Annotated in this window: 82 protein-coding genes and 1 tRNA gene (1 of these 83 running past the window's edge); 26 read left to right on the forward strand and 57 right to left on the reverse strand. The window is 37.2% G+C overall.

Annotation, left to right across the window (positions count from 1 at the left end; all coding sequences use genetic code 11):
- The 3 genes from ACOCEA_RS04600 to ACOCEA_RS04610 form a co-directional block, all read right to left on the reverse strand.
- Positions 1 to 9,831: beta strand repeat-containing protein (locus tag ACOCEA_RS04600; protein WP_420755037.1), on the reverse strand; the 9,831-nt coding region annotated here is incomplete at its 3' end.
- A gap of 392 nt (positions 9,832 to 10,223) precedes the next feature.
- Positions 10,224 to 12,401, reverse strand: a complete 2,178-nt coding sequence (locus tag ACOCEA_RS04605; RefSeq protein WP_420755038.1) for a PorP/SprF family type IX secretion system membrane protein — start codon at positions 12,399 to 12,401, stop codon at positions 10,224 to 10,226.
- A gap of 8 nt (positions 12,402 to 12,409) precedes the next feature.
- The gene (locus ACOCEA_RS04610; protein ID WP_420755039.1) at positions 12,410 to 14,653 is read right to left on the reverse strand and encodes a T9SS type B sorting domain-containing protein; all 2,244 of its coding nucleotides are present in this window, start codon (positions 14,651 to 14,653) and stop codon (positions 12,410 to 12,412) included.
- Positions 14,654 to 14,873: 220 nt separating this feature from the next.
- Here ACOCEA_RS04610 and ACOCEA_RS04615 point away from each other — a divergent pair, with 220 nt between their 5' ends.
- A complete protein-coding gene (locus ACOCEA_RS04615; protein ID WP_420755040.1) occupies positions 14,874 to 16,559 on the forward strand; it encodes a glutamine--tRNA ligase/YqeY domain fusion protein in 1,686 nt (561 codons plus the stop codon).
- A 76-nt stretch (positions 16,560 to 16,635) separates the two neighbouring features.
- On the opposite strand, the gene ACOCEA_RS04620 is transcribed toward ACOCEA_RS04615, so the two are convergent.
- On the reverse strand, positions 16,636 to 17,571 hold the full coding sequence (locus ACOCEA_RS04620) for an SPFH domain-containing protein (RefSeq protein ID WP_420755041.1): 936 nt from the start codon (positions 17,569 to 17,571) through the stop codon (positions 16,636 to 16,638).
- A 1,103-nt stretch (positions 17,572 to 18,674) separates the two neighbouring features.
- Here ACOCEA_RS04620 and ACOCEA_RS04625 point away from each other — a divergent pair.
- The 3 genes from ACOCEA_RS04625 to ACOCEA_RS04635 are packed head-to-tail and all read left to right on the forward strand — an operon-like array spanning position 18,675 to position 21,080.
- Positions 18,675 to 19,319, forward strand: coding sequence for a YdeI/OmpD-associated family protein (locus ACOCEA_RS04625; protein ID WP_420755042.1), 645 nt, complete (start codon positions 18,675 to 18,677; stop codon positions 19,317 to 19,319).
- Positions 19,316 to 20,281: an NAD(P)-dependent alcohol dehydrogenase gene (locus ACOCEA_RS04630; RefSeq protein ID WP_420755043.1), complete on the forward strand. Its 966-nt coding sequence runs from the start codon at positions 19,316 to 19,318 to the stop codon at positions 20,279 to 20,281. Before ACOCEA_RS04625 ends, ACOCEA_RS04630 begins: the two co-directional genes overlap by 4 nt.
- A 28-nt stretch (positions 20,282 to 20,309) precedes the next feature.
- Complete coding sequence (locus ACOCEA_RS04635) at positions 20,310 to 21,080, forward strand: SOS response-associated peptidase (RefSeq protein WP_420755044.1); 771 nt, start codon at positions 20,310 to 20,312, stop codon at positions 21,078 to 21,080.
- Between the two features lie 4 nt (positions 21,081 to 21,084).
- On the opposite strand, the gene gltX is transcribed toward ACOCEA_RS04635, so the two are convergent.
- Entirely contained in the window at positions 21,085 to 22,596 is a 1,512-nt protein-coding gene (gltX, locus tag ACOCEA_RS04640; protein WP_420755045.1) for a glutamate--tRNA ligase, read from the reverse strand.
- Between the two features lie 183 nt (positions 22,597 to 22,779).
- Between gltX and ACOCEA_RS04645 the strand changes: the two genes are divergently transcribed.
- From ACOCEA_RS04645 to ACOCEA_RS04665, 5 genes are all read left to right on the forward strand, one after another.
- Positions 22,780 to 26,250: a coiled-coil domain-containing protein gene (locus ACOCEA_RS04645; protein WP_420755046.1), complete on the forward strand. Its 3,471-nt coding sequence runs from the start codon at positions 22,780 to 22,782 to the stop codon at positions 26,248 to 26,250.
- Complete coding sequence (gene ybeY, locus ACOCEA_RS04650) at positions 26,243 to 26,662, forward strand: rRNA maturation RNase YbeY (protein WP_420755047.1); 420 nt, start codon at positions 26,243 to 26,245, stop codon at positions 26,660 to 26,662. The genes ACOCEA_RS04645 and ybeY overlap by 8 nt, the downstream gene beginning before the upstream one ends.
- A gap of 6 nt (positions 26,663 to 26,668) precedes the next feature.
- A complete protein-coding gene (mnmG, locus tag ACOCEA_RS04655; protein ID WP_420755048.1) occupies positions 26,669 to 28,537 on the forward strand; it encodes a tRNA uridine-5-carboxymethylaminomethyl(34) synthesis enzyme MnmG in 1,869 nt (622 codons plus the stop codon).
- Positions 28,538 to 28,608: 71 nt separating this feature from the next.
- Positions 28,609 to 29,451, forward strand: coding sequence for a class I SAM-dependent methyltransferase (locus tag ACOCEA_RS04660; protein ID WP_420755049.1), 843 nt, complete (start codon positions 28,609 to 28,611; stop codon positions 29,449 to 29,451).
- A 220-nt stretch (positions 29,452 to 29,671) separates the two neighbouring features.
- Complete coding sequence (locus ACOCEA_RS04665; RefSeq protein WP_420755050.1) at positions 29,672 to 30,178, forward strand: OmpH/Skp family outer membrane protein; 507 nt, start codon at positions 29,672 to 29,674, stop codon at positions 30,176 to 30,178.
- 54 nt (positions 30,179 to 30,232) lie between these two features.
- On the opposite strand, the gene ACOCEA_RS04670 is transcribed toward ACOCEA_RS04665, so the two are convergent.
- From ACOCEA_RS04670 to rnr, 3 genes are all read right to left on the reverse strand, one after another.
- Entirely contained in the window at positions 30,233 to 30,910 is a 678-nt protein-coding gene (locus tag ACOCEA_RS04670; RefSeq protein WP_420755051.1) for a LysE family translocator, read from the reverse strand.
- 6 nt (positions 30,911 to 30,916) lie between these two features.
- Positions 30,917 to 31,594: a head GIN domain-containing protein gene (locus tag ACOCEA_RS04675; RefSeq protein ID WP_420755052.1), complete on the reverse strand. Its 678-nt coding sequence runs from the start codon at positions 31,592 to 31,594 to the stop codon at positions 30,917 to 30,919.
- A gap of 71 nt (positions 31,595 to 31,665) precedes the next feature.
- Positions 31,666 to 33,852, reverse strand: a complete 2,187-nt coding sequence (gene rnr / locus ACOCEA_RS04680; protein WP_420755053.1) for a ribonuclease R — start codon at positions 33,850 to 33,852, stop codon at positions 31,666 to 31,668.
- A 643-nt stretch (positions 33,853 to 34,495) separates the two neighbouring features.
- Between rnr and rpiB the strand changes: the two genes are divergently transcribed.
- From rpiB to ACOCEA_RS04695, 3 genes are read left to right on the forward strand one after another with little or no spacing between them, the layout of a single operon-like run.
- Positions 34,496 to 34,927 (forward strand): ribose 5-phosphate isomerase B, encoded by a 432-nt coding sequence (gene rpiB, locus ACOCEA_RS04685; protein ID WP_420755054.1) that lies wholly within the window; start codon positions 34,496 to 34,498, stop codon positions 34,925 to 34,927.
- 7 nt (positions 34,928 to 34,934) lie between these two features.
- On the forward strand, positions 34,935 to 35,855 hold the full coding sequence (locus ACOCEA_RS04690) for a cation diffusion facilitator family transporter (RefSeq protein WP_420755055.1): 921 nt from the start codon (positions 34,935 to 34,937) through the stop codon (positions 35,853 to 35,855).
- On the forward strand, positions 35,855 to 36,298 hold the full coding sequence (locus tag ACOCEA_RS04695; protein WP_420755056.1) for a GNAT family N-acetyltransferase: 444 nt from the start codon (positions 35,855 to 35,857) through the stop codon (positions 36,296 to 36,298). The genes ACOCEA_RS04690 and ACOCEA_RS04695 overlap by 1 nt, the downstream gene beginning before the upstream one ends.
- Before the next feature lie 160 nt (positions 36,299 to 36,458).
- Here the strand turns inward: ACOCEA_RS04695 and ACOCEA_RS04700 are convergent, their stop codons facing one another.
- From ACOCEA_RS04700 to dcm, 4 genes are all read right to left on the reverse strand, one after another.
- Positions 36,459 to 36,833: a hypothetical protein gene (locus ACOCEA_RS04700; RefSeq protein WP_420755057.1), complete on the reverse strand. Its 375-nt coding sequence runs from the start codon at positions 36,831 to 36,833 to the stop codon at positions 36,459 to 36,461.
- Between the two features lie 92 nt (positions 36,834 to 36,925).
- Complete coding sequence (locus tag ACOCEA_RS04705) at positions 36,926 to 38,041, reverse strand: DUF2914 domain-containing protein (RefSeq protein WP_420755058.1); 1,116 nt, start codon at positions 38,039 to 38,041, stop codon at positions 36,926 to 36,928.
- 71 nt (positions 38,042 to 38,112) lie between these two features.
- On the reverse strand, positions 38,113 to 38,727 hold the full coding sequence (locus ACOCEA_RS04710; RefSeq protein WP_420755059.1) for a hypothetical protein: 615 nt from the start codon (positions 38,725 to 38,727) through the stop codon (positions 38,113 to 38,115).
- Positions 38,728 to 38,732: 5 nt separating this feature from the next.
- Positions 38,733 to 39,959, reverse strand: coding sequence for a DNA (cytosine-5-)-methyltransferase (gene dcm, locus ACOCEA_RS04715; RefSeq protein WP_420755060.1), 1,227 nt, complete (start codon positions 39,957 to 39,959; stop codon positions 38,733 to 38,735).
- Between the two features lie 91 nt (positions 39,960 to 40,050).
- Here dcm and ACOCEA_RS04720 point away from each other — a divergent pair, with 91 nt between their 5' ends.
- Positions 40,051 to 41,241 (forward strand): C40 family peptidase, encoded by a 1,191-nt coding sequence (locus tag ACOCEA_RS04720; RefSeq protein ID WP_420755061.1) that lies wholly within the window; start codon positions 40,051 to 40,053, stop codon positions 41,239 to 41,241.
- A gap of 11 nt (positions 41,242 to 41,252) precedes the next feature.
- Here ACOCEA_RS04720 and ACOCEA_RS04725 read toward each other — a convergent pair whose 3' ends face one another.
- The 3 genes from ACOCEA_RS04725 to ACOCEA_RS04735 all read right to left on the reverse strand — a co-directional run bounded on the left by ACOCEA_RS04725 (position 41,253) and on the right by ACOCEA_RS04735 (position 46,502).
- Complete coding sequence (locus ACOCEA_RS04725; protein ID WP_420755062.1) at positions 41,253 to 42,779, reverse strand: sodium:solute symporter family protein; 1,527 nt, start codon at positions 42,777 to 42,779, stop codon at positions 41,253 to 41,255.
- A 141-nt stretch (positions 42,780 to 42,920) separates the two neighbouring features.
- Complete coding sequence (locus tag ACOCEA_RS04730; protein WP_420755063.1) at positions 42,921 to 44,399, reverse strand: acyl-CoA synthetase; 1,479 nt, start codon at positions 44,397 to 44,399, stop codon at positions 42,921 to 42,923.
- 51 nt (positions 44,400 to 44,450) lie between these two features.
- Positions 44,451 to 46,502: an outer membrane protein assembly factor BamB family protein gene (locus ACOCEA_RS04735; protein ID WP_420755064.1), complete on the reverse strand. Its 2,052-nt coding sequence runs from the start codon at positions 46,500 to 46,502 to the stop codon at positions 44,451 to 44,453.
- A 463-nt stretch (positions 46,503 to 46,965) separates the two neighbouring features.
- Here ACOCEA_RS04735 and ACOCEA_RS04740 point away from each other — a divergent pair, with 463 nt between their 5' ends.
- Positions 46,966 to 47,838 carry a 3-keto-disaccharide hydrolase gene (locus ACOCEA_RS04740; RefSeq protein WP_420755065.1) on the forward strand — a complete coding sequence of 291 codons (873 nt, stop codon included), beginning with the start codon at positions 46,966 to 46,968 and terminating at the stop codon, positions 47,836 to 47,838.
- Here the strand turns inward: ACOCEA_RS04740 and ACOCEA_RS04745 are convergent.
- The 7 genes from ACOCEA_RS04745 to ACOCEA_RS04775 form a co-directional block, all read right to left on the reverse strand.
- Positions 47,835 to 49,469, reverse strand: a complete 1,635-nt coding sequence (locus ACOCEA_RS04745) for a S41 family peptidase (protein WP_420755066.1) — start codon at positions 49,467 to 49,469, stop codon at positions 47,835 to 47,837. The two genes, ACOCEA_RS04740 and ACOCEA_RS04745, sit on opposite strands and share 4 nt — an antisense overlap.
- Positions 49,447 to 49,854 (reverse strand): ribonuclease P protein component, encoded by a 408-nt coding sequence (rnpA, locus tag ACOCEA_RS04750; protein ID WP_420755067.1) that lies wholly within the window; start codon positions 49,852 to 49,854, stop codon positions 49,447 to 49,449. The genes ACOCEA_RS04745 and rnpA overlap by 23 nt, the downstream gene beginning before the upstream one ends.
- Before the next feature lie 17 nt (positions 49,855 to 49,871).
- A complete protein-coding gene (locus tag ACOCEA_RS04755; RefSeq protein WP_420755526.1) occupies positions 49,872 to 51,707 on the reverse strand; it encodes a M1 family metallopeptidase in 1,836 nt (611 codons plus the stop codon).
- Positions 51,708 to 51,747: 40 nt separating this feature from the next.
- On the reverse strand, positions 51,748 to 53,379 hold the full coding sequence (locus ACOCEA_RS04760) for a S8 family peptidase (RefSeq protein ID WP_420755068.1): 1,632 nt from the start codon (positions 53,377 to 53,379) through the stop codon (positions 51,748 to 51,750).
- A gap of 65 nt (positions 53,380 to 53,444) precedes the next feature.
- Positions 53,445 to 54,314 (reverse strand): MBL fold metallo-hydrolase, encoded by an 870-nt coding sequence (locus ACOCEA_RS04765; protein WP_420755069.1) that lies wholly within the window; start codon positions 54,312 to 54,314, stop codon positions 53,445 to 53,447.
- 124 nt (positions 54,315 to 54,438) lie between these two features.
- Positions 54,439 to 54,834: a response regulator gene (locus ACOCEA_RS04770; protein WP_420755070.1), complete on the reverse strand. Its 396-nt coding sequence runs from the start codon at positions 54,832 to 54,834 to the stop codon at positions 54,439 to 54,441.
- Positions 54,803 to 58,627 carry a PAS domain S-box protein gene (locus tag ACOCEA_RS04775; protein ID WP_420755071.1) on the reverse strand — a complete coding sequence of 1,275 codons (3,825 nt, stop codon included), beginning with the start codon at positions 58,625 to 58,627 and terminating at the stop codon, positions 54,803 to 54,805. Before ACOCEA_RS04775 ends, ACOCEA_RS04770 begins: the two co-directional genes overlap by 32 nt.
- A 691-nt stretch (positions 58,628 to 59,318) precedes the next feature.
- On the opposite strand from ACOCEA_RS04775, the gene ACOCEA_RS04780 reads away from it, so the two are divergent.
- Both ACOCEA_RS04780 and ACOCEA_RS04785 read left to right on the forward strand, forming a co-directional pair.
- Entirely contained in the window at positions 59,319 to 61,523 is a 2,205-nt protein-coding gene (locus ACOCEA_RS04780; protein ID WP_420755072.1) for an amino acid permease, read from the forward strand.
- Between the two features lie 65 nt (positions 61,524 to 61,588).
- Positions 61,589 to 63,433 carry a cation:proton antiporter gene (locus ACOCEA_RS04785; protein WP_420755073.1) on the forward strand — a complete coding sequence of 615 codons (1,845 nt, stop codon included), beginning with the start codon at positions 61,589 to 61,591 and terminating at the stop codon, positions 63,431 to 63,433.
- Between the two features lie 4 nt (positions 63,434 to 63,437).
- Here ACOCEA_RS04785 and lepA read toward each other — a convergent pair whose 3' ends face one another.
- Positions 63,438 to 65,234: a translation elongation factor 4 gene (gene lepA, locus ACOCEA_RS04790; RefSeq protein WP_420755074.1), complete on the reverse strand. Its 1,797-nt coding sequence runs from the start codon at positions 65,232 to 65,234 to the stop codon at positions 63,438 to 63,440.
- Between the two features lie 125 nt (positions 65,235 to 65,359).
- Between lepA and ACOCEA_RS04795 the strand changes: the two genes are divergently transcribed.
- On the forward strand, positions 65,360 to 67,858 hold the full coding sequence (locus ACOCEA_RS04795; protein WP_420755075.1) for an outer membrane beta-barrel protein: 2,499 nt from the start codon (positions 65,360 to 65,362) through the stop codon (positions 67,856 to 67,858).
- 93 nt (positions 67,859 to 67,951) lie between these two features.
- Positions 67,952 to 70,357 (forward strand): TonB-dependent receptor domain-containing protein, encoded by a 2,406-nt coding sequence (locus ACOCEA_RS04800; protein WP_420755076.1) that lies wholly within the window; start codon positions 67,952 to 67,954, stop codon positions 70,355 to 70,357.
- On the opposite strand, the gene ACOCEA_RS04805 is transcribed toward ACOCEA_RS04800, so the two are convergent.
- From ACOCEA_RS04805 to ACOCEA_RS04815, 3 genes are read right to left on the reverse strand one after another with little or no spacing between them, the layout of a single operon-like run.
- Positions 70,358 to 70,576, reverse strand: a complete 219-nt coding sequence (locus tag ACOCEA_RS04805) for a hypothetical protein (protein WP_420755077.1) — start codon at positions 70,574 to 70,576, stop codon at positions 70,358 to 70,360.
- Entirely contained in the window at positions 70,551 to 71,957 is a 1,407-nt protein-coding gene (locus tag ACOCEA_RS04810) for a radical SAM protein (RefSeq protein ID WP_420755078.1), read from the reverse strand. The genes ACOCEA_RS04805 and ACOCEA_RS04810 overlap by 26 nt, the downstream gene beginning before the upstream one ends.
- The gene (locus ACOCEA_RS04815; RefSeq protein ID WP_420755079.1) at positions 71,929 to 72,768 is read right to left on the reverse strand and encodes a prolipoprotein diacylglyceryl transferase; all 840 of its coding nucleotides are present in this window, start codon (positions 72,766 to 72,768) and stop codon (positions 71,929 to 71,931) included. Before ACOCEA_RS04815 ends, ACOCEA_RS04810 begins: the two co-directional genes overlap by 29 nt.
- Between ACOCEA_RS04815 and dusB the strand changes: the two genes are divergently transcribed.
- Complete coding sequence (dusB, locus tag ACOCEA_RS04820) at positions 72,762 to 73,760, forward strand: tRNA dihydrouridine synthase DusB (protein ID WP_420755080.1); 999 nt, start codon at positions 72,762 to 72,764, stop codon at positions 73,758 to 73,760. The genes ACOCEA_RS04815 and dusB overlap by 7 nt on opposite strands.
- Here dusB and ACOCEA_RS04825 read toward each other — a convergent pair.
- Positions 73,757 to 74,962, reverse strand: coding sequence for an ABC transporter permease (locus tag ACOCEA_RS04825; protein WP_420755081.1), 1,206 nt, complete (start codon positions 74,960 to 74,962; stop codon positions 73,757 to 73,759). The two genes, dusB and ACOCEA_RS04825, sit on opposite strands and share 4 nt — an antisense overlap.
- Before the next feature lie 3 nt (positions 74,963 to 74,965).
- Positions 74,966 to 75,358: a 30S ribosome-binding factor RbfA gene (gene rbfA / locus ACOCEA_RS04830; protein ID WP_420755082.1), complete on the reverse strand. Its 393-nt coding sequence runs from the start codon at positions 75,356 to 75,358 to the stop codon at positions 74,966 to 74,968.
- Between the two features lie 62 nt (positions 75,359 to 75,420).
- On the opposite strand from rbfA, the gene mce reads away from it, so the two are divergent.
- The 3 genes from mce to ACOCEA_RS04845 all read left to right on the forward strand — a co-directional run bounded on the left by mce (position 75,421) and on the right by ACOCEA_RS04845 (position 77,790).
- Entirely contained in the window at positions 75,421 to 75,822 is a 402-nt protein-coding gene (gene mce, locus ACOCEA_RS04835; RefSeq protein ID WP_420755527.1) for a methylmalonyl-CoA epimerase, read from the forward strand.
- A 153-nt stretch (positions 75,823 to 75,975) separates the two neighbouring features.
- Positions 75,976 to 76,049, forward strand: a tRNA-Ile gene (locus tag ACOCEA_RS04840).
- Between the two features lie 313 nt (positions 76,050 to 76,362).
- Positions 76,363 to 77,790 carry an ATP-binding protein gene (locus tag ACOCEA_RS04845; protein WP_420755083.1) on the forward strand — a complete coding sequence of 476 codons (1,428 nt, stop codon included), beginning with the start codon at positions 76,363 to 76,365 and terminating at the stop codon, positions 77,788 to 77,790.
- An 85-nt stretch (positions 77,791 to 77,875) separates the two neighbouring features.
- On the opposite strand, the gene ACOCEA_RS04850 is transcribed toward ACOCEA_RS04845, so the two are convergent.
- The 11 genes from ACOCEA_RS04850 to ACOCEA_RS04900 all read right to left on the reverse strand — a co-directional run bounded on the left by ACOCEA_RS04850 (position 77,876) and on the right by ACOCEA_RS04900 (position 87,281).
- The gene (locus tag ACOCEA_RS04850; protein ID WP_420755084.1) at positions 77,876 to 79,252 is read right to left on the reverse strand and encodes a hypothetical protein; all 1,377 of its coding nucleotides are present in this window, start codon (positions 79,250 to 79,252) and stop codon (positions 77,876 to 77,878) included.
- A 70-nt stretch (positions 79,253 to 79,322) separates the two neighbouring features.
- On the reverse strand, positions 79,323 to 79,598 hold the full coding sequence (locus ACOCEA_RS04855) for a hypothetical protein (RefSeq protein ID WP_420755085.1): 276 nt from the start codon (positions 79,596 to 79,598) through the stop codon (positions 79,323 to 79,325).
- A gap of 296 nt (positions 79,599 to 79,894) precedes the next feature.
- Positions 79,895 to 80,452 carry a hypothetical protein gene (locus ACOCEA_RS04860; RefSeq protein ID WP_420755086.1) on the reverse strand — a complete coding sequence of 186 codons (558 nt, stop codon included), beginning with the start codon at positions 80,450 to 80,452 and terminating at the stop codon, positions 79,895 to 79,897.
- Between the two features lie 18 nt (positions 80,453 to 80,470).
- Positions 80,471 to 81,460 (reverse strand): hypothetical protein, encoded by a 990-nt coding sequence (locus ACOCEA_RS04865; protein ID WP_420755087.1) that lies wholly within the window; start codon positions 81,458 to 81,460, stop codon positions 80,471 to 80,473.
- A 58-nt stretch (positions 81,461 to 81,518) separates the two neighbouring features.
- The gene (locus ACOCEA_RS04870; protein WP_420755088.1) at positions 81,519 to 82,373 is read right to left on the reverse strand and encodes a CsgG/HfaB family protein; all 855 of its coding nucleotides are present in this window, start codon (positions 82,371 to 82,373) and stop codon (positions 81,519 to 81,521) included.
- Between the two features lie 369 nt (positions 82,374 to 82,742).
- A complete protein-coding gene (locus tag ACOCEA_RS04875) occupies positions 82,743 to 83,336 on the reverse strand; it encodes a hypothetical protein (RefSeq protein WP_420755089.1) in 594 nt (197 codons plus the stop codon).
- 273 nt (positions 83,337 to 83,609) lie between these two features.
- Complete coding sequence (locus ACOCEA_RS04880; RefSeq protein WP_420755090.1) at positions 83,610 to 84,068, reverse strand: hypothetical protein; 459 nt, start codon at positions 84,066 to 84,068, stop codon at positions 83,610 to 83,612.
- A gap of 132 nt (positions 84,069 to 84,200) precedes the next feature.
- A complete protein-coding gene (locus tag ACOCEA_RS04885) occupies positions 84,201 to 84,869 on the reverse strand; it encodes a response regulator (RefSeq protein ID WP_420755091.1) in 669 nt (222 codons plus the stop codon).
- 9 nt (positions 84,870 to 84,878) lie between these two features.
- Positions 84,879 to 86,711, reverse strand: coding sequence for a tetratricopeptide repeat-containing sensor histidine kinase (locus ACOCEA_RS04890; RefSeq protein ID WP_420755092.1), 1,833 nt, complete (start codon positions 86,709 to 86,711; stop codon positions 84,879 to 84,881).
- A gap of 166 nt (positions 86,712 to 86,877) precedes the next feature.
- Complete coding sequence (locus ACOCEA_RS04895; RefSeq protein ID WP_420755093.1) at positions 86,878 to 87,033, reverse strand: hypothetical protein; 156 nt, start codon at positions 87,031 to 87,033, stop codon at positions 86,878 to 86,880.
- Between the two features lie 89 nt (positions 87,034 to 87,122).
- Complete coding sequence (locus ACOCEA_RS04900; RefSeq protein WP_420755094.1) at positions 87,123 to 87,281, reverse strand: hypothetical protein; 159 nt, start codon at positions 87,279 to 87,281, stop codon at positions 87,123 to 87,125.
- A 200-nt stretch (positions 87,282 to 87,481) separates the two neighbouring features.
- Here ACOCEA_RS04900 and ACOCEA_RS04905 point away from each other — a divergent pair, with 200 nt between their 5' ends.
- Complete coding sequence (locus ACOCEA_RS04905) at positions 87,482 to 88,234, forward strand: hypothetical protein (RefSeq protein ID WP_420755095.1); 753 nt, start codon at positions 87,482 to 87,484, stop codon at positions 88,232 to 88,234.
- Between the two features lie 23 nt (positions 88,235 to 88,257).
- Complete coding sequence (locus ACOCEA_RS04910) at positions 88,258 to 88,914, forward strand: hypothetical protein (RefSeq protein ID WP_420755096.1); 657 nt, start codon at positions 88,258 to 88,260, stop codon at positions 88,912 to 88,914.
- 11 nt (positions 88,915 to 88,925) lie between these two features.
- Here ACOCEA_RS04910 and ACOCEA_RS04915 read toward each other — a convergent pair whose 3' ends face one another.
- The 18 genes from ACOCEA_RS04915 to cobA all read right to left on the reverse strand — a co-directional run bounded on the left by ACOCEA_RS04915 (position 88,926) and on the right by cobA (position 112,622).
- Positions 88,926 to 89,846 (reverse strand): FlgO family outer membrane protein, encoded by a 921-nt coding sequence (locus ACOCEA_RS04915; RefSeq protein ID WP_420755097.1) that lies wholly within the window; start codon positions 89,844 to 89,846, stop codon positions 88,926 to 88,928.
- Positions 89,843 to 90,880 (reverse strand): hypothetical protein, encoded by a 1,038-nt coding sequence (locus ACOCEA_RS04920; protein WP_420755098.1) that lies wholly within the window; start codon positions 90,878 to 90,880, stop codon positions 89,843 to 89,845. Before ACOCEA_RS04920 ends, ACOCEA_RS04915 begins: the two co-directional genes overlap by 4 nt.
- 537 nt (positions 90,881 to 91,417) lie before the next feature.
- Positions 91,418 to 92,422, reverse strand: coding sequence for a DUF3500 domain-containing protein (locus ACOCEA_RS04925; RefSeq protein ID WP_420755099.1), 1,005 nt, complete (start codon positions 92,420 to 92,422; stop codon positions 91,418 to 91,420).
- A gap of 39 nt (positions 92,423 to 92,461) precedes the next feature.
- Positions 92,462 to 93,733 (reverse strand): PQQ-dependent sugar dehydrogenase, encoded by a 1,272-nt coding sequence (locus ACOCEA_RS04930; protein WP_420755100.1) that lies wholly within the window; start codon positions 93,731 to 93,733, stop codon positions 92,462 to 92,464.
- Positions 93,734 to 94,186: 453 nt separating this feature from the next.
- Entirely contained in the window at positions 94,187 to 94,669 is a 483-nt protein-coding gene (locus ACOCEA_RS04935) for a hypothetical protein (protein WP_420755101.1), read from the reverse strand.
- A 246-nt stretch (positions 94,670 to 94,915) separates the two neighbouring features.
- Entirely contained in the window at positions 94,916 to 95,506 is a 591-nt protein-coding gene (locus tag ACOCEA_RS04940; RefSeq protein WP_420755102.1) for a FecR family protein, read from the reverse strand.
- 345 nt (positions 95,507 to 95,851) lie between these two features.
- Positions 95,852 to 97,420 carry an arylsulfatase gene (locus tag ACOCEA_RS04945; RefSeq protein ID WP_420755103.1) on the reverse strand — a complete coding sequence of 523 codons (1,569 nt, stop codon included), beginning with the start codon at positions 97,418 to 97,420 and terminating at the stop codon, positions 95,852 to 95,854.
- Between the two features lie 226 nt (positions 97,421 to 97,646).
- Positions 97,647 to 99,095: a rubredoxin gene (locus tag ACOCEA_RS04950; protein ID WP_420755104.1), complete on the reverse strand. Its 1,449-nt coding sequence runs from the start codon at positions 99,093 to 99,095 to the stop codon at positions 97,647 to 97,649.
- 10 nt (positions 99,096 to 99,105) lie between these two features.
- On the reverse strand, positions 99,106 to 102,636 hold the full coding sequence (locus ACOCEA_RS04955; protein WP_420755105.1) for a molybdopterin-dependent oxidoreductase: 3,531 nt from the start codon (positions 102,634 to 102,636) through the stop codon (positions 99,106 to 99,108).
- 165 nt (positions 102,637 to 102,801) lie between these two features.
- Complete coding sequence (locus tag ACOCEA_RS04960) at positions 102,802 to 103,476, reverse strand: response regulator transcription factor (protein ID WP_420755528.1); 675 nt, start codon at positions 103,474 to 103,476, stop codon at positions 102,802 to 102,804.
- Positions 103,477 to 103,600: 124 nt separating this feature from the next.
- Positions 103,601 to 104,896: an alginate export family protein gene (locus ACOCEA_RS04965; RefSeq protein ID WP_420755106.1), complete on the reverse strand. Its 1,296-nt coding sequence runs from the start codon at positions 104,894 to 104,896 to the stop codon at positions 103,601 to 103,603.
- Positions 104,897 to 104,930: 34 nt separating this feature from the next.
- Positions 104,931 to 105,758, reverse strand: coding sequence for an ABC transporter ATP-binding protein (locus ACOCEA_RS04970; RefSeq protein WP_420755107.1), 828 nt, complete (start codon positions 105,756 to 105,758; stop codon positions 104,931 to 104,933).
- Positions 105,759 to 105,770: 12 nt separating this feature from the next.
- The gene (locus ACOCEA_RS04975; RefSeq protein WP_420755108.1) at positions 105,771 to 106,610 is read right to left on the reverse strand and encodes an ABC transporter ATP-binding protein; all 840 of its coding nucleotides are present in this window, start codon (positions 106,608 to 106,610) and stop codon (positions 105,771 to 105,773) included.
- 17 nt (positions 106,611 to 106,627) lie between these two features.
- Positions 106,628 to 107,728, reverse strand: a complete 1,101-nt coding sequence (locus ACOCEA_RS04980; RefSeq protein WP_420755109.1) for an ABC transporter permease — start codon at positions 107,726 to 107,728, stop codon at positions 106,628 to 106,630.
- 33 nt (positions 107,729 to 107,761) lie between these two features.
- Positions 107,762 to 109,147, reverse strand: a complete 1,386-nt coding sequence (locus tag ACOCEA_RS04985) for a CmpA/NrtA family ABC transporter substrate-binding protein (RefSeq protein ID WP_420755110.1) — start codon at positions 109,145 to 109,147, stop codon at positions 107,762 to 107,764.
- Positions 109,148 to 109,407: 260 nt separating this feature from the next.
- Positions 109,408 to 110,166, reverse strand: a complete 759-nt coding sequence (locus tag ACOCEA_RS04990) for a Crp/Fnr family transcriptional regulator (protein ID WP_420755111.1) — start codon at positions 110,164 to 110,166, stop codon at positions 109,408 to 109,410.
- Between the two features lie 12 nt (positions 110,167 to 110,178).
- A complete protein-coding gene (locus ACOCEA_RS04995; protein WP_420755112.1) occupies positions 110,179 to 111,606 on the reverse strand; it encodes an MFS transporter in 1,428 nt (475 codons plus the stop codon).
- A gap of 242 nt (positions 111,607 to 111,848) precedes the next feature.
- Complete coding sequence (cobA, locus tag ACOCEA_RS05000; RefSeq protein WP_420755113.1) at positions 111,849 to 112,622, reverse strand: uroporphyrinogen-III C-methyltransferase; 774 nt, start codon at positions 112,620 to 112,622, stop codon at positions 111,849 to 111,851.
- A 125-nt stretch (positions 112,623 to 112,747) separates the two neighbouring features.
- On the opposite strand from cobA, the gene nirB reads away from it, so the two are divergent.
- Positions 112,748 to 115,264 carry a nitrite reductase large subunit NirB gene (gene nirB / locus ACOCEA_RS05005; protein WP_420755114.1) on the forward strand — a complete coding sequence of 839 codons (2,517 nt, stop codon included), beginning with the start codon at positions 112,748 to 112,750 and terminating at the stop codon, positions 115,262 to 115,264.
- A 41-nt stretch (positions 115,265 to 115,305) separates the two neighbouring features.
- Positions 115,306 to 115,343, forward strand: partial view of a nitrite reductase small subunit NirD gene (nirD, locus tag ACOCEA_RS05010; protein ID WP_420755115.1) — the 5' end (the start) only. It continues 340 nt past the right edge of the window; the window shows 38 of its 378 coding nt (coding positions 1–38); its start codon is at positions 115,306 to 115,308; its stop codon lies beyond the right edge, outside the window.

Raw genomic sequence — 115,343 nt, forward strand, 5'->3', positions numbered from 1 at the left:
AGGGCCGACACCTGCCACGTCCATCGTAACATCGACCTCATACGTGCCCTCAGGAACACACGCGTCTACCATCGACAAGGCTATGCCAGGGGTAGGGTCTACCGTAATGGTAACATCCAAAACAGGAGAAATACATAAATTCGCATCTTGGGCATAAATATCCCAATCCAAGCCAACAGAAGGGTCTAAGGTAAAAGTTGCTCCTTCTGGGAACGAACTTGGTACAGCTGCGCCATCTACAACATATGCATAGGTATATGGGCCTGTTCCCCCACTAGCTCTAACCGTAACCTCTGCATCATCATTACAATTAGCGGAATTTTGACTTATTAAGCTTAACGCTACCGGCGTAGGCTCAGTAATTCTAAACGTAGTGGTTGCCGTACATGATGGTGCGGATGCCTCCCTAACTAGTAAAACATAATCCCCAGGTGGGATTTGATTTACCGTTAAACTCTGAGGGCCTCCTGCCGGGCCTGGACCAATATTTCCTGAATACGTGCCTATGCCCGTAACACTTGTATTTGTTACTGCATTTAAAATTTCCCAATCGATATTGGTTACACCAGCATCATAATTATCCACAGTAAAGGACATTATACCATCATCAGAACCTGTACATGTAATATCTGTTGTACTATCGACCACTGCTGTGATAGTAGATAAAGGTGGTATAACCACTTCTTGATAACTTGTACAAAGATTAATGTTGTCCGTTGCCTCAATAATATAAGTTTGACCAGGGTTTAGTCCATTAAAAGTAGCTTCTTCAGTGGTTGGTCCTGTAGAAATCTCAGCATCTGGTAGCGTTCCCACATCATATATTCTAAAATCATAATCCCCAGAACCTCCAGTTGCGGTAATAATAGCTGTTCCACCAGTAGGGCAATCAGGTGGTGGTATATTTGCTGTTAAAGATAAATAAGGATTAGACCTCACCCTTACCGATCCCAGATCACTTTCACAACCATTGGCATCAACAATTCTTACATAATAATCGCCAAAATCAACCCCATCAAAAGAATGGGTTGTACTGGCAGAAATAGCGGGGTTAGGATCTCCACTATCAAGTACTACAATATTATTGGCACTATCATAAAGCGTATAAGTGAAATTAGCAAAGCCTCCTTGAGTAATAGTTACATCTATACCACCAAGAACATTACCTCCCCCTGGAACATTACTACAGGTAACATCTCTTGAGGTCATACTCGAAAGTATCTGTAACGGTTCATTTACAATGGCGCTTCCGTTAAATTCACAACCCTTACTATCTCTTACGATATAAGGGTAGGTGCCCGCAGACAAGCCAGAATAGGTTGTAGTTGACGTAAAAGCACTGCCATTAAAACTAATGGTATATGGTGCTAATCCGAAATTTGCATCTACATCTATAAATACAGAACCATCTGCTCCTCCAAAACAAGCAACATCGGTTACTACTGGAGTCGCTTGAGGGGTAACGGTAGGTTCAACAATTACTTCATTTGTCCCAATTGTACAGCCTCTAGCATCCGTTATCAAAAATTGGTATGTTCCCGGGGCACTTGCACCATTATAGGTAAATGCATTTCCTACAATTGGTGTTGTTGCTCCATAACCACCTCCATTAAATTGAACTTGATAGGTAGCATACGGCGTGTAACCATTTGCTATGGCCACATCCAAAATGGCATTCCCAGTACACAACAAATCTTGAGTCAACACGGCATTTGCCGTTAATGGTGGTTCAATTGTCTCTGTAATGGTATTGGATGTACAACCGAAAGCATCAGTAACTACAATATTATATGTGTTTGGAGTAAGGTTGGAAACCGTAAACTGATTTCCAATAATAATATTTTGTCCTCCTCCATTAATACTATACGAATATGGTGCCACACCATCTGTAACATCAACGGTCAACGAAGCTTGATCCGTACTATCATAACAATAATCCGAAGTTGCTAAAGTTAACGTTGGTGTAGCTGCCGGGTCTATAATAATCTGTTTTGAATCAATACACCCATTGGCATCCCTCACGTAGATGTTATATGTGCCGGCAGGCACATTGGTAAATTGATTATTGCTGTTGTAAGCATACACAATGGCAGAGCCAACAGTGTTTTCCAATTCGTATTCATAGTTGCCCCAACCGCCAATTGCGGTTACCGTTATGGTAGCATTTTCGATACATGTAACCGGCGTGTTTGTAAAAGTAAAATCTAATGCTACCGCAGGTTCTGCAATTAATGCCGCAGAGGACACATCACAATTTGTAGTATCATCAACAACATTTATTACATAAGTATCCGCAGCCAATCCGGGTACTGAAATAGGTGTTGTTGTATTAATATTATTTGCAGACTGGATAGGGTTTCCTAGACTATCCTCAACCGTATAACTATACGTACTAACAAAATCAGAAACTGTAAATGCAAATTCACCATCACTGTCCCCAACACAAGTCACATTACTAACCAATTGATATAGCACACTAACTTGAGGTATTGGGTTAATGGTATAATCTTCATCTACAGAACATCCCTTGGCATCGGTTACCCTAAAAGTGTATGTGCCTGGTGCTAAGCCAGTAAATATATTGTTATTTGCATTATTGGTTGCACTAATAGCTGGTGCAATAATTTCGTAGGTAAAAGGTCCGTTACCATTGGTGACAGTAACCGTTACATCACTTACTATTGCAGGGCAAGTTGGTGCAGTCTGGACAAATGAAAGATCGGTAGGTTCGTTTAATGGATCTATTACCTCAATACTTGTTGCCGTACAAAGGTTCGCGTCCCTTACAGTTATTGTATATGTTCCATCAGTTAAACCAGTAAAATCTGTAGTGCCAACAAAATTAACACCATCTATACTGTACTCGAATGGGCCAGTACCCCCATTTACATTTGTTACACTTATAGTGGCAGCACCTGTTGTACAATCATAATCTGTAGTGATGCCAGTCGTAAGTGTTAAAGCAGTAGGCTCATTAACTACAGCTGTACCGTTAGTTACACATCCTTTACTGTCGGTAATTGTATAGTTATAAGAACCAGCTGCTAAATCAGTGTATATTTCCTGTGTTGATGGTGCACTGCCGTCGAAGACAATGTTATAAGGCATAGAACCGCCAGATATGTTTAAGTCCACTACTCCATTAGCATCGCCATTACACCTAACATCGGTAATAATAGGAAGGCTTGCAGGTGGTAAAGCAGGTGTTACAATAACTTCATTTGTCTCAATTGTACAGCCTCTAGCGTCTGTTATCGAAAATTGGTATGTTCCTGCGGTACTTGCACCATTATAGGTAAATGTATTTCCTACAATTGGTGTTGTTGCTCCATAACCGCCTCCATCAACTTGTACTTGATAGGTAGCATAAGGTGTATACCCATTAGCAATGGTCACATCGATAATGGCATTTCCTGTACACAAAAGATCCTGGGTTAAAACGGCATTTGCCGTTAATTGTGGTTCTATGGTCTCTGTAATCACATTCGAAATACAACCATAAGCATCCGTCACCTGAATATTGTATGTGTTTGGAGTAAGGTTGGAAACCGTAAACTGATTTCCAACAACAGCGTTTTGACCTCCACCGTTAATGCTGTACGAATATGGTGCCACCCCATCTGTAATATCAATAATCATTGAAGCTTGGTCTATACTGTCATAACAAAAATCTGAAGTTGCCAAAGCTAATGTTGGCGCTACAGCAGGAGCAATGGCTATTGGTCTTGTAACGATGCACCCATTGGCATCCCTGACATAAATATTGTAAGTGCCTGATGGAACATTCGTAAATTCGTTATTATTATTATAAGCGTATACAATTGCGGGGCCAACGGTGTTTTCCAATTCGTATTCATAGTTGCCCCAACCACCCGTTGCCGTAACGGTTATTGTAGCATTTTCAATACATGTAACCGGTGAGTTGGTAAACGTGAAATCTAAAACTGCCGTAGGCTCAGAAATTACCGGGTTAATTGTTGTACTACAGTTTGTTGTATCATCTATAACATTAACCACATACGTATCTGCAGCCAATCCAGGTGCTGAAATAGGTGTTGTGGTATTAATATTAGTTGCAGACTGGATAGGGTTCCCCAAACTATCCTCAACGGTATAGCTATAGGTGCTTACAAAATCAGTTACCGTGAATGTAAATTCGCCGTCGTTGTCCCCTACACAGGTTACATTACTTACTATTTGAGAAACCGCCGTCACCTGATCAATAGGTGCTATCGTATAATCCTCCTCAATAAAACATCCTTTGTCATCCGTTACCCTAAAGGTATAAGTGCCTGGGGCCAGCCCTGTAAAAGTTGCATTATTTACATTATTAACGGCATCCCCTATAGGAGCAACAATTTCATATACAAAATTTAGATTACCATTGGTAACCGCAACCGTTACATCACTCGTTAAAGCCGGGCAAGTAACCGCAGTCTGTGTAAAGGATAGGTCGGTAGGTTCGTTTAATGGGTCTATTACCTGAGTACTTGTTGCCGTACAAAGGTTCGCGTCCCTTACGGTTATGGTATAAGAACCATCTAAAAGGCCTGTAAACGCTGTTGTGCCATCAAAGTTAACACCATCTATACTGTACTCGAATGGGCCAGTTCCACCGTTAACACTGATAACACTTATTGTTGCTGCTCCTGTCGTACAATCATAATCTGTTGTAATGGCAGTACCAAGTACCAAAGCATTTGCCTCATTAACTACAGCTGTGCCGGTAGTTACACATCCTTTACTATCTGTGATGGTATAGTTATATGAACCAGCCCCTAAGTCTGTGTATATTTCCTGTGTTGATGGTGCACTGCCATCAAAGACAATGCTATAAGGTGCCAAACCGCCAGATATGTTTAAATCTACAATTCCATTAGTATCTCCATTACATCTTACATCGGTAATTATTGGAGTACTGGTAGGGGGTAAAGCATCGGTTACAATAACTTCATTTGTTGTAATTGTACAAGATTCATTATCGGTTATAACAAACGTGTATGTACCTGAAGTCGTCGTCGTATACGTAAACGGTATACTTGGGACCGCTGCATTTGCTTGAAAAGAGGCTCCATTTAAAAATACTTCGTAGTTAAAGCTTGGGTTACCTCCTGCAATCGTAATTTCTATTTGGGCATCAGGTGATAAAGTACAATCTAAATCCTTTATTAAACTGGCTGAAGCACTCATGGTAGGAAAAACATCAATTGATGTTGTTGCCGTACAATTTCTACTATCAATTACCTCAATAGTGTAACTTCCTGGGCCTAGTCCTGTAAAATCTACATTGGTTTGGTATGGGCCTCCATTTAAACGATATTGAAAAGGTGCTACACCACCAGAAGTGACATTGGCCGTAAGTATTAATCCTGTTGTGCTGTCATAACACAAACTATTAGCAGTAACCTCCAAAACGGGTGCAACCGTTGGGTTTAAATTAAATGTCTGGGTTATTTCACAGCCTCCCGCGTCACGAACTGTAACCGTGTAATTCCCTGAGGTGTCTGTTAATCCTGTAAAAGAATTCGTGCTCTGTGGACCAGTTACTGACCCTGAAGGATCTTCTAATTCATATTCATATCCACCCCATCCGTCTGTAGCTGTAATTACTACAGAACCGGGTACAGTTCCGGTGGTAGAACAAGTTAAATCTGTTACGTCCAAATCTGAGATAAGAAGTGCCGCTGGTGGAGCCTCTACTGTTACAGAAGCAGTATCTGTGCAATTGGTTGTATTATCCGTTACTGTAATTACATATGTACCAGCACCAAGACCCGCTAATGGAATACTGGTACTAGTTTGCGCCGATGCAGAAAAATTTGCTGGCCCTGTAACGTTATAATCATAGGTGCCTGTAAAATCAGCTACAGTATATGTTATAGAACCATCGGATAAACCAAAGCAAGTAACATTATTATCTAAAGTACCCGTTACACTTATTCTATCAACTGGTGTAATCGTAAAATCTTCTTGAATTGAACAGCCTTTGTCATCTGTTGCCCTAAAAGTATAAGTTCCAGGGTCTAACGCTGCAAAAACATTGGAATTTCCATTATTAACAACATCCCCTGCCGGAGCAATTATTTCATACGTGAAATTAGGATTCCCACCTATCACAGAAACTGTTACATCTGAAGTAAGATCAGGACAATTTGGCGCCGTTGCCACAAAAGTTAAATCTGTGGGTTCATTTAAAGGCAATATTGTTATTGGATCTGTTGGATATGTACATCCAGCTGCATCTCTTACTGTTATGGTATATGTACCATCCGTTAGGTTCTCAAAAAGATTTGCATTTGGTGTCGTATCTGGAATAAAGTTTACCCCATCTATACTGTACTCATATGGTGCCGTTCCACCACTTACATTTTGTGCTTCAATACTACCTTCTTGTAAACACGTATAATCTTGAATTAAGGTTGATGATGCGTCCAAAGGATTAGATGGTGTGGATATGGTATGTTCCTCTTCATAATCACATGCGGCACTGCCTTTTCTTTGGTTGATTACAATTGTATAATCCCCGGCAGGAAGGTTCGGAAAATATCCAGACGCATTGGTGGCCAATTCCACATCGTTTTCATCATATAAGTAGAACGTTAATTGATAGCCATTGTCATCAATTAAGTTAAATTGTATTATACCGGTAGATTCGCCAAAACAAGCTACATCTATAACAGAGGTAGGGTCAAATTCGGCAGCAGGCCTAAACTCAATAGAAACCTCGTTTGAAAATGAGAAGCAATTATTTCTATCTACAACTACAAAGATGTAATCACCTGGGTCAAAAATGTCAAAAATCTGACTTGTCTGAAATTCGGAAGAAGGTATGTCTTGCGGTGTAGGATAGGAAGTTACTGTAACCCCATTGTCATCAACATATTGCCAAATAGCATAGGTATGTGGCGTTTGACCTCCTCCAGAATCCATTAGGATATTCCCTTCCCTACAGGTAATATGCTGTGATACCCTGGCATTTAACTCAAGGTCATTATTATTTACAATAGATACCTGTTCCGTATGTGAACAACCTTCGTCAGTACGAGCAATTACAATATAATTACCTGCCGTTAAACCTGTAAAAGTAAAATTGTTATCCGGTTGGGCAGTTTCAGTATCAATTAGAGTGCCTTGTCCACCATTAGTGCCATCATCTAATCGTAATTCATATTCATAATTTGGATCGGCATTGTTTATTTGTACGTTTATGGAGCCTAAACCATTACAGGTCGCATCCGTTGGCGTTACGGCATAAGTTACATTTCTATCTAAAATTCCAATCTCAGGAGTGCTGAAAACACAAGCACCGTCTATTGGGTTGCCTGATAAGTCCAATTGTGTAACCTCAACTATGTAAGCGCCATTTTCTCCAGTGTTAAAGTCAAAACTTGGGCCATTGTTGGAACTAAAAGGCACCAAGATAGTATTAGTAGCCGCATCTACCAATTGATACCCATACCCATTGCCTAAATTTGTAATTGTAATATTGCCTGGGTCACCACAAACAATATCCTCGTTATTGTATTGTATGTCTAAGGTGTTTTGGAAGACGTTATAATAAAAACGGCTGGTACACCCATTTTGATAGGTTACGGATAAGCGATACTGACCCTCGCTGTTAACGGTATAATTGTTTCCCGTACCCACTTGAGACCATGTACAAGTCAAAGCTTTATTGGCACAGTCATCACCAGAGGGACTACAACTACCTTCGTCTAACTGTTCCCAAACAATACTTTGTGCATCAACAATGTTTACCTGCAACAATTTTGTGTCATTGATACCACATAAAAATAGTTTAGGTAAAAGATCATTGTCAACACTACATTGTACTATTTCGCCTGCAATATCATTAGAAGGGTCTGCGTCAGAGTTAACATCGTTAAAATATTCTATTATGGGATTAGGAATAAGTCCAGAACCATATGGGGTAACCGTAATTATTTCCTTAAAGCCTTTACAGGGATCAGCAACTATCTTATCCACAATATAAGTGCCCACTTGGGTCACTACAATGGTGCTGGGGTCATTGTCCGGGTCTCCATCAGTAATTACAGTGTCGGTAGCATCAAAGGTGTTGTTTCCGTTATCATCCCTTACCCAAATATATTCATCAAAACCATCGCCAGCATTCAAAACTGCGAAACTTCCACATAATTCAACTGTCCTAGCAAAATTACAGTCAGATAGGTCGTCCAGCAAAAAGTTAGTGGCACCAGGTATAATAAAGCCACACGCATTAAAATCTGTAACACTTGGGTCATCGGTTACCATTGCAGAGTTTTCAACGCCTTGATAAGTAGAATAAGCCAAATTCTGAATCAGATCTGAACAAGCATTTATAAAATCGAAACAATTTTCTGCAACTTGAACCCGCATACGAATAGAATACCCTGGGTCATTTTCCTCTATTAGATCATTAGGAATTGTAAAAACCACTTCTCTAGTGGCTGGATTATAAACGTATGTAACCCCTGGAGGGAGTGTAAAGTCGGCTGCGATAAAATCACTACGTCCATCTGGTGGGGAAACATTTACAGGAAGTACGTCCCTTATTGTATAATTGTCTCCATCATCATTACCAATATTTTGATAGGTAAGTACATAATCCAGGGTCTGGCCAAGATTTACACCTTCCCCTGTAATATCAACTCCGCCAGGTGTGTTTACCCTTTTCTCCAAAACAATATTCGGGGCAATTATCTCAACATCAAAAGATGTGAAAAAGATGTCATATTTGTCTTGTGAGGAAGTGGCTCTTAATGTTGCGCTCGTGGCATCATTAGGAATTACATTGTTGAATTGATTATCTATCTCAAACAAATCCATGTCCCACCCTAAGGTGTTGGTACTGTTAGGTGTCCTATCGGTAACCAAGGCATCATCCCTAGTAATATTGGAGTTAAAAAAATTAGTCGCTGGATTAACAGCGTTTGATAATGGCATATAAACCCCAGCGCCAAAAGCGTCTATGGCAAGTCCATCGCCACCAATTCTATTGTCCCCTTCCAAAGCGGCAACACCCATTTTTGCGTTTACAGGAAATGGTGCTGGCAAAGTGGTAAAACCACTAACGGGAATATCTACACTTTCTCCAGATTTAATACCTGCATAACCATCAAAAGTGGTAATGTACCTGCTGCCAGGCAAATTAGGATTCTCATAGACCACGACTAAAGTCCAACCGCCAGATATACCACCAGATATATTACTTCCAGTACTTGCCCTTACATCGGCAACGGTATATTCTCCATTAGGGTCTGAAAGACTTGTTACCAAAGAAGTAACATCTTTATAAGCGGCATAGGGGCTATAATACCCAAAATCTGCATCACCATTTCCGTCAAAAAGAATCTCGTCTGCGGTGATATCTTGGTAAGCCCCACCAGGCATTCTAAATTTTATATCATCAATATTGCTTCTGTCAGAATTGACATAAACTGCAGACCAATACAGACCTGCGTAGCGCACCAATGAACAGGTGGCATCCGGTACCGTTAGTATTGCGCTACTAGAGCTGAACGTTGAGGCATCCCCATCAACATCAATATATTGCATATCAATATTGTCATTATATTCTGAGGAGTTCCCTGTTAAATCATAGGGGTCATTTGGGGTCTGTTCTGGGTAGCAAACCCTATTATTTCTTCTACCCGTACAATAAGGGTCTATCTGTGCGCTTACAATGTTGTTCGCCGCAAAGGTTAGTTCTCCCCTAATATCTGCAGAATAGCGTACATCAAAATCATTTTTGACTTGGGAAAAGGCAGAAAAACTACCCAATAATAACAAACAGGCAATAATTAGGCCTTTGAAGATATTTGATTTCATAGATTCGGTTAGTTTGGTGGTATCCGAAAATTTTAAAATGTTGTACATATGGTGTTCTTAGTTTGGGTTCCTCCGCCAATTCATTTTTTAAGATGTAAAGACGGATTTACTCAATAACAAATATTCACCATACTAAGCACGTGCAAAACTTAATGTTGTAGTATGTGGCTTAGATGTTGTGAAATACACATTAAGAATGGTATGTGTTTTTTCAAAAGACCAACATTTAGTAAGCGACCGAGCGGTCGCTTTTTATTGTAGGGGGTGAAAATTCTGATTTTAAACCAAAAATTTTAGCCCAAAAAATAATTTTTTGGGCTTTAAGCTCTTATTGAATTTCCTCAATTATAATAGGTTTGCTTTTATGCCAAACTGATGTTTTTTAGTCTCTTTTAGGCCATTTGATTTGGATTAACCCTCATAATCCACATTTTGTCATTGTAGGCATCATTTAGTTTGGAATAGTATGAGATAAGTGCATTGTTCCAAGAATTATGTTTCTTTAAATACACATATCTATATTTGTTTTCAGGATTGATAAAATAGCTTGCGCTTAAGCCATATGAGTTTAATAATTTTACAAACCTATTGGCATTGTTAGGATTGGCAAATACATTCGCTATAATGTAATAGCCTGACCCAATGCCATCAATTTCATAATTTTTGGTTTCCGATTGCGTAGCCGCCACTCTATCCTTCTCCATAACATTTTTACGTAAAACACTGGTGTCATATTTAGAGGATTTCTCCTTTAGCTTATTAACGTTTTCAACATAGGCCTCGTTGGTATAGCGATTGTCTACATTCATAATCCACATAGGGCCATTATAAGCGCCATTTAGATTGCTTTCATAGGCCGCAACAGCCTCTTGCCAAGTATCAAACTTGTCCAGATAAACATATTTTAGGCCATTATTGGTGTTATCTATAAAACTTGCGGCAATGCCTTTTGTTTCTAAATCGTTTATAAACTTGTGCATGTATTGGCCCCCTTTATACACATTGGCTACCACATAATAACCATCAGATACGTTTGGTAAGTCCTTAAACTTTCTACTCTTTATTTTATCCTGAACTACCGTATTGGTTCTTTTTTCTGTGGTTGGGGCCCTCTGTGTTGTTGCCGCCAAGGCATCCTTAGCTTTTACCGTATTTTGTATTCGATGCCCTACATCTGCCTTTTTACGTTTGGCCTCTGCCAATGCTTCTGGTTTTGTAGGTTTTTCAACTAGGTTGTTTTGTGACTTAATCGGTATTACAACATCTTTGGCAATTTCATTTTGTTCGGTATTTTGTGGATTGACTTCCCTATCATTTCCCCTATTTCTAGCTGTAAATGCTATATCTGATTGGTCTTCACCTTGAAAAATCGCTTCTGCCCTTTTTTCTAAATCTGGTCTTTCTCCTTGGGTTTCATTACGAACCATGCGCATTACCATCTCAAAACGGCGTTCTAAGTCTCGTTGTCTGTTAGACTCCAAAGAATCTTGCCTAAACATGAGTTCTTCAATAATGGCATCATTTTCTGCAAGTTTCCGTTTTAACTCTTCAATCTCTTCATTGGTTGCCAAGGTATCTGGTTCCAACTCATTTTGAACCAAATCATCTATGTCATCTTCCAACATTACCCTGTCCTCAGTTAAGTTAGGGGTAAAAGAATAGGCAAAGGAAATTTCATGGGTAAGTCCAAAATTATCAAAATTGTTGGACAGACCTTTTTCCATGGTATACCCTAATGAAATTCTTTGGTTCAAATTAAAACCAACACCGGCAGCGGCGCCATAATAACTATCATAGCCACCTTGTATCCATCCCAACTTAGGAAGGTCTAGAATTAAACTACCCCCTAATGTGACATTGTCTTCCTCACCATCAATGCGCACCCTTGCCAATGGCATTAATCTGGCTTGTTCAAATACCCCCGATTGATTTTTAAACTCATGGGTATATTGTAAATGTCCAGAATAGGTTTTGTTGCTAAAATCTGTTAAGGATTCACTGGTCTTTAAATTATAGTCGAATAGGTTTTCTGCGAACATACCCACATCAAACTTGCCATAGGAAAGGTTAAAACCAGGCTGAAAGGATAATAAGTTCTGATCTTGGAAGCCGGCTAAAAATGGGTCTTCCTCAACTGTTGTAGCCCTACCCTCATCAAAACCACTATTGTAGTACGAAAGGTTGGCACCAAAAGTAAAATTGCTTTTATCGCTCAATTTCACTCCATAGGCATAGTTGGCCAAAACACCGTAGTTGCTTAATGCCCCTAATCGTTGCGTATATAAACTCAAACCCAAACCTGTATGATCACTAATTCGCCCACTATAACTCAAAAAGTAATTCTGATTGTTATCGTCAAATTGTACCGATTGGTTTCTGTGTAAAAGGTTTATATAGGACTTATCTTCCCTAACTGTTGAAAAAGTCGGGTTGATCAAGAATCTATTATACTTCAACAAGTTCTGAGATGGCACTTCATACCCAAAATATGGATTATCATCTTGGGCATTGGTCTTTACCAATCCAAGAACAACTAGAAACAATAAGAATAATAAACGGTTAGGTTGCATGGTTTTTTTTAGCGTATTACTGTGATGGTGCCCTGTTTGAGCACTTCACTGGCATTCCGTATTTTATAATAGAATACCATGTTTTGTTTGGTAAATGCGGTCGACGATTGCGGCCAGTTATTCTTATAGTCAAATTCATTAACGATCTCTTCTCCTTGTTCATTGTAAATAATCACGTTAACGTCAGCTTTGTTGGAATATGAATTAGGAATTACCCATTGGTCATTAATTCCATCGCCATTAACGGTTATTACATTTGGAACCTTGAAAGTATCCAATATCGAAACCTCTACCTGTCTTACAATTTCGCAATTATCAATATTGGCAATCAAAGTATACGTCCCAGGTTCTGTAAAAGTCACATTGTCCGATGTGCTCATTTCGGTGTTGGAAGCATCCATCCATCTATATGCTGTTCCGCCTCTAGCGGTAACGGTTTTAGAGGTGCCCTCAGGAATCACAATATCACCAGCTGGATCTAGAGTAATTAGGTTTTGATCCAGGGGAGAAATGATTATCTCGTTAGAAATTAAATCACAGCCATCCTTATCCAAAACCAATTGGTATGTACCCGTATTGGTCACGTTTAAAACAGCCTCAGTAGAGCTCACAGTTGTGCCGTCCAATTGCCACTGGTAACTTTCATTGGTAAGATCAACCGAGGCACTAAGGGTGACTACGTCACTGGCATCGCAATACACGGTACTGGTACTACTAATTATAACTGTTTGATTGGTTAATAATTGTACGGATAAACTATTGGATATTTCATTATAGCTATCAATTGAAGCCTCAACATTATAATTGCCATTCTCTACATTGGACGCAAGGCTTATGCTTTTTCCATTTTGCCCTGTTACTATGGATCCGTCTTTTTTCCATTGATAGGCAAAAGCATTGATTAAATCTGCGGTTACATCCGAAGCAGAGCCATCAGTAGCAATTGCATTGATTATGGCAACCTCTAAAACAACATCGGTATTTGAACACGCGGTATAAGTCCCAGAATAGTCAAGTCCAATTTCAAAAGATACAGGTGAAACTGCAATCGTGGTATCAGAATTTTTACTTGTTATGGCACAACTACCCCCAGTTTGTGTAATCTCGGCATAGTAACTTCCATCTTGGTTAATATCCAACGTGTTGTTCGTTTGACCGGCAATTTCAATGCCATTTCTAAACCATTTATAGGTTGGTGTGTTTGCCGAAGTACTTACTGATAAGGTCTGTGTTTGTGATGGTAGTACCACAACATTATCAGGATTGTCTCTGGTTACTGTAAATGCATCTGCATTGGTCATGGTCACTGCGGCAGATTTTTCTGTACAGATACTGCTTCCAGAAATTTCAACGGCATAATCTCCTTCAAATCCACTATTAGAAGCGTTCACTGTATAAGAAGTTCCAATGGCTCCAAGGATTTCTACACCATCCTTGTACCACTGATAACTCCAACCTGTGTCAGTAACGCTTATGGTTAAGGTTTCCGTGTCTGTACTACAAAGTGATGTTTTAGTAGGTGCGTTTATGGCAATGCCGGTACCTGAGCCGCCAACAGTAACATCAACTATATTGGAGTCCGTATTACCAGAACCTGTACATTCAGGACCATAATCTATATATGCATTATACATACCACTTTGCGTAACTTCTAAGGTATGTCCTGTTTCGCCGGTTAATTGGGTTCCACTTTTAAACCAGATATACTGATATGTTTCTGGGTTTGCAATATTGTCGACACGTAATGTTACAGGACCTGTACTGCAGACACTGCCAGGAGGAACGCCATTACCAAGTTCACTTATGTTCAAGTTGGTCGTTACATCCATGTAATACATGCTGTAAGCTTGTGACACCGTGCCAATTTTTACAGGATCGGTACTACGTACACGCATTCTATAGCCTTGTCCCCGTGTAGTAGTAGGTATCGCAAAACTGGCCAGAAAATTTTGTTCCGAGTTCTTGTCCGTTATCGTTGCCAAGATTTCAGGTGAGGAAAAATCACCAGAGGCGTCTGATAATTCCAAAATAAACTCATTGGAAGCATTCGCTGTACCCGCCCAAGTAATATCAACAAAGTATTCGTTAAACCCGCCATTACCAGCACATACGGCACCCCATGCCGAAACTCCTGAAAGGTTGGGGTTGTCCGCAGGTTCAGGTGCGTTAATAACAATAGCTTGGCCACTAAGCTGTAAACAGCTCATTAGTAAGGCAATTAGCGTAAGTGTGTTAAAGTAAAGTGTTTTCATAGTAAGTGAGATTTGGGGCCCCATGTGTTCATGAATGTTGTAGGTCGTTTCATTTAAACCTTGTGTTCAACACAAATATGCTATATATAACGCGTGTAGTGAATTTAATGTTGTACAGCTGTTTAATTCTGTTGTGAAAAGCCATTTATCTTAGGTATATGTTTTTTAAACTGCAGTATTACGGCAATTTTGCTACTTTTGTAGCTTCTAAAAATTGCATATGGAAGAGACCACGAAGTCTTTAAATTTTATTGAACAAATTGTTGAGGAAGACCTTCAAAAAGGATATTCCAAAGATGAGTTGCGATTCCGTTTTCCACCAGAACCAAATGGATATTTACACATTGGGCATGCAAGTTCTATTTGCTTGAATTTTGGCCTTGGCCTTCGTTATGATGCCCCGGTAAATTTGCGTTTTGATGATACCAATCCAGCAAAAGAGGAACAAGCGTTTGTAGATGCCATTAAACGTGATGTTGAATGGCTTGGCTTTAAATGGGATACCGAACGGTACGCGTCGGATTATTTTCAACAACTTTATGATTGGGCGGTTGAATTGATTAAAAAAGGAAAGGCCTATGTAGACAACCAATCTTCTGAGGAAATGGCGCGTCAAAAAGGGACTCCAACAGAGCCGGGGACTGCAAGTCCAAACAGGGAAAGATCTGTAGAGGAAAACTTGGCGCTTTTTGAAGCAATGAAAAATGGGGAATTCGAAGAAGGGAGCCATGTGCTTCGCGCAAAAATTGATATGGGTTCCTCTAACATGTTAATGCGCGACCCTATTATGTATCGCATTTTACACAAAGCACACCACAGGACAAATACCGATTGGTGTATTTACCCTATGTATGATTGGACGCATGGTGAAAGTGATTATATAGAACAAGTATCCCATTCCTTTTGTACTCTGGAATTTGCGATGCACCGTGAGCTTTATGATTGGTTTTTGGATCAGGTATACGACGTAAACAAAACTAGGCCTAAACAGCGAGAATTTGCCAGAAGAAACTTAAGCCATACGGTAGTAAGTAAACGAAAATTGGCACAATTGGTTGAGCAAAATGTAGTTAATGGGTGGGACGACCCCCGCATGCCCACAATTTCCGGTCTACGAAGAAGGGGATACACTCCCGAATCTATTCGGAATTTTGCGGATACCATTGGAATTGCCAAACGAGAGAACTTAATCGATGTTTCCCTGTTGGAATTTCATGTACGTGAACACCTCAATAAAATTACACCACGGGTGATGGGTGTTTTAGACCCCTTGAAATTGGTAATCACCAATTATCCTGAAGGTGAAGAAGAATGGTTAGAGGCGGAAAACAGTCCCGAAGACGAAGCTCTAGGCTACCGAGAAATACCGTTTTCACGTGAATTGTATATTGAGAAAGATGATTTCAAGGAAGAAGCCAACAAAAAATTCTTTCGTTTAAAACTTGGTGGAGAAGTGCGCCTTAAAAACGGCTACATTATTAAAGCTGAGAGCTGTACAAAAGATACCGATGGGAATATTATAGAAGTGCAATGTACCTACGACCCGAAAAGTAGAAGTGGTAGCGGCACTCCTGAAAGTTTGCGTAGGGTAAAAGGAACCTTACATTGGGTTTCCATAAAGCATGCTATCCCAGCCAAAATACGTTTATATGACCGTTTGTTTTTAGATGAGAGTCCGGACACGCACAAAGACAAGGATTTTATGGAGTTCATTAACCCCAATTCCCTAGAAGTAATCACAGGATATGTTGAGCCTAGCTTAAAAGATGCCAAGGTAGAAGAACGTTTTCAGTTTCAAAGGATGGGATACTTCTGTGTAGACCCAGATACCACATCAGACACATTAGTTTTCAATAAAACAGTAGGTTTACGTGACTCTTGGGCAAAAATTCAGCAGAAAAACTAAATATTCCACATAAAAAATCCGCCTAGAGCAATTAAAAACTTGTTTTAGGCTGATTTTGTTTTACAATAGTACTTTGCTATTTCTTACTGTTTGTGTTTTTAGGATTTGTTTTCTTCATTTGCTCGCCAATCATGTTACTTGCAGTAAATGACGCCACCATATTATTCAACATATCACTACCTGCCTGTGGTGAATTTGGCAATAATATTAAATTGGTATTGGTTTCCTCGCCAATACTCTGTAAAGTATCATAGTGTTGCGTAACCACTATTAATGCGGAGGCTTCCTGAGAATTAATGCCCACTTTGTTCAACACCTCAACAGACTCCTCTAGACCACGGGCAATTTCCCTACGCTGATCCGCTATACCTTGCCCTTGTAAACGTTTACTTTCTGCTTCTGCCTTCGCTTTTTCCACAATTAAAATACGCGCTGCATCACCTTCAAATTGAGCGGCAATTTTTTCGCGCTCTGAAGCATTGATACGATTCATAGCAGCTTTTACCTGTGCATCAGGGTCTATATCCGTTACTAAGGTCTTTATAATATCAAAACCATAATCCAGCATGGCATCATTAAGTTCTGCCTTAACTGCCAGAGCAATATCATCTTTCTTAACAAAGACATCGTCGAGCTTCATTTTTGGTACTTCGGCACGTACCACGTCAAAAACATAGGAGGTAATCTGATCGTGCGGATAGTCCAATTTATAAAACGCATCATACACCTTATCCTTGATAACCTTGTACTGTACGGACACTTTTAGGCGGACAAACACATCATCTAAGGTCTTTGTTTCTATGATTACATCCAATTGCTGGATCTTAAGACTCAATTTACCGGCTATACGTTGTACAAACGGAATTTTAAACTGCAATCCTGATTGCCTAATGCTACTGAACCTGCCAAAAGTTTCAATTATAGCGGCAGTTTGTTGTTTTACTATGAAAACAAATGACAGCATAATAAAGAAAATAAAAATAAAAATCGGAATCCAAATAAAGGCACCCATGATGTTATGTTTTTAGTTATTGCTTCAATGTACAAAATCGTACGCTTACAATTGGTCTTGAGTCTCATCAATTTGTTACAGTATCCTTTTCTTTTAATACACAATAACCCTTATAGTTCAACTTTACTTATCTAGAACGGTACACTGACAAGTTAACGCCTGAAAAATAGGTCGTTATAAAATATCTTGATTGGTATTTTTGTTTAAATAGAGTGCAGCCCAACTCAAATTGTTTGCTGGTGTAACGCACCGTTATACTAAAAAAGACCTCTCAATTACAGAAACCAGAAAATATGGCATCCCCTGTTTCTTAATGGAAAAACCATTTTGCCATTTAAGGGTAGATAGAAAATTTTGGAGCCCAACATACTCTTAGTAGAAAACAAACATGAAGGGTATCCAAACTTAGAAGATACAGGCCGTATCTGAATGAAAATCTATAAGGCAAATCCAACTTCTAACCTCCCTTTTGAAAAAGCAACAGGCTCCTTTTTCCATGCTTAATATGTTACTAAAAAAGTCTGATTTGTAGGTGTTTACACATAAACCTATGTCGAAGACACATAAATTCTTCTATAAATACAGAAAAATTCCTACTTTTCTTTATCTCTCGTTATGATTGTGCGAAGACACCCCATGTATGGAAAATAAATCAAATTCATCACACCGTTCCAAATCACCATATAAGACTGTAGATATTTTAGTCATGGTGTGTATATTAGGAATATTATTGCTCACTATCACCTACGCTTGTTCATAGCAATTATCAAAAATTAAACATCAGATAGTTTATGGGCAAAGCCCATTTTGAACTTGTTTTCCATTAACCAAATACTGTAGTATACCAATTATGATTTTTTAGTTTTGTCCCTATAAAACTTACCCTAGCAACAAAATCTACTCTTATGCCCAAAATAGACTGAACACTTTCAATACTCATAGGATAGATGGTAAAACTCATTATGTTGTTAACAAAATACCATATGCCTCTTAAAAATAGTGGATATTCAATTGATGGCTCATGACTTCTTTTGGTTTGATGTTCAAAGCATAATTTTTTTATTTTTATAACGTATGCGAACTTTTAAACTAATATACAAACCATGAGCAGCCCAAATAGTAAAGTTGACGCCTATTTAACTAATGGGTGCGGACGGTGTTCGCTATATAAAACTCCAGCATGTAAAGTACATACTTGGCAAGAAACGTTGACACATTTAAGACGTTTGGTTTTGGAATGTGGGCTGACTGAAGAACTAAAATGGTCTCAACCCTGCTATACAAGCCAAAACATTAATATTTTATTGGTTACGGCTTTCAAAAATTTTGCGACGTTGGCTTTTTTTAAGGGAGCGCTTTTAAGTGACAATTACAACTTGCTTGTAGCGCCAGGAGAAAATTCACAAGCAATGCGTCAACTTCGTTTCACTGGACCAAAGCAGGTAATGGATCAAGAAAACATCATAAAACAATATATATTTGAAGCTATTGAAGTGGAAAAAGCAGGTTTGAAAATAGAGTTCAAGAAACAGCCGGAATCTATTCCCGAGGAGTTGGTACAACAATTTAAGAAACAACCCGACCTAAAAACCGCTTTTGAAAATTTGACCCCTGGCAGACAACGAGGTTATCTTTTGCATTTTTCACAGCCTAAGCAATCCAAAACACGTACTACTCGAATAGAAAAATATGCGCCCCTAATTCTTAACGGCCAAGGCATGCACGATGTTTATAAATCCAAAAAATGAAAGCGGCAATTAGGAGGAGTTATGGTGGTCCTGAGATGATTGTTGTAGAAAGTTGTGAGGTTCCAGTGCCCAAGGATAATGAAGTGCTTGTAAAGGTACACGCAACTACCGTAAACCGGACAGATTGTGCCAACCTTACGGCAAAACCCTTTATTATGACGTTTATTATTGGTTTGTTGAAACCAAAAAAGCCTGTTTTGGGAACCGATTTTGCCGGGGAAATCATTGCTGTTGGAAAAAATGTTATCACTTACAAACCCGAGGATAAGGTATTTGGTTTTACAGATACCAGTAGTCAATCCCAGGCCACACATTTGGTTACAACACAGGAACATGTGTTTCTTATACCAAAAAATTGTTCCTTTAAACAGGCTGCGGCAAGTTTAGAAGGGGCACACTACGCCTATACCTTTCTCCACAAGTCTACTATAAAAAACGGTCAAAGTATCCTAATCAATGGTGTTGCCGGAGCTATAGGATCAGCACTTTTGCAATTTGTAAGACAGTATGATGTTTCTATTACAGCGGTTTGTAACACAAAAAACATTGCTCTGGTAAAATCCCTTGGAGCTGACAAAATATATGATTTCACAAAAGAGGATTTCACAAAAGATAAGCGGTTGTATGATTTTATCTTTGATGCCGTTGGAAAAAGTAGGTTTAGTAAGTGCAAACCCCTGCTTAAACAAAATGGTGTTTATATTTCCTCGGAGCTTGGACCCTATGCAGAAAATATTTTTTACTCGCTTTTTACGCCTTTATTTAACTCTAAAAAAGTTATGTTCCCCATACCATATAGTACCAAAAAAACAATTCCATTTATTAGCAATGCTTTAGAAAATGGTATTTTTAGACCAGTAATTGATAGGGAGTATGGCCTAGAGGAAATTGCGGAAGCCTATACCTATGTTTTAGCTGGCAAAAAAACAGGAAATGTTATCATAAACATGCCCGATATTTAATTTCCAATATGGGTTACTAGCTGATTTTATGTGTTACGATATAAAAACAAGTTTGGAGGCCCAGTTAAAAAGGGCCAAAAGAAGAAATGACCTCAAGGCTATAGAGGAAATCATTGAAAAATTAGCTCCGTTAACGGATTTGCCCATATATCATTCCTCCGGTTTTAATCACCCTGAAGTTTTAATTTATACAGACAGGTCGCCAGATTTTCCAGAAGTGGCCACTTGGGGGCTTGTCCCATATTGGGTAAGGGACAATGAACAACGCAAAGAACTGTGGAACAACACACTCAATGCAAGAGGGGAAACCATTTTCGAAAAGCCTTCTTTTAGAACCGCTGCACGGAACAATAGATGTGTTATTTATGTTGACGGGTTCTATGAGCACTATTATAAAGAAGGGAAAACCTTTCCTTTTTTTATCTATCATAAAAATAAAGAGCCACTAGCTTTAGCCGGTCTATGGAGCGAATGGCACGACCCTGAAAGCCGTGGGCTTATAAATACGTTTACCATTGTTACCACCAAGGCGAACAAGTTGATGGAACGTATACACAATAATCCAAAAATAAAGGAATCACGAATGCCCTTAATTTTGCCTACTGAACTGGAAGAAAAATGGCTAAACCCCATTATGGATGATTTAGATATTGCTGCAGTTCAAGAATTGATTCAGAAGTATCCAGAGGGTGAACTAATTGCCCACCCAGTTGCCGGGCTAAGGGGGAAAACATATCAGGGTAATGTTGAGGGTATTTCCAAAATGGTTAATTACCATGAGCTAACTGAGCTACCATAACCAACTACCCAAATTTTTCGATAGCGGTTGTAATCCTCTCAATACTTTGATCCTTACCAATCATTCCCATGATATCAAAAATATGAGGACCTTTCATATCGCCCACTAAAATAAGTCGTAAAGGAGGCATCACCTTACCAAAAGATAATTCCTGTTCGGAAATCCAAGATTTTACAATCGTTTCTACATTAGACGATGAAAAATCGGATATATCCTCTAACACCGGTATTAGTTTCTGCATTATATCAGAAGTTTCATCCTTCCATTGTTTATTGGCTGCTTTTTCATTGTATGTGCTTGGTGCCACAAAGAAATAATCGCTCAATTCCCAAAAATCGGACACAAAAGTAGCCCGCTCTTTTATCATGGAAACTACCTTGATGATATATTCATTAGAAAATGTAATCGCATTCCCAATGGTCTTTTCTGAAACTTCCGTTTCAAATAAATTTGCCAGTTCATTGTTGGTTTTTAGCTGTAGATAATGATGGTTGTACCATTTCGTCTTATCGGGGTCAAACCTAGCGCCAGACTTGTTTACCCGCTCCAAAGAAAAGGTGTCCACAAGCTCTTGCAGGCTAAAGATTTCTTGCTCCGTGCCAGGGTTCCATCCCAATAAAGCCAAGAAATTTATCACGGCTTCAGGAAAGTAACCCGATTCCCTATACCCCACGGATTCGTTCCACGAGAGAGGAAAGACGGGGAAGCCGCCCTTTTCGCCATCCCTTTTACTTAATTTTCCTTTCCCAACGGGTTTCATAATTAATGGTAAGTGGGCAAATTCTGGTGCTTGCCAACCAAAAGCATTATATAATTGTTGGTGTAGGGCCAAGGAAGGCAACCATTCCTCACCACGGATAACATGGGAAATTTCCATAAGGTGGTCGTCAACAATATTGGCCAAATGATAGGTAGGCATGCCATCACTTTTAAACAATACCTTATCATCCAAAATATTGGTGTCAATCTCAATATCTCCACGTATGATGTCCTTTAAATGCAGTTTTTCATTGGGGGGGGTTAAAAACCGAATTACAAAATCCTCGCCAGAAGCCAAGCGTTTTTCAACTTCCTCAGGCATCATGGACAAAGAATTATCCAATTTTAATCGGTTGTGCCAATTGTATATGAAGGTTTTACCTTTAGCCTCATGGTCTTTTCGGTGAAAGTCAAGTTTTTCTGCAGTATCAAATGCGTAATAGGCTTTCCCTTTTGTAATTAAGTCATCGGCATACTCTTTATACAAATGCTTTCGCTCGCTCTGTCTATATGGACCAAAACCGCCATCCTTGCCTACTCCTTCATCAAAAGGGATTCCGCACCAGTTTAGGGAATCTATTATATATTGCTCTGCGCCTTCAACATATCTATTTTGATCAGTGTCCTCAATTCTAAGAACAAATTCACCACCATGCTTTTTAGCGAATAAATAATTAAAGAGTGCAGTGCGCACACCTCCAATGTGCAATGGACCTGTAGGGCTGGGCGCAAATCTTACGCGAACGTTTTTTGTCATGCAGCAAAGGTATAAAAAGCACGGTTGGCTAAAAAGCACCGTATGCGTATTCCTGATATTTTTAACAATGCCTTTAATGCCTAGATAATACGTGGGTTTAAAAAAGACCGTTTAACCGCTTTTAACAAATATTTCTATTCAAAAAAATACAATTACTCCTATCTTGGTATATAAAAAACGCATTTGCAGTCCTATAACAACATTTTAAGCAAACTAAACGACTTTGTACGTAAACATTATACCCAAAAACTAATTAAGGGAATACTACTTTTTTTTGCTTTTGGAGTATTGTTTTTTTTAGCGGTTATGGGCGTTGAGTATGCGCTTTGGCTAAGTTCGGCTGGCAGGTTGGTGTTATTACTTATGATTATAAGTGTTGAATTGTTTTTTTTGTTCAAATATATTTTAACCCCACTATTTTATTTGTTTAGAATAAAAAGAGGCATCACATCCAAGGATGCCGCGATAATGATTGGCAAACATTTTCCTGAAGTAGGGGATAAGCTCCTTAATTTATTAGACCTTGCCAATCACGAAAAAAAATCTGAACTTTTATTGGCAAGCATTAAACAACGTTCAGAACAATTGAATCCCATTCCGTTTAAGAACGCCATTACCTATAAAGATGCATACAGATATGCCAAATATGGAACAGTGCCACTACTCATTATCCTCACCTTATGGCTTTCTGGTAATTGGAGTTCATTTTTTGGCTCATACGAACGCGTAGTCAACTATGATTTAGCCTATGAACCCCCAGCCCCTTTTACTTTTGAGTTGCTTTCCCGCGATTTAAAAGTGATAGAAAGCAAGACCTTTACGTTTCAAGTCACCACAAAAGGAGCTGTAAAACCAGAACAGGTATATATTGTGCTTGATGGAAAAGCAATTCTATTAGAGGAAAAGAATAGCATATATCAATATACCTTATCCCCACCACTAACCAGTGTTACTTTTAATTTTAAGGGAAACGAGGTTGTTTCCAAACCCTATCAGCTAACTGCTCTAAAAGTGCCAACAATTGTAGATTTTAAGGTTTCATTAGACTATCCGTCTTACATCAAAAAACCAAACGAAATTCTAAAAAGCACCGGGAATGTGATAGTGCCAGAAGGCACAAAAGTAACATGGGAAATTATAAGCGAAGACACCGATCAAGTTCAACTAGTTTGCACAGATACTGTCATAAGTTTTCTAAAAACACTGAACAGCTTTGAACATAGTAAAAGAATATATTCCAACTTAAACTATGAGTTAACAACTTCAAACAAGAATATTGCAGATTTTGAACGGTTGGCATACAAATTAAAAGTTATCAAAGATGCTTTTCCCGCTATTAAAGTGGATCAGGTTTTAGACTCCTTAAATCCCAATGTTTCTTATTATACCGGCGAAGCTTCCGATGATTATGGCTTACAAAAAATAGACGTGGTGTATTATGAAACCAATAACGAAGAACAAGCGCAACGAATTTCACTTCTATCACCAGAAAATAATTTTAGTCAGTTCTACTATACCTTTCCATCTGGGATGGACATTGATGCTGGAAAAAACTATGAATTTTATTTTGTAGTAACTGATAATGACGCCCTACATGGTGGTAAAATCACTAAAAGTCAGGTCTTTAAACACACATTATTAGATAATAACCAACTGAAAAACAAAGAGTTACAAACACAAGAGTCCTTATTAAACGAGCTAGACAAATCTTTAGAAAGAGCAAAAGAACAAAAGGATGTCTTGGAACAAATAAACACGGAACAAAAAGAAAAATCCACTTTAAACTTTAACGATAAAAATCAGGTAAAGGATTTTCTTAAGAAACAAGAACTCCAAGAACAATTGATGCAAAAGTTTAGTAAAGAGCTAAAAGAAAATTTACAAAAAAGCAACAAAGACGATACGCTAAACCAGTTATTACAAGAACGATTGGAGCGACAAGAAATAGAGGCCAAAAAGAATGAGCAATTATTGGACGAGCTAAATAAGATAGCTGATAAAATAAACAAGGAAGAACTAAGCAAGCGACTTGAAGATTTGGGTAAGAAACAACAAAATTCTGAACGTAGTCTGGAACAGTTGGTTGAGCTTACCAAGCGTTATTATGTTACTGAAAAAGCTGCACAATTGGCAAAGGATTTAGAAAAACTAGCTGAAAAACAAGAAATATTGTCTGAGTTAAACTTAGAGTCCGACTTTTTAGAAAAAGAACAGGGGAAAATGAACTCCAACTTTGATGAAATAACGAAAGAATTAGACGAGCTGGAGAAAGACAACAATGATTTAAAAAAGCCAATAGAGTTAAAGATAGATCAATCTAAGATAAAAGGCGTCCAAAAAAATCAAGAAGAAGCCCTTGAGCAAATTAAAAAACATGTTGGAAAAGAGCAGTCTTTGGAATCAGAAGAAAGCGAAAAACAAGCTGCTTCAGCTAAAGGAAAACAAAAAAACGCCGCACAAAAGATGAAAGAAATGAGCGAAGAATTAAGTCAATCTTCTTCTGGCGGGGATGGAAGTTCTTCTACGGCAGAAGATGCTGAAATGTTGCGCCAGATTCTAGATAACTTGATTATTTTCTCATTTAAGCAAGAACATTTGTTTGATAAGCTTAGCGAACAACAAGAAGAAGACGTTTCTCAATATTCCAAAACTGTCCGAGATCAAAAGGAATTGCGGGGTTTATTTGAGCATGTAGATGATAGTCTTTTTTCGCTTTCTTTGCGTCAAGCAGAACTGTCAGAATTTGTTAATGAACAAATTACAGAAGTCTATTATAACATTGACAAGTCCTTGGAAAGTATGGCCGAAGGACAAATATATCAAGGAGTATCATATCAAAAATATGTATTGACAGCTTCAAACAGCTTAGCAGATTTTTTAGCTACTGTTCTAGAGAATATGCAAGAAAGTATGCAAATGGGCAAAGGCTCAGGTGAAAGCCAGGGTGGTTTTCAATTACCAGATATTATACAAGGGCAAGAATCTTTGGGAGAGAAAATGGGCAACTCAGGGAAGTCTGGCAAAGAAGGGAAGTCTGGAGGAAAAGGAGAAGGAAAAAAAGGACAATCTGGTTCAGAGGGTAAAGGTGAGGGTGAACAAAACAGCAATGGTGCTAAAGAAGGCAGAAATAGCCAGGGTGAAGATGGTACTAATGGAACAGGCAGAAATGGCGAGGGCCAAGATAGTGGGGGAGGTGGAAACGGTAACAATACTGGGCAAGGGGGTTTATCCGAAAATGACCTAAAGGAAATCTATGAGATTTATCAAGAACAACAGCGTTTGCGCCAAGCATTGGAGGAACAGCTAGAAAACATGCTTAATTCTGGAGATAGAAAATTAGGGGAAAAGCTTGTGAAACAAATGGAAGATTTTGAAAACGACCTCTTGGAAAATGGCATTACGCAGCGCACGATAACTAAGGCAAATAACATACAATACGAGTTGCTTAAATTAGAAAATGCCGCGTTAAAGCAGGGTAATAAATCTGAACGCGAAAGTAATAGCAATAAAAAGGACTTCAACAATCCAATTACCACTAAACCCTCATTATTAGATAATTATCGTAATGAGGTGGAAATTTTAAACAGACAAGCCTTACCTTTGCGCCAAAATTTTCAAAACAAAGTGAAAGAATATTTTAAAACCAATGATTAATTTTCATTACGAGACCAGATTTGAAATTAAAGATTCCAATAAACACGAAGTCTGGCTTAACAAGATTTGTGATTCGGAATCATTTGAATTAGGAGATTTGAATTATATTTTCTGTGATGACGAATATTTGTTAGACATCAATAAAAGATATCTACAACATGACACCTATACAGACATTATCACTTTTGATTATACTACAGGCAAAACACTATCTGGAGATATCTACATTTCAATAGAACGGGTAAAGGAAAATAGCCTACAGTTTAATGTGTCTTTTGAAAACGAATTATTAAGGGTGATGGCTCACGGTATTTTACACTTAATGGGCTATAAGGATAAAGACGAAAAACACGTTGCAGAAATGCGCGCTAAGGAAGAAGAAAAAATAAAACTGTTCCACGTGGAACAATAGAAAATTATGTTTGGAGAAATTTACGATGTTATAGTAGTAGGAGGTGGCCACGCAGGAGCTGAAGCGGCGGCGGCGGCAGCAAACATGGGCTCTAAAACACTATTGGTTACCATGAACTTACAAACCATTGGCCAGATGTCTTGTAACCCGGCTATGGGAGGAATTGCAAAAGGCCAAATTGTTCGTGAAATTGACGCGCTTGGAGGCTATAGCGGGATTATAACGGACAAGTCTGCCATACAATTTAAGATGCTGAACAAGTCCAAAGGTCCAGCGATGTGGAGTCCACGTGCCCAAAATGACCGAATGCGATTTGCAGAAGAGTGGAGGTTAGCTCTAGAGCGAACGCCAAATGTGGATTTTTATCAAGAAATGGTTTCGGGTTTAGTGATAGAGGGAAATACGGTAATTGGTGTAAAGACATCTTTAGGTATAGAAATAAAAGGAAGATCCGTTGTCCTAACCAATGGCACATTCTTAAATGGACTTATACATATTGGTGAAAAACAATTTGGCGGTGGAAGAGCAGGGGAAAAGGCAGCTACAGGAATAACCGAACAATTAACAGCATTAGGTTTCGAAAGTGGAAGAATGAAAACAGGTACTCCACCAAGGGTTGATGGCAGGTCCTTAGACTATACGAAAATGATAGTACAACCAGGTGACACTATTCCCGAAAAGTTCTCGTATACGAACACAAAAACATTAAGTTCACAACGCGATTGCTATATGACCCATACCAGCACCATAGTACATGATCTATTGCGCGAGGGTTTTGACAGGTCACCAATGTTTAATGGAAGAATTAAAAGTTTAGGACCAAGATATTGCCCGTCCATAGAGGACAAGATAAACCGATTCGCCGACAAGGACAGCCACCAAATGTTCATTGAGCCTGAAGGCTGGGATACTGTAGAGGTATATGTAAACGGTTTTTCAACTTCACTTCCAGAAGATGTTCAATTTAAAGCACTTCGTTCTGTAGTCGGTTTTGAAAAGGTAAAATTCTTTAGACCAGGATACGCAATAGAATATGACTATTTTCCGCCAACGCAATTAAAACACACCTTAGAAACAAAGCTAATCAACAACCTTTATTTTGCAGGTCAAATAAATGGAACTACCGGGTATGAAGAGGCTGCCTCTCAAGGGCTGATGGCTGGAATTAACGCACATTTAAAAATCAATGAAAAGGAATCATTTATCCTAAAAAGAGATGAGGCATATATCGGTGTTTTAATTGATGATTTGATTACAAAAGGAACAGAGGAGCCCTATCGTATGTTTACTTCTAGAGCAGAATACCGAACATTGCTGAGGCAAGACAATGCTGATTTACGCCTTACACCTAAATCATATGCACTAGGGCTAGCGAAAGAAGATCGACTTAAAAGAATGGAAGAAAAACTTTCTAAGTCTGATAATTTTGTAAAATTCTTTAAAGAAACAAGTGTATTGCCCGAAGAAATAAATCCGGTATTAGAGGAGATAAAATCGTCGTTAATTAAGCAATCGGATAAAATGTTTAAGCTATTCTCAAGACCAAATGTTACTATGGACCACATGAAAACGCTTGACACTGTTACTTCTTATATTGAACAAAATCAATTAGACAACGAGATTTTAGAGCAGGCAGAAGTTCAAGTTAAATATGCTGGATATATTGCAAAGGAAAAAGTAAATGCAGACAAACTACATAGATTAGAAGCTGTAAAGATTCCACACAACTTTGATTACTCCAAACTTAAATCATTGTCTTTTGAGGCGCGGGAGAAACTATCCAAGATACAACCCGCAACCATATCCCAAGCTTCAAGAATTAGTGGCGTTACACCCAGCGATATTAGCGTGCTTCTCGTTTTTATGGGAAGATAAACACAATTGTTCCACGTGGAACAATCTTATTAATAACTACAAATAGCTAGTTAAATCAGAGCAATAATATAATGAAGACGTACTTAAAAACAAAAGACTACTTCTTTACAAATGATGAGTTTGAGTTGTTGTATGACCAAGAACTTGATATGCTTGTAACCCACCCACAACCAAAAGACATATCTGAATACTACGACTCTACAAATTATATTTCACATTCGGATAACACTAAAAACTTAATAGACAAAATCTATCATATAATAAAAAACTATAGTTTAAACAAGAAAACAAGGCTTATCAACAATTATGCGTCAAAAAACAAAACCTTGTTAGATATAGGTGCGGGGACAGCTGATTTTTTAATTAAAGCAAAAAAAAGCAAATGGCTAGTAACTGGTGTTGAACCAAATCCTATAGCAAGAGAAAAAGCCAAACAAAAAGGAATGGAGTTACAACCAAACCTTAACCTACTATCCAAACAACAGTTTAACATAATAACTCTATGGCATGTATTAGAACATTTACCAAATCTAGAAAAGGATATACAAAAAATCATTGAATCTTTAGAAGATAATGGCACCCTGATAATAGCCGTGCCTAATTATAAGTCATATGATGCTAAAAAATATAATAAATACTGGGCAGCTTATGACGTTCCACGACATTTATGGCACTTTTCAAAAACATCTATTCACAAACTATTTAAGAAACACAACTTAGAAATTATTAAAATAAAACCAATGATATTTGATTCCTTTTATGTGGCACTACTATCAGAAAAATATCAACATCATTCTTTTGCTTATTTAAAAGCTTTCTATTATGGATTACTATCAAATTTAAAAGCATTGCATACTAAAGAACATTCTTCTCTTATTTATATAATAAAAAAGAAAAAAAACTCCTATAGTTAATTTTATGGTGTTTAAAATAATAAACGAATGAAAGCTATTAATTAAAGAGAAGCTGCCTTAAAACAAGCTTAAAACAAGCTTAAAGTATAATAAAAATAAATACAAAATAAAATAAGTATAAGATATTGTTATACAATAAAATCACAAACAACTTAAATCCAAAAATTAAAAGCCGTGTTAAAAAGCTTTGTTACTTTTGCCCAACTTAAAAAATGAAAAAATGAAAAAAATATTCTTTGCACTAACACTAATTATAGCAACATCCTGTCAACAAGAAAAAATAGGTTTTGTAGATAATGTCAAACTAATGAATGACTATCAAGAAAAAATTGATATTGAAGCTAAATTTAAAGTTAAGGCAGATGCCTTAACAAAAAAGAGAGATAGTATTTCGCAGGCTTTTCAAATTGAAGCGCAGGCCTTTCAAGTAAAGGCTCAAACTATGTCTCAACAAAAAGCCCAAGAAGAATATGGTCAATTTCAACAAAAAGGTCAATTAATAGGACAACAACTTCAACAAGAAGATCAACAATTACAAATGGCCGGACAAACAGAAATGGATAGTGTAATACGTAAAGTTAAAAAAGAAATAGAAACTTACGGAAAAGCAAATGGATATTCTTTTATACTTGGCGGTGGAGAAGGTGGAAGCGTACTATATGGTAAGGAAACAAATAATATTACCGATCAAATAGTTAAACTTCTAAACGAAAAATACAAGAAATAATTTATATCACTAATCAAAAAAAAAGACCGTCAATGACGGTCTTTTTTGTATTCATTATTTTGTAATATTCTCTATTTTCTCTATTCCCTTTTCAATGGTAAACTTATCCTTAGGTAAAAAACCTTTAATCATAAGAACTACACCACAAATAACCAGTAACACACCAACTACTTTTTTTACTAACTGAATACGTCCTCTGGTAAGTTTCTTCTTCAACTGCTTAGCTAATAAAATTTTAACAATGTCAGTTATAAAATATGCTAACAACATACTAGTAAAGAACACCCTAATCCTTACCGGCTCATTATCTAGGCTAGGGCCTACAATTATAATAATACCAAGCCAAAAAACGAGAACACCTATATTAATAAAATTAAGTAAAAAACCTTTTACAAAAAGACTTAAATATCCTCCCCTATTTAATTTAATATCTACTTTTTCAGCTCGTTTAGTATTGTGTTTAAAAAAAATTGTAATCCCATATACCAATAAAATAGCTCCTCCAAAAACATATAAACCGGGCTGATTGCTTAAATTTTCAAGTAATTGATAACTACTAAAATAAGCCGCTATTATAAATAAAACATCAGCTAAAACCACACCAATATCAAAAACCAGAGCAGCACGAAACCCTTTCAATACACTCGTCTCCAAGAGTACAAAAAACACAGGACCAATCATAAAACTTAGTAAAAAGCCTAAAGGAATAGCTGCCTGTACATCTTCAATCATTTAATACTACATTCTCTTAATACTACCACCAAATACAGTTTTTTCTTCCAACTTTAATGGATTGCCAAAAACAAGAACTTCACCCCCTGCCTTTACTGAAGCTTTTACGTAATCACTAGCATATATCTCAGCCCTAGAACCCGCGTTTACATTAATTGTTGAAAATTTAGTTTTGAAATTTTCACCTTCATAGACCCCACCTGTATTTATTTGAACATCTTGTAAATCTGCGGTACCTTTGGTTCTTATAACTCCCCCAGAAACCGATTTAATTAACATTTGTTCTACATCTGCAGAAACCACTATTTCACCACCTTCTTGTGCCTTTAATTCTAGAATATCTTGCTCTATAATTTCATTTGAAGTAATTCTTGCATCTTCATTAACATCGATTACAAGTAACCTATCTGTGTAATACAAATCAACAAAAGTTTTATAACCACTAAATATTTTTCCTATTTGCATTCTTATTTTTAGTATACCATCATTATTAACAATCGCAACCTTATCAGTATTTTCACCTGTAATTACAGCCTTGTTCTCAGAAGCCATTATCAAGTTTATAGATAAACCATCAAAACCCTTCAATTGGTTGAAATTATCAAGTTCTTGTACTACTTGGTTGTCTTGTGCAGTTATGCATACACAACCCATAAAAAACAGTAGTAATACTAAATGTTTCATTTCCTTGATTTAGAATTCTTTTATGGATAAAAATTATTAGTGCCGTATAAAACAAAATCCATTCCAAAAAATTATTCGTTCTTACCTAGTAATGAAAAATCTAAATGGCGTTTTACTAAATCTGTATTCTTTACCATTACAATTACTTCATCACCTAATTGATATGTTTTTTTAGTCCGTTCACCAATAATGGCATACTGCTTCTCATCAAAGATATAATAATCTCCTTTTATGTCTCGAATACGAACCATTCCCTCACACTTATTTTCAATAATCTCTACATATATACCCCATTCCGTAACTCCACTTATAACTCCTACAAATTCTCTATCTTGATGATCTTGCATAAATTTAATCTGCATATACTTTATAGAATCCCTTTCCGCACTTGAAGCTAATCCTTCCATATCTGAGGAATGTTTGCACTTTGTTTCATAGGCCTCAGCATTAGCAGATTTTCCACCATCTAGATAATGTTGTAATAAACGATGCACCATAACATCAGGGTACCGCCGAATTGGAGAAGTGAAATGCGTATAATAATCAAACGCAAGACCATAATGACCAATATTGTCTATGGTATAAATTGCCTTACTCATACTACGGATTGCCAAAGTATCAACTAAATTTTGTTCCTTTTGACCTTTTACATCTTCCAACAACTTATTTAAAGAAGCGCTTATTGACTTCTTATCCTTAAAATCCAATTTATGACCAAATCTAGAAACAATTCCATTAAGAGCTATTAACTTATCCTCGTCCGGATCATCATGAACACGATATACAAAGGTCTTATTCTTTTGTTTGCCAATAAATTCTGCTACTTTTCTATTCGCTAATAACATAAATTCCTCTATTAATTTATTAGCATCCTTAGCTTCCTTAAAATAAACACTTATTGGTTCATTCTTTTCATTTAGATTAAATCTTACCTCTACCTTATCAAAAGAAATAGCACCTTGATTCATTCTTTTAGAACGCATGGTTTTAGCTAATTTATCCATTGTTAAGGTTGCCTCTACAACATCTTTTGAAACCTTATAAGCTCCACTCCTAATAGATATATCCTCAGGTATTTCGTTTCCTCCAGTTTCAATTATATACTGCGCCTCTTCATAAGCAAATCGTTCATTGGAATTTATTACAGTTCTTCCAAACCATTGATTCTTTATAATTGCATTACTATCTAGCTCAAAAACAGCAGAAAAAGTATATTTTTCTTCATTTGGTCTTAAAGAACAAGCATTATTAGATAATACTTCCGGTAGCATTGGTACCACCCTATCTACAAGATATACCGAAGTTGCCCTTTCATAAGCCTCATCATCCAATATAGTATTTTCCAATACATAGTGCGATACATCGGCAATATGGATTCCAATCTCAAAGTTTCCATTATCAAGTTTTGTAAACGACAAGGCATCATCAAAATCTTTCGCATCTTTTGGATCAATGGTAAAAGTTAAGACCTCACGTAAATCCCTTCTTTTTGCTATTTCATCGTCCTTAATACCAGTATCTAATTGATCGGCAAAACGTTGGACTTCTGTAGGAAATTCATAGGGTAAACCATATTCTGCTAAAATAGCATGGATTTCAGTGTCATGTTCCCCAGGTTTTCCTAAAACTTCAGTTATCCTTCCAAAAGGGGAATCTACATCATTTGGCCATTCTAAAATTTCAACTATCACCTTATCCCCATCTTCTGCACCTTTTAACTTGTCCGATGAAACAAAAATATCAGTGTACATTCTAAAATCACTAGGTCTTACAAAAGCAAAAGTCTTTTGCATATCAACAATACCAACAAAAGTGGTTTTATATCGTTTACTAATTTTATGAACTTCACCCTCTAATTTTTTTCCTTTCTTGGATGGATAGATATATACTTCTACGGTATCTTTATGAAACGCCTTATTTAGTTTGTTCGCGGGTACAAAAACATCATCATCTAAACCCTCTACAACAATATATGCATGTCCTTTACTGGTTAAATCTACAACACCGGTATGATATGTTTTAACATCATCTAAAACCTGGTAACTCCCTCGTGACACTTCTCTAATACGTTTCTTTTCCTTTAATTGCGTAAGTCTTTGAATAAGTATATTTCTATCCTGGACATCTGTTATCCCAATTTTCGCAGCAATTTGTTTATAATTAAAGGTCTTAGAAGGTTCTTTTTCTAAAACAGTAAATATGCCCTTGGTAATTTCATTCTTTCTATGGTTCTTCGCCTTCTTATTTCTATTCGACATTAAAATTTCTATTTATTGGAAAATTACGAATTATAATCCACTACATCTCTCTGCTAAACTGAACATAATCTATTATCAACCTTCGTTATCAACATTATATATATATACTTATTTCTTTTTTAGAATTTAAAATAAAATATGATGATTATGATAGCTTGTTAATATATGTAATAACTTAATTGTAATATACTTGATTTTGTGGGATATGAATACTTATTGACAACTTATAAGTATTTAATACTATTGATAATCAGTTAATTTAAATAGTTATCAGAAATAGTTGATAACCCATTTAAACATGTTTTTTTTGATAAGTAATTATAATTTTAATGTTAACTAAGAACAACTTAATCTTTAAAAGCATTTAACTAGTTCTTATATTAATATTAGCGAGATAGAAATAAAAAGTTAATACCAAATCTCTTTTAGAATTCACAAATAATTCTTTAAATATTTCTTAACATTTTTTACAGAAGTTAACAAGGTATTTAATCTACTAATGAACAACTTTAAACCTTGATATTTTACAAAAAGTTGTCAGGCACCTAATTTTTGTGGTGAACTAGTGGATGTTGTACATTTGTTATGATTTAATAAGTGTTCCCCAACATCAATAATTAAATTTGAACAAAAAAGTAAACAGATGAAAATAGCTATAGGTAATGACCATGCTGGAACAGAGTATAAACTTGCTATAATTGGTTTATTAAAATCTAAGGATATAGAAGTAATTAACTACGGTACCGATGGTACGGATAGTGTTGATTACCCAGATTTTGTACATCCTGTTGCCCAAGACGTTTCAGAAGGCAATGTAGATTGTGGTATAATAGTCTGTGGAAGCGGAAATGGAGCATCCATGACGGCAAACAAGCATCAAAAAGTTAGAGCGGCACTGTGTTGGACCAAAGAAATAGTTGGTTTGGCAAGAGAACATAATGATGCTAATATTTTAAGCTTACCCGCTAGATATATTTCCTTACCACAAGCTTTAGAAATGGTCAGTACTTTTTTAAGTACAGAATTTGAAGGTGGTAGACACGAGAGAAGAATAGAAAAGATACCTTGTAAATAGCCTAATTATGGGGCACGGACATCATCACCATTCCACTGGACATCATCACCCTAAAGCAACCGGGAAGAATTTAATATTATCAATTTCATTAAATATACTCATTACTGTTTCCCAAGTAATAGGTGGCCTCATTTCTGGAAGTCTTGCGTTATTATCCGATGCTCTCCATAATTTCAGTGATGTCCTTTCTTTAATTGTGAGTTATATTGCAAATGTCCTTTCAAAAAAGAAAGCTTCTACCAACAAAACCTTTGGCTATAAAAGAGCTGAAATTATAGCTGCATTCGTAAATTCTGCTACCTTAATAGTCGTGGCTATAATACTTATCAAAGAAGCCATTGAACGCCTTATTACTCCAGAAGAAATAGAATCCTCAATAGTTATTTGGTTGTCCTTGGTTGGAATTGTCGCTAATGGTTTTAGTGTTTTATTACTTAAAAAAGATGCTCAAAGTAATATGAACATGAAATCTGCATATCTTCATTTATTAACGGACATGATGGCTTCCGTAGCAGTTTTTATTGGTGGCCTTTTAATGAAATTTTACCAGTTATATTGGGTTGATCCTTTGTTAACCTTAGCTATAGCCCTTTATTTAATTTATATGGGGTATGATCTTTTAAAAGATTCTACAAGTGTTTTAATGTTGTTTACCCCAAATACCATACAAGTACAACATATTGTGGATACTATTACCAAAATAAAACCTATAAAAAACGTACACCATGTACATATATGGCAATTAAATGAAGATCAAGTTCATTTAGAGGCACATATAGATTTTACAGAAGATATTAGGCTATCACAATTTGACGCGATATTAGAACAAATAGAAGAGGAAGTTTATCATAAACACGGTATTAACCATGTAAACATTCAACCAGAGTTTGGTAAATGTGACAGTAGTCATATAATAGCACAATATTAATGTTAGAAACAAGTATAAAAAAATTTAGTGAGTTAGAACTAGAGGAACTATATCATATTTTACAATTGAGAAGTGCCGTATTTGTAGTTGAACAGGATTGTGTATACCAGGATATGGATGGAAAAGATAAAAAAGCCATTCATATTCTAGGAAGGCATGACGGAAAATTAGTAGCGTATACTAGAATTTTTGATTCTGGCGATTATTTTAATGAGGCAAGTATTGGTAGGGTCGTGGTAGATTTTAACTACAGGAAATTTGGATATGGAAAAGTAATTATGGAAGCCTCCATAAAAGCAATAAACAATCTATTTAATCAAACTGACATAAAAATATCTGCCCAATTATATCTAAAGAAATTTTATAATGATTTAGGCTTCATTCAGTTTGGCGAGAGTTATCTGGAAGACGGTATTCCCCATATAGGAATGTTGTTAAATTAAAAGAGGCTGTCTAAAAAACCTTTTTTGTTGTCTGTTCGAGCGCAGTCGAGAACTATAAGCCTTTGATTTTCAATAAATCTCGACTGTGCTCGATATGACAGCAGTTCTAATTTTAGGTTTTTTAGACAGCCTCTTTTAATTTTATAAATATCTCTTAAGGTTAAATTTTAATGGGCTCTTTGTTAGTTAGGTTAATATCCTCTAACATCATATCCGTAAATTTATAATGGCCCCTAGTGGTAATAATTCTAAATCTGTTGGAATTCATACGGCTTAAAGTGTCTAAAAACAACCATTTGGTTTTTAATAATCTTGGTTTTTCTGATTTTAGACTGATATCAAAAAAGTATTTTCTTCCATTTTTTACAGCCACTATATCAGGAGTAATTTTTACTTCAGTACCTTTTCTTGTATATGATTTTGGGGTTTCATAACCTTCCATGTCGGCTTTAATATTTTCAAACCCCGTGGCTTCTAAATGATGAATTGATTTTTCTAAAAAGGCTGTGTTTTCTGACTTGTCTATTTTTATCATACCTAATAAAATAATATAAAATAGCACAAATCCAAATTTTTAGTGTTGATTAACAAGCTTTTAACGATAACCAGAGAGGTGCTATTTATCCTTTAGAATTGCCTTACTTTTAAACTTTTGGGCTTTAAGGTCGGGCTCGTTACTATTTCAAAATCAACTACGCCTATAACCAATTCTTCATTAGTAATTACTTCAACTTTCCACTCGCCTTTTTTCACATTGTTTTTATAGGTATAACCCCTATATCCATTGTCACGGCCACCCGTAATCTCATACCCAATATCTTCTATTATTTTCCATTCAGAAGTTTCCTCGTTAAACCATTTCCAACGGTGTACTATGGATTTTTCTAAATTGGTTGGCGCAAATATTGATGTAAACACATAAACATTTTCATTAGGCCCATACACATATTTAATTCTATGATTTCGCCAAAAAACATACCATTCATTTGTTTCGAAGCTAACCACATATTTGTTGTTTTCCAATGTAATATTGTGAGCTACAATACCTTGATCCATTGCTAAAGGCACTGGGGGTATTAAGCGAAAAAAGTAGAACGTATTAATAAGTGCATATATTAAAACGATAATACCAAATAGCTTCCAAATTTGGATTTCCTCTCTAGTGCTTCTGCTTTTCCAGTAAGTAAAACCAATCAACGATAGCGTGATCGCTAAACTAACAAAACCAGAAATTAGAAATATTTTGGTGCTCATTTCTTTTATAAAAACAGGAACCATAAACGTAAAGAAGGTAAAACTTAAAAAAAAGTACACTCCAAATTGTAGATACTTGTTAGAGATTCTTTTTTTTAGAAATTCATTGGCAAAAAGTAGGATTACAAGAATAACAAAAAAGGTTGCCGTTTTAGAAAGGGAAACGGTTCTTGAAAAATAGACAACATAAGCACTAGACAAACCCCCAAAGAAAAACTGTATGGCCAGAGGAAAATATTCTTCATAACGTTCTAAGAAAGTGTTTTTCCATTTATTATCATCCATTAAATTATATAAGTATAGTGTAACACTGAGAGAAGTCATGTGAAGACATAGCACTATAAGATCATAAGTACGGTCTATTCGCCCAAGGGTTAGGGTATCAAATATAAATCCACCAATAAAAAAGAAAATTGGCGCATATTTTTCATATTTACGAATAAATGCTCTAAAAGCACTATTTCTAAATTTTACTAAGGCTCGTTTCATTTATTAAACAATCGATATTTAACACTGTAAATTTTACCAGCAAAAGAGTATTAAAAGTAATTCGCATACTATTATGCAAGCCTTTTCGCGATATCATTTTCAATTAAAAAATCTAATTTCAACACTAAGTTTACCGGCTTTTCTGCTTTGTTTTTTCTTGATAGATAAAGGTAACCTTCGCTTCTTTGATTTAATTCTTTTATGGGGCATTTCCCATTCAATTCTTTGTTCCCATCAATATATTTATTGAGTGTTTTAGGCTGTATTTTGCGTTTAGAAAGAAAGTCCAGTAACTTTTCTCTATTTACCAATGTGATTTTACAAGAGGTAAAAACGGTAGGCTCATCTTCATATATTCCGGTAATTAAGGCATAAAACTGGGTTTGTTTATCCAAATCAAAAAGCCAACCTTTTTTAAGCCTCCCTTTTTTGTGGTAGTTTATTTCAAAGGCAAAGGTTGGAAGATCTTCATTAATATAATCTAATTGCGCCTTTTCATCAATATTAAATGACTCTCCGGTTGTTTTATGTACAAATATGACATCTATACCGGCCAATTGCAGTTTAATTTCAGAAACACGCTTAAAATAATAATGATTTAGGTTTTTATGATAATAGGTATCCAACAACAAGGTAAGACGTTGCTCTTTTTTTAGATCAGAATTAAAAGAGCTTTTTAGTGTCACGGGATTTAGGAATTGATAGTATCATAAAGTTTTTCAGCAATTTTTTGAACTACCCCAACCACAAGTGCATTACCCATGAAAAAGGCTCTTTTAGTATCCGTAATGCCTTCTAAATGGGTATGGTTGTCGGGAAACATATTTAGCCGTTCAAGCTCAATAGGTGTCAATCTTCGCAAACCTTTTTTGGATGGTACCACATGTTTAAATCGCGACGGGCTTTTACCACCTTCTCCAGTGATTATGGTTCTAGAGGCATTGTCAAGCGCATCTGGAAAGATCATGCCGCCCTCACTATAATTATAGGTAAATCCGTTTTTTGAAGTACGGATTTCTTTTTTTGCCCCTTTTAAGTATGTCCATTTTTCTATATCCTTATTAGGTATAAGAAAATCATCTGAAACTGTTTCACTTTGTAGGATATCACCCAAAACCGTTTTCTTGCCATCATAGACAGCACTTGTTTTGTGTGTATGCACCTTGCCTTCAATAAATAGACCGGTATTCATGAATGGGGATAGTTTTTCACCCTTATTAAAAGTGTTGGATATGGTTATTAGATCTTCTTCTATGGAAAAAGAACTGCCACTTTGTGAAGTGTTTGCTACGGGAAATGCTTTGGCAATTATGCCGTTATGATGCAACCAGATTGCTGCCTTTATTTTTTTAATTTCTTTATAAATTGGGGTGCTTTTGTGGTAGCCAATGAAAAATATACGCCTTCTTCTTTGTGGCATACCATATTCTGCAGCGTTGATTACCCGCCATTCTACGGCGTATCCCAATTCATCCAAGCTTTTTAGCATAATAGCAAAATCACGGCCACGTTGGTTAGAGGGTGATTTGAGTAAACGATCTACATTTTCAAGGAAAAGATATTTAGGCGGATTTTTCATTTCAGAAAGGATTTTATGAATGCTCCACCAAAGCACTCCTTTTTTGCCAATTAACCCTTTTGAGTTTTGTAAGGTTGTTGCCACAGAATAATCTTGACAAGGAAACCCACCAACCAAAAGATCTGCCTCTGGGATATTTTTGGTCTCAACCTCAGAAATATCGGAGTTACTGTGGTTTTCTGGCCCAAACCTGGCCTCATACACCATGGAAGCATGTTGGGTTTTGGTGCTCGGTTCCCATTGGTTGCTCCACACCACTTCATACCCACGAGCTTGTTCTAAGCCCAAACGAAATCCACCTACCCCAGCAAAAAGCTCTATGACCTTAAGTTTTTCCATGTATGCTAATTTAGCCAATTTTAACGGCTAGATCCAACTACAAATGGACACAAGTTGTCCCTATTTCTTATTTTTACCTAAAACCTAAAAAATGTACTTTAGAAAACTAACCATTGTTCTTGTGACGCTCTTATTTATAGGATGTAAGACCACAACTAATGATTTGAGCGAAGTTCAGGAAATTATTGACAGAGTACAATTGGAATATGCACCAGACAAACGGATTGCCTTATTTGCTATTGAAGCGTCAAAACAGCATAACAACTATACCCTTAAGGGCGAAAGCAACTTGCCTGAAGCCGTGGCAAAACTTAGAAAAGACCTTCTAGATGCCACCATTAAAATTATTGACAGTATACAGGTTCTACCAGCGGTTTCACTAGGTGATAGGACCAATGGATTGGTAACTATATCAGTTGCGAATCTGAGAAGTAATCCAAAACACTCTGCTGAATTGGCAACACAGGCCACCCTTGGCACACCCTTGAAAATTTGGAAAAAAGAAGGTGACTGGTACTATATTCAAACACCGGATAACTATTTGGCTTGGGTAGATGCGGGGGGAATTACACCAGTGGAAGATGACCGGTTGAAACAATGGAAACAAAATGACAAAATCATTTACACCAAAACGTATGGTCATGCTTTTCTAGACCTTGAGAGTAAGGAACGTGTATCTGATTTGGTTGCCGGCAGTGTGTTAGAAATTGTTAATTATGGGGATAATGCCTTTCAAGTAAAGTTTCCAGACGGCAGACAGGCTTTTGTATTAAAAGAGGATGCCGAAGTTTATGACACATGGTTAGAAAACCTAAAAACCAAAAAGGAGGATTTGGTCTCCACTTCCAAAACCTTTATGGGTGTGCCTTATTTATGGGGAGGTACTTCAACCAAAGGAATGGACTGCAGTGGGTTTACAAAAACAGTTTATTTTTTAAATGGGATGATTATCCCAAGGGATGCCTCCCAACAAGTACATACCGGAAAACCTATAGATTCCACTCGAAATTTTGACGCACTAGAGAAAGGAGATCTTCTCTTTTTTGGAAGAAAGGCAACTGATTCTACTGCGGAAAAAGTGGTGCATGTAGGAATGTGGATAGGTAATAATGAATATATTCACGCCTCTGAAATGGTACGCATAAGCAGTATGGATAAAAATGCCTCAAATTTTGATGAGTATAATTATAACCGTTACTTAAGGTCTAACAGAATGCTTAATGAAGAAGATGAAGCCTTAATTAACTTACAAAAAAGTTTCACTTTTAATAATGCTAATTAGCGTCTGTTCCATTAGTTTTTAACATCGAATAAATTTGCTAAATGTGCAGCGTCTGGCTGTCTGTTTTTGCTAAGTAAGCTAACAATAATATAGGTTAACATAGCAATAATAAATGCTGGTATAACTTCATGAATATCTTTAAGGGCATCATAATTAAAGCGAAAAACAAAGCGCCACACAATATTGGTCAACATGCCCATAATCATAGATGCCATAGCCCCAAGGTCTGTCCCCCATTTTAAATACAGACCCCCAAAAATAGCAGGAAAAAAACTAGCCGCAAAAACTGCACCGGCAAATGCGGTCAGCTCCACAATACCTGCCATAGGATACAATGTCATTAAGAAAACGATAACGCAATAGATACCCATAAACCATTTGGTTCTAGGAATAATTTTAGACTCTTCCATGGGTTTGGCAACATGCCAGATGTCTTTTACAAACGCAGTTCCAATAATAATAATTACCGATGCCAGAGAGGACATTCCCGCCGCAAACAATCCCGCTACACAAATACCGCTTACAAGCTTGTTATCAAACTTATCCAACATAAAACCAACTACTTCATCCGTATGGTTAATCAAGTAGTTTGCCTCATCAATAGACGCCATTCCATGAACCAAAGCTCCAAGCCCCATTACACAAACTAAGGAAATCCCTAAAAACACAGGTGTCCAAATCATGGCGAATCTCATGCTTTTTGCATTGTTGATAGAATAGAAACGTATTAAGTTTTTGGGCTCTGATATTTGTTTCATACCTACAGCTAGTCCAATTCCTATTATGTACAGGAAGGAAACAAGTTCACCAAAGGTTACCAGGCCGGATTTAATAGGTGTGCCAGATTTAGTTAAATGCTCAGTAGTTGATATGGCTTCAAAAAGCTGGTCTACCCCCCCAACATATACAAATGGTATGGCAAGCATTAAAATAGCAACACCGAACATTATAATTCCTTGAAGGGCATCGGTCCAAAGAACACTATACATCCCCCCCCAAATTGTATATGCGCAGGTAACGGCAATAATGGCAAATGACCCGTATTCATAGGGGATATCCAAAACAGCGGTTAACACATGCGCGCAACCCTTTGCAATACCAATCATGTACCAAAGGGTGGCAAAAAGGATAATAACAGCAGAAAGCACCCGTATGCTTTTTGCCAAGTTGCTCTTATATCTTAAATGAAAATAATCTGGTATGGTAAACGATTTTAATCGCGCTGTTTGGAATCGCATTTTGGGCCCAAGCAACTGCCATGAAATAATGCAGAAGAAGGTCCAAATTAAACCCATCCAAGCCCATGATAATCCGTATTCAAAAGATTTTCCGGCTTGGCCTATATAAGTATTGGTGCTTGCAGAGGTTGAGAAAAACGCCAAAGAAATCACCCATCCTGGTATTTCACGTTTAGCCACATAAAAACCTTCAACACCTTGAGAAGCCTTTTTTTTAAAAAACCAACCAATATATAGGCATCCACCCACATAGATTGTCGTTAAGATAAGCGTTACATAATGTTCGAAAAAATAATCCATTAGTGTTCTGGGTTATGGTCATTATTGTCAACGGTAATTTTTCTTTTGGCAACAAGTATGGCATTGGCAATTACCAATACTAAAATCCCAAGATACGGGAACCATGTGAGTAGATCCATTTTTCGTTGTTATTTGGTTTGGTTAAAATAGTTTTTTGACTTCGTTTTTAGTGACTTTTCCCAACACATTTCTAGGGAGTTCTTTGACCAACACATACTTTCTAGGAGTTTTATATGCCGGCATTTGGGTTTTAATCCATTTAGAAAGTGCTTTGGTATCCAATTCACTGGAAGGAGAAACAATACAGGCCGCTATAAGCTCGCCCCATTCCTCATCAGGCAAACCAACTACAGCACAGTCATTTATTTGCTCGTGTTTACGTAGTATGTCCTCTATTTCCAGAGCCGATATTTTATAACCACCAGATTTAATAATGTCAACACTGTCCCTGCCTAGAATTTTATAAAGTCCATTATTGAGCATACCAATATCTCCTGTAATGAACCATCCGTCCTCTGTAAATGCTTTTTGTGTTGCCTCGGGCTTTTGCCAGTATTCCTTAAACACACTTGGGCCTTTAATTTGGAACTCCCCCGGCTCGTTTTCCTTTACTTCATGATTATTGGAATCAACCAAGCGCATTTCAACACCTGGTAATGGTAAACCTACATGGCCTGGTCTACGCTCCCCACGGTAGGAGTTGGAAAGGCCCATTCCAATTTCGGTCATGCCGTAACGCTCTAAAAGGGTCTGGTTAGAAATGCTCCTCCATTTTTCAAGAACAGGAACAGGCAATGCCGCCGAACCAGAAACCATAAGGCGTAATTTAGAGGCAGCTTCCGACAGTTCTGCTTGTTCTTTTTCATTTGTGCTTTCCCAGAAAGAAATTAATTTATAATATATCGTCGGCACGGCCATAAATAAGGTAAGTCTGCCAGATTTAATAATATCCCAAACCTTTTCCGCATCGAACTTGGGCAAGAACTCACAACAGGCACCACTCCAAAGAGCACAACTCATAACATTTATAATGCCGTGAACATGGTGCAATGGTAATATATTTAAAATGTAATCATCTTTTTCCCATTCCCAAGCATTTACCAAGGTTGTTATTTGAGCCTCTATGTTGCCATGGGTTGTTACCACACCTTTAGGTTTGCTTGTAGTGCCACTGGTATATAATATCATTGCTCTACGGCTTGGCTCCAATTTTGGCATCGCTTTGGAGTTTTGCTTAAGGATACTTTCCAAAGTAACCAATGTTACACCAAGAACAGACTCTAATGGTTTTAAGAACCCAATAAAATCTTCGTGTGCAATAACAACCTCTGCTTGGGTATCTTCCAAAACGTATTGGATAGATGGTAATGGGTGCAACACGCATAAGGGAACAGCTATGCCGCCCGCTTTCCATATGCCCCATTCAACAGCAGTGTATTCAAATGAAGGTGGAACCAAAAAAGTAATTCGACCTTCGTTTAGGTCAACAGCGTCATTTAACAAATTGGCAGCAACAGCGTTTGAAGCTGTAATAAGGTCTGCATAAGTGTAATCTTGATTATTGGAGTGGATAGCTTTTCTATCCTTAAACCTATCTGCGCGTTCAAATATGGATAACATGCGTTAAATATAAGTCTTAATATAGGTTTTACAAATAGGAATTAATTTTCGTTAAGGTTCTAGGGCAAAAGCAATAATTGTATTACCCTTTTTTGTGCCTAGTTTTTCACCACCACATGCTATAGCTATAAATTGTTTGCCATTTACTTCATACATTGCAGGGGTTGCAAAAGCTGGAGCTGGCAATTCAAATTCCCATAAGATTGCTCCTGTTCCTTTGTCAAAGACCCTAAAAAAACCATCTCTAGTTGCAGCAATAAACAATAATCCGTTTTGTGTTACCACCGCACCCCCATAATTTTCGGTTCCAGTTCCAACGCCTTTTTCACCTAGCTCTGGTGTACTCCCAAAAGGCACAGACCATTTATATTCACCTGAGTTTAAGTCAATGGCATGCATTGTTCCCCAAGGAGGATTTATTCCCGGAAGCCCTTTGCTATCTAAAAACTTGGTATACCCAGTATGCTTATAAGGCACAGCCTCAACTTCTGGTTTTGATGTATTTTCGATTATAGTATGTTGTATCTCTTCATTATATAAAAATCGAAGTAAGGCATTTGTTTCAATGTCAGAAAGTTGTGGAAAGCCTGTCATCATCCCTTTTCCATTTTTAATAATATGGGTAACCTCTGATTTCTCTTTCTTCAATCCGATATCAATTAACGATGGGAACCCACTATCCTTATTTCCTTTTCGATCTGATTGATGACAACTAACACAATAATTACCGTACAGCGCCTCTCCTAAAGGCTTATCGTTATTGTCGACTGTATTCTCCTTCATTTGCAATACCCAAGCCATTTCATTTGAATTCACATAGATGATTCCATCATTTGGATCTGCTGATGCGCCGCCCCATTCAGCAGCCCCATCGTATCCCGGCAATAAGAGTGTTGGCGATGTACTTGGCGGCGCATACATGCGTTTTTCGGCATTTTGAAATAGTCCCAATAGTTCGTCCTTGTTTTCTGCAAATGGACTAATATCATTCTCGGTTAGATGTTCTGACACCCTGGCAAAAGGTTTGGGTTTTACCGGAATTGGTTGGGTTGGCCAGGCTGATTCCCCCTTTAGGTTAGAAGCGGGCACTGCAACTTCTTCAATATCAAACAATGGTTCTCCATTGAGCCTATTAAACACATAGACATAGCCTTGTTTCGTTACTTGGGCAACAGCGGGTACTTTTTCACCATTTCGTTCAACGTAAAGCAGATTAGGTGGTGCTGGGGGATCACGATCCCAAATATCATGATGGGTAAATTGAAAATGCCATATTCTTTCTCCTGTATTGGCATTAAGTGCCAATAGTGAATTTGAGTATAAGTTTTGGCCCTCACGTACACCTCCATAAAAATCTGGGGCGGCGGAGCCTGTTGGGACATAAATAATCTCGGCTTCTTTATCGACTGCCATACCTGCCCAATTGTTGGCGGCACCTATTATTGGACTTTTATATGCTGTAGTGTCTTTCCACGTTTCATACCCGGTCTCACCTGGATGGGGAATCGTGTGAAAAATCCATTCTAATTTGCCCGTTACTACATTAAAGGCCATAATGTCTCCTGGGGCTGCGCCAGAACCTTCTGAAATGCGCAAGGGCATTACAATCAAATCTTTAAATACGGTTCCCGGCGTATTTGAAATCACAAATTTATCCTTTGCACTTTCTGGCATACCAGAGCGCAAATCTATACTGCCATTATTTCCAAAGCTTGAAATTGGTTTACCGGTTAAGGCGTCCAAAGCAAATAAGTTTGCCCCTCTTGTACATAAAATACGTTTATCATTGCCCTTTTCCCAATAGGAAACACCTCTACTTGTAGAATGCCAGACTTTTACCGAATCGCCAAATTGCCAAAGTTCCTCACCTGTACTCGCATTTAAAGCGATTACACGTAGTGCTGCGGTAACGCCATACAGTATAGAATCTATTATAATGGGGTTCATTTGCATTTGCCCCCAGTCTTGTGCCTCATAAGCCCAAGCAACTTTAAGCTGGCTTACATTTTCTTGGGTGATTTCAGATAATGTTGAAAAATGACTTCGGCCTGGGTCGCCTAAATAGGAAGACCATGTAGTATATTCATTTTTAGAGGTGTCCATTTTTTTCGTGTCTGAACAACTAACGAATACTCCAAAAATAACTAGGCATAAAAAAAAACTACAGTGGTGTTTCAAAATCATTATTAAATGTAAATAAAATTTTTAAGCCTAAAAGAATTCTATGATGCTCTTACTTGGAATGTTTCACGTTGCTTACAATTGAACCGTTAAGTCTTCTCTGCCCATTATAAATCCATTTTCTAAACCCAAGTTGTAATGCTCGCTTTTTGGATTTATTAATGGGTTCGTATGGTTAAAGCGAATGAAAAGACATGGGTTTTTTAGTTAAACACTTAATAATGTGCTTTTTATAAGCCTCATTGGCAAGACATATTTCTATATTGGTGGCGGTAATACGCAAGGCTTTTTCACCAAACACCCACTTATGTGCCTTATAAGCCCCCAAATCAGACCCTTTGTAAGTAAGGATTTATAAGTATATTTAGATTTAAACAAATAGCACATGCCAAAGACTACCTCTAATTTATTCGCAATTTTATTATTTGCATTTGTATTTTCATGCGGATGGGCCCAACAAAACAAGCCGAATACAGAATGGACAGAAATGTTCAATGGAAAGGATTTGAGAGGATGGACAACCAAAATTCACCATTATGATGTTAACGATAATCATGGGGATACCTTTAGGGTAGAAGACGGCATCATAAAGGTTAGGTATGATCGATATGAAGGTGATTTCAACAATCGCTTCGGACACTTATATTACGATGTGCCCTATTCCTATTTTCATTTATCAATGGAATATCGATTTGTGGGAGAACTTCACCCAGGCGCACCTGATTATACTTTAAAAAATAGCGGGGTTATGTTTCACTCACAGGACCCCAGAACTATTCTAAAAGAACAAGATTGGCCTATATCGGTAGAAATGCAATTTTTAGCGGGTATAGAAGAAGGCACCGAACGCCCTACAGGAAACATGTGTTCCCCTGGGACCGATGTGCAATTTGAAGGCAAAATAGACCCAAGGCACTGTATCAATTCCAATTCAGATACCTATTTTGGCGACCAATGGGTAAAGGCAGAACTGATTGTCTTGGGAGATTCCGTAATTACCCACATCATTAATGGAAAGGAAGTGCTTACATATACTAAACCTCAAATGGGAGGGGGTGTTGTTAACGGATTTGACACGGCTATTTTTAAAGCCGGAACGCCATTAAAAGAAGGCTATATTGCTTTACAAAGTGAAGGTCAACCCATAGATTTTAGGGATGTGAAAATTAAAAACTTAAAGGGATGTATGAATCCCAATGCCAAAAACTATAAGTCTTATTTTGTGGCATCTGACCCTAAAAGTTGTATCTATAATTAACGATTACCCAAAAGGGCACCATACTTAGATTGGTTACCCAACAATTCTGTAGCGGCTAAAATAGCCTCGTCATTGCTTAAGTAATATTTGTATAATCCGTTGCGGTAGAAATATCGTTTAACAATTTCATCTTCCAGATTTTTCTGCACTTCATCTTGATATTTGTCCAAGGCGTTTATTTTGCCTTTTTCTATGTTGGCAAGTAAGATTTTGTAACTATCCCTGACTTCGCTGCCCAAGAAATCGTTTTCATCGCCAGACAATGCTTTTTTGATTTCTTTTTCTGCTTTAGTTTCAAACGAAAAATCACTTGCCCTAACAAAGGACTTAAAGCTATTAAAATCTGTATTGGAAAATTTAAATTCACCCACATCTTTAAGGTTGTTGGAGTAAAAATAATCTGTGGCATAATCAAAGATTACATTATTTTGAAGCAAGGCCATAGTAAGGTCATTTGTTTTTACGGTTGCAATTTCAATATCAGGCAATACACCACCACCATCTTGAACCTTTCTGCCGTTTCTTGTGGTAAAATCATTGAATTGGGTATTTCTAACGGCATTCCCGTTATCATCCCTGTTCCAGTAATCGAGTGCTTGAATACAACGACCAGAGGATGTATAGTATCTGGAAATGGTTACTTTTAATTGTGTACCATACGTAAGTTTCAAAGGTCTTTGAACCAAACCCTTGCCAAAACTTCTAGCCCCCATTATTACGGCCCTATCCAAATCTTGAAGACTTCCTGAAACAATTTCACTTGCCGATGCACTACTGCCATTAACCAAAATAACTAAAGGAATATCTGCGTCAACTGCCGTATTATTTGTTCTATATTCCCGGTTAAACTTTTTTACTTTGGATTTTGTGGTTACGATCAACTCGCCTTTTGGCACAAATAAGTTGGTAACATTAATGGCTTCGGATAATAAACCTCCTGGATTATCACGAAGATCGAGTACGATTTTTTCTGCACCCTTACCTTTTAGATCCAATAAAGCAGATTTGGTTTGGGAAGAGGCTTTTGCATTAAATTTAGAGAGAACAATATACCCAGTGTTGTCATCTATCATACTATAAAAAGGAACGGCATCTACCTCTATACCCTCTCTAGTGATGGTTGTGCTGCTAATTTTACCTTGCCTTTTGTAGATAATAGATACTGAAGTCCCATTTGCACCTTTTAAAAGTTCACTGGCGTTATCATCAAAATCAGCAACTTTAATATCGCCAATTTGTATGATTTGGTCGCCTGCTTTTAAGCCCGCCTTATCTGCCGGATAACCCTCATGGGGCTCTACAATTAGCAATCGGTCCTTATAGGTTCTTACAAGCGCCCCTATACCTGAATATTCACCTGCATTGTTTATACGGTAAGATTCTACATCCTGTTCATTTAAAAACTTGGTATAGGGATCAAGGTCCTCCAACATATTTTTAATGGCGGTATCCATTAATTCTGCCGGATTGGTCTCATCTACGTAATTCATGTTCAGCTCCTTGAATAACGTAGTGAAAATCTCTATTTGTTTCGCTATTTCAAAAAAGTCGCTTTTAAAACTGCTCCCAACAACAAGAAAGGTAATTGCCAGTAGCGGTATAAGAACTTTATTGCGTATTGTTTTTTTCATGGATCTGGGCATTAAATTTCCTTAAAAGAAGCGGCATTTTGGACGCTAGATTTTCAAAAGTGGGCATTTCTTTACCAAGGTATAAAAATAGAAACGTAAACTTTCCTTGTGTATTGTTAAAAACCAGGGCTTTGTTAAGCCTATATGTTTCACGGAGGAGCCTTTTTATCCTATTTCTTTTAACGGCACTTTTAAAATTCTTTTTAGCCACGGCAACGGCCGTTTTAATTTTAACCTCCTGGTCGTCATTTTTTAGGTATATCAATTTTAACGGATATACCGATATACTGTTCCCTTTTGCAAACAATTTACTTATCTGTGTTTGGCTTTTTAGCTTTTCCTTTTTCCCGAAAGAAGCACCGTCTTTAAGAGTTGAATCTCCCATGTTTGTTTTAAGGATGGCTATTGTTCCTGCCAAATATTGTTTTCCGCATTTACATCTGCCATAAGTTGTGATGGATCTATCAAAATAGCCTTAATACTAGAAACGGCTTTGTTTAAGGTAAATTCATAAGATGGATAGGCCCATGCCCAATCAGTTAAAACGGCACGATCAAGAGCAGGGTATGGATTTTCCTTTTCACCACGCATCATTTGCAATGGCACATAAAAAGTTTCTTGGCTACCATCATTATAAACAACCAAAATATCCAATGGCATGGGCATTAAGCCAATACGTTCTAAAGTAATCTTGGTTTGTCCTTCATTTTCCTCTACCGATTTTATGCCATAATCTATCGTATTGGTAGTCTGGGTCCAATCTGTCAAATACCAATCTAGTTCCATACCAGATACTTTTTCGGCAGTTCGTTTTATATCGTTTGGAACAGGATGTTTAAATTTAAAATCGGAATAATACCTTCTCAAGGTTTCCATTAGTTTATCTTGACCAATAATGTAGCCAAGCTGAGATAAGAATACAGAACCCTTGCTGTAGGCAGATATGCCATACGCAAAGTTTAGGCCGTAACGATCTGCATAGGTAGATTGCGGTTGTTCCTTTCCAGACAAGGCCAAATTGTAATATCCTTTATAAGAATTTTCAAAAGGGTTGTCTTTCTTTTGGTCCATGATTTCATTCATACATAAAGTAGAAATGAATGAAGTAAACCCTTCATCCATCCATTCATGTTTTGCTTCATTTGTTGCCAAGAGGTGTTGAAACCAAGAATGCGCCATTTCATGTGCCATTACTCCGACAAGACTTCCAAACTTTCTTTCCCCGGTTATTAAGGTAGACATGGCATACTCCATGCCGCCATCACCTCCTTGTATCACTGAGTATTGTTCATACGGATATGGCCCTATATTTTTATTAAAAAATTGCATGGCCTCAGCGGTTTTTGGCTGTAATTTTTTCCAGTTGTCTATTATATCTGGATTGTTTTTATAAAAAAAGTGCAACATTGGCCCATTCTCTACTTGCAAGGTGTCATGCAGATATTCAGGGTCTGCTGCCCACATAAAGTCATGAACCATAGGCGCCTTAAAGTGCCATGTTAAGGTTTTACCTTTTTGCTTTTTTACTTTCGTGCCAGGCGCCTCATAACCGTGGCCTATTTCTTGAGGGTTTTGAAGATAACCCGTACCACCTACAGTGTATTCCTTATCCAAGGTAAGTTTCACATCAAAATCTCCCCAAACACCATGAAATTCACGTGCTATATACGGGTCTGCATGCCAACCTTCAAAGTCATATTCTGCCAGTTTTGGATACCACTGGCTCATAGAAAGAGCCACACCTTCTGAGCTATTTCTGCCAGAACGTCTAATTTGTAAAGGCACTTGACCGTTAAAAGACATTTGAAAGACAGTTTTTTCACCAGGCAGAATCGGTTTTGCCAGAGTAACTACAAGTACAGTTCCCTCTTCATTAAAATCAACTTTTTGCCCATCTTGGGTTAAAGATGTTGTATGTAGAAACCCTGTTTCATTTTCTTTAAGAACAGCAATTCGGCTTTTTTCATCCTGAGTAATCATTCTCTTGTCCGGGTCTTGAATAGTCTGAAGGCGTATATCCATTTCACTCCCTGGTTGAAAGGCATTAAAGTATAGGTGGTAGTAAACCCTATGTAACACATCAGGTGAGTTGTTGGTATATACCAATTTTTGCGTGCCATCATATTGGAAATTAGTTACATCCATGGTTACATCCATAGTATAATTAACATGTTGTTGCCAGTAATTTGTTTGGTTTTGCGCTATGCCTTTAGCTACAAGACTAAAAACCAGGACCATTGATAGGTATAATCGTACTAAATTCATCTTTTTCTTTCTATTATAGTTGTAGTTGACCTTTACTTACTTTATTAGCCATAATTAATGCATTATAGGCATTTGCTATTTTACCGGATGTTGATATTTCGGACAAAGAGGCACTATTGGATGGGTCTCCGCCTAAAATCACTTTGGTCTTTATTGGCAACCCAGAAGCAAGGATTATTTTCTTTACTTGTGACGCTGTTAAATTAGGGTATTGTGAAAATAAAAGTGCAGCTAAACCCGCCACGGCAGGAGAGGCCATTGAGGTTCCCGGGGAATACTCATAAGTGTCGTTTGGATATGTAGAATAAATGTCTGTTCCAGGAGCAAAAATATCAACGTTTATTTTTCCGTAGTTAGAATATGACGCAACCAATTCAGACCCGTAGTTTGGATCTAATGCACCAACCGTAATAACATTATCGGAAAACTCTATTCCATTGTCTATTTGGTCATTGGGGTAATTAGGATTTGAGGGATCGTCCAAATTTGCGCCATCGTTACCCGCTGCATGAACAAAAAGCACATTATTTTCCGCGGCATATTTTATAGCATCATATACCCACTGTGCTTTTGGGGAATAAGCCTTGCCAAAACTACCATTAATGACCCTGGCGCCATTATCTACAGCGTAGCGAATTCCACGCGCAATATCTTTGTCATACTCATCGCCGTTTGGAACGGCCCTTATGCTCATAATAGCGACATTATTGGCTACGCCGTTGGCACCTATGCCATTGTTTCGCTCAGCCGCTATTATGCCGGCCACATGGGTGCCGTGACTTTCATCCTCTACCCTATTATTTGGGTTGCCATTGCCATAATTGATATCGCTTAAATCGTAAGGGTCATCGCCAACGATTTCTCTTCCATTAAAATCTTTGTTAAGATTATAGTTTACTTGATCTGTAAAATGTGCTATCCCCAACCCCAGTTCCTTTAAAATTTCTGGAATGCTATCTTTAATGGATAACATTTGCGTAAGAATGGCCACATTACGTTGCATAGTTTCTGTAGTAGCCTCGATACCCGCAAGATCTTGCTTTGTATATGTTTCTTTTCCCAAATGCTGTCTAACCTCTGCATCCGCACCTTTTACTGCCTGTAAAATTTGCTCATACTGCTGTTTGTTTTGCAAAGCTTCATTATACCCTTTTTCCAATTCTGTCTTTGCCTTGGTCAAGGTTGCTTGATCTCCAATATTTAAACGCAACATTCTAACATATTCTAGCTGCTCGTTGTAAGACTCACCCAAAAAGTTATAACCATGTATATCATCTATGAAGCCATTGCCGTCATCATCTTTGTTGTTACCTGGTTTTTCCCTCGTATTGGTCCATAGTACATCATCCAAATCCTCATGGCCTAAATCTATACCAGAATCTAAAACCGCAACAATAACCTTACTGCCCTTTTTATTTTTAATTATTTCAGAATAAGCTTTGTCAACACTCATTCCCGGTATGGTATCCGTTGCTAAATCTAAATGCCCCCAATTTTTCTTTTCCGTTTCTGTAAGCTCTGCCACTTTTAACGGCACAGTATCTATGTTTTCGACTGGAGTTAGGATTAAACCACCTGTGCTTCCACAACCGATTAAGGCTGTAAAGGAAATAGTTAATACTAATTTTGAAATATTACTTGTCATGTACGTCTTAAATTGTTTTTGTTATAATAATTTATATTGATTTTGCCGCTTGAAAAAATGACAGCTTAATTAAAAAGTTCATTAAATGTGAAAATTTGATTTAAGCGAATGCCTTTTTCTGTTTGTTTTAAAGTACAAATCTGATTGTGCGCATCGTGCTCAAAGAAAAGATAATAATCGTTTTCAACAGCATCATTTAAAAAAAATTCTTTTTCCACTAAAGTAAGGAGGGGCCTTGTGTCATATCCCATAATATACGGCAGGGGAATATGTCCCACGGTCGGTATTAAATCGGCCATAAAAACCAATGTCTTTCCTTTATATCTTATCTGGGGCAACATTTGTTTTTCAGTATGGCCATTTACAAATCGGATATCAAAACGAAATTCAGGACTAGCAATAATTGAATCGTTTTGAATTTGCCCTGAAGAGATAAATTTTAATTGACCACTTTCTTCCATGGGCAACAGATTTTCTTTTAAGAAAGAAGCTTTTTCCCTGGCGTTCGGTTTGGTTGCCCACTGCCAATGGTTTTTATTGGTCCAGTAAACAGCATTTTTATATGCTGTTTCATAACCAGTTCTATCCTTATTCCATTGGACACACCCTCCACAATGGTCAAAATGCAGATGGGTCATAAAAACATCGGTGATATCATCTTTATGAAAACCAAGTTGTGCAAGAGAATTATCTAAAGTAAAATTACCCCAACGATGATAATAACCAAAAAACTTGTCTGATTGCTTGGTTCCTAGCCCTGTATCTATTAAAATAAGTTTATTTCCATCTTCAATCAATAAGCTTCTTGCAGCGACATCTATTAGATTATTATGGTCTGCGGGATTTGTCCTTTGCCAGATAGTTTTAGGAACAACACCGAACATGGCACCGCCGTCCAATTTAAAATTTCCTGTCTCTATGGGGAATAGATTCATTTAAAATTATGAAATATATAATTCCGAAAATAGTTAAAAATGCATGGGAACAACTAGTATTTAAGAGTTTTTAACGCAAATCAGATAAAGGCCCTTGTTTTCAAAAACCGAAGATGTGATTTGGTTAGGCATTATTTATTAGCACATTAATAGAGTGATGGGCTAAAGGTTTGGTCAAATGATTCTCTACATCAACACAATTTTTAGCTCTTTCTATATCAAGTGGATCAATAGATGAACTTAGGATATATACTTTGCACCTGTTTTTAACCTCAAGGGGTAATTTAGAATACTCTTCCATAAATTGAAACCCATCCATAATAGGCATTCTAATATCTAAAAATATAAAATCAGGGAAGGAGTCGGGAATATCCACTAATTCTTTTAAAAATTCCAAGGCCTCTTTACCTGAGGACCTAACAAATATTTCAGAGATAAAATCAGATTTTGAAAGGACAGCTTTATTAATAAAATTATCTATTTCAGAATCATCTATCAATAGAATTTTCTTCTGGGCCATTTTTTTGTTTTAAAGATTTATTGGGTAATGTAATCACAAAGGAGGTTCCTTTTTTTAGGATTGAATCTACCTCTATGTTGCCATTTAACTTTTCTAATATTTCACTAACAATATACAATCCAATGCCAGAACCCATAACTTTAGAAGATATCCTATAAAACATATTAAAAATTTTGTCCAAATGTTCTTTTGCAATACCTAGTCCATTGTCACGTATTTCTATAGTTGCATTCTTTTTAGTGGTTTTTATATGTATCCAAATAGAAGGTTGTTTTTTAGCTAAATCATGATATTTTATTGCGTTTGAAATAAAATTGTTCAAAACCACAGCTATCCTCTTTTTATCAGATATAAAGGGTGTGTCGTTCTCAATATTACATACCAATTTTATTTTCTTGGTGTTTTCGAGGTACCAAAGACTATTGAATGCATCGTCAATTAAGGTACGAAAATTTATTTTTTCTAATTGAACTTCCAAATGTCTATTTTTTGAATACTCAATTATATCCTTTATGAAATCGTCCAATCTCATAATAGAACTTTCCATCATCCGCAGTTGAAGCAATCGCTCTGGTTCCTTTTCATCTAACACCATTATGTTTACCAAGCCAAGAACAGATGTTAACGGCGCCCTTAGTTCATGGGAGGCACTATAAACAAAGCTATCTAACACAGAATTGGTTTTTTTAAGCTCAAGATTCTGTGTTTCCAACCTTTCTTCTGCTTCTTTTGTGAGGGTGATGTCTACAGCGGTTCCTTGGTACCAAACAGGCTTATTGTTTTCGTCTTCAACAACTTCCATTTGAACAAGGACATGTTTACAAGACAGATTTTTGTGCGCTATTCTATAGGTGAATGGACTAATATCTTTTGAGGAAATTTTTTGTGCCAATATTTCATTATGCCTAACCCAATCGTCTGGGTGAACCAATTTTTCTGTAAAAGCAACAGTAATTGGTGTGCCTAAAGGAACATCATATATTTCATACATGCGATCAGACCATTCAATGTTTCCTGATTCCACATGCCAATTCCAATATCCAATCTTACCGATACGTATGGCTGCATTCATTTTATTCTGTAACGATACAATTTCTTTTTCCGCCTCTTTTCTTTCGGTAAGGTCAAATGCCACTGCACCTATTCCTATAGGCTCATGGGTGGTATTGTCATTAATTAAAAAGGCAGAAAATTCCATTGGCACCAGTTCATCTGATTGAATGTTTTTAAGGTAGGTCTCCCCGTGCCATGAACCTTTTTTAACAATCTGGGGTATATATTCTTCCTTTATGACTTCTTTATAATCCTCTTGGAAAATATTTAAAATTGAAAAATCATTAATATTCACATGAGAGGGTATACCTACTAACTTTCTGCCTGCTTCATTTAAATACAGGGGCTTACCATTTAAATTGGCCAACCCAATAAATCCTTGACTGTTCTCAATTATTGAAATCAACTTTTGGTTTTCTTGGTCTGCCAGTTTCTGTTTTGTAATATTTTTAAAATATATGGTTGTCCCTTCTTTTGAAGGATAAAGGTGATTAGCTATCCAAGAATCAAATTCATCATGATATTGTTCAAAGTAGGTGTATTTCTGATTTTCAAGGGCATCAACAAATATTGGATAGGCTTTACTATTTGCAAACTCAGGAAATTCAGCCCAAAGGTTTTTGCCAATTAACTCTTTTGGTTCTCTAGCAATTATCTTCGCCGCCATTGCGTTTATATATATAAATGTCCAATCTTTGTCAAAGGCAACAAAGGCGTCAGAAATCCGTTCTGTTAATTCCCTATATTTTTTTTCGCTTTTGGCAATTTGTTCCAATGCTTTTTCCTTTTCGGTGACATCTCGAAATATCCCTTGTAAAGTTTTATTGGGCAACATTTTTACATTGGCATTTACCACAACCTTAGTCTTGTCTTTTTTTACAAGTACCCTTCTTGTGCGAATTGTTTTGCCTGCATTTAATTCGGCAAATTTAAGCGGAACGGATTTTAAATTTTCTGGATCAATTACATCTGCAACATTCATGTTTAATAATTCTTTACTTGAATAACCAAGCATGTTGCAGATTTTTATGTTTACGTCTATAAAATTTGCGTTGGGATCCATTAGAATAATGCCGTCAGAGGCATTTTGTACAAGCAACCTATATTTTTCTTCGCTCTCAATTATTATTTTTTCTGCTTTTTTAGCCTCCGTTCGGTCTATAAAAGTGGATAGAATATATTTTTGGTTATTAAAATCATACGTTTCGGCAGATGTCAACAAATGTAATAGGTTACCACTTTTGGTTTTAAAAACAATATCCATGGTTTCTATTTTGCCATATAATTCTAGGGCTACAATTGCCTTGTCCCTTTTTTCGACGCCCGCTTCAGTTATTAAGTCCAACTCATTAATAGACTTGCCTTTTATTTCATCAAGCGACCAACCAATTAAATTTAAAAAATAGGTATTGGCATCTACAAACCTTTGTTGTAGGTCTAGAATCGCCATTCCTACTGTATTGTTATTAAAGGCCTTGCTAAATTTCTGAAGGTTGTTTTGAGCGAGTAACTCAAGTTTTTTTCGTTCTGTAGAATCCCGTACGATACCCTGTATGGTTTTGTTTGGAAGCATTTTGGCCTTAATCTCACCAAAAAATGCGGAACCATCTTTTCGGAACATTTTACTTTCATTTAATACGGTGTTGCCTTTTACAATTTCAGTAAATTTTATGGTGTTCTTTGCTAATTCGTAAGGCGTAGAAAGATCTGTTAAATTTTTTTGTAGCAACTCCTCTTTATCGTATCCAAACATATCTAAGCCAACGAGGTTAACATCTATGATATTACCCTTTAGATCTGTTATAAAAATACCATCAGATGCTTGCTCTATAAGGGTTTTATATTTTCTTCTACTTAGATTCAAGAGCGATGTCTTCTCATCAACTAGTTTTTTAAGTTTCAAGGGTTGTCTTAAAAGGAAAGTAACGTATGTTCCCGCAAGAATTGAGAGTGCAAAACCAACAATTCCGAATATAAATATGGTAGATAAGATTGAACTACTGTTTGAAATTACATATAGTTTCCACTCGCCTTTACGGGTGGTAATGGGAATGTTAAATGCTTTATCAATAGCAATATCTCCAGAAGAGAAAAATACTTCTTCGGAATAGTCAGGGTTTACTTTTGATAATTGGTATGAAAACCGACCTTTTCCTAAAGAGTCTTCTGGTATGGCACTTAATAATGTGGGAAGGTCAATAACAGCAGCAGTAAAGCCAATAAATTCATTTCTGTTAAATATAGGTGTTCTGCTTACAAATCCAGAGCCACCTTGCTTTAGCCTAATGGGACCAGTCATAAAATAGTTTTTACGCTCAATAGTTTCTAAAGCACCGTCTTTTCCAATAGAATCTTTTAGAATATTAAAACCGATTACTTCATTTCCCTCTAGTGGATACACGTGTGTGATGATGCCTTGTTTATTAACTAGTTCCAAGGCGTTAATCTTATTGTTGGTTTTTAATAGAAGGAGGGCAATGCTATCAAAATTTTTAGGAATGCCATAATTCTCAACAATAAACGCTAATGTTTGTGTTGTGTTAAAACCCTGGTTAAGAACGCTTTGCAGTTCTTTTTCTACCCCATAGGCATGCCGCCTAATTTCTTCTTGGCCAATACTTTTAAATAACAAATAGCGCTGGTAGGTAAAGAATTGGGTAATCAATAAAATGAGGAGAAATATAAAAAACCCTGTTAATACGGGTATTTTAAATAATACATTTTTAAAAAGTTTAATCATTTTTTATCATGTATTTGCACACGGCATTTAATTTGGGCTTATTAGGGAATATTTCTTTAGAGTAAAAAAGGCAGATTAAATATTAGTGTAGACGACTATTTAAAAATCAATTTTTGGGGCATAATTGACTTTTTTAAAAAAAAAGAAACTATGAAGAATCGCCAAGTCTAACTTATACCAAATCTGAATTCTATATAGAATAGTCATAAAAGTAAAAAAGTTTGCTTAGTTAAGATGGGTTTTTACTAAAAATTGTCAGTAAATGTTTACAATTTTTTCTTGTTAAGCACCATAAACTGATTTCCAAAACACAGAGAGCGTTCACAATAAAAACTATAACATTCAAACATCACAAGGTTCTACGGTTACATGTATAACTTTCAAGAAAAACCATCGATTCGATGGTAGAAAACTTTTCATTTTAGTCCAGTCCTTATAATTTAAATAAAACCTTTCCATAAACTTTGGATGAATGGGAAACCTATATCTGGACTATTCAATTTTGGGTCTAATAAAATTATCTGACAATACGATAGAATTTTTTTCCATGTCAAGCTAGTCTAACTCTTCTAGTTTGTTTTCTACAGGGATAACGAAATAAAACCTACTGAAAACCTTGGTTTATTAAGAATATATCATCATTTTGGTATGCTATTAAAAAGCCTATTTTTAGCGCTAACTTCAAATTGAATTGAAAAAATTAGAACGTAGCTTATCACTAACTTCAGTTGTCGCAATTAGTATCGGAGGAATGTTGGGCAGTGGAATATTTGTACTTCCCGGCATAGCCGCAGCAAAAACAGGATCTTCTGTTTGGCTAGCCTATCTGTTAGCTGCAATATGTATTTTGCCAGCTGCTTTATCAAAGTCAGAGTTAGCAACGGCAATGCCATCCTCTGGGGGAACCTATGTGTATATCGAGCGGGCCTTCGGCCCTCTTTTTGGTACTATTGCGGGTATAGGTCTTTGGTTATCATTGTTGCTTAAAAGTGCTTTTGCCCTAGTCGGTTTTGGTGCATACCTGACTATTCTAATTAATATAGAAGCAGGTCTTACTAAATACGTAGCCCTTATTTTCTTAGTGTTGATATTGTTTTTGAATATTTTAGGAGTAAAAAAAGTAGGAAAGGTTCAAATTGTAATTGTTTCGATAAGCCTGTTAAGTCTTGCCTTAATTTTGATTTTCGGACTCCCTAGAACGTCCTCTGAACTTTTAGATCCTTTTTTACTTAATGGTAATATGGGTTTGTTTACTACTGTAGCATTCGTATATATTTCTTATGCTGGTGTAACCAAGGTCGCAGCTATTGCCGGCGAAATCAAGAACCCAAGCGTAAACCTGCCCAGGGCTATGATTTTATCACTCTTTATAATGACCACAATTTACGTGGTTGTGGCTTTTGTGTTGGTAGGGAACCTACCGTTAGAAGAATTAAAAACAGACATTAAACCAATTTACACTATTGCCAATCTATTGGGCGGGAGTGTTATTGGTTATATAGCGGCAATCGTGGGGATAATCACATTAATTTCTATGGCTAATTCCGGCGTATTGGCAGCTTCTAGATTTCCTTTTGCTATGGCAAGGGATAAATTGTTGCCAGATTTTATGTCAAGAATACACTCAAAATATTTAACCCCAGTGGTAACCATTGCCATGACGTGTTTTGTTATGGCCCTGGTCATTTTGTTTTTAGATGTAGAAAAGATTGCAAAATTGGCCAGTGCCTTTATGGTAATGATGTTTATTTTGGTAAATGCTTGCGTTATTGTGTTGAGGGAGACTTCGGCACAATGGTACGCACCACCTTATAAATCGCCTTTATATCCTTTTGTTCAATTATTTGGAATTGGAAGCGGCATCACATTATTAATAGTATTGGGATTAGGACCTTTAACAGCCATAGTTGTAATTCTTGCAATAGGTTTTTTAATTTATTTTTATTTTGGGAAAAACGCTACCAGAACTGGTATTTTAAGAAAATATGGTCATAGACCAGCATTATACCTTTTTTATAAAAGAAAGGGAAAAGGCCAGATAACCTACAGAAATAATCAATCGGAGGTTTTACAGAATCTAGACGGTAAATTAGCTTCAGATGCGGGGGTGGTAGTGCCATTGCTTGGCAATGAGACCTCGCCCGAAATGCTGGTAGAAATAGCTGCAGCACTTAATAAAAGGGATAAGATACAGGCCGTAAATATTACCGAAGTACCAAATCAAACGTTTTTGGATGCTATGGTAGGGGAAAGTCCTACAATAGCTTCTTTAGAGCGGCGAATTTCCCAATTGGCAAAATCAAAAAACATTATCATAGATTTTGAAGCCGCAGTTACCCATGAAATATCCGACACCATTCATGAACTGAGTAACCAGACACATTGCGATTGGTTAGTAATGGGCTGGAATGGTAGAGCGCATAATGGTATTTTGGTAAGTAACCCAATAGGTTGGTTATTGACCAATATCAATTCTGACTTCGCGCTATTTAAAGATGTTGGGGTGCGGCATATAAGTAAAGTGCTTCTAGCGCTTAGGCCTGGCCGAAAGGATAAGAACTTTATTGCTGTAGCCGATAGAATTTGTACTTTTTATAATGCATCACTAACCTTACTTCATGTAGTTTCAGAAAATATGAACGAGGAAGATGAGTATGCCATGCGAGATAATTCATTGAAGTTACTGCAAAAAGTACATACTGATAGTTCGGTTATGATTAAAAGAGACAATGATTCAATAGGGGCAATTTCCAATATTTCTGCTGGCTATGATTTATTGATTTTAGGCACACCTCAAAAGGATAATTGGCTTAGTGTTTTATTTGGTACGGGTAAGGATAAATATACAGAGAAATCTGCCTGTTCCGTTTTAAGGCTTACGATGAAAGATCATTGATTTGATTTTAGGTCAAACGATATAAAGTTTGGTTAAATACTTATTTTTACCCAAAACATATAGGAATGTTAGAACTGGCAGGTATCATTATTTTGGGAATAATAGCACAATGGGTGGCTTGGCGCTTAAAGTTGCCTGCTATTTTACCCTTGATTCTTATTGGCTTGTTGGTTGGCCCATTTTCTACACTTTATACAGAGGATGGCTCAAAGCTGATAGAACCGATATGGAATGGGGAAAAAGGGTTGTTTCCCGGCGAAGGGCTTTATTATTTTGTTTCACTAGCCATTAGTATTATTCTGTTTGAAGGAGGGTTGACCTTAAAAAGAGCGGAAATCATAAATGTTGGACCAGTTATAACAAAACTTATCACCCTAGGAAGCGTGGTTACTTTTTTTGCTGGTGCGGTTGCGGCACATTTTATTTTTGAACTAACCTGGCAAGTATCCTTTTTGTTCTCAGCACTTATTATCGTTACAGGGCCAACGGTAATTACACCAATATTAAGGAACATTCCCCTTAAAAAGGATATCTCTGCCGTTTTAAAGTGGGAGGGAATACTAATAGATCCTATTGGTGCCCTTGCAGCGGTTTTGGTCTTTGAGTTTATCAGTGTTGGCGAAGGCCAAGCATATACGAAAACTGCATTAGTAGAATTTGGCAAGATTCTTTTGTTTGGATTTACATTTGGATTTACGTTTGCCCATGCCTTGGCCTTTGCCATAAAGAAAAATTTTATACCGCATTATTTACTTAATGTGGTTTCCTTGTCTGTCGTGTTACTTGTATTTGTGGAGTCTGATGTTTTTGCACACGAATCTGGGCTATTGGCCGTAGTGGTTATGGGCATGGTATTGGGTAACATGGACTTGCCAAACATTAAGGAACTTTTGTATTTCAAGGAATCTTTAAGTGTTTTATTGATATCTATCTTATTCATTCTACTTGCAGCCAATATAGATGTGCAAGACTTAGCCTTAATCTATAACTGGAAAACAGCAGGGCTATTTGCTTGTATAGTATTCGTCATAAGGCCTTTGGGTGTTTTTTTAAGTGCTATGGGCTCCAATTTAAAGTTTAATGAGAAACTATTTGTAAGTTGGGTTGGACCAAGGGGAATTGTGGCTGCGGGTATAGCATCTTTATTTGGGTCTAAATTAATTTTAAAGGGAGAGCCGGGCGCAGAGTATATTACGCCACTGGTATTTATGATAGTATTGGGAACGGTACTGTTGAACGCTACCACTGCAAGGTTATTTGCCAAGATGGTAGGCGTATTCCTTAAAAAGTCTGAAGGGATTTTAATTCTTGGAGCCTCTAAAGTCTCTAGGCTAATTGGGGAATATATGCACAAAAACAATAGGCATGTTGTTTTAATAGACAATAACCAGACCAATATTGACAAGGCTAAAAAATTAGGGTTGGAGGCTTTTTCTGCCAATATATATTCAGATTCACTGACGGATAATATAGAGCTAAATGATATTGGCTACTTAATGGCTTTGACAGGTAACTCAGAAATTAACAAATATGCCATTACCAAGTTTGAAAAGCAATTTGGCGAAAATGGCTCTTTTAGGTTGGTTGACGCCGAAGAAATGAACGATCCTGAGAACAACCCAAAAGAAGGGCTTTTTTCCCACACAGATGACTTTATCAAGTTAACTGAAGCTGCGAGAAAGAATCCATTTATCCATGAAATTGATTTAAAGGATACCGAACACTATGAAGGGTTGATTGAGATTACCAAGGCAGACGAGGATATCATCCCTTTATTTTTAAAAGCACCAGACAATAATATTACCATTATACCGGCATTTAGTAAGGAGTTCACAGATATCAAAGAAGGCTATAAACTAGCGTATCTAGGTAAAAAGTTCCCTGTTGACAATAACGGAAAAACGGAGTAAAAAATTAGTCGTTAAGTTTAAGTACGGCCATAAATGCCTGTTGTGGTATCTCAACATTACCTACTTGGCGCATACGCTTTTTACCTTTCTTCTGCTTTTCCAATAGCTTTCTTTTTCGTGAAATATCACCACCATAACATTTTGCCGTAACATCTTTTCTAAGGGCCTTAATGGTTTCCCTAGAAATAATTTTGGAACCTATGGCTGCCTGAATTGGAATATCAAATTGTTGTCTAGGGATAAGCTCTTTAAGTTTTTCGCACATCTTTTTGCCTATATTGGCGGCATTGTCAGCATGTATTAATGCAGAAAGCGCATCTACAGGTTGTGCATTCAACAAAATATCTACACGCACTAATTTTGAGGTTCGCATGCCTATTGGGGCATAATCAAAAGATGCATAGCCTTTAGACACTGTTTTTAGTCGGTCATAGAAATCAAAAACAATTTCTGCCAAAGGCATATCAAAATTAAGTTCTACACGTTCAGTGGTTAAATACGTCTGATTCGTAATTTGACCACGTTTTTCTATGCAGAGGGACATAACATTTCCTACATAATCAGATTTTGTAATAATCGTTGCCTTAATATACGGCTCTTCCACTCTATCAACAGTAGAAGGATCGGGAAGATCACTTGGGTTATTAACTATTAAAGGGGTATCAGGGTCCTTTCTGGTATAGGCATGGTAACTAACGTTGGGTACAGTGGTTATTACGGTCATATCAAATTCCCGTTCTAAACGCTCTTGGATAATTTCCATGTGTAACATTCCCAAAAATCCACATCTAAAACCAAAACCTAGGGCCGCACTACTTTCGGGAGCAAAAACCAAAGAGGCATCATTAAGCTGTAATTTTTCCATGGAAGAACGTAATTCTTCAAAATCTTCGGTATCAACAGGATAAATTCCAGCGAAAACCATAGGTTTTACATCTTCAAAACCTGCAATAGCGTTTTTGGTCGGGTTAGCAGAATCGGTAATAGTATCACCTACTTTAACCTCTCTAGCATCTTTTATGCCAGTTATCAAATACCCTACATCACCAGTTTCAATAATGTTTTTAGGATGCTGTACCAATTTTAACGTGCCAACTTCATCGGCAAAATAGCTTTTACCAGTGGCAACAAACTTTATTTTTTGCCCTTTTTTTATAGAACCGTTTACCACTCTAAAATAAGTTTCAACACCTCTAAATGGATTATAGACAGAATCAAAAACCAGTGCCTGTAAAGGTTCATCTGGGACACCTGTTGGTGCAGGAATACGCTCTATAATCGCACTTAAAATTTCCCCAATACCAATACCTGTTTTGGCACTTGCAGGTATTACTTCCTCTGGCGTACACCCCAATAGATCAACGATATCATCGGTTACCTCTTCAGGGTTTGCGCTTGGCAAGTCTACCTTGTTCAACACGGGTATAATCTCCAGGTCGTTTTCTAAGGCCAAATAAAGGTTGGATATCGTCTGTGCCTGAATACTTTGGGCAGCATCTACCACCAAAAGGGCACCTTCACAAGCGGCAATGGACCTTGAAACCTCATAGGAAAAATCCACATGTCCTGGCGTATCAATAAGATTAAGAATGTATTTCTCGCCTTTATAGGTATATTCCATTTGTATGGCGTGACTTTTTATGGTGATACCACGCTCTCGTTCCAAATCCATGCTATCTAGTAACTGCTCCTTTTTTTCGCGTTCGGTAACAGAACCTGTAAAGTCCAACAACCTATCGGCCAAAGTACTTTTACCGTGATCAATATGGGCAATTATGCAAAAATTTCTAATGTTTTTCATAGCAAACAGATAAATGGTAATGCCTTAAATTCCAATATATACCATGGCTTCAAAAGCAATTGCAAATATAATCTAATTTAAAAGGACAATTAATACTTGGTCGTTCAAAATTCAGGTGAATATTAATGGCTTCAATTTTACAAGGGATTACATTTATTGTAAAGAAAAACCGTAATATTTTGTTAAATTTGATTTTACAACCCAAATATTACGTGAAGGTCACACCACTATTTTTATTGGTTTTATTGTTATCCTGCCAAGTTGGTCTCGCACAAGAATTTGTACTCAGTGGCGAGGTAAGGGATGATAAAAATGAAGTTATACCTTTTGCATCCGTTTTTCTTTTAGATATTGTTGACTCTTCTTTGGTAATGGGTTCCTCGGCAGATGAGGAAGGAGCTTTTCTTATTCAGGATATTACCCCTGGCCTCTATTTCTTACAGGCAAGTTATATTGGTCAATCATCAAATCGTATGGCCTTGGATATTTTAAAGGACACAAAAATTGGGGCACTGATTATTTCCCAGAAGGTGGAAGAACTGGATGAGGTAGTAGTAACGGCAAATAGGCCACAGGTAGAGCGCAAGGTAGATCGTTTGATCTTTAATGTGGAAAACACGGTGTTATCACAAAGTAGTTCTTGGGACATTTTAAGACAGACACCGGGGGTTATAGCCATGCAGGATGAGCTTGCAATTAATGGCCACCCAGCGGTAGTATATATCAATGACCGTAAGGTTCAATTATCTTCTGCAGAGGTTAGGGATTTGTTAGAGAATTACCAGGGCCAAAACATTAAATCCGTTGAGGTAATAAGTAATCCACCCTCTAAGTATGATGCGGAGGGGGGCGCGGTCTTGAACATTATAACTAGCAAGAATTTATCGCTTGGGTACAAAGGAAATATCAATACAGATTACACACAAGGTGTTTTTCCAAAATATGTTTTTGGCACTTCCCACTTTTATAAAACCCAAAAATTGAATCTAAATCTAAATTATTCCTTTGCTCCAAGAAAAGAGTATCTAGACGTAAGCAACACGACGCGGTTCCTTAATAACAGTGGCGATATTTTCTCTGTCTGGGATACAGATTTTGACAAAACATATAGATTTCGGTCGCACAACATGGCCTTGGTGTTAGATTTTGAATTTGATGAAAGAAATGAACTTAATTTCACTTCAAATGTGCAAATATCCCCAGATAGGACCTATGATAATTTCCAACAAACCTATATGGAAAATGGACAGGGTGTTTTAGATTCTATTTCTACCACAGCAAACTTTTTAGATGAATCCAAAAACAATCTTTCGGGAGACCTTACCTTTAAACACCGATTTAAGGAAGATGGTTCTATAACTGTGAACACACACTATACTTCATTTGATTTAAATAGGACCCAAGACGCTAGATCTAATTATTTTGATCAGGGCGGCACATCTCTACGATCGTTTAATTTCTTTACAGGGGCTAACCAAGATATAAAGATTTTTACCGCGCAGATTGACTATTCAAAGCTCATAGGGACGGTTAGCTTAGAATCAGGGGTAAAAGCCTCAATCATAGATTCTCAAAGTAAGTTAGATTATTTTACACAAAACAATGGGATGATATTTGACCCAAATTTATCCGACAATTATTTATATGATGAGAAAGTGTATGCCGCGTATGCCAGTATTTCAAAAGATTGGGATAAATGGAGCTTAAAGACAGGTATACGAGCGGAACAGACCAATAGTACCGGTAATTCCGCAGTATTGTCAACGATTAACAACTTGGACTATCTAGAGGTGTTTCCAACCTTTTATCTATTACATAATGTAAATGAAAACCATAGCTTTTCCTTTGATTATTCTAGAAAATTAAATAGACCTAGATATCAGGACCTAAACCCTTTTAGGACCTATGATAGTGAGAATATATTTTATGATGGAAACCCAAATCTAGTACCTAATTTCACCAATAATTTTAATTTAAACTATACCTTAAAACAAGAATTTTTCTTTGACCTGTATTATAGGGATAATGGCAATTACATCTCTTCCATAGCCTTTCAAGATAATAACAACTTGGTATTAAGGGAAGTTTCCCAAAATGCATTAAGCAGCACTAGTTATGGGTTTGATTTTAATTATGGCAAGTCAATTTCAAATAACTGGTACCTCTATAGCTATTTCTCTATCTTTCATGAAGACGAGACATTTTTGGCCTTGGAAAGTAATAACGTAGCTAGCACAAATGCTTATGATGGTTTTTATATTGATGTGACCAATTATCTCACACTATCCAAGGACGGGAGTTTTAAAGGTGAGGTTGGATTTGTTTATCTATCGGGTTTTATACAAGGCTCCTATATTAGGTCTGAAACCACCAATGTAACCTGTGGCCTACGTAAATCGTTTTGGAATAAAAGGGCGGTCCTTAGTGTAACGGCAAATGATATGTTGGGTAAGGACAATCCAAGGTTTAGTACAAAATATTTGAATCAGGACAATAATTATTTGTCGGTACGTGAAACCCAGAATATTAAAATAGGGTTCACCTATAATTTCGGAAATTTTAGATTGGAAGATAACCAAAGACAAATTGAAAAGGCTGAAAGAGAAAGAATAAATGAAGAATAATCTATTAATACGTTTATATTTTGTAAACTTGTTACCTTCACAAACGTAAGATATTTCTCGGCATATTAACTAGAATACCCCTACTATCAATTCATGAAGAGTAATTTAAAATTACTAACTGCACTTTATTTATTATCATCAAACTTGTTTGCGCAAGATTTAAGTGTTTCCGGTAAAATTTTAGATGCCGACCAGAAACCGCTAGTATTTGCAAACATACTCCTTAAGAATATAGATTCTGTATTGATCAAAGGCACCTCAACCAATGAAAATGGGGAGTTCAGAATCAATTCTATCGAAAAAGGCAAGTATCTCCTTTTTGCCAGTTATATGGAAAACACATCCGAAACAATAACGATATCTGTATTAAAAGACCTTGATATTGGAATATTGCAACTTCATCAGAAAGAACTAGAACTAGATGAGGCAGTGATTAGTTACAAAAAGCCAAGTTTAGAACAAAAGGTAGATAGATTGGTGTTTAACATAGAGAACACGGCACTTTCTGATAGTGATATTTGGGATGTGCTTAAACGCACCCCAAGTGTGGTTATCATCAACAATCAACTTTCAATTAAAGGAAGTTCCAACGTAGGTGTTATGATCAATGATAAATTGGTGAATATCCCGCAGGAGGACATCATTAATCTATTGTCAGGTAGTTCGGCAAGCAATGTAGAAACCATAGAGGTTATTACCAGTCCTCCGGCAAAATATAGTGCAGAAGGAGGTCTTTTGATAAACATTAAAATGAAAAAGAACCTGATAGCAGGGTATAATGGATCAATGTACAACAAGTATACACAAGGGGTATATGCAAAGCATACCTTAGGGACAGAACATTTTTTTAAAGGGAAGAAATCTGATTTTTCTATCACCTACAGTTATAGGGACGACAAGTATTTGAGCAAGTACACAGATATAACAAATTTCTTTGAACCCGAGGAAAGGGATGAGATATGGACAGCCGAACAGCAATCGGAACTATGGAGGAAACAACACAATATAAGTGCATTTTATGATTATGAAATCAATGATAGAAACAAAATAAGTGTATCCACCATTAATTCATTATCGCCAACGATGCATAGAAATTATACTTCTGAGACGCTTATTATAGATGCCAATAATAATTTAGACTCAAGTTTTGGATCTGTGAACACTTCAGATAGCCATATAAATAATGTGTCCTACTATGTAGATTGGACACATACCTTTAAAAAGGAAGGGAGTCAAATTTCTTTAAGTAACCATTATACTTTTTACGATTATTACCAAGGACAGGATATTCGGACAGATTTTTTTGACAATAACGGCACTACTACAGGTGTAAATGATTTTTTAACCACAACGGGTCAAGAAACGGGGCTTTTAAGCCTTCAAGTAGATTATGAATCACCTTTTGGTGAGAAAGCCAAGCTTGAAACGGGTTTGCGTTATGCTGCTATAAATTCTGAAAATAGGATAACCCAAGAAGGGTTTGAAAGAAATTATCCCGGTGTAGACCCAACACCATCAGGTCTTTTTACGTATGATGAACAAATCTCTGCGGCCTATATTAGCCTAAATAATAATTGGGAAAATTGGAAGCTTAAAGCGGGACTTAGAGCTGAGTATGCGGAGACCATTGGAAAATTAGACTCGGATACCGACCGAAACAAAAATTCGTATTTGGAGTTTTTCCCATCGGTCTCATTAAGGCACTCCATTGGTGCCAACCATGATATTGGACTTCAATATTACCGGAGGATAGAAAGGCCTAGATATAACAGATTAAATCCGTTTCAATATTTCCAGACCAACAACTCTACTATTGAGGGCAATCCGGATTTACTTCCCACTACACGAAATTATATTTCAATAGGGTATACTTATGATAAAGGGTATACGGCAGAGTTGACATATTTTGAGGATAAAAATGATTATGCCTTACAGGTTTTTCAAGATAATGAAGCCAATTTGTTGCGTTTTATCAGTTCTAATATAGGCCTCAAAAAAAGCTATGGTTTAGACGTGACAATCAATAAAAGGCCGATGATTTTTTGGAACATATACCTGTTATTCGGTTATTATTATAGCGGTAATACTTTTAAAGATCTAAGCTCTGGGCAATTGGTTAAAAATGAAATTTGGACGGGACATATGAGAACCACAAACAGTTTTACCTTGTTAAGGGATGAATCGTTATTTGCAGATTTGTCTTTTAGGTATTTTTCGCCAACAGTAAGCGGAAATTCCAGAAGGGAATCTACCAGTGAGCTAAGCCTAAGTTTTCGGAAAAATCTATGGAATAAAAAAGCTAGCGTATCCCTTTCTTTTGAAGATATTTTCAATCAAAGCAAGACTTTTACGACCCGTAGATACCTAAACCAAAACAATAGTTCTTCCTTTCGAAGGGAAAATAGACTATTAGTTTTAGGGTTTCGGTATAAATTTGGAAACATAAGAATAAGCGACAATCAAAAAAGAAAGCAAATTGATGAACGCAATCGTATTTGATTATAATCCAACCATCATTGTGCCACAAACCCCTAGACTAATTAACAGATAAATACCTGCAAGGATCATAAAGATTTTACCGGCTTTTTTCTTTTGCTGTGACATTAAAATAATGCCAATAATAAAGAACAGAAGGGCAGGACCAAACATTATAAATAAAATAAAGGCAAAAAGCCCATCTAGGTTGCCTACCTCAAAAAACAGGTTGCGTATTTTCATTTTGAAGTTCTTTTAAACGTTTAGTTTTATCGTCCCTGTAAAAAAGGTTCATGGTTTCAAACGGGATAATCTTGTTGTCCTTGTTTACAATATGCACACATGATTTTTTAATGGCCCTAACATCAAAATTATACGCATCTATAAATTGCATAATTATGATGCGAAATAAGTTGTCATAACCAAGTTCTGGAGCATCGATCTCTGGTAAACAACACATGATACTTTTAAGATTTTCAGACGCTTTTTCCACCGAATTCCCAGTGCTAAAAAGCTCGATCATTTTACCATGTAGCTGCTCATCCTGTTCATAGATAATTGTGTTTTTGCCTTCGTTCAATAAATCATCGGGATTTATAAATCGTGTTAACGGGCTTATGTTCTCACCCAGTTTTAATGCATAAGCCATAACCAGTGCGTCTGGATTGCACGGAACGGGAATAAGGTCGTCTGGCTCAAAAATTGGGGACTGTTCCAAAATTTTTCGTCGCACTTCGGTTAGGGTAATCCTATTTTCATCAACTTCAAAATTCTCAAGTCTACCTGCTATTTGTGTGGGTTGAAAAGTTACTCCGCGAACGCATTTTTGCTTTAATGCAAAATCAATGGTGGCGCCCATTTCATGGTCGTTTAACCCTTTTTGAAGTGTCACCACCAGCGTTGTTGAAAGATTTAGTCTATTTAAATGCTTCAACGCCAGTAACCTTACTTCTTTTAAATCGGCACCACGTAGTGTTTGTAATACAGTGTTGTCCAAAGAGTCAAACTGCAGATAAATTTCAAAATCTGGCGCGTAGGTTGCCAGTCTTTTGGCAAAATCAAAATCCTTTGCAATTTTAATACCATTGGTATTCACCATTAAATGTCTAATGGGCAAGGTTTTGGCGTAATCTAAAATCTCAAAAAAATCGGGATGTATGGTAGGTTCACCACCACTCAACTGCACCACATCTGGTTCACCTTCATTTTTAACAATAACATCTAGCATGGTTTTTATTTCCGCTAAGGTCCTATGCCGCCCGTATGTTGGGGAAGAACCGGCATAGCAGGTAGGACAAGTAAGATTGCAACGATCGGTAACTTCTACAACAGTAAGACAAGAATGCTGTTCATGATCAGGACAAAGACCACAATCATATGGGCAGCCATAATGTGTTTTAGTGTTAAATGTTTTTGGGTATTCCGATGCCTTGTTGTAATTACGAATGTTTTTATAGTACTCAATATCGTCCGCAATAAGCACTTTTGACCGTCCATGTACTTTGCAGTTTTTAAGCATGTAGACCTTATCGTTTTCAAAAACGATCTTCGCATCAACACGCCTTAAACAATCTGGACAAAGACTTAGGGTAAAATCATAATAGGTATAGTTTTTCTCTGGCATAGGATAGTCCTTGAAGGAAAAATTTATAATAGTAAATTAAACAAATTATACATAATAGTTGGATGCTGCTCAAACCGAACAAATAGAAGGTATTTGGCTTTATAAACTCAATTAGGAATCTAAATCCAAAATAGCTGACCATAAAGATTTTAAAGTAGGTGCCACTTTTAAAACCATATTTTTTGTGCTGAAGATTTTTTATAATAAAGAACAATAGCACCAGGAAACCAATTTCATATAGGGCGATGGCATGTCTTGGCTGCCCGTCACCAAGGTTCATCCCTAAAAATGAACTGGTAACCTTACCATAAGTAAATTCTTTGATGCCGGATAAAAGACAACCTATTCGGCCAATACTAATGCCCAAAATAAGGGGTAAGGTAAATAAGTCGCCTGATGATTGTTTCTCAGCTATAATTTTTTTAGCAATTTCTACACCTAACAATCCACCAAAAAGCCCACCCATAATAGTCTTGTTATTCAGGTTTGACAACCAATCTTGTTCTAAATGTAGAATTGGGTTTTCTAAAAAAGCCATTAACCTAGATAAGAACAAAGCGCCAAACACGGCACCTATTAGTATAGACAACCTATTATTGGTGGATATGGCATCCAAACCATTTTTACGCAGATACAGGTAATAGCGAAAAGCTATAAAGAAAGCTAAATATTCCAAGATGAGGTGCATGTTTATGTTCACCCCAGAAAGAACCGGTTCAAACGGAATCATAGACTTTTTATATCTAGCTAAGATAGTACCCTTTCCCGTTTTATTGCCTACTGGATATATTGTAACTTTGCCCCATGCCAAAAATAGGAGATATACAATTACCGGATTTCCCCTTACTGCTTGCCCCTATGGAAGACGTTAGCGATCCGCCATTCCGCGCCCTATGTAAGGAACAAGGTGCAGATGTGGTTTTTACTGAGTTTATATCCTCAGAAGGCCTAATTCGTGATGCTGCTAAAAGTGTTATGAAGCTCGATATCTACGAAAAAGAAAGACCAGTAGGTATTCAAATTTTTGGGGCTAATCTTGATAGTATGTTACAATCGGTAGAGATTGTAGAAAAATCCAATCCGGATATTATTGATATCAATTTTGGTTGCCCTGTTAAGAAGGTGGTTTCCAAAGGCGCGGGTGCAGGAATCTTAAAAGATATCGATTTAATGGTTTCTTTGACAGATGCTATGGTAAAGCACACCAAGTTGCCGGTAACCGTAAAGACGAGATTAGGTTGGGATGAGGATTCCATTAAAATTGTGGAGGTTGCAGAACGTTTACAAGATGTGGGGTGTAAGGCCATAAGCATACATGGGAGAACCCGTGCACAAATGTATAAGGGCAATGCCAATTGGGCCCCTATTGCCGAAGTTAAGAATAACCAACGGATGCATATTCCTGTTTTTGGAAACGGGGATGTTGACACCCCAGAAGCTGCTAAAAAAATGAGGGATGCGTATGGCTTGGACGGCGCAATGATCGGCAGGGCCAGTATAGGGTATCCTTGGTTTTTTAAGGAGGTAAAGCATTTTTTTAAAACGGGTGAACATTTAGCACCGCCAACCATAACAGAAAGGATTGATGCCGCCCGAAGACATTTACAAATGGCAATAGATTGGAAGGGTGAAAAATTAGGCGTTTTTGAGACCAGAAGACATTATACCAATTATTTCAAGGGCATTCCCAATTTTAAGGAATACCGTATGAAAATGGTTACCAGCGACCATTCTCAAGAGGTGTTTGCTGCCTTTGATGAGGTTCTAGAAAAATTTGGCGACTACGAGTTTAGTGCGCCTTAAAAATGTAACAACTTCCTATTAATTCTACTACTGGCGATTTTTGAGGCAATAATGCCCAATACCAGAATCGTCGCCAAAACTACAAGTACATTCATGAATTTATACTCCACGGGGTAAGCAAGTGAAGGCGTAATGCGCAACCAACCAAATAGCTCTTGACTCCAAATTAAGATAGAACCTAGTATAATACCAAATAGACCGCCCAAGCCCGTGACCAAAATCCCTTGTATAAAATAGACACGGCGCAGTTTCTTGATCGTGGTGCCCAGGCTATATAGTGTTTTTGAGTTTTGCTGCTTGTCCAGTATCATCATAATAATGGCGCCAACCACATTAAAGAGGGCAATGATGAGTACCAAGGTGAAAATAAGGTAGGTGGCCATATTCTCTGTGTTCAACATTTTATACAGCGTACTATTAAGCTCCTGCCTATTTTTAAGTGTTACTTTACCCCCTAGAATGGTTGCTATTTCTGGTCGGATACTTTCAATATCAACGGTGGGTTTTGCCTTAAAATTAAGACCTGAAATTTGGGTTTCGTTTTTCTCTAATAAAGCTTGTGTCAAAGCTAGATCTGCAAAAACAAATTTGTTGTCCAAATCGGCCTCAACTGCGTAAACGCCTCCAATTACAACGGGTAGCTGATTGTATAAGGAACTAATACTTTGCTGTGAAATAGAACCTTTCCCGGGCTTAAAGGCATAAATTTGCATTGGGCTTCTAAACTGGTTTATGGTAACCCCTAAAATATTGGCAATACCAATACCAGATACCACCTGCTGTTCGTTTATGGTCCAATCACCAATATAGAGTGTACTATCTACCCCAGTAACATTAATATAATTGGAATCTATACCCTTTAAATAGGCAATATGGTTTTTCCCCTTATGTTCCAAGTAGACCTTCTCTTCAATTTCCTTAGCATAGAATGCTAGACCATCAATTGCTTTCAATTGTTGTTCTTGTTTAGGGGTAATTGAAAAGAATTTACCGGACACTGGAAGCGCCTTAAGTTCCGGATCAAATGAAGTGGTAAATGAGAGACTAAAGGTCTTTAAACCCGCAAAACCGGAAAGCACTATGAAAAGTGCCGCAGAACCTATTACAATTACTAAAAAGGTGATAAAGTTAATGATGTTTACAGCGTTCTGGCTGCTCTTTGAACGTATGTACCTTTTAGCAATGTAAAGCGGGAAGTTCAATAATCAAGATTTTTTTCTTTTCTCCAATAAATCCCTGTTCTCAATAGGGTTTTCCTCTCCCTTTAGGGATTTTTCAATTTTCTCGATATAGTCCAAGGAATCGTCCAAATAAAACAAAAGCTCTGGAACCCTTCGTAATTGGTTGCGGGTACGCTGTGCCAATTCATGTTTGATCAAGGGTTGGTTAGACTTAATGCCTTCCAATAATTCCTTCGCCTGCTCATTGGGAAAAATACTTACATATACCTTGGCAATTGAAAGATCTGTAGTTACGGTAACTTTTGATACAGAAATAAGCGTGCCCCTAAGACCACCTTCAATAGCGGCTTTTTGAAGTATAGCAACAATATCTTTCTGTATTACCCCGCCAATTTTACGTTGTCTTTGCGTTTCCATAGTACAAAAGTACGTAGAATTATGTGTACTTTAGACCTTAAAGTATGAAGTCTATTAGCAGATTGAAGAAAATAGAACACATAGGGATTGCCGTTAAAAATTTAGAAACCTCCAATTCACTTTTTGAAAAATTATTGGGGAGTGCTCCCTATAAAGAAGAAGAGGTACCTACAGAGGGTGTGAAAACGTCTTTTTTTAGGAACGGACCCAATAAAATTGAGCTGTTGGAGGCAACAAGCACAACTAGTCCCATACACCAGTTTTTAGAGAATAGGGGGGAGGGCCTGCATCATGTTGCCTTTGAGGTTGATGATATAGAAGAAGAAATGAAACGCTTAAAGGCGGAAGGTTTTGTTTTATTGAGCGAGAAACCTAAAAAAGGTGCTGATAATAAATGGGTTGCCTTCATACACCCAAAGAGTACTAACGGTATCTTGGTAGAGCTATGTCAAGAAATTAAGTAATAGCAGCATATGGTTATTCTAAGCCGTTATTTCGACTCCGCTCAATGACCAATGCGAATGCACAATGTATTTTAATGTCCATTAGCTAAATACATGGCCATAAAATGTTGCGGCATATAAAAATAAGTAGTAATATTGCATCCGCAATTCGCGGGTCCTATAGCTCAGCTGGTTAGAGCACCTGACTCATAATCAGGGGGTCCCTGGTTCGAGCCCAGGTGGGACCACAACAAGCAGAAAACCCATATCGTAAGGTATGGGTTTTTTATTTACTGTAATTAAAGGCAGTCTTGCCTAGGTTTTCTGATTGGAAAAAAACGAAGAAGGGGATTGCCCCTAGTGGTTTTTTATTTGCAAAAGTGGTTCCTCTCTTGTCCAAGAGCAGAGCAATTTCCAAATGAATGACCACCTCAATAAAAGATTATTTGTAAACTAACTAAGTAAAAAATATTTCATTATTTTTCTTATACAACTAATATTTGTATAAATAATATAAAAAATATTGTTTATTTAATTATATTTAAATCAAATAAAGAAATAATGATTGAAAAAATATCTAAATCACAGGTTTTAGAACGTATTCAGTTTGAAAATTACTGGTGGCGTAACAATGGCATTGAAGATGATTATAATGCCATGCAACGCCGATTATATTTTGATATTTTCAAGCCTATGGTATTTGACCAATCCATCAACAGGGCCGTCGTGCTTATGGGGCCAAGGAGGGTAGGGAAAACCGTGATGTTACATCATACCATTCAAGAATTAATTGACGAAGGGGTACCCGCGCAAAAAATTATTTTCATAACGGTAGAGAATCCGATTTACACGAATATTGCATTAGAGGAGCTTTTGAAATATGCTTTGGAAGCCATCGGCAATCAAAACCCTAAAGACTGTTTTGTATTCTTTGACGAAATCCAGTATTTGAAAGATTGGGAAATTCATCTAAAAACATTGGTGGACAGTTATCGCGGCACAAAATTTATAGTGTCCGGTAGTGCCGCCGCTGCCTTAAAGTTTAAGAGTAATGAGAGCGGCGCAGGGCGTTTTACGGATTTCTTATTGCCACCCCTTACCTTCTACGAATACATACATATAAAGAATCTGCAGCACTTAATGGTCGCGAGTAATTTACTATGGAAAGGGAAGGAAAAACCCTTTTATGATACGGTAAACACACAATTATTGAACGAACATTTTGTGAAGTATATCAACTTTGGAGGGTATCCTGAGATTATCTTCTCACCACAAATGCAAAAGAACCCGGGGCGCTATATAAAACAGGATATTGTGGACAAAGTACTGTTGCGCGACCTGCCTAGTTTGTATGGCATTAAAGACGTGCAAGAACTAAACAGGCTCTTTACCACTATTTGTTTTAATACTGCGCATGAGTTTGAGTATGAAGAGTTGAGTAGAACTTCAGGGGTAAAGAAACACCTTATTAAAACCTATATTGAATATTTAGAGTCCGCTTTTTTGGTCAAAAAAATAAGTCGGGTAGATCAGAGTGGTAAACGTTTCAAAAGAGAAGTAAAGTTTAAAATGTACCTCTCTAATCCTTCTTTATACGCCGCTCTATTCACGCCATTGGCAATTACCAATGAAAAACGCATGGGCGACTTGGTAGAGACTGCCATTTATTCGCAGTGGATGCACCGTGATTGGTTTAATCCGTATTATGCCCGTTGGGGAAAAGGGGAGGTGGATATGGTGGGAATCGATGAAGGCACTTTACAACCTATTTGGGCATTGGAAATAAAATGGAGCAATAGATATGAAGAAAAACCTAGAGAGTTAAAAAGCCTTATTGATTTCTGTAATTCGAACAAATTGACATCTGCATTGGTAACCACAATTGATATCAAAACCCAAAAAGAATATCAAGGTGTAACCTTGCAGTATGTCCCTTGTGCTACCTATGCTTATAATGTAGGGAAGAATACCTTGGACAAGAAGAAATAAAAGACTATTGAGGTTTTTAGGCAGAAACAACTAAAAAAACCTATCTGGTTTAAAACAAAATTCCTTAAATCGAACTCACGTTATTTCATATGTTTTTACAATTATCTGCAACAATATCTTCTCTGCTCGGATTGTATGCATTTCGTTGAATATCAATTAATTTGGCGAAATCTGTTCCCAATAGTTCTTTAAGGCCACAAAAATCTCTTAAGTTCCTATTATCGCTTAGGGTAAGCGTCATGGCAAGGTAGGCACCATAACCAACTTCAGGCTCGCTAACTTCAGTGCCTAATGATTCTAACAGCTGAAAGCTATCTAAATTAGTGATGCCTAAATCAATCAAGACTAGTCTCGCTCCTATTATTGTTATTTTATTAAAGACGTCGAGACTATTTATTTCTGGACATTCCGTAATAATCAAATTATATTTTACTCTTGTGACATTTGATAGGGCGGAAATATCGGAAAGCGATTCATTTCTAACAATTGAGATATCTTGTATAACATCTGGTAAATTTCTAAGTCCATTTAAATTAGTAAGCATTGGGTTATCCCCAATAAGTAAAAAATCAACTTTCGTAATGTTTTCAAGGCCATTAATATTTTCCAAGGCATCATTACCACTAATACTTATTCGTTTAGCAGTTGTTAATCTGGATAATCCGTTAAGATTTTTTAGTTTATCATTACTGTAAATTCTTAAATCTCCATTGAAATATCCTAGTCCATTTAAGGCATCAACATTTTCTAAATTTTCATTGTAAGAAATAATCAGGTTTTTTGGAATAAAATCATTTAGGAAATAGGTGTCAATTAACGCTAAGTATTCCAGACCATTCAAATTTGTCAATAGAGGATTTCCCTTATCATATGTCCCAATAGTAAAATCACCTCGTATTTGGTTCAAGTTACTTAAAGCAGACAGGTTGGTAATGTTACTGCCCCCATTCTTTCCAATAAATACATTCCCTATAATTGTTAAATATTCCTCTGCTCCAAAGCTGTCTACCTCTTCTTGGGATGATAAAACAACGTTGCCCCGATATATCTTAGCGGTAAAAAAATCGACCTCTCCACCGTAATTAGTGCCATTCTTATTGGTAGCATAAGCCCTTAAATAATAACGGGTGTTGGGTTCCAGACCCGTGACAGAGCTTACAAAAGGACCTTCTCCAGTTCCTTCCATTGTTGTCTCATTTTCAATGCTTGGGTTGGGCTGGGTACTCCAACAGACACCTCTTGCTATTATTGCGCTGCCACCGGTATTTACCACAGTTCCTCCAGCTTCAACACTAGTTCCTTGATCTGATGTGGCTACTGTTCTTGTGGTAACTTCGGGAAATCCAGCTTGTGTTAGCCCATCGGTATCTTCACCAACATCGTCGGAGATACAAGCGGTCAAGAGCAGTGCTGAAAAGCAAAACAGAAGTACTACACTATTATAGTTTTTTAGGTTGGCCATGGTGGTTTTTTTATTTTTCGAAATTAATTTTAAGTACGGTAACATCTTTAATCATTAGAATTTGTCTGATTTATTTGCTCATGAACCAGATGAATTCGAATATTATACCACTAATTGCCATCAATAAGAATCCAATACTTCCTAGACAACCAAATGCTTTTCCTGAATTTTTTGACCTGTTATAATGTTTGTAATCTTTAGATTCAACTACACCTCCGCTGGTCCTATTTTCAAATTCGTATTTGTCTTTCTTATAATTCATTCGACCTGCAATTAAGTATAGGACAAGTCCTTCTATAAAGGCAAATATTAAAATTGTTTTTACCTGAGTGTCAATTGAATTCATATAATTTCTGGTCTTTGGAATTGATTACTTTTGAAATTTGACCAACAACTGTATAGCGAGGAAAGTCCTCCGAAAGATTATATTCTTTGGCATCCTTTGCCCTAGGATTTGACAACGCCTTCAAGGATTTTTGTGAATTTTCAAAGCCCTGTTAAGGGGTTAATAATGATAAGCTTAAGTACACTTAAAATTACTTTGTCAAAAATCGATTTGTTTTAGGCCCACATTGTTGTTATAAGTTGTTATTAAAAATGAAGTTTCAACTATTGAAAATTCAATTATCGCTATCGTTTGAACTAAAAATTATCACAGTATTTCCATCCATTACTGGTCTTTGAAAATTTGAGTTTTTGCACCCAAAACTCCGTTGGGTCTTTTCTTGATAAAAGGGCGAACGGAGTTATGTTAACAGCTTTAAAATTGACCTTGACTTCGGCTGTATTTGTTGCAGGGGTTTCGTGCACTTCTAGAACCTCGCCCACTTCATAATGAAATGTTTTTGCCGTAGCGTTTCCGTTCTTTTCTGGAACTTCTTCCATGAACTCCAATGATTTTTCCGTAAGTTTTATGGAATACTCCTTACTGCCCTTTTGCCAACCTTTGGTTATTTCTTTGACCAGTTCCATTTCCAAATAGTCTTCATCGGCCAGTTTTAGATACTTCTGCAACAATTCTTGGTCATAGTCTTGCTTGGTAAAGGTTGCCCTGCCAATCCTAAAACTTGTAGTTCTTTGTTCCGGTTTGGCCACTAGGCAATCCGTGATAATATCCTCGGCCTTGGAGTTACTTAAACTGTCAGACCCACAGGATGCTAAAATTAATACTGTAAGTATTAGTAAAAAGAAATTTTTCATGGTTGTTTATTGTTTGATTTATGTGTTTGGTTTTTCTACAAATTGTATTTCACCTATTTTATCCTCAGGTTCTGGATAGCCGCTGCCCGACTTAAAAAATTCTATTTTTCGCAAGCCTATTTCAAAATTATAGGGTCTTTTTTCCACAGAAGGTATGCCCAGCAAATATGTGGTTTTAGTAATTAATTGAAAAGGTGGGTTTTTGGAATAATCATTTAAGGAGGCGTAATGCTCATAAATGGCCTTGGCCTTTTCCGCGCTCATGGGTATGTAATGTGTAACGGAACTCTGATATCTGCTAGCTAGAGATTTTACCTTGGCCGAAGAGCTACCTACTTTACTATTGTTACTGACATAATATCTGATTTCCAGCTCCTCTTTTTCAATATCGTAATTTTGAATGTTTGAAGTACAAAGGGTATAGGATTCCAAGTTATCCGTTTGGGCATTTTGTACCATTTGTTGAAACGTCTCAAAATTTTCAGATAGCAGATTTGATCGTATCTCCTGCAGCTTAAAAACATTGTTTTGGTAGGTTCTGATATCGGTATTTCCGTGATACAAACTATAATAATACTCAAACGGTGAAATGTAAGGGCTAGGAACAAAAGACGCACAACAGCTGGTGATATTGATCCGCTCCTTTCCGTTTTTGTGATTTCCCATTCTGGTCTCTCCTAAGGTTGCTTTATAATCATAGGACCAACACAATTTGGTGGCGGCCAAAAAGCGCTCGTGCTCTTCTAGATTATATCCGGAAGAGAGGTCATACATGGGGGTACCGTTCAAAAATTGTACATCCGTATCAAATTCGGCTTGTTCCGTTCCAGTAGCCTTATCGGTTATGGATTTTTCGTCTTGTTTTACAGGGCTTTCTTCATCCAACACAATATCTTCTTTGTTCATTAGCTTATCGTATTCCGAAGCGCCTGTGTTGCTTTTTTTACTGTCTTTGCAACAAATAAAACCCACAGCCAATATTAAGAGCATGGTTCTTCTAATGTGCAATAGTTGGTTGTAAAACATCTTGTTAATCGAATTTAACACTGTAAGGAAGAACCATTTTTTATTTCAGCTCATTTATAATTTCAAGACATGCATCATTTTTTGGATTTAGCAAATACGCTTGCTTTGCATTTTTAAGGCTTTCAACATATTCGCCATTGAAAAGTTGCATTTTAGCGAGATTGTAAAGTGCAAAAGACCTTGCTTTTTCATCACTGGTCGTTTGGGCAATCTCCTTAATTTTGGTAAAACCTCCATCAAAATCATCGATTTCCAAAAGGGTAATAGCCTTTTTCAAATCATCATTAAAACTTCTATGTGTTTGGAAATCGATTTCATATTCCTTTTGGTGCACAGTAAATAATTCTCTAAACTGTACGCCAATATTTTCCTTTGCTATTTGAAAAAATTCTACGGAACTTAAACTAGGTGGGTATTCGCAATTATATTTGGGACCCTCTTTACGCACATCAGTTTTAATATTATCGGAAAAGACGACCTCAGCCGTTTTCAAGTCAATTATTTTAAGGTTGACATTCAATTGATACCAGCCAACTCGCTTTTGTTCAGGGCAACCATTGCCACCAATAAGCGTTTTATTCTTTTTTATACTTTGAGAAAATTCATCTGCCTGAATCCTACCAAAAACGATTAACCCAGAACTATAAAACTTTCCTATTTTTCTTATTTGATTTTCATCGACATAACCGCTTCTTTGAAAATCCAATTCTTTTAGTAATGAACTTGTTTTGTCCCTGTCAATCAATTTCAGGCCTTCTATATTTGTTACTTGGTTCACGAATTCATCATAAATATCAATAGTATGATTATCTTCTCGTTCAACATTGTTTACTATTTCAGAAATAATAATGTTCTCCGCTTTTGAAACATCGAATATTGGTTGCTTATCTACCATGTATGTAATTTTGCTCCAGCTTTGATTTAGGATTCCCCCAATCGAATTATTTTGGGCAAAGACTGAATTAACTCCTAAAAAAAATAGGGTAAAACAAAGTGGTAATACCAAACTTGATTTGTTAAATGATTTAACAAGGCAAAGGGATTTTAAATATTTCATTTTCAATTAGGTTTTTGTCTCCAGAACAAACCTAAAACCCGTCTAGCATATTTCCTTACGGCTTTCCGTATCGGCATGAAATAAAACCGAAAATTGGGTGAAAGGCTAAAAAAAAGATGAAATACGCAAGAGGTAGTTACAGTAAGTAGTGTTGCTATTTAAAATGATGACGTCTATTTTGGCTTTTCTAATACCGAGAATACAAAATCAACTTTTAATAAATGTAATTTCATAATCGATTTGATCAGGGGTACGCCAAAAAATTATCATTTCTTCATTTGAAAATGATAGTACTTTCCAGGAAAACAAAGATTCATCATAACTTTCTAGCACCCTTTCTTCACCAAATCTTAAGGATTCTGATTTTCGATAAGTTTCGTTCAAAAAAATGGTTTCACCTTCAATTTCCCAAGCACCTGAATAGAATGAATCAGAGGGTTCGTTTTGATGAGTGATGGTCTCACAGTTGTTCGAGCGATTTATTTCTATGTTTGTTTCGTTGTAATTCTCGTTTCTATCATAAATCTTCGTCGCTTCAAACGTTATATTGAAAAGGGTCAAAATTCGACATTCTTCTACGATGTTACTTTGGGTATCGCTACATCCAAAAGTTTCTTTGACATCATATTCAAAACAGTTCTCTTCGCCGGTCGTGAGTCTTCCTTGCTGTTGATTGGTTGGATCTGTCACTAGAGCTGTTTGCCAAGTCCATGTGCCAAGTAAGGTTTCTTCTGAGAATGAATTCTCTTGGGTATCTGATTCGTTTTCCTTTGTGCATCCCGTTAAGAAAAGGATTGTCAATACTAACGTTATCGATAATTTCATGCTTAAAATTTTTGATATGAAATAGTTCACTCCGTAATCGAGATTTAAAACCTGACTGCTGTCAGGCAAGTTACTCCGACGCTTGCGTCGAAATCAATGTTGATTTATTTTTAATCCAAATAATTCCCCGACGGCCCAAGCTCTGGGATTGTAGTTTTCAATTAATTTTGAATGGCCTCGCAGGCTTGCACAGAAGTCATTTTCCAATTGACTAAGATGCATCTAGCTTATCAATTAATGGCGCTGTGATTAGTTTACGACCAAGTCTACAGCTCCGTTGGTCAAGAGATTTGCCTCCAAAATAAATTCACGTGTACTTATGCCGTCGTCAATGGACATAGAGGCGGTATTGGGCGAAATGCTTCCCTCATTGTGTGCGTATAAAAGTACATAGTTGTATCCTTCATATTCCAAAGTTGTGCTCACGGTAAATTTGTTTCCAGGACCGTCCAATTCTCGTTCCGCAATGACTATTTCATCGTTTACATAAATGGAAACGATATCTCCGTCTATGGTTCCATGGTCCCATACGGAGATTGTGACATCCCTAGAATTCAATTCTATGGTTCCAAGAATTTCGTTTTCACGATCTAGAAAAGTATCTGGAACTATGCTGATTTCATTACGGGTAGGACCGTCGTCATTACTACAACTCGTTATGAGTAAAAAAGAAAATACGATTACTGAACGAATGATTATTTTTTTCATTTTCAAGTTTGGTTTTTGGTTCTTGAACAAACCTAAACCCTATAAAACACTATTCCTTACGGCTTTCCGTATTGGCCCAGAATAAATTTGAAAATAAGCTGAAAGGTTATAAAAGAAAGATGAAATACATCATTAGACCCACCCAAGGTCTTTGCCCATCGCGACCAGTTGAATCACGTTTTTGGCATTAAGTTCCAATTTTAAAAGGTTAAGGCGCTTCTCGATTGAACTGATACCACTAGGTTGGATATTTTTTTTCTGGAATAGGGAGGCAATTTCCTTTTGGTTAAGACCGTTCGATAGTTGCTTCAAAAGCTCAATATCATAGTCTTCGATTTCAAAAACTTCTTTTCGGCTCATAAATCCTGAGAGGTCGGGTGAGGTGTAGGTTTCATCTTTTGAGATAGTATGTATGGCCTCGAGCAGATATTTGAAGCCTTTACGCCCTTTGACCACATACCCATCTATTTTGTGGTTGTTAAATAGTGATTTGACCTTTATGGAACGGTCCTCTACAGAATATACAACAGCTTTTAATCCTGGCTGTATTAATTTTAGTTTTTTGACCAATTCATCCCCAGAATTAATTTTACTTTCCCGATGATCGGCCTTAAAGGAAAGGTCGGTGATGAGCAAATCAAAGGGAGTATTGTCTCTTTGGGCCCTTAGGAATTTTATAACCGCATCATCACAATAAAGCGATTGTTGTACTTCTTTGATAGCGGTTTCTTGCTTTAGCATTTGGGCTATTCCAAATCCTATACTGTCCAAATCTTCAACAACCAATACTTTTTGAAACATATGTAATGCTTAAATCCGGAAAGTGCAGCTTATTTTGACTCCTTTACCTGGTTTGGAATCAAAACTAAATGTTCCATTACTATTATTTATACGGTTTTCCGTATTTGAAAGCCCTGCTCCTTTTTTAATAGGTAGTTGTACACCCCTGCCGTTATCTACATATTCAATTAATAAATGTTTCTTTGCTTGTTTAAAACTAATGGATGCCAAGTTTGCGCCACTATGCTTTTTCATGTTCACTAAAAGCTCGTTTAAGACCCGGTAGAGCATAATCTTTTTTTCATCGGTTATGCTATTCCATTTAATTTTACTAAGTCCTTTTGAAGCTATGGTTATTTGATTGTTTCTAAATTGAGACAATAACCTTTTTAATTCATCCTGGAAATTTTGGGTGTCTATGCTTCCTGTTTCATGTGAAATATCCCTTGTTCGTTTGTAGATGTCTTCTAGTACATCTAGTGTCTCTTCTTTTAGTAAATTTTCGGCGTGTTCTATGCGGGTCATGACACCATAAATATCATTTGCCAATTCATCATGCACTTTTTTTGAAATCCTTTTTTCTGTGGCGTAAACTTCTTGTAATTTTTCTTTTTTGTAGCGTTGTCGTAAACTATAAAATGTTGTAATACCACCTATGACCAATAGCCCACTCACTGCGAGCCAAATAATTTTTTGGGTTCTTTGTTCTGCCAGTTCTGCGTTTTTCCGTTCTTTTTCGGCCTCTAGCTTTAGAATGGAAAGTTGTTTTTGTTCATCGTCATATTTCATTTTTGCAAATTGGGTCTTTACTTTTAGACCCACTTCATATAGACTGTCTTGCAGGAAAATATAACGATTTCTAATATCAGTATTTTTTGGTTGTAAGTCCATCAAAAACTTTAAGGCATCTTGCTCCGCTTTGGGAATCTTTAATTGTTTCGAAATTTGTATTACGGTATCTAAGTATCGTTCCGCTTTTTTTGAGTTAGTTTTTAAAAAGTACTCGCCCAAATGGGTATAGCTTGCTATTTGGCCTCTTTTGTCATTTTTCTCTTTTCTTATTTGAAGAGGTTTTAGAAAGCTGTTATAAGATATTTTTTCATTTTTATGCCATTGTGCATAGGCCAAGTTGTCCAAAATTCGTGCGTATCTTGAAGAGTCCTTTTTGAGTACGGTATCACTTTTGATTTCTTGTAGTAGGTCAATAGCTTTGTTATATTTCCCATTATCAACGTAAGTTGCGGCCAAATTGTTTTTGAAAAAAGATTTGGTTTTTTCTTCTTCTGAAGTTTCTATTGCTTTTAGGTAATATAAAATTGCATCCTCGTAGTTTAGAAGTTTTCTGTGATTTGTGGCTAATTCATTGAATATAGACGCCTTAATTTTCGCTTCTTTTGTTTCTGACAAATAAGTTAGGGCATCTGTCAAGGTTTCTTTACTTCCAAAATAATCAGCGTAATCTTTTTTGATAATGCTGATAAGCAGTGAATTTTTGACGACAGCCAGGCTATCCTTAAGTCTTACAAAATATCTCCTCGATTGGTTAAAATGATAGTAGGCACTATCTGGCATAGATAAATCATCGAAATAATAGCCAATGTTTTTATGGGCATTTGCTAGATAATAGTCATTTGATATATATTTTGCCTTAACTTTCAATAAGTTGTCGTAATAAATCGCACTATCTCTTTGATTAAGATTGTAATGCAAATTACTTTTGGCAAGTAGGATTTCTAAAAAGAGGGAATCAGTAGAATTATATTTGGTTAGATTTATGGCACTATCCAAAAGGACTAATCGGGTATTCAGACTTTTGGTCTTGTCATTGCTTGCCTTTAAAAGAGATGAAACGACGGTCTGCATAGCAGTTTGTTTTGGACTATTGTCACCTTCACAAGCTGGAAAGATTGAGAAAAAAAGGAGAATAAGAGATAGTTTATAAAATCTGACCAAGTTGGTTTTGGTATAAAAATATGTAAAAAGAGGCCACACCAAATCGATATGGCCTCTTTTTTCTTGCTTGGAGAGCTTACTGCTTTCCCCTGCCTCCTTCCACTTCTCCGTCGTCACCTTCCGTTGCTTGAATGTCATAAAGCTGATTTTCTTCTGCCAAGCTAATTGGCGAACAAGAAACTAAATTCATCCCAAACAATACAATTGCTATAATACCTAATCTGAATTTCATAAATTTCAGTCTTAACTTTTGATAAATTTATTAAAATGGAAAGCCATATCTAAAAAATGAATAGGGCTTACCTCTTTAAAGGGTATTAACTAATTTTCTCTCTCTGGTTTGTCTGATTCATCATCGCCTTCGGTAGCTTGAATCTCATAAAGTTGATCTTCCTCGGCAATTGTTTCTGCCTTGCTGCATGAGGTCAATCCTTGTCCTACCAAAAATACGACTACCAACACTTTTACTAAATTTCTCATTTTTTTAGATTTAATGGTTATTAATTCTTTTAAAATGAGAGGCCTCTCTGTTGTAACTAATTGTTCTGTAACGTCTTACAAATCAATTACACCGCAATTTGAGGTTAATGGCAAAAAATAGCGTGTCATGACCGTCACGACCTTCATGACGAAAGTATTATGTGAAAATTCCGTTTGGTTTTTTGTTTATTTTTGAAGACATGGTTATTGTGAAGCTTACCGAAGAACTACTGCCCCATTTTATTTTTCTAGTCGACGGAATAGAAGACAGTAACAATGATTTGGTCGTCAGTACACTACTGCAAGAATGCAGGGAGAAGGGCATCGAAACAAGTTGGCATTCACTAAGTCGCGCACTTACCTTTAGAAAGATTCTTAAAGAAGGTTTGCAACCAAAACAAACTTATCATATCCCTAAAAAGAAAACCTTGGATGCTCTGACAAAGTATTATTATGGAGAAGCTTTTGTTTTCAGGGACCTGGTTAGAAATAGTAATGACATCGATGTGAACCCGTCCGAAGTCTCAACGCATTACAAGAAGTGCGTCCCTAGAGTTGAGACAGTTGTCACAATATTTGAAAAAAAGGAGGAGAAAATTGAGCATCTTAATGAACAATCGGATGCATGTATCCATTTTTTAAAGGAGCTGGAATCGTGTTCGCTGAAGCAATTCATAGAAGATGAGGTTAATCAGCGCTTTGACTTACTTAAAAATGAAATTAAGGATGAACTTGAAGTGAAATCTGAATTGATCGGGTTTTTGGAAAATAGGTTAGAAAAGTTGGAGCGGAAGAAGATTTTTTCACATTTTATTTATCGCTTTTTTGGAAGTTTTGGTCTGTTTTTCGTGAACATCGACTATGATGAAATTGGTAAAATCGAAATGCTGGAAGACTTTTTAGATACTTACGAAGGCCTAACAGACGATGATGCTATCGACGAGTTTTTATAAAATTTAATACTAATTCTCGAAGAATGAATTTAAAAACAGAACGCAAGGTAAAATTTTGGTTGGGTACGTTAGCCAAAGCTGCCCTAGTTGTTTTGATTATTTTCAAAATATATGATTTTGTGACCTCTCGAAAAAATGAAAATAAATCTGTGGAATCGACCAGTGACATTGTCGAGAAAGATACTTTAAATAGGGTTGGAGAAATAAGCAAAGAAATCCCTTCCGAAAATGTATCTCGTTTCATGAACGATCCAGATAACAATAAGCAAAAGGAGGAATTGGTTGCTACAATAAATCCGAATTCTATTAGCATTATTATTTATGGTGTTAATGGAATCGACCAGCAAATCATAAACCACTTAGAAAACACAATCTTTCAAAAATATGATCTTAGTGCAACTCCTTCAAAAGCACTGGATTATAAAAGCGCATTAGTACAGGGGAATTTCTCAGGATTTAGCAAAATAAAAACGAATTACATGGTTGCTGGGGAAGTACGTTATACTTTTAAAAAGAGTTCACTGTCCTCTAACACCGTGAGTTGCCAAATCAACTTGCAGTTTAATACCTACGATACCACGACCGACACCAAAATGAGAGATTTATCAAAAATAATACAGGTAAACGGAATTGGTTTTTCGCAAGAAGAGGCCAAGGCCAATGCCATTAAAAAGATATAGTCTAAGGTCGCTTATTTAATAGTATAAGTTTTCGATTTACAGGTTTCTACTTTTAGTTCGCCTTTTTCTTTTAAAAACTTAACTTTAGTATTGCTTCCAACCCAATCCTCAATTCCTTTAAATTTTTCTTCATCTTGAAAATTGGACCATGTAGATACAAAATAATCAAACGGGCGGTTGATTAATGAATAAATACATTTTGTTTCATTAGCATCTAAGATTATAGTCTTCTTACTACTTCTAAATTTATAATCAGCATCTCTATGATAATGAATTCTTATTATTATTTTTTCATTTAGGGTGTTAGCAAAACAAAAATCACCAGTACTTTTTTTGCTACATTCAGAATCAACCGTGTCAGGATTGTTTACTGTCTCATTAGAATTTAAAGGTGTATTAAACCCTTTATTAGTTGTATTTCCACCATTTACCGAAATACCTAAATAAGACGAAACATTTTCATTCAATGGCAGATTCGCCATGCTGGCTGCAAACTGCAAAGCCGTTTCGGTATCCAAAACTTTGGCACGTACCTTAACGTTGGTCGTCAAGACGGTAAAAGTACCTGTTATAATAGCGTCAACAGCAACAATTTTACCTAGTTCTTTGGCAGTAGCCTCATCTATATAGCCTTCAGAATTCAACTGATGTTCTTTTAGAAGCATGTCTAGATGGTTCCGGTCGATAATTTCAAAATTATCACCAAAATTAGTCACATATACTGAGAAATCTTCAGTGATATAGTTGCCTAATGCGGTACGTTCGCCGCTTTCTGTAACAAAGCCCCATACGGCAACTTTTTTCTTGCCTTTGCCATCTAGTTTTGTAGCGATGTTCTGGGCCAATTCTTCTAATTGTACATCAAAGTCTTGGGCCTGTACATTGAGTGTTAATAGAAAAAGGGATACCCTAAGGAGTAAAAACTGTTTCATTTCAATTGGTTTTCAAGGTTTGTTAGTAATGATCTAATCGATTGGTCGTACGCCAAGTTTTCATCAGAATTTAATCCTTTTCCGTTGGCATTTAAGTTTTTGATAAGTGTAAAATCATGGCTGGAATAGAGATTTGCAGCTAATCGAGCATTAATTTTGTAAAGGTTTTTTGCATTTATTGATTTTAATATGGTTACTTCTCCCAACAATACTTCGTCCAGACCTTCTTTTATCTTTTGTGGAATGTTTTTGTTGAAGCTATTGGAAACTATTGAACTGAACTCTTTGTATAAAAATTCGGTATCGGGTATTTTTTTTGATACTTGACACTTTTTGTTTCTTCTTAGATTGCTTGCCAAGGTATTTGATACTTCCGAAAAAACAGCATCATCTTTCAATATTAGAATCCCAAGGCTTTTTGTTTTGTCTTCATGAACATCAAAAAAAGGAGATAGCATCCTATTGATATCGTCGATTTGATATACATGGGCTGTTTTCAAATCCTCTTCTATGTGCAATAACATCCCCAGCAGTATTTTATCAGCTTTATGATTGACATATAAAGAAGCTCCACCCATTTCCTTTATAAACTGCTGGCTTGGGTCTTGAGGTATGACAGCAATACTATCTTGGTCTATAGAAGTAATATTGACATGAATAAGGTTTGAAGCCCCAAATTCATCACGATATTCCAAATATCCTGTTGAGACATTTTCTAGTACCTCGTTTAAAACCTCATTTCTTTGAATGGGTTTACAGGTTAGCCCGGTTGATTGTTCAAGTTTAATAATAACCAGGTCTGGTTCAAAACTTTCGATTAGCCGCCCATTCACTTGTAAGCGGTTTTTTGCAACTATTTCAATACCACCTAAATTTTCAAGTACAACATGGTTTGGAGTAACTATGTAACATTCTCCATTACGTTGCCTCGTAAATCCATTACCATTTTCAATTGCTTTAACGAATACGGTTTCCTGACAAAGAGCCTTTAAAGAAATAAGAAGTAAAGAGTATAACAATAACTTGAGTCTCATTTGTCGTAATGGATAGGCGGTGGTTAAAAATATTAAAACAGAATTAAAATCTTAAATTCTAAGATAATATGATTAAAAATTAAACTGTAAAATAAGTAATTATACCTAAATCGATTACGGTAAACCGTAATTTGAAACATTGCTGTTATTGTTCATAGTAGTATTTATGTTTAACTATATGAATGGCACATGGTCTTTTTTTTAAACCCTTAAAATGCCTTGACAAACGATTCCTAAAGATTCAGATGAATTCTTTTTACTTTTCGCAACCCTTATTGTCAAGTTATATTTCCATTTATCCTTTTGTTCACAGTGTAGGATGGTCATATTTAATTTAAAAACGAAAAGCCTTGGAATAGGGAAATAAGGTATTTACGACGCCTTTAAAAAATCCAATCTATTAAGTTAGGTTGGATTTTTTCATTTAAGTCCACATACCTCAGGATGTCTACAGAATAGCCTAGCCTACTCTACAATAACCTAGGTGGCAACTAGCTTCTGTAGGAGCGATTAAATAATTATTACGCTAGGAATTCCTTAATGCTCATGATTGGCATTCTGGTAATGTTCTTTTAGCAGGTCCCTGCCAAAATCGCCATCAAAATCGCGCCAAACCGAATGAATGTGGTTGGCATTGTTTTGACTGTTGTCAAATTCAATCATAAAGGTTTTACCCTGTATGCGGTAGTAATGTGCTTTTCCAAGTACTGTGGCACCCGCCCATGCAAACCGTAGTTCCTCTAGTTCCTCTTTACGGATGTTACTTATTCTCTCCATCGCCTGGTCGGCAGGGATCGTGGAAGCATATTCATAAATAATGTCCATGACCAATTTTTTCTGGGCGGGTGTCATATCACTGACCAATAAACCTTCAGGGGCAGGTTGCTCAGCTACTGCCGTGTTGGCGCTGACCACATCGTTGTATGCTTTTTCATTAATGATTGCAATTTTTTGCTGATCGCTGCTCAGCATGTTAATGAGTTGTAACCCCATGTCTTCCTCATTAACCAAAGGGCTAAATCCTTTTCGTTCACCTTCCATAATTCTTCCTGGATTGGATCCAAAAAACCTAGGTGTATAGGAAACATCGTCAGCCACGGTAGTAAAGTGTAGTGCAACATGATGCCCTGTAAAAGTCCACATCCATACATCTTCCTGTGCGGGATTGCCATAAATGGAAACATAATACCGTTCTGGGTCACGGTAAACGGGATCGCCGGAACTGGCTGCCAGTACATTTTCCAAAGCAATGATTTCCGTTGTTTGCTTGTAGCCCGTATCACTTAAGGATGACTGGAGTAGCTTATGGACCAATGCCTTTTGATCCGTTGTAAGCTCCTTTAACGGTAGTCCTTGTCGCTCAAAAGAACTCCAAGGTAGAAAGTGCCATTTGTCTCGGGTATCTGCCTTGAAGTCAAAGACAATTTTTGCTTTTTGAGGCGCGGTCAAAGAGTTCATAAATTGTTTGACGATTGTTACATCCTGTGCAAATCCCAACATGGGAAAAACAGCAAAAAGTAATACAAGTATATTTTTTTTCATACCTAAAAAGATTTTAGTTCCTTTTTATTTGGATAAGGGTTAATACGTTATTTTAAAAATACTGCCACCAAAGTCATCACAAACATATAATGCACCATCGGGCCCTTGTGCCAATCCGCATGGGCGATGTTGCAAGGTGCCCTCCGAGGGATTGGCCAAATCAAATCCGGCAAAGTTATCTAGAAAAATTTCCCAATCGCCATTGGGCTTTCCATTTTTGAAAGGAATAAAGGCAACAAAAAAACCTTTTTTTAGCTCTTGGGATTGATTATGAAATGCAATAAAGGCGCCATCTTTATATTTTTCTGGGAACATGTCGCCAGTATAGAAAAGAAGGTCATTTGGGCCTAAATGCGCAGGGAATGCCATTAAAGGCATAATTGCATCTTCACCCCCTGTCTGCTCTCCGTCTCCCCCATATTCTGGGGCTAGGATACGCTTCTTTTTAAAATGGTCATAATAGGTATAGGGCCAACCCGCATTATCATACTCCTTTAGCTCATATAAAGTTTCTGCAGGTAACTCTCGGTCTTGCTTTTCGGTATAGAGCTCTGGGTAAAAATTATGTAGTCCTCCCCGGCCATGATCGGTTACAAAAAGCGAGTTTGTTTTAAAATTCCAGGTGATACCCACCGCATTTTTTACCCCGGTGGCATATCGGGTACCATCGGCAAAAGTCTGATCAAGTTTATCGGCCTTAAATTTCCAAACACCCCCAGCTGAGTCCAATATCGCGCAAGGCATGCTCCCTGTATTAGACTCATTATCCCTACAGGCATCATTCCAAGAACCTATGGTCACATAAAGATTGGCATCATTGTCAATGGCAAAGGGTTTGGCATTGTCCCTGCCCATATCAACCAGCCCGTCCACAATTTTTTCTGGAGTGCCTGTATCTATAACTTCATGGGCATCATTCAATTTATACCGAAACACAGCGGAATTTGATGAGGTATAGAGGTAATTGTCTTTAACCAGTATTCCTGTACCAGGAACATCGGCAAAGAACTGCTGCTTATCCATGATGCCGTCGTCCTCGGTATCCTTTAGCAAGACTATGGCCTTTCCATCTTTTAATACGGACCTATTGGCATAAATATCACCATTCTGCGTTACGGTCAAATGACGAACAGCACCTAAATCAGCACCAATTTCTTCCACTGAAAATCCTTCAGGGGCTTTTAAAAAGGTTGTATTATGTGTCGTTTTTACGGGGGATTTTGTTTCGTTTTTGCATTGGAAAAAAAAAGTCGTAAAAGTCAGCACGGCAAAGAACATAAATAGGTTCCGGGTGGTGGGTATTAGTTTCATAAAGTGGTTATAGAAGGTTGGTTGTTGTTAAAGTTACAAATTCAATAGCATTTTTAAGCGAAAAAAAAAGGCGTCTCATCCCGAAACCCAAAAGTGAATATAGATTTTACACCATGCCGTGAGTTTATCCCGAACAAATATGGGCATACTTGCTAAAGTACCATGTTATAAACCTATATTTTATATCTGATAGTAAAACGTTTATGGGTATTGTCCCTGCTGGGTGGGGTTGTGGCAAAATTTAACGTATCCTTTTTCAAAAGCATTGATGCTTTATACAATTGGATCACGGCTTTTCATAGGATATAGTGTTGTGAGTCGTTTTGATTAGGAAAGGCCGTAAATTAACTCTTGTAAATTTTTAGGCGATAGGTACATAAGTTCTTTTGTCTCTATTTGGCGTGAGACAATATTTTAACACAGGTATTTTGGGTTATTACCCACACTACACTATTAATAGTATGGATAGTATTCTGTTGGTGGTGTTTTTACATCATATTCCGATTGAAGAAAAGTAACCAGATCAATGAGTTCCTGAATAGTCATAACTTCATTGTAATTCTTCATTTTTGAAAGACTGCCTTCGGTTGTTTCAGGTGAAGATTTTTGTTTGTACCTACGTGCAATTTTGTGGGAAGGATTGATAACCGATGTGACCAATTCTCCATAGGATTTCTGAAAAGCTACATCACCGCCGAGATGTATTTTTAGACTATCACTTCCGCCTTTCCACTCAATCCCAACAATACTATGACATTCATTGCAGGCCAAAGTCTTATAGGTCATTTTTCCTTTTTCAACGTTCCCTTCAGGTAATGCAAACCCCAGCGCTTGTTGATTGCAGCTGTTTATGGATAAACTCCCACATAACAAGGCCAACACCATTAAATAATTGGGTAATTTATACCAAGGGCTATAGTTATTTTTACCAGACATAAGTGTTTTATAATAAAGGATTTAATGCTAAAAAATGATTTATAGGCCCTAAGCTAGCGATTAAGAAAAACAAGGGAAATGACCAAGGTCATCTTGGTCTTTATTTTTGCCTTGAGAAGGCATCACGAAAATACACAACACTATTTTTTTGAAGCGTAGAGGATAAAACTAGCCAATGGGATCATGGTTGCTATACCAACTCAATGGGTTTTTCAATTAAAACCAATAAAAAAGCACAATGGACTATTATTTTTTGAATTCGTCACCAATTTCTTTCCCAACCTTTTTAAATTCCTTCCCTACATTTTTGAGTACTGGCTTTATATCTTTCCCAAGTTTTTTAAACTCACGCTTCAACGATTGGGTCCATTTTTTGAATTCTTCGTTTGATTTTAGTTGCCGAACAGTTTTTTCACCTTCTTTGTAAACAGCTTTCGCACCTTTTTTTATCTCGCTATTATTATATGCTGTTTTTAGTGCCACAAGTCCATTTTTTACATCTACTTCAACTTGATTCACTGTGGTTTTTACGTTAAATTCTGTACCTAATACCTCAATGTCCCCAAATTCTGTGGTCACCAAGAATTCAGACCCATCTGGTTGGACAATAAAGAATGCTTCTCCTTTTAACTCTATAACTCTAGGGTTAAATTCCTTGGCGTGGCGAATAGTACTGTTGTGGTTCAGGTAAACTACCGAGCCATCTGGCAAGTGTGCTACCTCATAGTTCTCTTTTGTTGTCATTTCTAACGTATCACTGTCACAAGCGCAACAAAAAATACATAAACTAAAGGTCATTAATTTTATAAATACGATTATCTTTTTACTATAGTTCATATTTAGATACTTTGTCTATATTAATTTTATTGGAATGAACTTTTAAAGGTACTTACACTCTTTTATTTGAACTTTTCCTTGTAGTGTACATCAAATATACGACTTGTAGGGCGTAGTAAATTGTGGCCAAGTGGTTAGCAATGATTGATACTGATTTGCTTTGTCCGTTTCGTCACCATGGCTGGCACATTTTATTTAGCAATAGGCTTTGTCGGGGATTATCGCGAAAATTGTTTTGACCCTAAAAACCTGAATATAAATGGGCCAATTCCCTAAAAGATAACGGGTTAATTCTCTTGTGAAGTCAATTCGGCGTGCTAAAGTCAGATTCATAAAACAAATCATTTAGTTGTTCAAAAGTCCCCCCTCTATCCTCGGAATCTGAAAGCGTTCCGTTGCTGCTTTTGTGTGTTGGGCAGCAAAAATAGCAGCAGCTTTTTCAATAATCTCCGGATATTTATTTGCCACATTAGTTGCTTCGGCAGGGTCGGTCTTTAAATTATAGAGTTCTAGGGTCGGTATTTCGTCATCCTTTACATGTTGCCGTACCACTTTCCAGTCGCCCATGCGAATGGCAACCTGTCCACCATATTCAGGAAATTCCCAGTAGAGAAAATCATGTTCTTGCTGGTCCTCTTGTTGCACCAAAGTGGGTAAAAAACTGATACCATCCGTATCCACAGGGTTTTCAAAACCGACCAAATCGGCGAGCGTTGCCATGACATCATACTGTATGGAAACATGGTCCGTTTGCGAACCGGCCTGTATATGACCCGGCCAACTGGCAATCATAGGTACGCGGATGCCTCCTTCATACACAAAGCCCTTGCCTTTACCATAGACTTCACCAAAAGGACCTGAACTATTAAAGAATTCACCATCCGTTCCCCCAGAATAGGTCACCCCATTATCGGAACTAAAAATAATCAAGGTGTTTTCATACACACCTTCCTTTTTTAGGTGGTTGATGAGTTTCCCTACATTTTCGTCCAAATAGGAAATCATGGCTGCGTATCCTGCACGGGGATTTTGGTGTGGAAAATAACCTTCGTCCCCTAGGTAAGGTTCCTCTGGGCCAAACTTTTCTTTGTAATAGTCTACCCAACCTTGCGGTGCCTGTATAGGATTGTGGGGTATGGGTGTGGCCCAATAGAAAAAGAAGGGATCGTTTTTCTTTTCGGAAATGAAGTTCACCATCTCTTTGAACATTAGGTCCGGCGCGTATTCATTGAGGCTGTAATTGACATAACTTTCAGGGTCATAGGGGTCCGTACCCTTAGTAAATTTGGTAGATGGCGCTATGGTATCGTTCTGTAAATGCACCCTATTTTCATTATGGTACAAGTGTAGCGGGTAATAGGTATGGGCCTGTCGTTGGCAATTATAACCATAGAAAAAATCGAAGCCCATTTTGGTGGGGATAGCCTCGGTATGAGGAGCTCCCAGACCCCATTTACCGATCATACCAGTGGAATAGCCTTGTTCTTTCAGTTTTTGTGGAAGAAGGACGGTAGTTGATGGTATGGGCCGTTGCCCCTCCAAACTGGAGTCCTGTGCCATGGCCCTATAGTTCCACACATCGCCACGTTCGTTCCATTCATCATTACCTCGGATATAGGCATGCCCGGAATGTCTTCCGGTCAATAACATATAACGTGCTGGCGCACAAACGGGGGCACTGGTATAGTGCTGTGAAAACAGCATTCCTTTTTTGGCCAAGGCATCTATATTGGGCGTTTCTATTTTTTCTTGTCCATAAACGCCAAGCTCCCCATAACCCAGGTCGTCTGCAAGAATATAAATGATATTGGGCTTATGATTGACAATATCTTCCTGCTTTTTGTAGGTGTCCTTACAGCTTGCCGTGATATTGATTATGGTAAGCAAGATAAAATGATGCATACTTAGTTTCATGGTGCCGGTTTAAATTAATCGGTTAAATAAAGGAGCATTTTATTTAGACATATCCTTTAACCAGGGTTTCTTTGAAAAAACAACGAAGCTATACGTATAGAAAAAAAGAATTTACTATATATTTTATAGTTTACAGGGCTTTTGAAATCTAGTTTTTCTATAGCTCAAATTTAAGGAATCTATAAATTAAAACCCACTTATAAGGATGGGCGCCTTAAAACTAGTATCATATATTGGGATTATGTAAGCTTACTTTATTCTTTTTAAAATTTGACTTGGGGGAATCACATACTGAACAAAGATAAGTGTCTGGTAGATCCGCAAAATTGGTCCCCATTGGAATGCCTTGCTTTTCGTCGCCAAAATGTTCATCATAAACCGTTAGACAAGATTGGCACTGGTGCAATATGTCTATGTTTTTATTGGTAGTTTTATCTTTATGACTCGGTTTTTGTATGACCTTACCAAGTTGTTCAAAGTATTTTTTACTTAACTCCATCAAAAGGCCAGGAAGTTCTATTTTATCAACATCTTGGGCATGAATCTTATATTTTTGGGTATTGGGATCAAAATTTTCGGAATGAATCACGTTATAGGTAGGACTAATTTCAAAATCTTGGACTAATACTGGTTTGTTATTTTTTTCTATTATGATAGAAGCGAAGTGTGAACGCTTGCCAACATCTTTACTTATTCCAAAGGTTAGACCATACGTACTTATATCATTTTGGTCAAAATTTCTAACTAAAAAATTCTTTAGTTCCAAAGCATCTTTATCGTCCACAGGCAAATGCCAATTCATCTCCAGTTGCGAATGACGAATATTTATTCCCCATCTGCCCAAAAGCCTTTCTAATTCTTGCCTGCTTTCCTTTCGTATTCCTTTAACAATGAATGATTTCCAAGGGGTAATACAGATTTTACCAATGCTATTGTCCAGACAAAATCCACAAAATTCTTTGAGAAAAGCAAGGTCATATCTATTGTTTCGCCAATATAATCCTAACCAAAACTGATCTAAACCCATTCTGTTCATTCCTTCATAATAGGGGAAAGTCAAATAGGGCACTACCAATTCTTTTTCTATGGTCTTGTTATTTGTGTCCAAGTTTTTGCTCAGAATAAAGAAAAGTTCCTCCACATCTTGTATGTCCTCATAAATTTCATCTATCTTTTTAGCAATTATGGTAATGTCCCAACTATAGATCAAAACAGGGTAAAAAACACCCGATTTCCAATGGGGAAGCTTTACATTCAAATACCAATAATCCTCACTTTCTGAAGCTATAAAGTTTAGATTTCCACTAAAAAGGGGGACCAATCGTTGTTTGGGATCCGTTATGTTTACTTTTAAGGTTGGCAAAAAATCAAAGCCTTCAAGTATATATAAATATGTAGAACCTTTTAACCAATGTGTCATTTCGAAAACATCTGCCGACACATATGAACTTACGATATTTTGATAGTTTCTGTCTGCAATTATATCAGTGTTGAACTTTGAGAAACTTTCTAGTGTACGCTCATTTTTTGGTCTTAATGGGAACAACAGATCTTGTCTAGAGCCAAAGTATATCTCTTTAAGACCATCGGCCTCCAGCATACTAATTACGTCCTTTAGTTCCCCTGGGGAGGTTACCCCACCTTTAAGTAATATCCTATTTAGATTATCGTTCATTGGTATGCCTTTACGTTGCCATTTTTAATTGTTGGTCCAATATTTCCTTAACCTCAGGTTTACAACTACCACATCCTAAACCTGCTCCTGTTTGCGAACAAAGTTCATTAAAGCTAGAACATCCTTTCGAAATAACCTCCTTTAGATTTCCTTCACCCACTTGACTACATGAGCAAATTAATTTGCCTTTTAGTGGTTCTGTGGTTTTGCCACCTCGGAGTAATTCATCCCGCTTTTCCGATAGTTCTATTTCTTCCTCTATGAGTCTCTTGAACTCTGCGAACTCGTTTTTGTCACCTACAAGGATAGCCCCTCTTAAGGTATCGTTCTTAACGATACACTTTTTGTAAAAGCGCTTACTAACGTCCATTAATATTATTTCCTCATAAGAACTGTCACCTAAAGGGGCATTTACCAATCCAATACTACATAGGTCTAGGTCCTCAAATTTTAGAATGTTCATTAGGACCGAACCATTGTAGATACTGCTAAAGTCGCCAAGAATAAAGTTTGCGGCAATATCAGCCTGTTGTTCTGCTGCGGAAGTGATACCAAAAAGTGAATTGTTGAACTCTGCTATCTCTCCCAATCCAAAGATAGTGGCATCGCTTGTTTGCAAATAATGGTTCACCAGCACACCTCTTCTGGTATCTAAACCTGCCTTTTTTGCCAACCCTATATTGGGTCTGGTTCCTATGGCATATACAATGGCATTGCATTGCAGGGTTCTTCCTGTTTTTAAGGTGACCATAAGGGAATGCTCTACATCCCTTTCCTCAAATACAGTACTAACTTCACTGTCAAAGAAAAGGCTAATTCCTCTTTCTGAAACATCATCTGCCAAAAGTCTGCTGGCAATATTGTCCAGTTGACGTTCCATTAATCTTGGGGCTCTTTGTATGATACTAATATTAATATTTATTTTTTTGAGTGCAGCAGCAAGTTCCAAGCCTAATAATCCACCACCAACTATGACAACATGTTGTTGTTGGGCGGGAAGACCTGTTTGTTTTAGATAGTGTTTAAGTCTGTCCGCATCCCCTCTTTCCCTCATGGTAAAGCGCCCCGGCGCTTTCATAGGCACCTCGTTTGGCACAAAAGCACTACTTCCAGTAGCCAGGATAAGAAGGTCATAACTATGGATATTTCCTATTGAGTCTTTTACTTTTTTGTTTACTGAATCTATATCTTGTATACCATTATTTGGATGAAGTGTTACGTCTAGTCTATGTAACTCGCCTTTTTTTAATTTTTCCAACGCCTTCCATGATAATTCATCACTAACATATTCTGGCAGGAGAACACGGTTGTAGAAAGGGTCTTTTTCTTTTGAGAAAACATGTAACTCATCACTTGAATTCTTTGCTCTATATGATTGTATAAATCTGTAAGCCGCGGCCCCAGCGCCAATAATTATGATTTTTTGTTTTGGTTTCACAAACTTTTCTACCTGTACCGCACAATATTTAAAGTCGGGTTCCTTAGAAATGGAATCTATAAGGTTATTGGTTAGGTTATTGGCCCGTCCATAATCATTTTGTAATACCTTGCCCCAATGCATAGGAAGAAAAACTACCTGTTCCTTTATATCAAAATTAATTTTCACTTTCACCTGTACTTTTCCACGTCTACTTTTGATTATGGCCACATCACCCTCCTTTAAACCCCTTAAATAGGCATCAACTTTGTTCATTTCGAGATAGGGTTGGGGAATATGGGTTAAAAGACGTTTTACCTTACCTGTTTTGGTGCGTGTATGCCATTGGTCCCTTACACGTCCTGTATTTAATATTAACGGAAATTCCTCATTGGTTTCTTCTGATTTATTAAAAAGATGCTGTGGAGCGTTAAAATGAGCCTTTTCATCATTGGTGTAGAATTTATTATCTTGAAAAAGCCTAGGTGTACCAGGATGTGAATTATGGGGCACCGGCCATTGAAAACTTCCTTCCTTTTTCAAACGTTCATGTGAAAGACCAGCGATATCAATATTAGTTCCTTTGGTTAGTAGGCAATGTTCGTCGTAAACTTCGCTGGTGCTTTGATAATCAAATCCTTTATAGCCCATAGCTTGTGCAAAGCGCCAAAGTATTTCAGCATCTGGCAATGCGTTGCCCGGAGGGTCTATAACCTTTGGCAAATAGCTGATTCTCCGCTCAGAATTGGTCATGGTACCATCCTTTTCCAACCACCCTGCAGCGGGTAAAAGTAGGTCTGCAAATTTTGTTGTTTCCGAGTTATGTGAAATATCCTGTACCACAACAAATGCCGCTTTTTTTAAGGCTTTCTCTACTTTATCTGAATCTGGTAAACTAACTACAGGATTGGTACAAATAATCCATATGGCCTTGAGCTTACCCTCTTCCAATGCATCAAACATTTCGGTAGCGGTATACCCTGGTTTAGATTTTATCTCTTTGCCTCCCCAGAATTCCGAAACTTCCCTTCTATGTGTCGGGTTATCCAATTCTTTATGTGCGGCCAATAAATTTGCCATGCCACCCACTTCCCTGCCTCCCATGGCATTAGGCTGTCCCGTTAAGGAAAAAGGACCGCACCCAGGTTTGCCAATTTGTCCGGTTAACAAAGAAATATTCAAAAGCGAAACGTTTTTTGAGACTCCTATTACACTTTGGTTAAGCCCCATGGTCCACATACTTATAAATTTTTTCGCCTCTCCAATCATTTGGGCCGCTTTTTTAATGTCGGATATAGGAATACCACATGCTGCTGCAGCTTGTCTTAGGGATAAGGTAAAGGCACTTTGTTTGCAGGCTTCAAAATTGACGGTGTATTTTTTAATAAATGAAGTGTCAATTTTTTTCTTTTCAATTAACCAACGCGCTATGGCATTGTATAGAATTACATCAGTACCGGGCAGAATTTGAAGATGTAAGTCTGCAGCGGCGGCAGTTTGTGTTTTTCTAGGGTCAACCACGATAGTTTTTACCTGTGGATTTTCTTCCTTTCTTTTTTCCAATCTTCTGTATAGGATTGGGTGGCACCAAGCTGGATTTGCACCAGCGATAAGAAAACAATCCGCCAGTTCTATGTCTTCATAGGATATAGGAACGGAATCTTCCCCTAATGTTTTTTTATACCCTACCACGGCAGAGCTCATGCAGAGTCTAGAGTTGGTATCTATATTATTTGTACCGATAAAGCCTTTGGTAAGTTTATTTACTAAGTAATATTCTTCGGTAAGGCACTGTCCTGAAACATAAAAACCTACACTGTCCGGACCATGTTTTGAAATGATACTTTTAAAAACCGCTGCAGCCCTTTCGAAAGCGGTGTTCCAGGTCACCTCTTGTAACGGATGGTTTCTATTCCATCGCATTTGTGGATTTTGAATACGATCACTGGTATCTTGTGCTACGTAATTTAAGTTTCTGCCTTTGGTACATAGCATACCTTTGTTGCTAGGGTAGTTCTCATCTCCTTCCAAGGAAATAATACCCTTTTTATCTACGCTTACAACTATACCACAACCAACCCCACAATAGGAGCAAATGGTTTTATGAGTATTCTTTTTCAACATTGTATTACATATTTGATGAGGTCATCAAAATTTAGTAAAGCAAATTAAAAAAATACGTATAAATACGTAGTATTTATTTCGTAATTGTTAGGCTTAAATATGTTAGATTGATAAAAATAGCAAGAAGAAGATGCTATTACTTAAATTTTAGTAGAATAGTACTAATCAAACTAGATGAAATTCTTGTGCCTTTTTTGAAAGATCAATAAGGTTTTTGACCTCCATTTTTCTCATTAAGTTGAAACGATGGGTCTCGATGGTGCGCTTACTATTCTGAAGTTTTTCAGAAATTTGTTTATTGGTCAGACCTGTAAGGATAAGCTCAAGAACCTGTAGTTCTTTATTTGTGAGGTCAAAAGGATTTGTAGTAGCCGTTTTTTTCTGGGGAACTTCTGAAAGAGTTGTTGAAGTCGGATTTAATAAATTGTTAACCAGCACATTAGATATATCTCCTGAATAATATTTACCACCGTTGTTTACGGTTTGTATAGCTTTTATAAATTCTTGTTTGCCAGTATCCTTTAATAAATAACCTTTAGCACCGGCATTAACAGATTGTAATATGTATTCTTCAGAATCGTGCATAGATAGGATTATACATTTTGTTGCCGTGTTTTGTCTATTTAGGATTTCTACAGCCTCTATTCCATTCATTTCAGGCATACGAATATCAATAATAAGTATATCTGGATTTTTTTCATTTACCAGTGCTATTGCCTCTTTACCATTGGAGGCCTCCCCTATTACCTCTATGTCAGATTCTGTTTCCAATAAAACTTTAATTCCATCCCGTACTAAAGAATGGTCATCTGCCAAAATTATCTTTATATGATTCAAAATATGCGTAGTTATACGTACAAATATACAAGAATTATCTAAAATTAAAATTGGCCCGAACGAACACAAAAAGAGCCGCCAAAACCAAAATAGTAATAGCGGCCCTAATCGAAGCGTCTTATAGTTGTTATTCTGTTTTTTTAGTGCTGAATAATTGTGGTTTAATGGTTAATTGTACCCAAGCCCAGTTCTGACTGCTTGCAGCGTCATCTTTTGTAACACCTTTAAGTTCGTACATCCCGTCACTCGCAAATAGGTGTGAATAACCTATGGCCAAACCATAGCCTTTGAACTTTTTGGAAAATACCATGTCAACTTCTGTTCCCAAAGATTTTTCTCCACTTGGGAGCTCTTGGTCCCCACTAAAGTTTAACACTTTAACCAATAAATTTGAAGTATCACCTAACTTAAAATTAGCGCTTGCATGCATATCGAATAGGCCAATTGAATTTGCGTGATTGCCTACATAAAAGTAGTCCATGAAACCATTGAACTTGTGGTTAGTACCGTATAACGGAAAGAAAGCCTCTGTTTTATCTGTAGTGTTGGTTTTGTTTCCGCTGATTATTTCGGCACCTAAACCTAAACCAACCTTATTTGATGCCTTATACGTAAGGTCAAGCCCAACAAGATAGGCTCCGCCCACATTAACGCTATTCTGTCTTTCGCCTGTTTGTAAAAAGGCATTTAGAGCTGCGCCAAAACTTCCACTTTTGTATTCCAAATGGGTGCCCAAAGTTTGTAAATTGCTGGTTCCGTCAGCTGTTCTAGCATCGTCTGTGCCGGTAAAATTTTGAAACCCGTTATTTAAAAGAAGCAAACTACCTGAAAATTTCTCCCATTTTTGTTTGAGGTAGGCATATTGCATTGTTTTATATGTAAAGAACCCTGTGGTGTTATAGGCTGTTCCTGCCGATTGAAATCCTGTAGGATTATCAAAATCCTGGCTAAATGCCAATCCAATATCCAAAATAAATTTTTCTTTTTGGTATTTGATTAGTGCGGCATCATGGTTTCGACCTTGTTGCGCCCAATCCAAACCACCAAAAATACGTTGGTCATCATAGGAGATTACCTGTCTGCCGAGCTTGGTAGACCAACCTTTTCCAAGATTAATGTTGGCCCAAGCCTCGAACACAGCAAAGGAATCATTTTGATCGTCAGGCAAAATTTGTCGATTTTCCCCCCATACCATGACGTCCTGTAGGCTTAAATAGAATTGATAGGTTTCTGTATCGAATCCAGCATTTAATCGGGCCCTCGTGGATATGGCAAATCCTGGGTCGCTTGCATCTGGGATGATACTGCCAAACCCATTACGGTATTCTGTCCTTGGCCTGAATTGGCCATCTAAGGTGAACTGTGCATAAGTATATTTTACAGATAGGAATAATAGGATAATAATTATGTGTTGTTTTTTCATGGTTCTGTGATTTTATAAATTATTGAGTTTGATTTTAGTGTTCTAAGAAGTCTATGAGATGTTTGCGATAGGTGTAATAGTCATCATGTTCCAAGACTGATTTTCTGGTTCTGGGACGTTCAAAATCAATAGCCAAGATGTCTCCTATTTTTGCACTGGGTCCGCTTGTCATCATGACTACCCGATCTGCCAGGAAAATGGCTTCGTCCACGTCATGTGTAATCATTACGGCGGTAATTTTCTCTTTGTTCCATATTTCAATTAATATGTCTTGAAGCTCCCCTCTGGTCAAAGAGTCCAACATACCAAAAGGTTCATCTAAAAGCAGCACTTTGGGTTTTATGGCAAAAGCCCTTGCAATACCTACTCTTTGTTGCATTCCTTGGGAAAGCTCCGATGCCTTTTTATGAAAGGCCCCATCTAGACCAACCTTATGTAAATAATACTTGGCGATATCTTCCCGTTGGTTTTTTGTTCCATGGGCAAAAACTTTGTTCACTCCCAACATTACGTTTTGTAATGCTGTCATCCAGGGCATAAGGCTAGGAGATTGGAAAATTACACCTCTATCTGGGCCAGGACCTTTTACTGGGTTTCCCAAAACCGCGATGTTACCTCCAGAAATGGGGTTTAACCCTGCAATCATGGATAGCATTGTTGTTTTGCCACATCCGGAATGACCAATAATGGTCACAAATTCTTCCTTTAAAATTTGGAGATTTAAATCTTCCAATACTACATAATCCCCTTTTGGCGTTGGGTAGACTTTCTTTAGTCTTGAGAGGTCTAACATAACATTGGAAGAAAATGCAATACCATTTTCGGTATATGTGTTTTCTTTGTTTAAAGTAATTGTACTCATTGTTTTTTATCCTTAGGCCACAAAGCTTTTTGGGCTTAGATCTGGCAGTTGATATTCCGTTTGTGATACCGTTTTTCTTTCATCCCCAATATCCATCAGGTATTCTATTATGGCGTTCCTCGTCTTTTTATAATTAGGATTATCGTTCATTGCTGTTTTGTCACGAGGTCTTTCTAGATCTATTTTAAATTCTGGGCCAAGGGTTGCATTCGGCCCTGGTTTTAAGGGTATTATCCTGTCCGCCATATAAATTCCTTCATCAACATCATTGGTAATTAGCAATGCGGTACGTTTATCCTTGCTCCATATATTTAGAATTTCGTCTTGTAAATTACCTCTTGTCAAAGCATCTAAAGCGCCTAGGGGTTCATCCATAATTATCATTTCTGGGTTCATTGCCAATGCTCTTGCAACGGCAACACGTTGGCGCATTCCGCCAGATAATTCTTTTGGTCTTTTATTTATTGCAGGGCTCAAACCTACCATGGCCACAAAGTCTTTTACTCTTTGTTGGAGTTCCTTTTTACTTTCTTTTGGAAATGCCTCTTTAACCGCCATGCATATGTTCTGCCCAACAGAAAGCCACGGCAAAAGAGAATAATTTTGAAAAATCACCCCACGTTCATGACTGGTGTCCTTTACCAAATTCCCCTTGAACAATACCTCCCCACTAGAAGGTTGTAAAAGGCCATTAATCAGGTTTACCAATGTAGTTTTTCCACTACCGGTAAAACCTACTATGGCAACAAACTCACCCTCATCTATAGAGAGGTTTATATTTGAAAGCACCTCTGTTAGGTTATTACCTTGCCCGTAAGTCTTGGATACGTTGTTTAACTGTAGATATGCCATATCGTTTGGTTTAAAATTTAAACAGCTTCATTTTTATTGAATGATACCATTCCTTGTATGGTCAACATCAGGCGATCTAAAAGAAATCCTATGATTCCGATTACGAACATGGCAACGATGATCTTGGAGTTGGAGTCATTGGCGCCATTTTGAAACTCCTCCCATACAAAGAGCCCTAAACCTTGGCTTTGAGCTAAAAGTTCTATGGCAATCAAAACCATCCAGGCTACAGAAAGTGTGATACGAAGTCCAGTAAAAATTAAGGGTAAAGAAGAAGGAAGTATAACCTTGAATATTTTCTGAAAGGTTCCTAATTTTAAAACCTTGGCAACATTGATATAATCTTTGTCCACAGAGGAGACCCCCATAGCGGTGTTGACCAATGTGGCCCACATGGCGCATAGACCAACACTAATAAAGGAGATAACAAAAGCATTGTCTGAGCTATCGCCAATATATAAGGTCTTTACGATCATGAAAACCAATAAATACCAAACAACAGGGGAAACAGGTTTGAACACTTGTATAAACCAGTTGAAGGCACTGCGTAAGGAAGGGCTAAGCCCAATGATTATACCTATGGGCACGGCAATTAATAGTGCTAGTAAAAATCCTGCAAAAACTGTTTTAATACTGGTGAGGATAATATCTATAAAAGATGCCCGACCGGTATAAACGATTGGATTTTTTCCTTCAGCCAATAGTTTAGTGTTGGTGTCCGCCATTTTTTCTACAAAAGCGGCCTTATCGGCTTTAATTACTTTATGGTCGGCAATTAAAGATTGTAACGATTCCCATACCTGCACTGGGGATGGCAATGTGTTTGGTTGGCAACTAGAGTCTCCTGAATTTATACAGGCACGTTCTGCCTCCGCCGCTTCGTTACCTCTTTCCGAAAGAGCTTTTTCAATTTTATATGCTGCTTCTACATTATACAATGCCTTTGCACCCAAATGCCATAACCCAATAAACAAAAGAATAGAAACTAATGTAATTCCTGTATTTTTTAGAAATTTGAGTATGGCATCCTTTTTAATACTTGCTTCTAATATATGGGCTAGTGGCTTCAAAAATGAGAAACTTTGATTTTCCTTTTTTAGTACGATTTCTTGCTCCATGATTTTTTATTTTGCTTCGATTAGTAAGGAGATTTAATCTTTGTTTCCGATAGAAAAACTATTGATATACCCTATTGGGTCTTTGGCATCGAACGAGGTGCCATCAATAAAATCACTGGTCACATCCTTATAACCATCGGTATCTGGTATGTCTGAGGCTGGTATTTGGCCTTCAGCCACTAATAGGTCCGCTGCTTTTTTCCAAATGTCGGGTCTGTAAATATCTTTAATTGTTGTACCGTACCAATCTGCAGGTTTAGTCTCAGGAATTTGACCCCATCTACGCATTTGGGTCAAGAACCAAATACCATCAGAATAGAATGGGTATGTTGCATTATACTTATAGAATACGTTAAAATCTGGCATATCTCTTTTATCGCCCTTCTCAAATTCAAACGTTCCGGTCATAGAATTTGCCAATACTTCTTCTGGTGCACCAACATACTGTGACATGGAAAGAATTTTTACAGCCTCTGGTCTGTTGGCTGGTTCATCTAACCACTTACCAGCTCGTATTAGTGCTTTTGTTACAGCAATAGCCGTGTTGGGATTTTCGTCAACAAACTTTTTAGTCATAACAAATACTTTTTCTGGATTATTTTTCCAGATATCGTAGTTCGTTGTAACGGGTACCCCAATCCCTTTAAAAACGGCTTGTTGGTTCCATGGTTCACCTACACAGTAGCCGTATATGGTTCCAGATTCTAGTGTTGCTGGCATTTGTGGTGGTGGCGTTACAGATAATAATACCTCAGCATCAATTTGCCCCTGAACATTATCCGCCGTATACATACCAGGATGTATACCCGCGGCGGCTAACCAATATCTTATTTCATAGTTGTGGGTAGATACCGGGAAGACCATACCCATTTTAAAGGGCTTACCGCTATTCTTATATTCCGTAATTACTGGTTTAAGCGATTCGGCTTTAATTGGATGTATAGGTTTGCCATCTTCATCTTTAGGAACGTTTGGTTTCATTTTTGACCAAACATCGTTGGATACGGTAATACCGTTTCCGTTTAGATCCATAGAAAATGGAGTAACTAACTCGGCCTGTCTTCCAAAACCAGCTCCAGCAGCTATAGGCTGACCTGCAAGCATATGAGAACCGTCTAATTGTCCATCTATTACACGATCTAATACATTTTTCCAATTAGATTGGGCCTCCACCGACACAAAAAGTCCCTCATCTTCAAAAAAACCTTTTTCCTTGGCGATTGCCAAAGGCGCCATATCGGTTAATTTAATAAACCCAAAGGTTAATTGAGGTTTTTCAATATCCAGTTGTTTCGTTTTAGAAGCAATATCTTCTGTAGCTGATTCCGTTACAGCTTTTTTTGCATCCTTTCCGCCACAGGCAAGCATTAGAAGTGTTGCTGATGCAAAAAGGGATAGTTTAGTTAGTAATGATTTCATGAGTAATGTTTTATTAGTTACTACGTATTAATACTTATTTAAAGCAAATGTATACGTATTTAAGTTTTCTTTTTATGGATTTAGATATGTGCAAACATCTTTTTGTCACATGCTTTAAAATGTATTAATACATATAAACACCTGTTTTAATGCATATTTTTGTTAATAAGCAGTTTATTATCAAGTGTTTATGATGTGTGAATTGAAAAAGTTAAAAAAGAGTGGAGTACGTAGATTTAAGCAGGGGATTACGTAACCTATTAACTATCTAGATAAAAATTATGCTCAGATATTTCTTTTTGTAGTACTATGATATCTGGAATTCCAACACGCTTGCCTTTAGTGATAAGCAGACCTTCTTTTTTTAGTGTTGAAAATACTCGTATAACTTGCTCTTCAGTGGTTCCTGAGTAGTCAGCATATTCACGTCTACTAAGTAAAACAGAAGAATAGCCATTGGTTTGTCCAAACTTTCTATTTATGTACAACAGCGTGTCAATGACCCGTTCCCTAACTGTCATTTGTGATAATGATTTTACCTTAATTTCACTTCTATTTAATTCATTTGCATAGAACAACATGAGGTCATACGTTAGGGTAGGACTTTTTCTGAGTGTTTCCTGTAAAGTCTCTTTAGAAAAATAGCAAAGGGTACAATCTATTAAAGCAATAGCGCTTATTGGATAAGTCTCTTCGGTGCCAAAACCACGATGGCCAATAATTTCTCCTGAAGTAGCGAAACGCACGATTTGTTCCTTGCCGTGAAGCCCTGTTCTAAGTACTTTTACACTACCACTTAGCAGAAAAAAAAGACCGGTTACGGAAGCGCCTTCCATTATAAATTGTTGTCCTTTTTTACATTTAATTTCTTTTCTTGTTTCGGTCAGCTGTAAAATTTCCTTTAAATGGATGTTTTTTTGGATAAGACAATTTTGATTTCTACAAATATGACATGCATTCTCTAGACGATCTTCTTTATGATCATCCTTCCTCAATTTATGTGTTATCTGAGTATGCATTTAGTTTGGGCCTTATAAATTATTGCTTGATAGAACCAGGTTTGTATGTGCGGATTTGCTTATTTCGGAGGCAGCCTTTTTTTCATCCTCGACAGAAAATTTTATAGCAAGTGTTGTAAGGGCGGTTGCAACCACAAAGCCACCAATAACGAAATACCCGCTGGAAACGGCATTTGATGCCGCTGCTGCTTGTGCTGTTCTCATAACCTCCTCACCTAAATTTAAATTTGTGGTCAATGCTGCTGTTTCTGATACTGCAGATTTTGACTTAAGAAAAAGGGCGGCCAAAAAAGCACCTACATTGCCACCTGCACCTACGATACCCGATATTGAACCAATGGCTTTTCTATTTATAAAGGGAACTACTGAAAATGTGGCTCCTTCTGCCATTTGAACGGTAAGACTAAAGGCAGTTAAAAACACCATACCTATAGCCAAACTTGTTGTTGTTGAAAATATGGATAGCATCAAACCTTCTGCCACCAAAATCACAGTTAGGAAAAGAACCCTTCCTCGAAGGCCCTTTAATCTTCCAAACCGGTCGCCGAAGAAACCGCCCAGAGTACGGGCAAAAATGTTCATTAAGGCAAAGGATAACACCAGATTTCCAGCAGTGGTTCTTTTTAATTGAAATGTATTTTGTAAATAGTCATCCATCGTTCCGTAAACGGTCAGTTCCATGCCAAAACAGGCTGCGTATACTATAAATAATATCCAAACCCTGTAATCCTTTACTACTTTAAAAAAGCTTTCCTCGTCTTTTTTTAAGGCGGGCATCTTGCCCTGCTTTTTTAGCTCTGCAAAATTACCCTCGGGTGTGTCTTGGGTAAAGAAATAGTAAACTACCCCCATAAGCATCGCAATAATACCGGCAATAATCATGGAATACCTCCAAGCAATTTCGTCGGCTATACCAAAACTTACAACAGCGGCCGCAATTAGTGGCATGCCCAATCTATTGGCGCCTCCACCTAAATTCCCCCAACCTGCGGAAGTGGCATTGGCGGTTCCTACTATATTAGAGGCAAACATGATAGAGGTGTGAAATTGAGTGATAACGAATGAAGCTCCAATAAAGCCAATAAACAATCTACATATTAAAAATTGTAATGGTGTTTGTACGAAACCTAATAGAATTACCGGTATTGCGCCCAATATCAATAAATAAGTGTAACATAAACGAGGACCGTAAGTATCACAAAGTTTCCCTATCAACAACCTTGCAAAAACGGTTCCGGTTACAGCCAATATAATTGAGTTCCATTTTTGGTCAGGCGTTAGACCTAAATCCTTTACTACATCTGGCATAAAGGGTACGATACCGAACCATGCAAAAAAGCAAATAAAAAATGCAATGGAAGTAATCCAAAAAGTACGGATAGGAACACTTTTAATGTTGGTTAGCTTTAGTGCGGTTGCTTTGTTGGTGGTATTCTCCATACTAAAATTTTTAATAAACAGCACTCAAAAGTAAATATTATAATACGTATTTATACGTATTATATATAAAATATTGCTTTTGATACGTAGTTTTATGCTATAGAAAAATACAGAAGAGGAAAATTTATAAATCTAGAAAATACACCTTCATAAATTATGAAATCTTTATTTTATTGTACGGGACATTAAATTCATGAGTAGTCTCCAAGTAAAACTAAAAATCAAAAAGGCTAGCAAAATCGCTATAAGGCGGAATGTAGCACCCGCATAACTTCCTCGTTAAGAAAGGAAGGGTGTTCTGACACTACTTTTCCAATTACAATAATCCCTGGCTTGGAAATATCAAAGGTAAAATCTTTTTCAATGGCATCTGCTAAAGTTGTAATCACACAGGATTCATCTTCAAAAGTTCCATTTTGAATTATGGCAATAGGAGTGTTAGAATCTCTGTATTTATTGACTTCTGTCACTATTTCCTTGAATTTTCGAATACCCATTACTATTACCATGGTAGAAGAAGATCGTGAAGCATACTTAAGATCTTCAGAAAAGGAACCTTCTTTTTTAGTTGCGGTCATTACCCAAAAACTACTACTTTCTCCACGCTTGGCCAAAGGTATTCCTTGGCTTTCAGGTACCGCTATCACGCTTGAAATACCAGGCACAACAGTAACAGGTATACCAAATGATTCAGCATAATCTATTTCTTCCTGTGCACGCCCAAAAATAAAAGGGTCGCCACCTTTGAGCCTTACCACGTGACCATGTTCAAAAGCATTCTTTACCATTAGGATATTAATATCGTCTTGTGTAAATGAATGCTGTCCACATCTTTTTCCTACGTATATACTAGGTATTTCCTTTTTTACCATATCTAGTAGTTCAATAGCGATTAATGCGTCATATAAAATAACATCAGCAGATTCTATAGCCTTCAAACCCCTTATTGTTATTAGGTCTTTGCTTCCTGGTCCAGCTCCTACTAAGGTTATTTTCGGATTGATATTAGTTTCCATAGTTCTTGGTTTATATGGTTTCTTTTGAGGATTCCACAACAATAGTACGTAATTTTTTTTAAAAAAATACGCAAACAATACGTATAAATACGTAATATTGTTTCGAAGTTCTAAATTTAAATTATATGAAAACCATTATAGTTGTTGGAAATGGAATGGTAGGCTATAAATTTTGCGAGAAATTTGTGGCCAAGGCTGAAAGTTCCCATTATAAATTGATTGTATTTGGAGAGGAACCACGGGCCGCTTATGACCGTGTTCATCTCAGTGAATTTTTTGAGAACAAAGATGCAAAGGCTTTGGAGATGGCTTCATTGGACTGGTATGCCGAAAACCATATAGAGCTTATGGTTAACGAAAGGATTACCGATATTCATAGAAGAACGAAGACAGTTACCACAGCGACCGATAAAGAGTATCCTTACGATTATTTAGTGCTGGCTACTGGTTCTTCACCTTTCGTACCACCCATTCAAGGTGTGGAAAAGAAAGGTGTATTCGTATATAGGACTATTGAGGATTTAGAAGGTATGTTGGCCTATGCGGAAGAAATAAAAAAAATCAAACCTGATGGCAAGGCGGCCATTTTAGGCGGTGGCCTTTTAGGCCTAGAGGCAGGCAAAGCGGTCATGGATATGGGGCTAGAGCCACATATAGTGGAATTTGCACCAAAACTTATGCCTAGGCAATTAGATGCAAGAAGTAGTAATGTTCTTCAGCTTACCTTGGAGAACATGGGCATTAACATTCATTTGGGGAAGGCCACCAATAGGATATTGGGGAATGGGTCAATTGAGGGAATGGATTTTGGTGAAGATGACAGTTTAAATGTTGATATGTTGGTGGTTTCAGCAGGAATTAGACCAAGGGACGAATTGGGTAAGACTTGTGATTTGGAAATGGGTGTACGTGGAGGAATAATTGTAAATGACAAAATGCAAACTTCTGACCCTGATATTTTTGCAATCGGCGAGGTGGCATTATACAATCAAATGATTTATGGCTTGGTTGCTCCCGGGTATGAAATGGCAGAGGTTGCCGTAAATCAAATCCTTGACAATGTAGAGGTGGTTATGAAGAAAGAGATAGATATGTCTACAAAGTTAAAACTCATTGGTGTTGATGTCGCAAGTTTTGGCATTCCGTATATGCCTGCCTCAAAAGGACTTTCTATCATTTATGAAAACAAGACTAAAGGCATTTACAAAAGAATCAATGTAAGTCATGATGGAAAGACCCTTTTGGGGGGCATCATGGTTGGCGATGCTAATGATTATAGTATACTGCACCAAATGTACCTTAATAATTTGCCACTACCGGATAATGCCGAGGAGTTAATTGTTGGCTCAAGGGGAGAAGGTGGTTCGGCTTTTGGTAGTGCCATGGATCTCCCAGATACCGCGGTAATCTGTTCTTGTGAGGCGGTCACAAAAGGGGCTGTTTGCTGTTCTGTTTTGGAAGATGGCCATGAAACGGTAAAAGCCGTGGCCAAAGCTACCAAGGCCACAACCGGATGTGGTGGCTGTAAGCCCATGGTCGCAGATTTAGTAAAAGAGAGCCTAAAGACTCTTGGCAAAACGGTAAAAGAACGCATCTGCGAACATTTTGACTATTCTAGGCAGGAACTTTTTGATATTGTAAAGCTAAAAGGAATCCAAGATTACGATATATTATTGGATGAGGTAGGAACAGGAAATGGGTGTGAGGTTTGTAAGCCTGCAATTGCAGCAATTTTTGCCAGCATATTTAATGAAACAGCCAATAGGCAAGAAACCATACAAGATAGTAATGACAGATACTTGGCAAATATCCAGAGAAATGGAACGTATTCAGTAGTGCCCAGGGTTGCAGGCGGGGAAATTACCCCTAAGCAACTGATCTCCATGGGTAGGATTGCCAAAAAATATGATTTGTATACCAAAATAACCGGGGGTCAGCGTATTGATATGTTTGGCGCCAAACTTCATGAATTGCCCCTGATCTGGGAAGAGCTTATTGCGGAAGGTTTTGAAACCGGACAAGCATATGGCAAATCCTTAAGAACGGTTAAAAGTTGTGTAGGCTCCACATGGTGTAGATATGGGATGGATGAAAGTGTAAGCTTTGCCATTGAGATAGAAAACAGATATAAGGGAATACGGTCGCCACATAAATTAAAAGGCGGGGTTTCTGGTTGTATAAGGGAATGTGCGGAGGCCAGAAGTAAGGATTTTGGTTTCATAGCCGTGGAAGGAGGGTGGAATGTTTATGTAGCCGGAAATGGCGGGGCCAACCCAAAACATGCAGAACTATTGGCAGAAAAGGTGGATAAGGAAACGGCTGTAAAATATGTAGATCGATTTATTATGTTTTACATAAAGACCGCCCCACCGCTAACTAGGACAGCGGCATGGTTGGAAAAACTTGAAGGAGGCATTACTTATTTGCAGAATGTGGTCAAAAATGATTCACTGGGAATTTCTGAGGAACTGGATAAAGAGATGCAAACCTTGGTTGATTCCTATAAATGTGAATGGACAGAAGCTATTGAAAATCCAGAAATTAGAGCTAGATATACCCATTTTGTAAATTCCGAAGAAACGGATAATAATATTGAGTTTGTTTCCCTGAGGGAACAAAAAATGCCTAAGGAATGGGCATAAGAAAAGAATAGTAACTGGTTGAATTTCTAAACGAAGTAAAAATGATCACAAATTTAAATACCTACGAATCTGTTTCCTT

This window comes from Maribacter luteocoastalis (assembly GCF_048890225.1).
Classification (GTDB): Bacteria; Bacteroidota; Bacteroidia; order Flavobacteriales; family Flavobacteriaceae; genus Maribacter; species Maribacter luteocoastalis.

Coding starts and splice junctions, on each gene's coding strand:
- lepA (WP_420755074.1), bottom strand. CDS start 65,234: ATGAAAAACATTAGAAATTTTTGCATAATTGCCCATATTGATCACGGT.
- ACOCEA_RS04795 (WP_420755075.1), top strand. CDS start 65,360: ATGGCTTCAATTTTACAAGGGATTACATTTATTGTAAAGAAAAACCGT.
- ACOCEA_RS04900 (WP_420755094.1), bottom strand. CDS start 87,281: ATGAGAAATTTAGTAAAAGTGTTGGTAGTCGTATTTTTGGTAGGACAA.
- cobA (WP_420755113.1), bottom strand. CDS start 112,622: ATGGAAACTAATATCAATCCGAAAATAACCTTAGTAGGAGCTGGACCA.
- ACOCEA_RS04925 (WP_420755099.1), bottom strand. CDS start 92,422: ATGAAAAAAAATATACTTGTATTACTTTTTGCTGTTTTTCCCATGTTG.
- ACOCEA_RS04935 (WP_420755101.1), bottom strand. CDS start 94,669: ATGTCTGGTAAAAATAACTATAGCCCTTGGTATAAATTACCCAATTAT.
- ACOCEA_RS04955 (WP_420755105.1), bottom strand. CDS start 102,636: ATGTTGAAAAAGAATACTCATAAAACCATTTGCTCCTATTGTGGGGTT.
- ACOCEA_RS04970 (WP_420755107.1), bottom strand. CDS start 105,758: ATGAGTACAATTACTTTAAACAAAGAAAACACATATACCGAAAATGGT.
- dcm (WP_420755060.1), bottom strand. CDS start 39,959: ATGGAAAAACTTAAGGTCATAGAGCTTTTTGCTGGGGTAGGTGGATTT.
- ACOCEA_RS04975 (WP_420755108.1), bottom strand. CDS start 106,610: ATGGCATATCTACAGTTAAACAACGTATCCAAGACTTACGGGCAAGGT.
- ACOCEA_RS04910 (WP_420755096.1), top strand. CDS start 88,258: ATGAATTTAAAAACAGAACGCAAGGTAAAATTTTGGTTGGGTACGTTA.
- dusB (WP_420755080.1), top strand. CDS start 72,762: ATGCCAAAAATAGGAGATATACAATTACCGGATTTCCCCTTACTGCTT.
- ACOCEA_RS04965 (WP_420755106.1), bottom strand. CDS start 104,896: ATGAAAAAACAACACATAATTATTATCCTATTATTCCTATCTGTAAAA.
- ACOCEA_RS04985 (WP_420755110.1), bottom strand. CDS start 109,147: ATGAAATCATTACTAACTAAACTATCCCTTTTTGCATCAGCAACACTT.
- ACOCEA_RS04950 (WP_420755104.1), bottom strand. CDS start 99,095: ATGAACGATAATCTAAATAGGATATTACTTAAAGGTGGGGTAACCTCC.
- ACOCEA_RS04810 (WP_420755078.1), bottom strand. CDS start 71,957: ATGCCAGAGAAAAACTATACCTATTATGATTTTACCCTAAGTCTTTGT.
- ACOCEA_RS04720 (WP_420755061.1), top strand. CDS start 40,051: ATGTACTTTAGAAAACTAACCATTGTTCTTGTGACGCTCTTATTTATA.
- ACOCEA_RS04770 (WP_420755070.1), bottom strand. CDS start 54,834: ATGGCCCAGAAGAAAATTCTATTGATAGATGATTCTGAAATAGATAAT.
- ACOCEA_RS04990 (WP_420755111.1), bottom strand. CDS start 110,166: ATGCATACTCAGATAACACATAAATTGAGGAAGGATGATCATAAAGAA.
- ACOCEA_RS04850 (WP_420755084.1), bottom strand. CDS start 79,252: ATGGCCAACCTAAAAAACTATAATAGTGTAGTACTTCTGTTTTGCTTT.
- ACOCEA_RS04630 (WP_420755043.1), top strand. CDS start 19,316: ATGAAAGCGGCAATTAGGAGGAGTTATGGTGGTCCTGAGATGATTGTT.
- ACOCEA_RS04705 (WP_420755058.1), bottom strand. CDS start 38,041: ATGAAACGAGCCTTAGTAAAATTTAGAAATAGTGCTTTTAGAGCATTT.
- ACOCEA_RS04800 (WP_420755076.1), top strand. CDS start 67,952: ATGAAGAGTAATTTAAAATTACTAACTGCACTTTATTTATTATCATCA.
- ACOCEA_RS04610 (WP_420755039.1), bottom strand. CDS start 14,653: ATGAAAACACTTTACTTTAACACACTTACGCTAATTGCCTTACTAATG.
- ACOCEA_RS04785 (WP_420755073.1), top strand. CDS start 61,589: ATGTTAGAACTGGCAGGTATCATTATTTTGGGAATAATAGCACAATGG.
- ACOCEA_RS04905 (WP_420755095.1), top strand. CDS start 87,482: ATGGTTATTGTGAAGCTTACCGAAGAACTACTGCCCCATTTTATTTTT.
- ACOCEA_RS04620 (WP_420755041.1), bottom strand. CDS start 17,571: ATGGGTGCCTTTATTTGGATTCCGATTTTTATTTTTATTTTCTTTATT.
- rpiB (WP_420755054.1), top strand. CDS start 34,496: ATGAAAATAGCTATAGGTAATGACCATGCTGGAACAGAGTATAAACTT.
- ACOCEA_RS04695 (WP_420755056.1), top strand. CDS start 35,855: ATGTTAGAAACAAGTATAAAAAAATTTAGTGAGTTAGAACTAGAGGAA.
- ACOCEA_RS04885 (WP_420755091.1), bottom strand. CDS start 84,869: ATGTTTCAAAAAGTATTGGTTGTTGAAGATTTGGACAGTATAGGATTT.
- ACOCEA_RS04895 (WP_420755093.1), bottom strand. CDS start 87,033: ATGAAATTCAGATTAGGTATTATAGCAATTGTATTGTTTGGGATGAAT.
- ACOCEA_RS04755 (WP_420755526.1), bottom strand. CDS start 51,707: ATGGTCCTGGTTTTTAGTCTTGTAGCTAAAGGCATAGCGCAAAACCAA.
- ACOCEA_RS04670 (WP_420755051.1), bottom strand. CDS start 30,910: ATGATTGAAGATGTACAGGCAGCTATTCCTTTAGGCTTTTTACTAAGT.
- ACOCEA_RS04915 (WP_420755097.1), bottom strand. CDS start 89,846: ATGAAACAGTTTTTACTCCTTAGGGTATCCCTTTTTCTATTAACACTC.
- ACOCEA_RS04735 (WP_420755064.1), bottom strand. CDS start 46,502: ATGGACACCTCTAAAAATGAATATACTACATGGTCTTCCTATTTAGGC.
- ACOCEA_RS04890 (WP_420755092.1), bottom strand. CDS start 86,711: ATGCAGACCGTCGTTTCATCTCTTTTAAAGGCAAGCAATGACAAGACC.
- ybeY (WP_420755047.1), top strand. CDS start 26,243: ATGATTAATTTTCATTACGAGACCAGATTTGAAATTAAAGATTCCAAT.
- ACOCEA_RS04980 (WP_420755109.1), bottom strand. CDS start 107,728: ATGGAGCAAGAAATCGTACTAAAAAAGGAAAATCAAAGTTTCTCATTT.
- ACOCEA_RS04880 (WP_420755090.1), bottom strand. CDS start 84,068: ATGAAAAAAATAATCATTCGTTCAGTAATCGTATTTTCTTTTTTACTC.
- ACOCEA_RS04745 (WP_420755066.1), bottom strand. CDS start 49,469: ATGAAAAAAACAATACGCAATAAAGTTCTTATACCGCTACTGGCAATT.
- rbfA (WP_420755082.1), bottom strand. CDS start 75,358: ATGGAAACGCAAAGACAACGTAAAATTGGCGGGGTAATACAGAAAGAT.
- gltX (WP_420755045.1), bottom strand. CDS start 22,596: ATGACAAAAAACGTTCGCGTAAGATTTGCGCCCAGCCCTACAGGTCCA.
- ACOCEA_RS04605 (WP_420755038.1), bottom strand. CDS start 12,401: ATGCAACCTAACCGTTTATTATTCTTATTGTTTCTAGTTGTTCTTGGA.
- mnmG (WP_420755048.1), top strand. CDS start 26,669: ATGTTTGGAGAAATTTACGATGTTATAGTAGTAGGAGGTGGCCACGCA.
- ACOCEA_RS04660 (WP_420755049.1), top strand. CDS start 28,609: ATGAAGACGTACTTAAAAACAAAAGACTACTTCTTTACAAATGATGAG.
- ACOCEA_RS04870 (WP_420755088.1), bottom strand. CDS start 82,373: ATGGTAGATAAGCAACCAATATTCGATGTTTCAAAAGCGGAGAACATT.
- ACOCEA_RS04805 (WP_420755077.1), bottom strand. CDS start 70,576: ATGAAAATACGCAACCTGTTTTTTGAGGTAGGCAACCTAGATGGGCTT.
- ACOCEA_RS04615 (WP_420755040.1), top strand. CDS start 14,874: ATGGAAGAGACCACGAAGTCTTTAAATTTTATTGAACAAATTGTTGAG.
- ACOCEA_RS04760 (WP_420755068.1), bottom strand. CDS start 53,379: ATGACAAGTAATATTTCAAAATTAGTATTAACTATTTCCTTTACAGCC.
- ACOCEA_RS04920 (WP_420755098.1), bottom strand. CDS start 90,880: ATGAGACTCAAGTTATTGTTATACTCTTTACTTCTTATTTCTTTAAAG.
- ACOCEA_RS04665 (WP_420755050.1), top strand. CDS start 29,672: ATGAAAAAAATATTCTTTGCACTAACACTAATTATAGCAACATCCTGT.
- ACOCEA_RS04995 (WP_420755112.1), bottom strand. CDS start 111,606: ATGGAGAATACCACCAACAAAGCAACCGCACTAAAGCTAACCAACATT.
- ACOCEA_RS04730 (WP_420755063.1), bottom strand. CDS start 44,399: ATGTTATCCATATTTGAACGCGCAGATAGGTTTAAGGATAGAAAAGCT.
- ACOCEA_RS04930 (WP_420755100.1), bottom strand. CDS start 93,733: ATGAAACTAATACCCACCACCCGGAACCTATTTATGTTCTTTGCCGTG.
- ACOCEA_RS04740 (WP_420755065.1), top strand. CDS start 46,966: ATGCCAAAGACTACCTCTAATTTATTCGCAATTTTATTATTTGCATTT.
- ACOCEA_RS04775 (WP_420755071.1), bottom strand. CDS start 58,627: ATGATTAAACTTTTTAAAAATGTATTATTTAAAATACCCGTATTAACA.
- rnr (WP_420755053.1), bottom strand. CDS start 33,852: ATGTCGAATAGAAATAAGAAGGCGAAGAACCATAGAAAGAATGAAATT.
- ACOCEA_RS04725 (WP_420755062.1), bottom strand. CDS start 42,779: ATGGATTATTTTTTCGAACATTATGTAACGCTTATCTTAACGACAATC.
- rnpA (WP_420755067.1), bottom strand. CDS start 49,854: ATGGGAGATTCAACTCTTAAAGACGGTGCTTCTTTCGGGAAAAAGGAA.
- ACOCEA_RS04845 (WP_420755083.1), top strand. CDS start 76,363: ATGATTGAAAAAATATCTAAATCACAGGTTTTAGAACGTATTCAGTTT.
- ACOCEA_RS04690 (WP_420755055.1), top strand. CDS start 34,935: ATGGGGCACGGACATCATCACCATTCCACTGGACATCATCACCCTAAA.
- nirB (WP_420755114.1), top strand. CDS start 112,748: ATGAAAACCATTATAGTTGTTGGAAATGGAATGGTAGGCTATAAATTT.
- ACOCEA_RS04700 (WP_420755057.1), bottom strand. CDS start 36,833: ATGATAAAAATAGACAAGTCAGAAAACACAGCCTTTTTAGAAAAATCA.
- ACOCEA_RS04940 (WP_420755102.1), bottom strand. CDS start 95,506: ATGAACTATAGTAAAAAGATAATCGTATTTATAAAATTAATGACCTTT.
- ACOCEA_RS04625 (WP_420755042.1), top strand. CDS start 18,675: ATGAGCAGCCCAAATAGTAAAGTTGACGCCTATTTAACTAATGGGTGC.
- ACOCEA_RS04675 (WP_420755052.1), bottom strand. CDS start 31,594: ATGAAACATTTAGTATTACTACTGTTTTTTATGGGTTGTGTATGCATA.
- ACOCEA_RS04860 (WP_420755086.1), bottom strand. CDS start 80,452: ATGAAAAATTTCTTTTTACTAATACTTACAGTATTAATTTTAGCATCC.
- ACOCEA_RS04635 (WP_420755044.1), top strand. CDS start 20,310: ATGTGTTACGATATAAAAACAAGTTTGGAGGCCCAGTTAAAAAGGGCC.
- ACOCEA_RS04945 (WP_420755103.1), bottom strand. CDS start 97,420: ATGAAACTAAGTATGCATCATTTTATCTTGCTTACCATAATCAATATC.
- ACOCEA_RS04855 (WP_420755085.1), bottom strand. CDS start 79,598: ATGAATTCAATTGACACTCAGGTAAAAACAATTTTAATATTTGCCTTT.
- ACOCEA_RS04765 (WP_420755069.1), bottom strand. CDS start 54,314: ATGAATCTATTCCCCATAGAGACAGGAAATTTTAAATTGGACGGCGGT.